We start from the raw sequence: 112884 nt of genomic DNA on the forward strand, positions 1-112884 counted from the left end.
AGGGCGAAGTGAAGATGGAAAAGAACTACACGCTCGAAGAACACGAGGTCCGCGACGGGTTCGTGCTGACGTGTCAGTGTCATCCGGTGAGCGAGAAGGTCGTCGTCAGTTACGACGAACGATGAGCCTGGAGCTTTCGTGGCCAGGGTATGGACTCGCTTCGTGTAACGGCCGGCGCCGCTTTCGGCCGTTTCGCGATCCGCTTACACTAGGGGCCGCTCATCGATTGGGACGTCGGTTTCCAGTCGGCGAGCCGCCTCTTTTTGTTACAGCTGCAAGCGTCACAGCAAGCCCTTGCCCATGAGCACGATTCACCTCACCAACGGCGACGTCGCCGCCGAGTCGCTGCGTAGCGCGCTGGCCCTGGCGGGCCGCGACGATCGCGTGCAGCCGTTGCGCGACGATCTGGCGGTCGGCCCGCTACGCGGCGTCGACGACGCTCCGTACGTGCGCGCCGACTTCTGGGAACGCGTCACCGCCGACACGCAGCGCGACTTCGTGCGCGAGTTCCGCGAACAGGCCGCAGTGCTCGACGGCCTCTCGAACGACACCGCGAATCTCGTTGTGTGGCACGCCGAAAGCGCGTCCGATCAGCTGATGCTGCGCCGTGTCTGCTACCTGGTGCGCAACAGCCCGCAGCGTTTGAACGAAGTGCGTCTGTCGATCGCCGACCTCGCCGGCCGCGCCGATCCGCAAGCGTGGGCGCATACGCGCAAGGACCACGCGACATCGGTCGGCATGTTTGCGCGGGACGTATTGCAGGCACATTTGCCGGACGCCGCGCCGATTTCCGTGCTGCGCATCAGCCGGCTGGCGCTCGAATGGCAGGAGGTCAAGCAGGCGAACGGCGAGACGCGGCGCTGGCGTGACAATACCTTCACGAACGGCAGCTTTGCCGAACTCGACACGCTGATCCTCGAACGCGCAAGCGACGACTGGCAGCCCGCCGCGCGCGTCGCCGCCTATGTTATGACCGCCGAACTGTGGTATCTCGCCAGCGACAGCATCGTGCTATGGCGCATGCGCGAACTCGTGACGCAACGACGCATCCACCTGCGTGGCGACGCGAACGAATGGCGCTCGCTCGAACTGCGCGCGGCGTCCGCTCCCTGCTCACCCCAATAAGATAAAACAGACAACTATGGCCCGCACCCGAGCCCCCGACCACGAAACCCAGCGCGAGCAGATTCTCGAACTGGCCGCCGCGAAGTTTGCGCAGACCAGCTACCCAAGCACGTCGATGGCCGATCTCGCCGCGGCGAGCGGCACCTCGAAGGCGCGCCTCTATCACTATTACGAGAGCAAGGAAGCGATCCTGTTCGACCTGCTCGATCGCTACACGAAGCGGCTGATGCTGATCATCGCCGAGGTGGAAGGGTCGAGCCAGCGCCGCGAACTGAGCGAGCGCGAAACCTTCGCGGAGCTGATCCGCGCGTTCCTGTCCGAGTACGAGACGTCGCACAGCCGGCACGTCGCGCTGTTGAACGATGTCAAGTATCTGGTCGATTCGCAGCGCGAGATCATCCTGAACCGCCAGCGCGACGTGGTCGCCGCGTTCGCGCGGCAACTCGCGCGCGCCTACCCCGAACGAGCGACGCGCGACAACCAGACCGCGCTGACGATGATGGTGTTCGGCATGATCAACTGGACCTTCACGTGGCTCAAGCCGGACGGCCGCATGGGTTATAGCGAGTTTGCCGAACAGGTGGTCGGCATGGTCGACCATGGTCTCGGCACCGCGCCGGTCAAGTGAGACGACGGTCCGAACCGGCGCCTTAGATGATGCAAAGCAACAACATTCCTACGAAATATGTCAGCCCCGGGATGCATGCGGCATGGTGTCCCGAACGTGCGTTCATTTTTTATTTCCTTTAAAAATCAAACAACTAAATTTAGGGCTCCAGCGTTCCAGGTAATCACGTCAATTTTTGATACGGGTTTTCCCTAGTGAATGGCTTGGGTTTCCGCTAAAATCGGTTTTGCGGTGCACAACACCGCCTGATTAAAAGGAGAACCCGACCATGAACACGCTGAGCCTTCGCACCACCGAGCCGATCGCGCCGAACGACCGCGCGTCGCTGTCTGCTGGACGCGCGCACGTTCTGGTCCGAGAACTCACCGCGGTCGATCGCGAACGCCTGCTCACGCACTTCCTCGCGCTCGACGAAGAAGACCGACTGCTGCGCTTCGGCCAGGTTGTGCCGAACCGCGTAATCGAAAACTACGTGCGCACGATCGACTTCACGCGCGACACCGTGTTTGGCGTGTTCAACAGCAAGCTGGAACTGAGCGGCGTAGGCCATCTGGCCTACCTGCCGGCCGAAGGCAACAAGCGCACTGCCGAATTCGGCGTCTCGGTGCTCGAAAGCGCGCGTGGCATCGGTATCGGCTCGAAGCTGTTCGAGCGCGCCGCGATCCGCAGCCGCAACACGCATGTGACGACGCTCTACATCCACTGCCTGGCGCGCAACTCGACCATGATGCACATCGCCAAAAAGGCCGGCATGAAGATCGAATACGCGTACGGCGAAGCCGACGCCTATCTGACGCTGTCGCCGGCAGATCAGTCGAGCATCCTCGCGGAAATGCTGCAGGAGCAGGCCGCTGTGTTCGACTACGCACTCAAGCGCCACGCGCGCCAGGCATCGCGACTGTTCGAGTCGTTCATGCCGGTGGCTGTCGCTGCCTGAATAATCGCTACGGGGAATTGAGACTGGGGCGGCCGCAAGGTCGCCCTTTTTTCTATCCGTACCAAATCAACGCCATGCGCAGGGCGTGACGCGTGAAGCCTACAAAATGGGCAGCGCTGTCGTTTCCTTGATTTTTTCGAGCGAAAAGCTCGATTTCACATCGATCACCGATGGATGCCGCAGCAATTGATCCTGGACGAAGCGCGAAAAGTGCGCCATGTCCTCGACCTGGACGCGCAGCAGGTAATCCATCTCCCCCGTCATCGCGTGACACGCGACCACTTCGGGCCACGTCTGCACGGCCGCGCCGAACAGATCGGCGTGGGTGGCCTCGCCATGCGGACTGAACGCGCGACCGCCGCCCTTCTCCAGCCGCACGTTGACATACGCAAGCAGGTCGAGTCCGAGACGCTGCGCGTCGAGTAGCGCGACGTAGCCGCGAATCACGCCGCTCTCCTCGAGCCGGCGAATCCGCCGCAGGCACGGACTCGGCGACAGATTGATCCGTTCCGCTATCTCCTGATTCGACAGCCGGCCATTTTCCTGAAGGATCGCCAGAATGCGTCGATCGATCGCATCTATCTCGCTATTAGCCATGTTCTGCCACGTCTCGCTCGAATGGAGCCATAAAGTAGCTCGAGAATAGCGACGCACGATTAAGTTCGCAAGTTCTTGCCTCCATCACAGTTCTACACTTGCCCTATCCGGTCGCGCTCAGCCGACCGTCCCGCGCGCTCACCGCCAGCGCGCCTCGGCAACCCCCTTGCATGGGATTGGAGACAGACAATGCAGGTTTCTACTTGGGAAAATCCGGTCGGCACCGACGGCTTCGAATTCATCGAATACACGGCGCCGGACCCGAAAGCGCTCGGCAAACTGTTCGAACGGATGGGTTTCACGGCCGTCGCGCGACATCGTCACAAGGACGTGACGCTGTATCGTCAGGGCGACATCAATTTCATCGTCAACGCGGAGAAGCATTCGTTCGCGCAGCGCTTCGCGCGCTTGCATGGCCCGTCGATCTGCGCGATTGCGTTTCGCGTGCAGGACGCCGCGAAGGCTTACGCTCAAGCGCTCGAAAAAGGCGCGTGGGGATTCGACAACAAGACCGGCCCGATGGAGCTGAACATCCCGGCGATCAAAGGCATCGGCGATTCGCTGATCTATTTCGTCGACCGCTGGCGCGGCAAGAACGGCGCCGCGCCGAACAGCATCGGTGACATCGACATTTACGACGTCGACTTCGAACCGCTTCCCGGCGCGAACCCCAATCCGGTCGGCCACGGCCTGACCTATATCGATCACCTGACGCACAACGTGCATCGCGGCCGCATGCAGGAATGGGCCGAGTTCTACGAGCGCCTGTTCAACTTCCGCGAGGTGCGCTACTTCGACATCGAGGGCAAGGTGACGGGCGTGAAGTCGAAGGCGATGACCTCGCCTTGCGGCAAGATCCGCATTCCGATCAACGAGGAGGGCTCGGACACGGCCGGTCAGATCCAGGAATATCTGGACGCGTACCACGGCGAAGGCATCCAGCACATCGCGCTCGGCACCAGCGACATCTACCGCACCGTCGACGGCCTGCGCGCGTCGAACATTTCGCTGCTCGACACGATTGACACCTACTACGAACTCGTCGACCGGCGCGTGCCGAATCATGGCGAGCCGCTCGAGGAACTGCGCAAGCGCAAGATTCTGATCGACGGCGCGCCGGACGATCTGCTGCTGCAGATCTTCACCGAAAACCAGATCGGCCCGATCTTCTTCGAGATCATCCAGCGCAAGGGCAATCAGGGCTTCGGCGAGGGCAACTTCAAGGCGCTGTTCGAATCGATCGAGCTCGACCAGATTCGCCGCGGCGTCGTGCAGGACAAGACCTGATCGCGGTGACTCGCGCCTGATCGGCGTGCAACGAAAAAGGGCGAGGATCGCAGGATCCTCGCCCTTTTTCGTTGCACGCCGCCGCTTCTTCGAAACGGCGGCCGGTTGTCACAAGACGCGCGCGATGTGGCGCGTCATGAATTCTGCCTGTACTCATTGCTGCCGGTCGCACCGTCGATCGTTCCGACCTGCGCCGGCGCTACCTGCGCCGTGCGAACGATCGCGTTCGACAGCGCCCCCGTGCTGCCCGGATTCGAGTGCATCGGCGCGCTCATCGCGAAGAATGCGGCGGAAACCATCAGGAACTTCTGGATGTTTCTTGTGTTCATGCGTACTCCTTTTCTAACTGCCCTGCTGTCCAGAAGCTGCGCAAAATGCGCAGCGATCGGCATCGCTCGCAGGTCGGGGATTAGACAGTGGTTTTCACTGCGGTTCCGCACATTTGTAGGTTTTACAGCTTGTTACATGCGCAAGCACAACCCAACTCGATTCCGCGGAAAATCGGCGCCAACTGTGACAACGCGCGGCCAACTTGCAGCGAAACCATCTGAATCAGACTCCGCGCGGGCGATTTTTGATCCGCTGCGGCGGGTTTCCACCAGTGCTACCATCGCTTGAAACCCGTCAATATGACGACCCCGGCCCCAGCATTCACGAGATGCCGGGGGCCAGAAAAGTTTTGGTGATCCCAAGCTGAAGTGGAGGAGTACACATAATGAATGCCCCGCTAGACGCAGGTCAGCGAGCCTCGCTCGAAGCCGCGTTGTCTTCCGTCACGCTCGACGACAAATACACCCTCGATCGCGGCCGCGCTTACATGAGCGGCATCCAGGCGCTGGTGCGTCTGCCGATGCTGCAGCAGGAACGCGACCGCGCCGCTGGCCTCAATACGGCCGGCTTCATCTCCGGCTACCGCGGGTCCCCGCTCGGCGGACTCGACCAGTCGCTGTGGAAAGCCAAAAAGCATCTGTCCGCGCATCAGATCGTGTTCCAGCCCGGCGTCAACGAAGACCTCGCGGCCACCGCCGTGTGGGGTTCGCAGCAGGTCAACCTGTACCCGAGCGCCAAATACGACGGCGTGTTCTCGATGTGGTACGGCAAGGGCCCCGGCGTCGACCGCTCCGGTGACGTCTTCAAGCACGGCAACTCGGCCGGCTCGTCGCGGCACGGCGGCGTTCTGGTGCTCGCCGGCGACGATCACGCGGCCAAATCCTCGACACTCGCGCACCAGTCCGAACACATCTTCAAGGCGTGCGGGCTGCCGGTGCTGTTTCCGTCGAACGTGCAGGAATATCTGGACTTCGGCCTGCACGGCTGGGCGATGAGCCGCTATTCGGGCCTCTGGGTCGCGATGAAGTGCGTGACCGACGTGGTCGAATCGTCCGCATCGGTCGATATCGACCCGCACCGCACCAGCATCATCCTGCCGGAAGACTTCGTGATGCCCGATGGCGGGCTGAACATCCGCTGGCCCGATCCGCCGCTCGTGCAGGAAGCGCGTCTGCTCGACTACAAGTGGTACGCGGGCCTCGCCTACGTGCGCGCGAACAAGCTCGACCGTGTCGAAATCGATTCGCCGCACGCGCGCTTCGGCATCATGACCGGCGGCAAGGCCTATCTCGACGTGCGTCAGGCGCTGACCGACCTCGGTCTCGACGACGAAACCTGCTCGCGTATCGGCATCCGGTTGTACAAGGTCGGCTGCGTGTGGCCGCTCGAAGCGCAAGGCGCGCAGGCCTTCGCGCGCGGTCTCGACGAAATTCTCGTGGTCGAGGAAAAGCGCCAGATCCTCGAATACGCGATCAAGGAAGAGCTGTACAACTGGCCCGACGCGCAGCGCCCGCGCGTGTTCGGCAAGTTCGACGAAAAGGACGGCGCCGGCGGCGAATGGTCGGTGCCGATGGGCAACTGGCTGCTGCCGGCGCACTACGAGCTGTCGCCTGCGATCATCGCGAAGGCAATCGCCACGCGGCTGGACAAGTTCGATCTGCCGTCGGACGTGCGCGCCCGGATCGCCGCGCGCATCGCGGTGATCGAGGCGAAGGAAAAAGCGCTCGCGCGGCCGCGCGTCGAAGTCGAGCGCAAGCCGTGGTTCTGCTCGGGCTGCCCGCACAACACGTCGACCAATGTGCCGGAAGGCTCGCGCGCGATGGCCGGCATCGGCTGTCATTACATGACGGTCTGGATGGACCGCAGCACCAGCACGTTCAGCCAGATGGGCGGCGAAGGCGTCGCGTGGATCGGCCAGGCGCCGTTCACGAACGACAAGCACGTGTTCGCCAATCTCGGCGACGGCACCTACTTCCACTCGGGGCTGCTGGCGATTCGCGCGGCGATCGCGTCGAAGGCGAACATCACCTACAAGCTGCTGTACAACGACGCGGTCGCGATGACGGGCGGCCAGCCGGTCGACGGCGTGCTGACCGTGCCGCAGATCACGCACCAGCTCGCCGCTGAAGGCGCGGCGAAAATTGTCATCGTCACCGATGAGCCGGAGAAATACGCGGCGAACGTCGGCCTCGCGCCCGGCGTCGACATTCATCACCGCGACCAGCTCGACGACGTGCAGCGCCAGTTGCGCGAGATTCCCGGCACCACGATCCTGATCTACGACCAGACCTGCGCGACCGAAAAGCGCCGTCGCCGGAAGCGCGGCGCGTATCCCGATCCGGCACGGCGCGTCGTAATCAACGAGGCGGTGTGCGAAGGCTGCGGCGACTGCTCGGTGAAGTCGAACTGCCTGTCGGTCGAACCGCTCGACACCGAGTACGGCACGAAGCGCCAGATCAACCAGTCGACCTGCAACAAGGACTTCTCGTGCGTGAACGGCTTCTGCCCGAGCTTCGTCTCCGTTGAAGGCGGCCAGTTGCGCAAGCCGAAGGCGGCGTCGGGCGCCGGCGCCGAAATGCCGCCGGTGCCGGACCCCGAGCTGCCGTCGATCGAGCGTCCGTACGGCGTGCTGGTGACGGGCGTCGGGGGCACCGGCGTCGTCACGATCGGCGCGCTGCTCGGCATGGCCGCGCATCTCGAGAGCAAGGGCGTCACCGTGCTCGACGTCACCGGCCTCGCGCAGAAAGGCGGCGCCGTGATGAGCCACGTGCAGATCGCGAACCACCCGGCCGACATCCATGCGACTCGCATCGCGATGGGCGAAGCGAGCCTCGTGATCGGCTGCGACGCGATCGTGACCGCCAGCGACGAGTGCGTGTCGCGGATGCAGGCGGATCGCACGCGCGTGGTGCTGAACAGCGCGCACACGCCGACCGCCGAGCTGATCAAGAATCCAAACTGGCGCTTCCCCGGCAGCAGCACCGAAGCCGACGTGCGTGCCGCGGCAGGCGACGACAACGTCTCGGCCGTCGACGCGAATCACTTTGCCGTCGCTCTCCTCGGCGACGCGATCTACACGAACCCGTTCGTGCTCGGCTACGCGTGGCAGCGCGGCTGGGTGCCGCTCACGCACGAGTCGCTGATTCGCGCGATCGAGCTGAACAACGTGCAGGTGGAGAAAAACCGCGCCGCGTTCGAATGGGGCCGGCGTGCCGCGCACGATCTGGCCGCGGTACGCAAGCTCGCGCAATCGCAGGGACGCGGCGAGACGGCCGACAACGCAAGCGGCAAGATCATCGCTCTGCATACGCCGAAGGCGCTCGACACGCTGATCGACAAGCGCGCCGACTATCTGACCGCCTGGCAGAACAGTGCGTACGCGCAGCGCTATCGCGCGCTGGTGTCGCAGGTGCGGGTCGCGGAAGAAGCGCTCGATTCCGCCGACGGCCAAATGCCGCTGACCGAAGCGGTCGCCAAGAACCTGCACAAGCTGATGGCGTACAAGGACGAATACGAAGTCGCGCGTCTCTACAGCGACCCGGCGTTCATCGAAAAGCTGAACGCGACGTTCGAAGGCGACTGGAAGCTGCATCTGCATCTCGCGCCGCCGACGCTATCGAAGAAGGACGCGCACGGCCATCTGGTGAAGAAGAAGTACGGTCCGTGGATGTTCCGCGCGATGCACGTGCTCGCGAAGCTCAAGTTCCTGCGCGGCACCGCGCTCGACGTGTTCGGCAACACCGAGGAGCGCCGCACCGAGCGCGCGCTGATCGGCGAATACGAGGCATTGGTGCGTGAATTGATCGGCGGGCTGACTGCGCAGAAGCGCGATCTCGCGGTCGAGCTCGCGAACCTGCCCGACGGCATCCGCGGTTATGGGCACGTGAAGGAGAACAACCTGAAAGGCGTGCGCATCAAGTGGAACGAGCTGCTCACGCGTTGGCGTTCGTCCGATGCAGGCAAGACGACGCAGCACGCGGCCTGATCGACTCTGGCAGTTGAACTGAAATGCGGCGGTCTTCACGGACCGCCGCTTTTTTTCGGGCGCAAAAAAAGCGCCACGGAACCGCAATTCCGTAGCGCCTTTACCGAAGCCGTCGCGCGCGCGTTACTGCCGCCCCCGCTTCAACCCCGCGCGATGCACGTTACTTCGCGTTCACCGACTTGCGCGCGTTAGCCGAAGCGACCGCCGTCATATTGATGATCCGGCGCACGGTCGCGGCCGGCGTCAGGATATGCACCGGCTTTTCCGCGCCGAGCAGGAACGGGCCGACCGTCACGCCCTCGCCGCCCACCACCTTCAGCAGGTTGTACGCGATGTTCGCCGCTTCGACGTTCGGCATGATCAGCAGGTTCGCTTCGCCGGCGAGCGTCGTGCCCGGGAACGCGGCCTTGCGGATGGTCTCCGACAGCGCCGCGTCGCCGTGCATTTCACCGTCGATTTCGAGCGACGGCGCGCGTTGCGTGATCAGCTTGCGCGCCGCGGCCATGCGCTGCGACGACGACGACGGCGCGCTGCCAAAGTTCGAGTTCGACAGCAGCGCGACCTTCGGCGTGATACCGAACTTCTCGATTTCGCGCGCGGCGAGCATCGTCATGTCGGCGAGCTGCTCGGCGGTCGGCACTTCGTTCACGTACGTGTCGCAGATGAACAGGTTGCGGCCCGGCAGCATCAGCAGGTTCATCGCGGCGAAGTTATCGACGTTGTCGGCCTTGCCGAGCACCTGCTCGATGAAGTTCAGGTGCGTGTGGTACTGGCCGATCATGCCGCAGATCATGCCGTCCGCATCCCCGAGATGCACGAGGATCGCGCCGATCAGCGTGTTGAACTTGCGCATCGCAGCCTTCGCGACGTCGGGCGTCACGCCTTCGCGCGCGCCGATTTCGTGATACGCCTGCCAGCTCTTGTGATAGCGCGGATCGTCTTCCGGATCGACGATCTCGACGTCTTCGCCGCACTTGAGCTTCGAGCCCATCTTCTTCAGACGCATCTCGATCACCGACGGACGGCCGACCAGGATCGGCTTCGCGATCTTTTCAAGTAGCACGAACTGCGCGGCGCGCAGCACGCGCTCGTCTTCGCCTTCCGCGAACACGATGCGCGCCGGTGCCGACTTCGCCGCCGCGAAGACCGGCCGCATCACCATGCCCGAGCGATAGACGGTCGCGCCGAGCTGTTCGCGGTACGCGTCCATGTCCTGGATCGGACGGGTCGCGACGCCCGAATCCATCGCGGCCTGCGCGACGGCCGGCGCGATCTTGATGATCAGACGCGGATCGAACGGCTTCGGAATCAGGTATTCGGGACCGAATTCGAGCGAGTGGCCTTCGTAGGCCTTCGCGACCTCATCGCCCTGGTCGGTTTCCTCGGCCAGTTCGGCGATCGCGCGCACGCACGCGAGCTTCATTTCTTCGGTGATCGTCGTCGCGCCGACGTCGAGCGCGCCGCGGAAGATGAATGGGAAACACAGCACGTTGTTGACCTGGTTCGGATAGTCCGAACGGCCGGTCGCGATGATGCAGTCCGGGCGGACCTTGCGCGCTTCTTCCGGACGGATTTCCGGCTCGGGGTTCGCGAGCGCGAGAATCAGCGGCTGCGAGCCCATTTCGGCGACCATCTCCGGCTTCAGTACGCCGGCGCTCGAGCAGCCGAGGAACACGTCGGCGCCACGGATCGCGTCGGCGAGCGAGCGCGCTTCGGTGTGCGCCGCATAGCGTTCCTTCGACGGATCGAGGTTGCCGCGCCCTTCGTAGATCACGCCCTTCGAGTCGGCGACGATAATGTTCTTCTTCGACAGACCGAGATTGACGAGCAGATCCAGGCACGCAATGGCGGCGGCGCCCGCGCCAGAACAGACCAGCTTCACTTCGGCGAGCTTCTTGCCGACCACTTTGAGGCCGTTCAGGATCGCCGCCGACGCGATGATCGCGGTGCCGTGCTGATCGTCGTGGAAGACCGGAATCTTCATACGTTCGCGCAGCTTCTTCTCGATGTAGAAGCACTCGGGCGCCTTGATGTCCTCGAGGTTGATGCCGCCGAGCGTGGGCTCGAGCATCGCGATCGCCTCGACGAGCTTGTCCGGATCGGATTCGGAGAGCTCGATGTCGAACACGTCGATGCCGGCGAACTTCTTGAAGAGACACCCCTTGCCTTCCATCACCGGCTTCGCGGCGAGCGGGCCGATATTGCCGAGACCGAGCACCGCGGTGCCGTTCGTGATCACGCCGACGAGGTTGCCGCGCGACGTGTACTTCTGCGCGTCGAGCGGCTCCTCGTGGATCGCCATACAGGCCGCGGCGACACCCGGCGAATACGCGAGCGACAAATCCAGCTGATTCGACAGCGGCTTGGTGGGCGTCACCGAAATCTTGCCAGGTTTCGGATTCTGGTGATATGCGAGAGCGCTTTGCTTGAGTTGTTCGTCCATTTCTAGGCCTGCGAGACGTAAGTGATTGGGCCCGGCGCCCCACACCGTTGCGGCGTTTTCATCTGTCGAATGGATAGCCGACCGAGGCGGTTTTCGCACGCGCCCGGCAAGGCGCGATGACTTACCTCGACGAAGACGGGACGATGCGGAGTGCTTCGCGGGTCGATCAGTGTACACCCCGGAAGTGTCGATGCACTGAGTGGTTAACAGAACCCACCATTGGCGAAACAGCCACTACAAATGCGGAGTCGCTGCACCTGACAGTGTTTTTCCGCCCATTGGCGGCGGCACGCTCAGTCGAGCTCGGCGCCGCGTCGCTCAGGGATCAGAAGTAGTGTCGCGAAGATGTCGAGCAGGTAAATCGACGCGAGCAGCGCGAGCGCCGCGCCGAACGAGTAGCGCGCCGCCAGCGCGCCCACCACCACCGGCCCAAAGCCGCCCACCGCGCGGCCGGCGTTGAACAGCACGTTTTGCGCGGTGGCGCGCGCATCGGTTGGATAGAGCTCCGAAATCAGCGCGCCATAGCCGCCGATCATGCCGTTCACGAACACCCCCATCGCCGCGCCGCCGATCAGCAACGCCATCGGCGTCGTCAGTTGCGCATATACGAACACCATCACGACTGCGCCCGCCTGGTAGAACAGGAACGTCGGCTTGCGGCCGAAGCGGTCGGCGGCAATGCCGAATAGCCAGATGCCGGCCGCCATGCCGAGAATCGTCGCGGCGGTCCATAGCCCCGATTTGGTCAGCGAATAGCCGAAGGTCTTCGACAGATAGCTCGGCAGCCAGATCATCAGCCCGTAGTAGCCGAAGTTCTGCACCGAGCACAGGATCATGACGCCGAGGCTCGCGCGCGTCGTGCGTGCATCGACGAACAGCAGTTTCAGCGGCAGCTTGCGCATGCCGCGCGCGACGCGTTGGTTGAAAAGCGCCGGCTCCTCGACGCGGCGCCGCACGAAGAACGACACGACCGCCGGCAACAGCCCGAGCGCGAACATGCCGCGCCAGCCGATCACCGGCAGCAGGAGCGGCGTCAGCAACGCGGCCGCCAGCACGCCGAGCTGCCAGCCAAGACCGACATACGACGACACCCGCGCCCGCTGCGACGCCGGCCACGCTTCGGCGACCAGCGTCATGCCGATGCCGAATTCGCCGCCCAAGCCGACGCCGGCGATGGTCCGGTAGATCAGGAGGTCCGTGTAGCCCTGCGCGAGCGCGCACAGGCCGGTGAACACCGCGAAGATCAGGATCGTCCACGTCAGCATGCGCACGCGGCCGAAATAATCGCTGAGCACGCCGAACAGCACGCCGCCCGCGACCGCGCCGATCAGCGTCCATGTAACCAGCGCGCCGGCCTGCGACGAGCTCAGATGCAGGTCGGCGGCGATCACCGGCAGCATGAAGCCGAGGATCAGCAGATCGAAGCCGTCCATCGCGTAGCCCAGCACCGACGCGAGCAGCGCGCGGCCCGCATGGCCCGGCTTGACGGCAAAACGGGTTTCGGTGGCAGAGGCTGAGGCGGATGGAGCGGCGTTCATTCAAAGCATTCCGTTGGTCTGGAGGCGGCTGCGTGGGTTGCCACCCGGGAAAGTCGCGTGAGTGTAAAGGCGGCCTCAGCCGGTCACAAGACGATGCACGCGCCGAAGCGCCCACCGGGGACGGCGGCGCGTACGACGGCCTCCTCGGTGGGACCCATTTCAGGTAAAATAACGGCCCACGCGCGCAGCAAAAGCCGGTCTTTGCTCTTCCCCCGGCCGCGTATCCCGCCCAGCATGGCGCGGCATACCCCGCTTGCTGCGCCACCGGGCCCGGCGCCCGCTTCTCCCCCGCTCACTCCGAAGGATCCGCCCATGACAGGCTTCGATCGCCAGACGATCTCCGACACCACCGCCAAAATGCTGCTCGAAGTGCAAGCAGTGCATTTCAACGCGGAGAAACCGTATATTTTCACGTCCGGCTGGGCGAGCCCGGTGTATATCGACTGCCGCAAGCTGATCTCGTATCCGCGCGTGCGCCGCGGCCTGATGGAAATGGCCGAAGCGACGATCCTGCGCGACGTCGGCTATGAGCAGATCGACGCGGTCGCCGGCGGCGAAACCGCGGGTATCCCGTTCGCGGCATGGCTGTCCGACCGCCTGATGGTGCCGATGCAGTACGTGCGCAAGAAGCCGAAGGGTTTCGGCCGTAACGCGCAGATCGAAGGTCTGCTGACCGAAGGCCAGCGCGTGCTGCTCGTCGAAGACCTGACGACCGACAGCCGCAGCAAGATCAACTTCATCAACGCACTGCGCACCGCCGGCGCGACGGTGAACCACTGCTTCGTGCTGTTCCACTACAACATCTTCAAGGAAAGCGTGTCAGTGCTGAAAGACATCGACGTCGATCTGCACGCGCTCGCCACGTGGTGGGACGTGCTGCGCGTAGCGAAGCAAAACAACTACTTCGACACGAAGACAATCGACGAAGTGGAGAAATTCCTGCACGCGCCGGCCGAATGGTCCGCGGCGCATGGAGGTGCGACGTCTGCGCCGCAATAAAGCCATCGCGGTAAAGCATTGACAATAAAAACGTAGCCGCTTTATGCGAATTGAATAAGAAAGCCGCCTGTCGCGAAACAGGCGGCTTTTTTTATCGCCGATTGCATATTGCCGATTACCTTTCGCCGATTACGCGGCGGACGAAACGAGGCGCGATATCAGGACTCGTTCGCGATGTTCCTGGCCGCGTTCGACGACAGATTCAGCAAACCATTGCTCTGTGCATACTGGAATAGTTGGGAGTCGCGATCGATTCCGAGCTTACGCATGGCTGCATTTTTCTGCGTGCTGATCGTCTTGATGCTGCGATTCAAACGCTCCGAAATTTCCTTGATCGTCATACCCGATACGAACAGCCGCACGACTTCGAGTTCGCGCCTCGACAGCTTCGAGTCGTCGCGCTTGCCGGCCGAATTGACCCGCAACCCTTCGAGCACCGCCTTCACCGACGGACTCATATAGGTCATGCGACGGCCGACGTGCTGTACCGCAAGCGCAATATGGCTTAGATCGTCCGACTTGTTCACGACCGACGTCACGCCAAGCTCCTTGAGCCGTTTCAGTAAGGCGGCGTTCTCGAGCATGGTGAGCACGACAATGGGCAGGTTCGGAAAATTGCGGCGCAAATAGTCGATCAGTTGCAAGCCATCGCCGTACTGACCGCCCGGCATGGCCAGGTCGGTGACGAGCACGTCGCATCCGGTGGATTGCAACAATTTGATGAGTTCAGTCGACTGTCTTGCGCGCCCAACGACTTGCATACCGGGAAATTTGTGAAGCGCATTTTCGGCACCAAACAGAATAACCGGATGATCGTCTGCCACCACGACCCTGAGTGAAACTTGCATCGTCCTCCTCTGGACGGATAAACCGGTCTCTTCTAACACTTCTTTCGACGCTCGCTATTTAAACGAGATAAATACAGCCAGGGTCGCCCGATAATCCTCTTACTATAGCTGATTTCCTATCTGCTAATTCCGCGGGACGCGAACAGATTGCGTCGCAGAGCTAATCAGCGCTGGTGTTAGACTTTATTCGACCTTGGGGCACAATTCAGGACAACGACCATCGCGAGGACCCGCGCCTCGCGCCCTGACAGGAGAACCGGCATATGCGCGTGCGTTGCCTGGTTGTTTCGTTGGCTTCATCCCGGTGGCATCGATCGCTCGCCGTCGGTGCGATGCTCGCACTATTGGCGGCGCATAGTGCCGGTGCCGGCGCCGACGAGCCGTTCACGCTGACGAGCGCGAGCGTGCGCGCGGGCGGCGCCGTGCAGAATGCGCAGGTGTTCGACCAGAGCGACTGCAAGGGCGGCAACCGGTCACCGCAGCTCTCATGGCGCGCCGCACCGGCCGGCACGCGCGGCTTCGCGATCACGATGTTCGACGAGGACGCGCCTGGGCGCGGCTGGTGGCACTGGGCGGTCGCGGGCATCCCAGCCACGGTCGATGGCCTGCCCGAGAATGCCAGTTCGTCCGGTTTCCTGCGCAAGCTCGGTGCGGTCGAAGCGCGCAACGACTTCGATACGGACGGCTATGGCGGCCCGTGCCCGCCGCCCGGCAAACCGCATCGCTATATCATCACCGTGTACGCGCTGAACTCGGCCGATCTGCGTCTCGCGCAAGGGCGTCCCGCGTTGATGTTCGATCACGAGATCGGCACGGCCGCGATCGGCAGCGCGAAGCTGGTGGTCAATTACGGGCGCTAGTGGCGGCCAGCGCGGTCGTCATGGCGCGCCGCCGCGCCGCATCGCGTTTCGTCTCCCATCACCTTCCGGGTCGCCTTGCTGGAGCAGTCCATGTCGAAGATCGTCATCGTTTATCACAGCGGCTACGGCCATACGAAGAAGGTCGCCGAAGCCGTGCTCGCGGGCGCGCTCGAAGCCGGTGCGCACGCGAAGTTGATGCCGGTGGGCGACCTCGACGACGCCTCGTGGGACGAACTCGCCTCGGCCGACGCGCTGATCTTCGGCGCGCCGACCTACATGGGCGGCCCGTCGGCCGACTTCAAGAAGTTCGCCGATGCGAGCTCGAAACCGTGGTTCGCGCAGGCGTGGAAAGACAAGATCGCGGCCGGCTTCACGAACTCGGCGACGATGAACGGCGACAAGTTCTCGACGATCCAGTACTTCGTCACGCTGGCGATGCAGCACAGCATGATCTGGGCGGGCACCGGCATGATGCCGTCGAACACGAAGGCCGCAACGCGCAACGATCTGAACTTCGTCGGCGGCTTTACCGGCCTGCTCACGCAATCGGCGGCCGATGCGTCGCCCGACGAAGCGCCGCCGCCGGGCGATCTCGAAACCGCGCGCCTGTTCGGCGCGCGCATCGCGGGCGTCACCGCGCGCTGGATCGCGGCGCGCGGTTGATGGCAGAGCGGCCTGAACGGCGCCGAAGCGGCGTCGCGCCGCATCTGTAGTGCATCTTCGGTCATCAGCCCGCATTTGCCGCACAACGGGTCACGCCGATGTCACGTTGCGCGGGCATCGTCGTTTTTTCGCGCTGCACCGCACGGTCGCGGCGATGACGTCTTAAAATAACGTTCCGGCGCGGCGTCGCGCCCCGTTTCCAGCGAGTGAGAGTGAGATGAGCACGAAAGTTTTTGTCGACGGACAGGAAGGCACGACCGGCCTGAAGATTTTTGAATACCTGTCGCAGCGCGCCGACGTCGAAATCCTGCGTATCGAAGAAGCGAAGCGCAAGGACTTGGACGAGCGCCGTCGTCTCATCAACGCATCGGACGTCACGTTCCTGTGTCTGCCCGACGTCGCCTCGCGCGAATCCGCTTCGCTCGTCGAGAACGACCGCACGGTGCTGATCGACGCGAGTACCGCATTCCGTACCTCGCCCGACTGGGCCTACGGCCTGCCTGAGTTGGCCCGTTCGCAGCGCGAGCGGCTGCGCACCGCCAAACGCATCGCCGTGCCGGGCTGCCACGCCTCGGCGTTCGTGCTCGCGATGCGCCCGCTCGTCGAAGGCGGCGTCGTCGCGCCCGAGTTCGCCGCGCACGCCTACTCGATCACCGGCTACAGCGGCGGCGGCAAGAAGATGATTGCCGACTACGAAGCCGGCGGCAACGACAGGCTGAAGAGCCCGCGCCCGTACGCGCTCGGCCTCACGCACAAGCATCTGCCGGAAATGGCCGCGCATACGGGCCTGAAGTCGGCGCCGATCTTCACGCCGATCGTTGGCGACTTCTACAAGGGCCTCGCGGTCACCACGTACTTCTCGCCGGGCCAGCTCGCGAAGAAGACGACACCGCAGGACGTGCAGGCTCTGTTCGCCGAGTACTACGCAGGCGAAGCATTCGTGCACGTCGCACCGTTCGACGCCGACGCGAACCTCGACACCGGCTTCTTCGACGTGCAGGCGAACAACGACACCAATCGTGTCGATCTGTTCGTGTTCGGCAATGAGGAGCGCTTCGTGACCGTCGCGCGTCTGGACAATCTCGGCAAGGGCGCGTCGGGCGCGGCGATCCAGTGCATGAATCTCGCGATCGGCGCGACCGAAGACAGCGGTTTGAAACGCTAAGCGAGTCGACCCGCGAGCCTCGCTGCGAGCCTACGAAAAAGCCAGCCGGTCTACAAAGACCGGCTTTTTCGTTTTAATACCGCGAACCCGGTCACTTCCTTCGTGGCCGCGTCGTATAAGTTCTGAGCTTGATTTTCCGCGGTCGCGGCGGTGGTGTTTTGCGCACACGCGGCGAATTCCAGGCAAAAAAAAGCCCGCCTAGGTTGGCGGGCTGAATCCATATCAGAGGAGACATGGAGGAGACAAGACGTACTATAGCAAACCGCTTGGTGCGTTGCAACATGCAAATTAGGGTTGACCCTCGATGTTGCAAACATACAACGGCCACACAAACACGCTTCAGTTTCCCCTTGTCTGCCAGCAGGCGCGGTGCTCAGTGCCGCACCAGCGCCATCATCGCGCCGAAACCCACGAATACACCACCCGTCAGCCGGTTGAACATCCGCGCGACGCTGCGGCTCTTCAGCTTCGCGCCGATGCGTGTACCAAAACCCGCGTACACCAGATACCAGCTGACCTCGATCAACGCGAACGTCGCGAGCAGCACGCCGAACTGCGACAACTTCGGTTCGGTGGCATCGATGAATTGCGGCAGCAGCGCGGCCGCGAACAGAATCGCCTTCGGATTGCTGCTCGCGACCAGAAAGCCGTTGCGAAACAGCGCGAAGCGCGAGCGCGCGGGCCTGACCGCCAGGTCGTCGACGGTTTGCGCGGCGGCTTCGTCAGCCGGCGCGCGCCATGCCTTGATGCCCAGATACACGAGGTAGGCCGCGCCGATCATGCGCAGTGCGTTGAACATGGTCGGCCATGCCGCCAGAAACACGCCGAGTCCCGCCGCCGATACCGCCAGCATCAGCACCAGCGCCGACAGACAGCCGGCCATCGTCGCGCTCGCGCGGCGCAGACCGTGCTGGGCGCCGTGCGTCATCACGAGCAGCATGTTGGGACCGGGAATCGCGGAAACGACGAAAACGGTGGCGACGAACAGCCACCAGGTATGCAGAGTCATCGAGGTCGGGTGTAGGGAAATCGGGCGGCCATTATGCCTTGCCGCCCGGCATGACTCCATGCGGTCACATTGGGTCGATCGCTCCCGTGCGGCGATCGACGGCCACGATCAACGGCCGGCGCGCCGCGCGGCCACCTGGCCCAGCACCGCGAAATCCTTCTCGCCGTCGCCGTGCGCGATCGCCTCGATCAGGCTGTCGCGCACCACGCTTGCGACCGGCATCGGCGTCGTCACCGCATCGGCGGCGGCGAGCGCGAGGCGCACGTCCTTCAGTCCCAGACGCGCCTTGAACAGCGCCGGTTCGAAGCGCTGCTCGGCGATCAGCTTGCCGTAGCCCGAGTACACCGGCCCCGGGAACAGGCCGCTCGTGATCACATCGAGGAAGTCCTGCATTCCGACGCCGTGGCCCGTCACGAGCGCGGCCGCTTCGCCGAGCGACTCGATCGCCGCGCCGAGCATGAAGTTCGCGGCCAGCTTCATCACGTTCGCCTGCTGCGGCAGCGAGCCGATGCGCCAGGTCTTCTGGCCGAGCACGTCGAAAATCGGCTGGATCCGGTCGATCGATTCGGCCGGGCCGCCCGCGACGATCGTCAGCTTGCCCGCCGCCGCGACGTCGGGCCGCCCGAGCACCGGCGCGGCCACATAGTGCACGCCGCGCGACGCGTGCGCGGTCGCCAGTTCCTCGGCGAGCGCCACGGAAATCGTCGCCATGTTCGCGTGGATCAGCCCGCGCGGCGCATGTTCGAGCAGCGACGCGGTGATGACTTCGCGCAGCGCGGCATCGTCGGCGAGCATCGAGAACACGGCGTCGCCCGCAAACGCTTCAGCCGGCGTGGCGACCACTTGTGCGCCCAGCGCGGCCAGCGGCTGAGCCTTCTCCGGCGAGCGGTTCCACACGCGCACCTGGTGCCCGGCTTTCAGAATGTTTGCAACCATCGCGGCGCCCATCTCGCCGAGACCGATAAAACCGATGTCCATCTATCGCTCCGTCTTCTAAAGAAACCGAAGTAAAGCACACTCATGCGACACGCGCAGGACAACCCGCAGCCCTAGCGGTGCGATACTGCAGGCATGGTCACTGCGACATTCCGCTTCTACGAGGAGCTGAACGACTTCATCGCCCGGCCGCTGCGCCGGCGCGCGTTCACCTGCGTCTGCGCGCGCGACGCGACGACCAAGCACATGATCGAAGTGCTCGGTGTGCCGCATACCGAGGTCGAGCTGATCCTCGTGAACGGCGAGTCGGTCGGTTTCGATTATCCGCTCGCCGACGGCGACCGCGTCGCGGTCTATCCAAAGTTCGAGGCGCTCGACATCCAGCCGCTGCTGCGTGTGCGCGAGCGTCCGTTGCGCGTGATGCGCTTCATCGCCGACGCGCATCTCGGCGGCCTCGCGCCACTATTGCGGCTTGCGGGCTTCGATACGCTGTACGACAACCACTTTCCCGACGCCGATATCGAGGCGCTCGCCGCCACGCAACAGCGCATCGTGCTAACGCGCGACCGCGAGCTGCTCAAACGCCGCAACATCACGCATGGCTGCTATGTGCGCGCGCTGCGGCCGCGCGAGCAGTTGCGCGAAGTGTTCGAGCGGCTCGATCTCGCGCGCAGCGCGCAACCGTTCCGGCTATGCCTGGTATGCAACGCGCCGCTGCGCCGAATCGGGCGCGAGGAAGCCGGCCCGCGTGTGCCGCACGGCGTGCTGCAGCGGCATAGCCGCTTCGTCACCTGCGATGTATGCGGACGGGTGTTCTGGGAGGGCACGCATTGGCAGAGAATGCGCGCGTTGATGGACAGCGTCTCCGTCAGCGCGCGGGAGCGAGTCGGCTGACGTCGCGCGCTTGCGTACAATGCGGGTTGATCTATTTGGCAGAGGCCTTTCCGATGGCGATGAAAAAAACCGACCTTGAAAAGAACAAGGCGCTGAAACTGGGCAACGCGATGAAGCAGGCGGCCGCGAACCGCGGCGGCAAGAACGCGGCGACCGAGCCGAAAGTCGACCGGCGCGAGCAGCGCAAGCTCGATCAGGCGCAAGGCCTCGTCCCGTTTGCGTGCAAGCTCAATAGCGGGCTGGTGGAAGAATTGAAAACGCGCGCCGCCACGCATCCGGACGGCCTGAACGGTTTGCTCGATGAAGTGATCCGGCGCGGGCTCGCGGGCTGATCTTCCCGCGCGCAATATTCGCCGCAAATGCAAAAAGGCCAGAGCTCGCGCTCTGGCCTTTTTGCTTGCAACGCATCCGCCTTCACCGGCTGCATCGACCGGCAAGCGGCCCGGTGCAGCGGTATGGGACGCCCGACGAGCGGGCGTCGGCTTAGTTCTGCGTGCCCTTGTCGTTCGTGCCAGCGGCCGAAGCTGCAGCGGAAACGTGTGCCTTCTTGCCGTGGGTCTTCAGTTGCTTGATGTGGTGCTTCTTCGGTGCGCTTGCTGCTTCCGTAGCTGCGGCATCCGATGCCTGTGCGAAAGCCTGAACGGAAACGAGTGCGATCGAAGCGGCTGCGAGCGAGACGATAACTTTTTTCATGTGTTGATCCCCAAACCAGACGACCTAGTCAATGTGAATGAATACAACAGCTGCACGGTAGAGCGGGCCGGACTTCGAGGCGCCTTGTGCTCCCCGCGGGAGAGTATTACCCAAGCGTAGGCGGTTTGTCATGCGCAAAACTCGATATGTATTTTCCGGGAGACAGCCTGCTTTCAGCGTGCTTGCATCGACCTGCAAGTTGCACCAGGGACACTACCAACTCCCCCGTGAAGCCACCTGCCGCGCGCCTCGCCGACCGCTTCGCCGCGCTCAAACAAGGTTCCGCAGCAGGCTCGCGGTCTCCTGCAGCGCCGGCAAAACGCGGTGCAGCGCGGCGTTCGCCGACTCCTCGCCGATCGGCATGCTGACGCTGATCGCCGCGACCACAGTACCGTGCCGGTCGCGCAACGGCGCCGCGACGCCGCGCACCCCGATCTCGAGCTGCTGGTCGGTGACCACGTAGCCGTTGCGGCGGATTTCGCCGAGCACTTCCCTGAGCCGGTCGACCGTCGAATAGGTGTACGGCGTAAAAACCTTGATCGGATACGACGCGAGCCACGGGTCGATGCTGTCGGGCGGCTGAAACGCGAGCAGCACGAGCCCCGCCGACGACAACGGCGCCGGCGCGCGCGAGCCGGTCACGAAGCCGAACCGCCATCGCCCGATTCACGCCGTTGCGCGCGACGTAGACGGCGTCGTATTCGTCGAGAATCGCAACCAGCGCGGTTTCCTGCACGGTCGCGGTGATCCGCTGCAGGAACGGCTGTACCGTGCGCGGCAGCCGCGCCGAATCGAGGTAAGACTGCCCGAGCCGCAGCACGCGGGGCGCGAGCCAGAAAAGCTTGCCGTCGGTGTCGACGTAGCCGAGCTCGCGCAGCGTCAGCAGATAGCGGCGTGCGGCCGTCCGTGACAGGCCGGCGCGCGCGGCGACCATCGTCGGAGTCATGCGCGCGTGTTCTTCGTCGAATGCTTCGATGATCGCGAGCGCCTTCGCGGCGCCCGCGATCCAGTCCTTGTCGTCCATTTCGTTTGCTCGTGGAAGGAGCCAGGGATCGCGGTCCGGTTTGCAAGTCGCCTGATCACAGCGGTCCGCACGGCGGCGACCGCGGCCGTTGCGCGATTATCGCGCGGCTCGCGGGCTTTGCCTGCCCGGCGTGCGAGGCCCGCGTATCATGTGAGCGATTCCTTACGGGCTGCGCACCGCGTGGCGCGCCCTTGCGGCTTCCCAGCCCGATCCACACGACAAAACAGAACAAACCTTGAATCCCGACACCCGCCAACACCTGCGCGCGAACGTGCTGATGCTGATCGCCGCGATGATCTGGGGCTCCGCGTTCGTCGCGCAGCGACTGAGCCTCGATACGATCGGCCCGTTCCTGTTCACCGGCTTGCGCTTTTTGCTCGGCGCGCTCGTCGTGCTGACGATGATCGTCTGCGTGCGCCGCCCGGCGCTCGCCGAACTGACGAAGCGCGCGCCTGGCGGCGCCCGCGAACTGCTTGGCGCGGGCGGGCTGCTCGGTGTCGTGCTGGCCGTGTCGATCTCGCTGCAGCAGATCGGCCTGCAGTACACGAAGATCGCGAACGCGGGCTTCATCAGTTCGCTGTATGTGGTGATCGTGCCGCTGCTCGGCGTGCTGTTTCGCCACCGGACCGGCCTCGGTACATGGCTTGGCGCGCTGCTCGCGGCCGTTGGCATGTACTTCCTGAGCGTCGACGAGCACTTCTCGATGCTGTACGGCGACTGGTATCAGCTCGCCGGGGCGCTGGTGATTTCCGCGCAGATGATGCTGGTCGGCCGCTTCGCGGCGCGCCACGACACGCTGATGCTCGCGCTTGTGCAGTTCGTGACCTGTGGGCTCGTGTGTCTGTCGATTGGCCTCGTCGTCGAGCCCGTTAGCGCCGCGGTGATTGTGCGAGCCGCGCCGACGATCGCGTACGGCGGTGCATTATCGGTGGGCGTCGCGTATACGATCCAGGTGGTCGCGCAGCGCTATGCGGCGCCTTCGCACGCGGCGGTGATTTTCAGCATGGAAGGCGTGTTCGCGGCGTTCGCGGGATGGCTCGTGCTCGGTGAGACGCTGACGGCTCGCGCATTGTTCGGCTGTGCGCTGATGCTCGCGGGATTGATCGTGTGTCAGGTACTGCCGGGCTCGAAACGCGCCCGGCAGCGTGCTCCGCAGGGGTTGTGACTGACAGTGGTTAAAACGATTCGACGCCGACGCTCGGTGCGCGACGCGCACCGGCAGGCGTCTTGCCCATTCGCCCAACTATGCCGCGCGCGGATGAGCGAATAGGCTCGGCGTATCGGCGGTCGGCGGAAACACACACCAGCAGCCGTCGTCGTGCCGAAAGAAGAACAAACCGCGCGCGCCCTCTTCCGACGAAGTTTCCACCCGCACATAACGCCGCCCGCCGGTGCGCGTGCGGCTGAACTCCGTCACGTGAACCGGCTCCGCCGGCGATGGCGAAAGCCACTTGTCGACCAGAAACCGCAACGACTGTTCGCTCGCGGTTCTCATGATCTGCTCCGGAACAGCTTGTCGCGCTGCGCATTGCGCATGGACTCGGGACTGTCGTCGTCGCAAGTGGTGTCGCCGTTCTCGGCCGCCTCGGCGGCTGCCAGCGCCATCATCCGATTGGTTGCGGCCGCCCGCAACGATCTGCAATGGGCCGCATGTCGAAGGTCCGACAGAAGACGGACTAGCTGTCGTGCTGATCTGCGTTTCATACATCCCCCGCACTGCACCAGAAACCTCACAAAGCACTTTAACTCTATGCCGGATTGTTCGCTCGGCAAATGGTTTTTGACGAAATAGCAACAGTTGCGCTTGCAATAAGAAGCCGCGCAATCTTCGTACCGCGTCATCAATGTGCGCGTTCGGTGGCCGAAACTCTGTGCGTTTGCGAGCGCTTCGCATCGCGCGAAGCGCAGGTGCGAGCAACGGCAAACGTAGTTCGGAGGCGATGGTTATCCACAGCGACCTCTGAATAACTTCGGGATAGCACGACGAACAGCCTGTGCGCGAAATCTTGATAAGGCGGGGGTCGGTTAACGGGTGTTCGAACTTATCCCAGTTATGTAGTTTTTCTACCGACGTGTTCCGCAGGGTTATCGGTTTCGCATGATGTTGAAGCGGCGGGACATTTGCGACTTATCCACAGAATCGGTTAACCCTTGTTAACTACTACTACGTATGTATACGTATCAAGTAAACACCATAAGGTGAATCTGGCTGCGCGCCTGAATCAAAGGCTGATCGGATCTTGATCCGCCTCGATGCGAAAGCCGCTGCGCCGCTGTCACGGCACCGGAGACGACGTGCCACTCGCGGGTTCGATCGCAGCGGCCTGGCCAATCGGGTCGGTTGGTTGGACCGCAGAGGTTGGCGACGGCGTCGTTAGCGAAACCGGTGCGGGCGCGGTTAACTGCACTGGGGCGGGCGCTGATTGGACCGGTTGAACCGCAGATGGCTGCGTCGCCTGAACCGACACTGCCGGCGTCGCCTGAACGGCAGCGGGAGTCGCCGCCGGTACCGGCTCGGGGACCGGATCAGGAATCGTCAGCTGGAGCGGCGTGGCTACCTGCATTGGCAGCGTGCGCGTTTCGATCGAGCTGCTCGTCACCGGCTGCGTCCGCACGACGGTCTGCAAGTAGTGATCGACGAGGCTGAAAAAGCGGTCGTAGAACTTCCCAGACGGGATCGTTTCGCTCGAGATCTTCACCATCGCGTCGCTATTCGAGCGAATCGGCAGCGACAGCGAACCGAGCACGCTGAGCCCGACGCTCGCCGACGTATCGCTCTTCTTCAACGCGAAGCCGTTCTGCACCGCGTTCACATAAACGATGCTGGTATTGGCCGCCTCTTCGCCGGGCGTGCAGACGACGTGAAATTCGACGACCACGTGTGAATCGCCGGTCGGTTGAAAATTCTTCGTGCCGTCGACGGTATCGGGGCGCGACATTGTCGTCAGATAGCCTTGACTCAGCAGTGCGCGGCGCGCGGCTTCGCAGCTATCGCCGGTACTCGAATTGAAATTGCGCGCGTACGGGCTTGCGCCGGTTTCGAACAGTTCCTGCGTGAACTTGGGTTGCGGCGTGCTGCTGCTGCATGCCGTGAGCGCGAGCAGCCCGAACAGGGCCGCGGCGGTGGTGCGGGAGAAGGGGGTCTGCATGATCAGGTGCAAGAAGCGCCTCGTGAGCGCGAATGGGAATGCATTGTAGAGCGGGCAGCGCTATGTGCGTAAAAAGCGTGCAAGCCGGAGCCCGAACCCTATTACGTCATGTAACACGGCATATCAACTGGATGCACCCCGCCCGGCCTCCGCAGCACGTACGGGCGAAAACGGGAGTAGAAACCGCGCGAGCGCGCCTAGTTCGATGTAGTGCGCGTCGAGCCCGCTGTCGCGGCCGAACTCGACCCAGAGGCCGTGGTGGCCCCGCTCGCCGCAGGTGCCACAGGTGTGGTGAGCGCCGCCGGTAGGCTGAATGCGTCGGCCCACGGGTTCGCACCGGCGCAACGATCCGCCTCGCACGACGCGGGCCGCCCGGCGGCTCCTGAAGCGCCGTCCGCGGGCGTCGCAACCGCTGCGAAATCTTCGACGCGCAGATTCACCTTCTGCGCATAGGCCTTCGAACCGCCATAGCTCTTCAGTGCCGTATTCAGATCGCCGTTCGCCGAGCGCATGTAGCCGTACAGGATCGCCGAACCGGCTTCGATGTTCGCACCCGGTTCGGTCAGGTCCTTCACGTTGCGCAGCAGCCCGCGGTGCGCCTGCGGCACGACCTGCATCAGCCCTGTCGCGCCATTGGCGCCGCGGGCCTTTTCCTTGAAGCGGGATTCGATCGAGATGATGGCGAGCAGCAGCGCCGGAGGGAGGGAGTATTTGTTGGCAGCGGATTGCACCGCGTCGGAGATCTTTTGAGCTTTTTCTTTGCCCACACCGAATTTCTGCGTCAGGTACGCCGATATTCGGTCGGTGTTTTCGTCGGCCGCCGCGGTTTGCGCGAGGCCGAGCGAAAGCACGATCAGACAAAGTAACCGGCTCATGGTGGACGTTAGGGGAAGCAAAGATCCGCGCATTATAGCTCCGAGGTGCACTGCGGAGCCTCTCTTCGACAGTTTTTGTCTTTTAAATCAAGGGTGACCAGAACTCTTCGCGTTTTTCGATCCGCTCCGTTCACGCCAGGCTGCTCGATATGACAGATGCGCAATTGCCGCCGGCGGCGTCGTCGAACAGCTTTTCGCCTCGCAACTCTTGTGCAGTTAGTTGCACTTTGTCGAGGTAGCAATCGAACTTGCTCGTGCGGATGAGAGCTCGGGTCTTCGCGCTCGAAGCGCTCGATCGCGTGGCGAGGGGGCCGCTCGCTTCATCGTTCGCGCGGATTTGAGACAATGCACGTCGTCGGCCGTGCGTATCGCGTTGCGCACCGCCTCGATGAACAACCGATGTTTTCAGCTATGAGCAAGACCGCGTTTATTCCCAGCGTCCCGGGCACATCGGACGACGACTTCGAGATTTCGGCGAGCGCGAAGATGGCCGGCTACCGGCGCTTCTTCGGCGTGTTGAAGGTCGTGCGCACGACCGACGGCCGCGTGCTGTTTCCGTTCGACGGCGCGCCCGAACTCGGCCCGCATCCGAGCCGCGTCGAAGCACTCGCGGCCGCGCAGGTGTACGGCGAACACATCGTCGCGAGCGATCTGGCGCGGCCGGAGTTGTAGGCCGAGACGCCCTCGAACCGGGTCCATTCCAACGAACGGCGAGGTCTCCGTCAGCGCGCCCGCACCCGGCGCGCAGCCCCGGCTCCCGAGCGTGCCGCGAGCACACCGCCGATCACGCCGCCGACATGGCTCTGCCACGACACATCGGGATAGATCGGCAGCACACCGAACAGCAAACTCAGACCGTAGCTGCCGACTACGACTAGAGCCACGAGGATCGACGCCAGATTGCGCGTGAAGTAGCCGCGTGCGACCAGGTAACCCGCATAGCCGAACACCAGTCCACTCGCGCCGATATGCACCGAATACGGCGCGCCGAACAGCCACGCGCAAAGACCGGCGCCGAGCATCGCGCCGATGGTCGCGCGCCAGAAGCCGCCGATGTGCGGCCACGTACACAGCCAGCCCAGTACGACGAGCCCACTCGTGTTGGCCGCGACATGCCCGACGCTCGCATGCAGCCACGGTGCGAACAGAATCCCTTGCAAGCCGCCGAACGTACGCGGCACGACACCGTGTTCGTCCAGATGCAGGAACGGCAACGCAACCGACAGAAAGAACACGGCCCACATCGAACCGACGAACAGCGCGATCAGTACGACTCGCGACTTGAGCTTCCCGGTGAGCGTGTTGCGAGATGAGGTCTTCATGGTGACGTGGCCACGGGATGTCGACAGAGGGTAGTCGATGTGGCGTCGTCACGTCGAGGCATCGTGGAACGACAGATGCCGATTTGAGCGGTGGATGTTTCGTCAGCCGCACCGCACCGAATGGCGCTGCGGCTGATTTGGCGGGAGCCGGCGGCCCGGTTCGTCGCCGACCGTCGTCGTCGTCGTCGTTACGTCTTCTGCTTCGTCGTCACTCCACCGTCACCGACTTCGCCAGATTGCGCGGCTTATCCACATCGGTGCCACGCGCACACGCGGTGTGATACGCGAGCAACTGCAGCGGCACCACGTGCAGGATCGGCGACAGCAAGCCATAGTGCTCCGGCATCCGGATCACATGCAGCCCTTCGCCATTGACGATCTTCGTATCCGCATCGGCGAACACATACAGCTCGCCGCCGCGCGCGCGCACTTCCTGGATGTTCGACTTCAGCTTTTCGAGTAGCGCGTCGTTCGGCGCAACCGTCACCACCGGCATCGCTTCGGTCACGAGCGCCAACGGCCCGTGCTTCAGCTCGCCAGCCGGATACGCCTCGGCGTGGATATACGAAATTTCCTTGAGCTTCAGCGCGCCTTCGAGCGCGATCGGATAATGCATGCCGCGTCCGAGGAACAATGCGTGTTCCTTGCGCGAAAACTCCTCCGACCAGGCGATGATCTGCGGCTCCAGCGCGAGCACGCTGTTCAGCGCGGCCGGCAGGTGGCGCAACTGCTTCAGATAACTCGCTTCCTGCTCGTCGCTCAAACGTCCGCGCAGCTTCGCGAGCGTTGCCGCCAGCGTGAACAGTGCGACCAGCTGCGTCGTGAATGCCTTGGTCGACGCGACGCCGATCTCGCGGCCCGCATGCGTGAGGAACGACAACTCGGTCTGCCGCACCATCGCGCTCGTGCCGACGTTGCAGATCGCGAGCGTGTGCTGGTGGCCGAGTTCCTGCGCGTGCTTGAGCGCCGCGAGCGTGTCGGCGGTTTCGCCCGACTGCGAGATCACCACCACCAGCGACTTCGGATTCGGCACCGACTCGCGATAGCGATACTCGCTCGCGATCTCGACCTGAGTCGGAATCTTCGCGACCGATTCGAGCCAGTACTTGGCGGTGAGTCCCGAGTAGTAGCTCGTGCCGCACGCGAGAATCAGCAGGCTGTCGATGTCCGCGAACACCTGGCGCGCGCCTTCGCCGAAGATCGACGCATCGAACGCGTCGGCTTGCGGAATCGTGTCGGTGATCGCGCGCGGCTGCTCGAAGATTTCCTTCTGCATGAAGTGGCGATACGGGCCGAGTTCGACCGCACCGCCATAGGCTGCGACCTGACGCACCTCGCGTTGCGCGATCTCGCCCTGGCGATCGGCGATGCGCACGCCATCGAGCGACAGTTCGCAGACGTCGCCTTCCTCGAGGAAGATGAAGCGCTCGGTGCTGCCGGCGAGCGCGAGCGCGTCCGAGGCCAGGAAGTTTTCACCGTCGCCGAGTCCGACCACGAGCGGCGAGCCCTGGCGGGCGCCGACCACCGTATGCGGCTGGTCCTTATGCAGCACCGCGATCGCATACGCGCCGTGCAGTTGTGCGATCGCCTCGCGCACCGCGGCGAACAGGTCGCCGCGATACAGGCTATGGATCAGGTGAGCAATAACCTCGGTGTCGGTTTGCGACACGAACTCATAACCCTTGCCACGAAGCATTTCGCGCAAGGTCTCGTAGTTCTCGATGATGCCGTTGTGTACCAACGCCAGCGCGTCGCGCGAGAAGATCGGGTGCGCGTTGTCGGTGACCGGCGCGCCATGCGTGGCCCAGCGTGTATGCGCGATGCCCGTCACGCCTTCGAGGTGACCTTCGCGCACCTGAGCGTCGAGGTCGGCGACGCGCGCGACGCTGCGTGCGCGGCTCGGCCCGCGAGCGCCAAGCACGGCGACGCCGCACGAATCGTAGCCGCGATATTCGAGACGTCGCAGTCCTTCGATCAGGACGGGAACGATATTACGTTGCGCAACCGCGCCGACAATGCCGCACATGGTGTATTCCTTTTCAGTGCCGAATTCAGTGAGCGCGCCTCGTGGGCACGCCATATCGATCAGCTTTTCTTTTTGACTGGGCGCACGTAGCCCGTCTTGCTCGTCTGGGTTTTATCGTTCAACACCAGCGCATTCGCGGCGACGTCTTTCCACACCGTGGTGCCGGCCGCGATCGTCGCGCCGCGCTGCACGCGCACCGGTGCGACCAGTTGCGTGTCCGAGCCGACGAACACGTCGTCCTCGATCACGGTGCGGAATTTATTGGCGCCGTCGTAGTTGCAGGTGATCGTGCCCGCGCCGATATTCACGCGCGCGCCGACATCCGCGTCGCCGATGTAGCTGAGGTGGTTGGCTTTCGAGCCATGACCGAGCACAGCGTTCTTGATCTCGACGAAGTTCCCTACATGAGACTCGTCTTGCAGCGCCGCGCCTGTGCGCAAGCGCGCATACGGACCGACAACGGCTTTCGCGCCGACTTGCGCGCCTTCGATGTGCGTGAACGCATCGACCCGCGTACCCGCGCCGATTCGCGCGTTGCGAATCACGCAGTTCGGCCCGATGCTGACGTTGTCAGCGAGCGACACGCTGCCTTCGAACACGCAGTTGATGTCGATCGATACGTCGCGGCCGCATTCGAGCGTGCCGCGCACGTCGACGCGCGCGGGGTCGGCGAGCGTCACGCCCGCGACGAGCAGCGCGTCGGCGACGTTGCGCTGATGAATCCGCTCGAGTTCGGCGAGCTGCTGTTTGCTGTTGACGCCGAGCGTTTCCCACTCGTCGTCGGGCTGCGTGGTGACGACTTCGAGGCCGGCTTCGATCGCCATCTCGACCGCGTCGGTCAGATAGAACTCGCCTTGCGCGTTGTCGTTCTTGAGCGCCGCGAGCCAGCCGGCAAGGCGCGCGGTCGGCGCGACGATGATGCCGGTGTTGATTTCAGCGATCTTCAGCTGCTCCGGATTTGCGTCCTTCTGCTCGACGATGCGCTGCACGTTGCCATGCTGATGGCGCACGATGCGGCCGTAGCCGTTCGGGTCGTCGAGCGTGACGGTGAGTACGCCGTAACCGTCCTGCCCGGCGCGCTCTGTCAGTGCGCGCAGCGTTTGCGCGCGCGTGAGCGGCACGTCGCCATAGAGCACCAGCGTGGGCAACGAAGGATCGAGCAGCGGCAGCGCCTGCTGCACCGCGTGGCCGGTGCCGAGCTGTTGCTCCTGCACCGCGAACTGGATATCGGGCGCCGCGACGGCTTCGCGCACGGCTTCGGCGCCGTGGCCGATCACGACGATCAGGCGCGCGGGCTTCAGCGCGCGGGCGGTGTCGATGACATGAGCGAGGAGCGGCCGGCCGGCCAGAGGATGGAGCACCTTGGGAAGCGCGGACCGCATGCGCTTGCCGGTACCTGCCGCCAAAATGACGATGTTCATGGCGTCGGCAAATAGACGAGTTTGGAGCGCACGATTCTATCATGCTGCACCTGCAAAAAAGGCCGCAAACGCGGCCTCGGCGGGGCGTGCAAGCCAGCGGAAAACCGCCCGAATGCCGCCAAAATAAGCAATTTTCGCTCTCTACAGGTCGTCGAACTGGACCAGCGGAATGGTCTTCGCGCCGGTGAGCGGCGCGCCTTCGTCGCCGCTCAAGCACGGTTCTTCGTCGAACGCGATGTCGCCTTGCGGGTCGGCCTCGCCGGTCGCGCGCAACCCCGCGAACGGAAACAGCTGGTGATCCATCAGATGCGACGGCACTACGTTCGACAGCGCGTTGAACATGTTCGCGATGCGGCCGGGGAAACGCTTCTCCCAGTCGCGGACCAGCGCCTTCATTTCCGCGCGCTTCAGGTTTGGTTGGCTACCGCACAGATTGCACGGAATGATCGGGAATTCGCGCAGCTCCGCGTACTTCTCCAGATCGGTTTCCTTCACGTAGGCAAGCGGCCGGATCACGATGTTCTTGCCGTCGTCCGATTGCAGCTTGGGCGGCATGCCCTTCAGCTTGCCGCCGTAGAACAGATTCAGCAGCAGCGTCTGCAGGATGTCGTCGCGATGATGGCCGAGCGCGATCTTGGTCGCGCCGAGCTCGCCGGCGACGCGATACAGGATGCCGCGCCGCAGCCGCGAGCACAGCGAGCAGGTGGTCTTGCCCTCCGGCACGAGCCGCTTGACAATGCTGTAGGTGTCCTGGTTCTCGATGTGGAACGGGATGTCGAGCTGGGTCAGATACTCGGGCAGCACGTGCTCGGGGAAGCCCGGCTGCTTCTGGTCGAGGTTGACCGCGACGATGTCGAAATTGATCGGCGCGCGCTCGCGCAGCCGCATCAGGATGTCGAGCATCGCGTAGCTGTCTTTGCCGCCCGACAGGCACACCATCACCTTGTCGCCGTCCTCGATCATGTTGTAGTCGCCGATCGCCTGACCGACCTGGCGCGCGAGGCGCTTGAACAGCTTGTTGTTCTCGTACGCTTCCTTCTGCTCGCGGCGCGTGAGCGGCGATTTCGGGGCGCGCGCCGCGTTCGGGGCCGTGGTGGCCTCGGCGGCCTGGTTGCCTGCGTTCAGCATTTCCGGTGCATTCATCGCTCAGTCCTCCTTGATGCGGAAGACTTCGACACCGACCGCATCGCAGTCCGGATACACGTCCGGCTTCTCGGTCGACACGCGCGCGCCGCGCACCTGCGGATGTTCGAGCATCACGCGCACGAGGTCGTCGCACAGCGTTTCCTGCAGATGAATATGGCCTTGCGACACGCGCCTGGCGATCGTCGAGCGCATGAAATCGTAGTCGACGACTTCGGTGAGCTTGTCGTGAACCGGCGTGGACATCGCGAGCGGCACGAACAGTTCGACGTTGATCACGACGCGCTGCTCGCCGCGCTTTTCGAAGTCGTGCACGCCGATGTTGATATGCACTTCGTAATTGCGCAGAAACAGCCGGCGGCAATCGGCGAGCCGGGGGTGCGAAAGAGCGGCAAACATGTTCGTTCCAATCAAAAAAGCGTGCGGGCACGCAAAGGGGCGCTGCGCCACTCGCGACGGCCGCATCGAAGGCTGGCCGCGCGCGCGTGTCAGGCGCCCGTCAAAAACATTACGTCGCGCGGCAGCGGCACGAGATGCTGCCCGCCGTCGACCACCAGCGTCGTTCCGGTGACGCCGGCTGCATCCGCGAGATACAGCGCGGCGGCGACGATATCCTCGGGCCGCGACGCACGGCCGAGAGGCGTCATACGGTGGGCGGCCTCGAACCCGTGCTGGGTCTGGTCGCCCGATTGCATGGTCAGGCCAGGCGCGAGCCCGACCACCCGGACCTTCGGCGCGAGCGCCTGGGCGAGCGCGACCGTCGCGGTCTGCAGCGCCGCCTTCGACAGCGTGTACGACAGATAGTCCGGGTTCATGTTGTACAGCTTCTGATCCAGCAGATTGATGACCACGCTGCGCTGGCTTTCGTCGCGCAACGCGGCATCGGGCGTCGCGTCGTAAAGCATGCGCGCGAGCACCAGCGGCGCGCCGACATTCATCGCGGTCAGCTTCAGCAGCAGATCGTAGCCGACGTCGCGCGCCGTATCTTCCTCGAAGCGCGACGCGTTGTTGACGATGCACGACGGCCGCCCGAGGGCGGCAGTACAGTCCGGCAGCAGCCGCGCGACCTGCGCCTCGTCGCCGAGCTCGGCGTGCAGCGCGACCGCGCGGCGGCCCAGCGCGACGATCTGTGCGACCACTTCGTCGGCGTCCTCACGCGAGGCGCCATAGTGCACGGCCACGTCCCAGCCGCGTGCGGCAAAGCCGAGCGCGAGCGCGCGCCCGATGCGGCGCGCGGCGCCGGTAATCAGCACGACGCGGGGCGGTTCAGTCGGCGCTTCGGCCGCGCGGGCAGCGATGTCCGGAGAAACGGTCATTTACAATGCGGGGATGAATCCGAAAGCTCACCCACCCGATAGTTTACCTGCTCCCGGCCCGAGCGCGCTCGCGCAGTCCGACGCGCTCGTCGCCGAGATCCGCGCGCAGCTCGAAGCGGCCGGCGGCTGGCTGCCGTTCGACCGCTACATGGAGCGCGCTTTGTACGCGCCGGGGCTCGGCTACTACAGCGGCGGTGCACGCAAATTCGGCCTGCGCGCCGACGACGGCAGCGACTTCGTCACCGCGCCGGAATTGTCACCGCTGTTCGCCGCGACGCTCGCGCGCCCGGTCGCGGAAGCGTTGGAGGCGAGCGGCACGCGCGAGGTGATGGAGTTCGGCGCCGGCACCGGCAAGCTCGCCGCGGGGCTGCTCAATGCGCTCGACACCCTCGGCGCCGAATTCGACAACTATTCGATCGTCGATCTGTCGGGTGAGCTGCGCGAGCGGCAGCGCGAAACGATCGCGGCGGCCGCGCCCGCGCTGCTCGCCAAAGTGCGCTGGCTCGACGCATTGCCGGAGCGCTTCGAAGGCGTGGTGATCGGCAATGAGGTGCTCGATGCGATGCCGGTGCGGCTCTTCGCGCAAAACGGCGGTGTCTGGCACGAGCGCGGCGTGGTCTGGCGCGACGGCGCATTCGCATTCGACGACCGCCCCGTCGCGGCCGCCGCGGACCGCGCGCTGCTGACCGAAATCGATACTGATCGCGAGAACGCCGGCGACGGCTACGTGACCGAAACGCACGAAGCCGCCCGCGCTTTCACGCGCACCATCTGCACGATGCTCGCGCGCGGCGCGATCTTGCTGATCGACTACGGCTTTCCGCGCCACGAGTACTACCACGACCAGCGCGCGCAGGGCACGCTGATGTGCCACTACCGGCATCGCGCGCACGGCGACCCGTTCCTGTACCCCGGTCTGCAGGACATCACCGCGCACGTCGAATTCACTGGCATCGCCGAGGCGGGCGTCGACACCGGCGCGGATCTGCTCGGCTTCACTTCGCAAGCGCGCTTCCTGCTGAACGCGGGCGTCACCGAGGTGCTCGGCGAAATCGATCCCGCCGACGCGAGGCGTTTTCTGCCCGCGGCCAACGCGGTACAGAAGCTGCTGTCCGAGGCGGAGATGGGCGAACTCTTCAAGGTGATCGCGTTTTCACGCGGACTCGACGATACGCTGCGCGCCTTTTCGAGCGGCGACCGCTCGCATACGCTGTGATTGTGAAGCCGCTCCGGTTCGAGGACTCGCGATGATTCGCTGGCTGTTGACTACCTTCGTCGCCGTCGCGGTGCTGTCGTCGTGCTGGCCGTGGCTGCGGAAGCTCGGCATCGGCCGGATGCCCGGCGACGTGACCTTGCGGCTGTTCGGCCGCGAGTATCCGTTTCCGTTCATGTCGACGCTGGTGCTGTCGATTCTGTTGTCGCTGTTGGCGCGGGTGTTGTAGGCACCGCGCGCCGCTTCACGTTACCACCGCTTCAGGCAAGCGCCGCTTGCACCGCGCGCACCCGCTCCTCATGCACGGCGTCCTTGATGCCGGCCGGTGCATCGGCGAGCCGCTTGGCCACCGCTCCCGCATCCACGCCTCGCGCGGCCACCAGCGCCACCCTCAGCCGCTCGGCCTGCGGGTACTCGCTCATCTCGAGGCCGAGCCGCCCGCGCGCATCGGACTCGCAGGCCTGCAGCGCCTCGGCGAAGCGCGCCGGCTTCCTGATCGCGTCGCTGCGCTCGAGCAGGCGCACCAGTGCCGCCGCCCCCATCTCCATCACGCGATGAATGTTGCCGTGCTCGCGCGCGACCAGCACCGCCAGATCGCGGCATTCATTTGGCACGCGCAGCCGCTCGCACAGCGGCTTCAGCAGATCGACGCTGCGGCCCTCGTGGCCGATGTGCCGCGGCAGTTGCTCTTCGGGCGTGGTCGCCTTGCCGAGGTCGTGTGTCAACGCCGCGAAGCGCACCGGCAGCGTGTAGCCCTGCTGCGCGGCATGGTCCAGCACCATCATCACGTGAACACCGCTATCGACTTCGGGGTGATAGTCGGCGCGCTGCGGCACGCCGAACAACGCATCGATCTCCGGCAGAATCCGCGCGAGCGCGCCGCAGTCGCGCAGCACGTCGAACATCCGCGACGGCTTCTTCTCCATCAGTCCGCGCGATACTTCCTGCCACACGCGCTCGGCCACCAGTGCATCGGCTTCACCGTCGGCGACCATCTCGCGCATCAGCGCCAGCGTTTCCGGCGCGACCGTGAAATCGACGAAGCGCGCCGCGAAACGCGCGATGCGCAGAATCCGCACCGGATCTTCGAGGAACGCATCGCTGACATGGCGAAAGAGCCGCGCCCGCAAGTCAGCCTGGCCGTTGAACGGATCGATGACGGGGCCGGTCAGCGCACCGTCCGGGCGCACCTCGCGCGCCATCGCGTTGATCGTCAGATCGCGGCGCGCGAGGTCTTCTTCGAGCGTCACGTCGGGCGCATAAAAAAACTGGAAGCCGTGATAACCGGCCGCCGTCTTGCGCTCGGTGCGCGCGAGCGCGTACTCCTCGTGCGTCTGCGGATGCAGGAATACCGGAAAGTCCTTGCCCACCGGCCGATAGCCCTGCGCGACCATCTGCTCGGGCGTCGCGCCCACCACCACATAGTCGCGGTCCTGCACCGGTACGCCGAGCAGCTCGTCGCGGACCGCGCCACCTACTGCATAGATATTCATGGGCATTCGTCTTGATAGGCGATCGCGTGCGTTTCACGGCGCGAGGCATCGATCCATGCGTTGACCGCGGGCAGCTTGGTAAGCCGCTCGACATAGGCGACCGAGGTCTCCGACAACGCAGGCTTCCACGTGTTGAAGCGCATTGCGACCGGCGCGTACATCGCGTCGGCAATGCCGAATTCGCCGAACAGGAACGGACCGCCGTAGGTGTCGAGGCAGTCGCGCCAGATCGTCTCGATCCGCGCGATGTCGGCGAGCGCGCCCGGCGTCGCGTTCTTGCCCGGGAACGACGCACGGATGTTCATCCACATCTTCGAGCGCAATTCGCCGAAGCCCGAATGCATCTCGGCGCTGACGCTGCGCGCATGCGCGCGCGCCGCCGCGTCACGCGGCCACAGCGCGTGTTGGGCAAAGCGCTCGGCGAGCGTTTCGGCGATCGCGAGCGAATCCCACACGGCCTGCCCCGCGTCGTCGATCAGGCACGGCACCTTGCCCGGTCCGCGCGGTGCCTGAGCGCGGATCTTCGCATTCGTGTCCGCTTCGTTTAGCAGGATCAGTTCCTCGTCGAACGGAATGCCGAAGTGCGTGAGCAGCAGCCACGGACGCATCGACCACGACGAATAGTTCTTGTCACCAATCAGCAGTTTCATGCTTGTTATCAGGGAGTGTGAAATAGGATTCAGCGCCCCGCGCTGGCGCGGAACGTGTCGAGTCGCGAACCCGAGGCCGCGCCGGTCAGATACGTCGGCACGATCGCTTCGATGCTGACCGGTTCGAGTCCGAGCTCCGGCGCGAGCGGCCCGCTCAGAATATTGGCGACCTTCATCGAATCGAGATTGTCGCGCGAAATCACCGGTTCGCCCGGCGCCAATTCGAAGCTCAGCGCCTGCAGCCGCGCGAGCGGCTCGGGCAGACGGATGATGCGCGCATGCTTGCCGATCACGTCGCCGCAATACGACACCAGGTCTTCGAGCGTATAGACGGTCGGGCCGCCGAGCTCGTAGGTGCGGCCGCCCGCGCCATCCATATCGAGCACGTTGACGATCGCCTTCGCGACGTCGCCGACATAGACCGGCTGGAATTGCGCGTCCGGCATCGCGAGCGGGATGGCCGGAAACACGCGCTGCAAAAACGCGAACTTGTTCAGAAACGCGTCCTCGGGACCGAACACGACGGACGGCCGGAAGATCGTCCACGCGACATTCGCCGCATGCACCGCCTTCTCGCCGTCACCCTTCGAGCGCGCATACATGCTCGGGCCGCTGGGATTGGCGCCGAGCGCGCTCAGATGAATCAGCCGATGCACGCCCTTGCCTTCGCAGGCGGCGACGATGCGCGTCGGCAACTCGACGTGCGCATGCGCGAACTCCCGTCCATAAGGCTTGCCGCGTTTGCCGTTCAGGATACCGACGAGGTTGATCACGCAATCCGCGCCTTCGACGAAGCGCGCGAGCTGCACCGGATCGAACACGTCGGTTTCGAGCACGTCGATCGGCAGCATGGTCAGATGGCGCGCGTTGTAGCGTCGCCGCGTGGCGACGCGCACATCCTTGCCCATTTCGACGAGCGAGTTGACGAGGTAGCTGCCGATGAACCCGGAGCCGCCGATGACCGCGATAGCTTGATGTCGCATTTTTCGACTCCCTGATGGAAGCCGCGGCAACGGCTGGCGAAGCGCGCCGCAACCTCGAAACGAGATTGCGGCGGCAAGGCGCTTACGGTGCGATGTAACCCAGGCGCGCCTTCAGCGATTGCGGACGGCCTTCAAACAATGCCGCGTAGTAGACCGTATTGGACAGCACATTCTTGACGTAGTCGCGAGTTTCCTGGAACGGAATCGCCTCGGCGAACACCGCGCCTTCGACCGGGCGCTGCAGCGACTGCCGCCAGTTACGCGGACGGCCCGGACCTGCGTTGTAGCCAGCGGTGGCCAGCACGGCGGACCCGTCGAACTGATTGTAGATCATCGCCAGGTAGTTCGTACCGAGCAGGATATTGGTGTTGATGTCGTTCATCTGCTCGCGCGAGAGCGGGCCCAGACCGATTTTCTTCGCGACCAGTTGCGCGGTGGCGGGCATCAGCTGCATCAGTCCGCCCGCGCCGACATCCGAGCGCGCGTTGATGATGAAGCGCGACTCCTGGCGAATCAGCCCGTACGCCCACTCGACGTCGAGCCCGCTCGACTGCGCGTCCTGCTCGACGATGTTGCGGAACGGCGATAGATAGCGCAGCGAAAAATCATGCTCACTCTTCGTGCGGTCCGCAGTGTTGACGGTGCGGTCGTACAGCTCGATGCGGCGCGCGTACTCGGCGGCCGCCAGCAGTTGCCGGTCGGTCATGCCGCGCAGCGGCCAGTTCCACTCGCGATTGCCTTCGAGCCGCAGATTCAGCGCATAGAAGCGCTGCGCCAGATCGAAACCCGGCGTGGTGCCGGCCTGCTGCACTTCGGCGTCGGTGACCGTGGTTTTCGGCGGCACGGTGATCTTCTGGCCGAGCTCTTCCAGCGCGAGCTGGCCGTAGAAGTTGAAGTTCGACGCGATCGACTGGAATTCCTGGTTGGCCGTGGCGGTGTCGCCGGCCTGCTTCAGCGCGCGCGCGTGCCAATACACCCACGACGGCTGCTTGCGCAGCGACTCGGGCATCTGCTCGATCGACCAGCGCACCATGTTCCAGTCGCCGGCAAGCAGTGCACTGCGGGTGCGCCATTCATACGCGGGATTCGACAGCGGCGCGTTCGCCGACAGCCGGAACCAGTCGACCGCGGCAGGCATCTGCTTGAGCGCGCCCTGATAGCCGATCGTACCCCAGCCGATCGCGCGCTCCGGCGAATTCAGCGACGGCGCGACCGATGCGAACGTGGCCGCAGCCATGGCCGGATCGTTGCGCGCCATGCGCGTGATCGCGAGCAGCGCCAGCTGATGCGATTGCGCATCCGGTCCGACGCTGCGCGCGAGCAGCAGCGGCGGCGTATTGGCGGCCTGGCTGAACAGCACCGGGTCGGGCGGCTGGTCGCCGAGCGCGTCGACGAGCTTGCTGCCGGTGTTCGTGTAGTTCTGCTCGTACGCGAGACGAATCTGCGCCCAGATGTCGTCGCTGCTGAACTGATGGTTCACGCCGAGCACGGTGATCAGATCGACGCAGCCGTCGCCGTACCACTTCGGATCGACGAGCAGCGCGCGCGCCGCGTCCGCGACGTTCTCGCCGCGCGACGCGCGCGATTCGAGCGCGTAGCACTTGACCTGAGTGTCGTCGTCGAGCACGAACTTCGCGTACTGCTGGTCGAAGTTGCGCCAGTCGTGACGCGTGCCGAGCACGGTCAGATAGTCGTTGCGCATGCGATCGGCGATCGCCTGGCCGTCGTACTTCTGCAGGAACGCGAGCACCGGCGCGTCCGGCGCGTCGATGCGCGCATGGCCGGTCGAATCGAACAGCTGCGGCTTGATCTGGAAGTACTCCAGATACGAGGGCGCCGGATAATCCGGGATCATGCTCGCGAGCTGGGCTGCGCGCACCGCGTCGTTAGTGCGCGCGGCTTCGCGAAGCTGGACGAAAATCTGGTCGTCATTCGTGAGTTGGGAGATCGGGAGAGGCTTGACGGCCGAGGCAGTACTGCAGGCCACGAGTGCCGCTGCGGCCAGCGCGATACCGGCCGCGCGATATACTCGAAAAAGGCGTTTTGACATCGTTGTTTCTGGAGCGCGAATTGGACCCAAGCATAGCATGCAACCCTGTCCCCGCAACCAAAAAGGCGCTGCGCCGGATGTTGCTGGAAAGCCGTCTGCAAGCGGCTTCCGAGCCGTCGAAGAATGCCGCGCTCGGGCGTCGAATGCTCGACGCGCTGAAGCACTATGCGGTACGCAGCGCCGGATTCTACTGGCCGCTCGCCGGCGAGTTCGACGCGCGCGGCGCGATCGGGATCTGGCTCGCCGCGGATTCGCATCACGAAGCCAGTCTGCCAATCATTAAAGAACGTGGCATGGCACTCGAATTCCATGCGTGGACGCCCGCGACGCCGATGAAAATCGGTCATCACAAGATTGCCGAGCCCACTTCGGGGCGCGTCGTGCTGCCCGAGCTGCTGTTCGTGCCCTGCGTGGGTTTCGACTCGGACGGCTATCGCCTCGGCTACGGCGGCGGCTATTACGACCGCACGCTGGCCCGCTGGCCGGCCGCGCACAAGCCGATCACGGTCGGCATCGCGTACGAAGCGTGCCGCACCGACACGCTGGAGCGTGAGGCGCACGACATTCCGCTCGATCTGATCGTGACCGAAGCGGGGTTTCATCCGGCGCTGCCGGACTGAACGCGCGATGCGCGGCGTGTGACGCGCGGCGTTTGCGCGCTATTTCGTCGTTACAGCGAAGCGGCCGCGCGCGCTGCCGTGTCGTACAGGCCCGACGCATTGCGCATCAACTGCGCGGCCTCGCCGATCTGCTGGTTGGTCAGGCCGCTTTCCTTGAGCGTCGAGATCAGGCAGTTTTCGCGCACCTCGCGATACTTCAGGCATAGCTCGCGGCCCGCGTCGGTGGCGGAAAAGAACACTTCCTTGCCGGTCTTTTCGCTTTTTACGTACCCTCTAGCTACGAGCTTTTTCAACGCGTAAGTCGCGACGTGCGTGTCTTCGATGTTCAGCACGAAGCAGATGTCCGCGAGTTTCTTGCGGCGCTCGCGATGGCTCACGTGGTGCAGCAGCGACACCTCGATCGCGGTCATGTCCTTGTCGCCGGCCGCCGACATGCAGCGCACCATCCAGCGGTTGAACGCATTGCCCGCCATGATCAGCGCGTATTCGAGCTCGGAGAGCTCCGCGCTGCTCTCGGAGACGAGGTGTTCCGACGAAACGATCTTGGTGGGATGACGCGTCATACGAGGTTCCCGTGACGAAAATGGGCTGGAAAAGTGTCGCAAGTGTACGACGATGCCCAGTCGCCGACGAGCCTGGCGAAAACGCTTATTGGTAAATCGTCGATATTTTATTGATAATGTATTCTCCAAACGTCGCCGACTCCATGTCGGACATGCGCCAACGCGCCGCGCTGTCCGGCTCATTTTCCGACTCGATCCGGGCCGCCCAGCCATGAGCCAACCACGAATCTTTCCCCTCGGCGATGCCGCGCTCGTCTGCGAAGCGCCCCCGCCCGCCACGCTGGAGTGCCAGCAGCGCGTGTGGGCCGCCGCTGAAGCCGCGCGCGACTGGCCGCAGGTGCTCGAAGTCGTGCCCGGCATGAACAATCTGACACTCGTGTTCGACCCGCTCGTGACCGACGCCGACGCGCTCGGCGAGCAGTTGCTGACGGCCTGGAACGCAGCGGCCAAAGTCGCCGCGCCGGGACGCGACGTCGAAATTCCTGTGCAGTACGGCGGCGCATTCGGCCCCGATCTGCAGGCGGTCGCCGAACATACGGGCTTGAGCGCGCGCGAGGTCGTCGAGCGCCATGCGGGCGGCGCCTACGTGGTGTTCTTTCTCGGCTTTCAGCCCGGCTTCGCCTATATGGGTGGGCTCGACGCGGCGCTGCACACGCCGCGCCGCGCGTCGCCACGGCTCGAAGTGCCGGCGGGCTCGGTCGGCATCGGCGGCGAGCAGACCGGCATCTATCCGGCGGTGTCGCCGGGCGGCTGGCAGCTGATCGGCCGCACCGAGGTGCCGCTGTTCGACCCGGCGCGCCGCCCGCCCACCCTGCTGCAGCCCGGCGACCGGGTGCGCTTCACGATCGCGGGGATGCACGCATGATCGACGTGATCCGCGCGGGTCTCCAGACCACGATCCAGGACCTCGGCCGCCACGGCTACCGGCATCTCGGTGTCGCGATGAGTGGTGCGCTCGACCGGTTGTCGCTCGAAGTCGGCAACCGGCTGGTCGGCAATCGCCCGGATGCGGCCGGCCTCGAAATCACCTTCGGCCCGACCGTGCTGCGCTTTCTGCGCGCAACGCGCGTCGCGATCGCCGGCCCCGACTTCGGCTCGACGCTGGACGGCAAGCCGGTCTTTTCATGGTGGAGCCTGCCCGTGCAGGCCGGCCAGGAACTCGTGCTGAACGCGGCGAAGCGCGGCATGCGCGGTTATGTGTGCGTGGCGGGGGGCATCGACGTACTGCCGATGCTCGGCTCGCGCAGCACCGATCTCGCCGGTCGTTTCGGCGGACTCGGCGGCCGCGCGCTCAACGATGGCGACCGTCTGCCGGTCGGCGCGCCGCCGCAGCGCGGCCAACTCGGCTTCGCGCCGGAGGCGCCCGCGTTCGGCGTGAAGGCGCCCACATGGTGCAAGTTCGTGCTGGTCCCCGAGCCGCTGCGGCGCGGCCGACATCCGTCCGGCGTGCCGTGGGCGGTTCCAATTCGCGTGCTGCGCGGCCCCGAATACGACAGCTTCACCACGGATGCGCAGCAGTCGTTCTGGTCCGACGAGTGGCTCGTCACGCCTAACAGCAACCGCATGGGCTACCGCCTCGCCGGCACGGAACTGAAACGCACGCACAAGACCGATCTACTGTCGCACGCGGTGCTGCCCGGCACGATCCAGGTGCCGCCGAACGGTCAGCCGATCGTGCTGATGAGCGATGCGCAGACCACCGGTGGCTATCCGAAGATCGGCGCGGTGATCCAGGCCGATCTGTGGAAGCTCGCGCAGGTGCGGCTGAACGCGGCGGTCCGTTTCATCCCGACGACGCCCTACGAGGCGCGCCAGGCTTTGCTGGAAGAACGCACGTATCTGCGGCAGATCGATGCCGCGATCGCGATGCATGAAGAGCGTTGCACGCGCCAGGCGGCGCTCGCGGCGCTGTAACGGTGAGAAAAGGAATCCCCATGGAAATCGATCTGAACGCCGATCTCGGCGAAGGCTGCGGCTCCGACGAGGCGCTGCTCGACCTCGTGAGCTCGGCCAACATCGCATGCGGCTGGCATGCGGGCGGACCCAACGCGATGCGCGACTGCGTGCGCTGGGCCGTGCAGAAACGCGTGTCCATCGGCGCGCATCCGAGCTTCAACGATCCGGAGAATTTCGGCCGCAAGGAAATGGATCTGCCGGCGGGCGAGATCTACGCGGGCGTGCTGTATCAGCTCGGCGCGCTGTCGGCGATCGCGCAGGCCGAGGGCGGACGCATCGCGCATGTGAAGCCGCACGGCGCGCTGTACAACCAGGCCGCGCGCGACGCGAAGATCGCCGACGCGATCGTCTCCGCGGTGCACGACTTCGATCCGTCGGTGGCGGTGTTCGCGCTCGCCAACAGCGGGCTCGTCAGCGCCGCGCGCAACGCGGGCCTGACCGCGATCGAGGAAGTGTTCGCCGACCGCGGCTATCGCGCCGACGGCTCGCTGGTGCCGCGCAAGGAGCCGGGCGCGCTGCTCGACGACGAGGACGAAGTGCTCGCGCGCACGCTTACGATGATCCGCGAGCAACGCGTGAAGGCCGTCGACGGACAGTGGGTGCCTTTGAAGGCGCAAACCATCTGCCTGCACGGCGACGGCCCGCACGCGCTCGCGTTCGCGCGACGCATTCGCGCCGCGCTCGCCGACGCCGGCATCGAAGTGCACCCGGCGGGCGCCGCGCGCGTCTGAGCGTTCGCATCGCCACCGTGCACGCCTCGCGCGGTGATGCCCGCTGCGAACCCGCCGATGCCGACGCACACGCACCCGCGGGGCAGGTAAAGAGAGTTCGACGCGGCCGCAGAGCCGCGGCAGCACGCCGGCGCATGGGGCCGCATGCACCGGTTCACGTCAGCCGCAACCCGCGGCGAAGTTGAATAACCTCTTTGGAGACCCTGATGCAGACAACTGTCAGTCTATGGCCGCTCATCGGCGTGGCCGTCATCATCGTTGGCTTTCTGTTGCGCTTCAATCCGATGCTGATCGTGGCCGTCGCCGCGATCGTCACCGGTTTCGCCGCGCATTTCCCGCCGGAAAAGATCCTCGCGCTGATCGGCACCGGCTTCATCAAGACGCGCAACATCCCCCTGATCATCCTGCTGCCGCTCGCGGTGATCGGCCTGCTCGAACGACATGGCCTGCGCGAGCGTGCGCAGGCATGGATCAGCGGCATCAAGGCGGCGACCGCCGGGCGTCTGTTGATCGTCTATCTGGCCGTGCGCGAGCTGACCGCCGCGGTCGGCCTGACCGGGCTCGGCGGCCATCCGCAGATGGTGCGTCCGCTGATCGCGCCGATGGCCGAGGGCGCGACCGAGAACCGCTTCGGCAAGATCAGCGACGCGGTGCGCTTCCGGCTGCGCGCGTTCTCGGCCGCAACCGACAACGTCGGGCTCTTTTTCGGTGAGGACATCTTCGTCGCGTTCGGAGCGATCGTGCTGATGACGACCTTCCTGAAGGAAGCGGGCATCGTCGTGGAGCCGATTCACGTGGCAGTGTGGGGCATTCCGACCGCGATCAGCGCGTTCATCGTGCATGGCTTCCGGCTCTGGCTGCTCGACCGGTGGCTCGAGCGTGAATTTCGCGGCAAGGTGTCGGGCGGTACTTCGAGCGCGAAAGCGACCGCCACATCGAAACCGTCGTCGTCCACACGTGCTACCGGAGACGAAGCATGACCTTCACGATCACCTATCTGTTCTGGTTGCTCGGCATCGTGCTGCTGATCGTCGGCGGCATGATCGTTACGGACCGCCAGCATCCGCGCCGCTTCACCGCGGGCGGATTCTGGATTCTTTACGCGCTGATCTTCCTGATCGGCGACCGGCTGCCGCCGGCCGTGGTCGGCGTCGCAGTGATCGCGATGGCGCTGATCGCGGGCTTCGGCGGCGTCACCGCGGGCAAGCCGAAGACGCTGTCGCTCGAAGCGCGTCAAGCGAGCGCCGCGCGACTGCGCAACAAGCTGTTCGTGCCCGCGCTGACGATTCCGGTCGTCACCGTGATCATCACGCTCGCGGCAAGCCATCTCGTGTTCGGCGGCGTGCCGTTGATCGAGAAGGCCAACGTCACGCTGATCGGCTTCGGCATCGGCTGCGTGATTGCGCTCGCGATCGCCTGCGTGATCACGCGCGACACGGTCGGTCAGTCGATGAAGGAGGCGCGCCGCCTCGTCGATGCGCTGTCGTGGGCCGCGGTGCTGCCGCAGATGCTCGGCATGCTCGGCCTCGTGTTCTCGGACGCGGGCGTCGGCAAGGCGGTCGCGCACGTGACCACGTCGTATATCAGCCTCGACTACCGCTTCGTCGCGGTGGCCGTGTACTGCATCGGCATGGCGCTGTTCACGATGGTGATGGGCAACGGCTTCGCGGCGTTTCCGGTGATGACGGGCGGCGTCGGGGTGCCGATCCTCGTCGGCGTATTCCACGGCAACCCGGCCGTGATGGCCGCGATCGGCATGTTCTCCGGCTACTGCGGCACGCTGATGACGCCGATGGCCGCAAACTTCAACATGGTGCCGGTCGCGCTGCTCGAATTACCCGACAAGAATGCGGTGATCAAGGCGCAGATTCCGACGGCGTTGACGCTGCTGGTGATCAATATTTTTCTGTTGAATTTCTTGATGTTTCTGTAGCGCTGCTGACAAGCGCGTCGCTCAGAGAAGCGACGCGTGAAAAGACGCGAGCGGTCTTGCGCCGCTCACCCCGCCTCCACCACGAAGCCGTGCTGCCGCAACAGCTGCAGCACGCCCTTCGGTCCACCCAGATGCAGCGCGCCGATCGCGACGAACAGCGGCTTGTTCGGCGCGGCGAGCTGCAGCATCTTCGCGACGAAGCGGCGATTGCGCTCGTAGACGATCCGGTTATCGATCGAACCGGAGATGCGGGGATCGCGCGCGAGCTTCTCAGATTTGGCGGCCTGCCACGCGGCGATCGCATCGGCATCGCCGACCTGCCATAGCCGATGCAGCGTGCGCACGTCTTGGACGTTCTGCGCCGGCGTCTGCACCAGGTCCTGTGCGAGCATCTCACGCTGCTGCGCGGCCGACAGTCCGGTGAACGAACGCATCTGCTGTGCGAGCGTTTCGAGTCCGACGATCTTGCCGCGCGTCTTCAGATACACGTTCTGCAATTGCGCTTCGGTACCGTACTCAGTTTGCAGACCCGCTGACAGCGAGTCGTAGGTCTCGACCACCAGCGACGCAAGCCACGGCCGCATCTTCTTGATCGCATCGAGCGCGGCCGGGTTGCCGCGCAGCCGCAGCGCGAGCTTGTGCCACAACGGCTCGGGCAGCAGGCCCGGCAGGCAGTCGTGCTTGCACACGCCGTACTTGGAGACGTCGTCCTGCGACACCAGCAGTTCGTCGGGCGACAGTTCGAGCGCGAGTGTCGGCGACGCGGCAAGCGCCGCGAGGATCGGCGCGCGGAACGGCTGCGCCGCCGGATAGTCGGCCGGATCGCCGACGTGCAGCGTGCCGAGCATATAGATGGTGATATTGCCGCGTGTCGCGACATAGAACGGCATGCGCGCCGGTTGCTGACGCACCGGTCCGCTCGCGGTGGTGCCGGGGACCGGGGGCGGCGCAATCGACGGCGGTGGCGTGGCTGGCACATTAACCGCCGGTCGGGCCGCCTGGGCCGCGGGGGCTGGCGTATTGGCCGCCGCGCCGGCTGCGTCAGCGATGCCGGGCACGGCCGCGCCGACCGACAGCGCGCAGCCTACGCGCAAAAAAGCGGACAGCGACGCGGGAAGAACTACGGAGCAAAAGGCGCGCGCGAGCGCATCGACAACCGCGCAGAAAAACGTGCGAAAAAACTCGCTGAAGAAGCTTCCAGCAAATGCGCCGCAGGGCGCGGCGCCTCCCGGCGCACGCGCCCCGCGGCGCCGCGCGAAGCCGGCTATCGAGCCGCCTTCACACAAGCGGCGCGCAAGACGACGCGCCGCCACCCCATCAGGCATCCACGTCCCCCACCTCTTCGGCGCGGTGACACGAGACGAGGCGCCCGTCCACTTCACGCAGCTTCGGCACCTCGCTGCGGCAACGATCTATCACGTACGGGCAGCGCTGATGGAACGTGCAGCCCGACGGCGGATTCAGCGGCGACGGCATTTCGCCTTGCAGCTTGATCTTGATCGTGCGGTCCGCCTCGAAGATCGACGGGGTCGCCGACATCAGCGCGCGCGTGTACGGATGGCGCGGCTTCGAGAAGATGCGCTTCTTGTCGCCGAGCTCGGCGACGCCGCCGAAGTACATGACCATCACGTCGTCGGCGATATGCTCGACCACAGACAGGTTGTGCGAGATGAACACGTAGCTCGTCTTGAACTCATCCTGCAGGTCCATGAACAGGTTCAGGATCTGCGCCTGGATCGACACGTCGAGCGCGGACACAGGTTCGTCGGCGACGACGATCTGCGGATCGAGGATCATCGCGCGCGCGATCGCGACCCGCTGACGCTGGCCGCCGGAGAACATGTGCGGATAGCGCTTCGCGTGCTCGGGCCGCAGGCCGACCGTGCGCATCATCTGCGCGATGCGCTCGGCGCGCTCGGTCGCGCTCATCTGCGTGTTGATCGCGAGCGGTTCGCCGAGCGTTTGCTCGACGGTCTTGCGCGGATTGAGCGACGCAAACGGGTTCTGGAACACCATCTGCACGCGCCGCCTGAGCGCGGCGATCTTCTCGTGATTCGCGCCGGCCACGTCCTCACCATCGATCAGCAGGCGGCCCGCGCTCGGCGTTTCGATCATCGTCAGCTGGCGCGCGAGCGTCGACTTGCCGCAGCCGGACTCGCCGACCACCGCCAGCGTCTTGCCGCGTTCGAGCGCGAACGACACGCCGTTCAGCGCCTTCACCGTGCCGTGCGCGAACAGGCCGCGCTTGACGTCGTAGTAGCGCGCGAGCTGATCGGCGACGAGCACGTGATCGCCAGGACGATCCGACTGGCGACGGGTTTCGGGTACTGCGCTCATCGGGCGCCTCCTTGCGTGTGAACGTTGGCGTCCTTCTCGAGGTTCAGCGGCTTGATGCAGCGCACGCGCGTGAACTCCGCATGGGCGGGCAGCGCAGCGAGCGCGGGGCGCGCCTTCATGCAGTCGTCGACCACGTACTTGCAGCGCGGCGCGAACAGACAGCCCTTGGGCCGGTCGTCGCGGCCCGGCACCATGCCCGGCAGCGCTGCGAGCCGCACCGCGCCCACGTTGTGCTCGGGAATCGCGGCCAGCAGCGCTTCCGTGTACGGATGATGGGGCGCGGCGAAGATGTCGGGCACCTTGTTCGTCTCGATCACTTCACCCGCGTACATCACGGCGACGCGCTGCGCGACCTCGGACACCACCGCCAGATCGTGAGAAATCAGCACGAGCGCCATGCCGCGTTCCTTCTGCAGGCGCATCAGCAGTTCCATGATCTGCGCCTGGATCGTCACGTCGAGCGCGGTGGTCGGTTCGTCGGCGATCAGCAGCTTCGGGTTGCAGGCGATCGCCATCGCGATCATCACGCGCTGGTTCATGCCGCCCGACATCTGATGCGGGAACGAGCCGATGCGGTTCTTCGCATCGGGAATGCCGACCTGGTCGAGCAGTTCGAGCGCGCGTTTGTCGAGCGCGCTGCCGCGCAGACCTTCGTGCAGCTTCAGCACTTCCTTGATCTGATAGCCGACCGTGTAGCTCGGATTCAGACTCGTCAGCGCGTCCTGGAACACCATCGCGATGTCCTTGCCGATGATCTTGCGGCGTTCCTTCGCGGAGGCGTTCAGCAGGTTCTTGCCGTCGAACGTGATTTCGTCGGCGGTGACCTTGCCGGGCGCGTCGATCAGGCCCATCAGCGCCATCATCGTCACGCTCTTGCCCGAGCCCGATTCGCCGACCACGCCGACCACTTCGCCCGGTGCGATGTCCAGATTGATGCGGTCGACCGCGGGCAGGCCGCCGAAATTGACCGCGAGATTGCGGATGGTCAGTAGCTTGCTCATGATCAGGCCATCCGTTTCAGTTTGGGGTCGAGCGCGTCGCGCAGCCCGTCGCCGAGCAGGTTGATCGCAAGCACCGAGATCAGGATGGACAGGCCAGGCATCGTGACGATCCACCATGCGCTGTCGATGTAATCGCGCGCCGACGCGAGCATCGCGCCCCACTCCGCCGACGGCGGTTGCACGCCGAGGCCGAGGAAGCCGAGCGCCGCGGCATCGAGAATCGCCGACGAGAAGCCGAGCGTAGCCTGCACGATCAGCGGCGCGGTGCAGTTCGGCAGCACCTGCGAGAACATCAGCCGCAAGGTGCCCGCACCGGCAACGCGCGAGGCGGTCACGTACTCCTTCTGCAATTCGCCTTGCGCGGACGCGCGCGTCAGACGCACATAGCCCGGCAGCGCGACGATCGCGATCGCGAGCATCGTGTTGACGAGGCCCGGACCGATGATCGCGACTACCGCGACCGCGAGCAGCAGCGACGGCAGCGCGAGCAGCACGTCCATGATGCGCATGATCGGCGTGTCGGCCCATTTCTCGAAGAACGCGGCGATCAGCCCGAGCACGATGCCCGGAATCAGCGCGAGCACCACCGACACGAAGCCGATCCAGAACGACAACCGCGCGCCGTACATCAGACGCGAGAGGATGTCGCGGCCCGCTTCGTCGGTGCCGAGAATGAACTTCCAGTTGCCGCCGTCGAGCCACGCGGGCGGAATCTTCACCGAGTCGCGGTACTGCTCGATCGGGCTATGCGGCGCGATCAGCGGCGCGAAGATCGCGATGAAGATCAGCACCAGCACGATGATGCCCGCGCCGACCGCGCCACGGTTGCGCGAGAAGTTCGCCCAGAATTCGCGTGCCGCGATGGCGCGGCCGCTCGGTGGGGTGACCGCCTGGGGGACGGTGTTTTGAATGTCAGCCATGGTCGTGATTACCTCGTATGGCGAATGCGCGGGTTGAGCACGCCGTACAACAGATCGACGACGAGGTTCACGACGATCACCAGCGTCGCGATCAGCAGGATACCGCCCTGCACGACCGGATAATCGCGCCGGCCGATCGCATCGATCAGCCATTTGCCGATGCCCGGCCATGAAAACAGCGTTTCGGTCAGCACCGCGCCCGCAAGCAGCGTGCCGACCTGCAAACCAATCACGGTGACGACCGGAATCAGCGCATTGCGCAGCGCATGCACGACGATCACGCGTCCCGGCGACAGCCCCTTCGCGCGCGCGGTGCGGATGTAGTCCTCGCGCAGCACTTCGAGCATCGACGAGCGCGTCATGCGCGCGACGACCGCGAGCGGAATCGTGCCGAGCACGATCGCGGGGAGGATCAGGTGACTGAGCGCGGACGTGAACGCGCCTTCGTCGGTGGACATCAGCGAGTCGATCAGCATGAAGCCGGTCACGTGCGGGATGTCGTATTCGACCGCGATGCGGCCCGACACCGGCGTCAAGCCGAGCTTGACCGAGAACACCATGATGAGGATCAAGCCCCACCAGAAGATCGGCATCGAGTAGCCGGTCAGCGCGGTGCCCATCACGCCGTGATCGACCACCGTGCCGCGCCTCAGCGCCGCGAACACGCCCGCCGGCAGGCCGACGATCAGCGCGAACAGCATTGCGCAGAACGACAGTTCGACCGTGGCGGGAAAGCGCGCGAGGAATTCGCCCATCACGCTGGTGTTGGTGATGATCGAGGTGCCGAGGTTGCCGTGCAGGGCGCGGCCGATGTAGTGGAAGTACTGGATTGGCAGGGGCTCGTCGAGCCCGAGGCGGTGCATCGCGGCCGCGTGCATGGCCGGATCGACGCCGCGCTCGCCCATCATCACTTCGATGGGGTCCCCCGGGATCAGGTGAATCAGCGCGAACGCGAGGATCGTGATGCCGATGAACGTCGGTATCACCATGCCGATGCGGCGCAAAACGAAGCGGAACATGGTTCGCTCCTATGGTACTGGTGATGAAAAAACGCAACCGGCGACGAGGGCTCGTGACCCCGGTCGCCGGACCATTTCGACCAGTTTTCTAACCGTGCGAAAAGCGTACTGTATTGCGGCGTACTGTGCGAACTTTACGAATTACTTGACGCTGACACCGTCGAAGCGCGCGTAGCCGAGCGGTTCGATCCGCATGTCGACCACCTTCTTGCTGACCGGCTGATAGACGGTCGAGTGCGCGACCGGCGAGAACGGCAACTGCTCCGCGAAGATATGCTGCGCGTCGCCGTAGATCTTCGTGCGCGTCGCCACGTCCGAGGTCGTGCGGCCCTTCTGGATCAGCTCGTCGAACGGCTTGTAGCACCACTTCGAGAAGTTGTTGCCGTTGATCGCCTCGCAGCCGAGCAGCGTGCCGAGCCAGTTGTCCGGATCGCCGTTGTCGCCGGTCCAGCCGATCAGCATCGAGTCCTGTTCGCCCGCGTGCGCGCGCTTGATGTACTCACCCCACTCGTACGTGACGATCTTCGCCTTCACGCCGATCTTCGCCCAGTCCGCCTGGATCATTTCCGCCATCAGGCGCGCGTTCGGGTTGTACGCGCGCTGCACGGGCATCGCCCACAGCGTGATGTCGAAGCCGTTCGGGTAGCCGGCCTTCGCGAGCAGATCCTTCGCCTTGGCCGAATCGTACGAGGCGGCCGGCAGGTTCTTGACGAACGACCATTGCGTCGGCGGCATCGGGTTCGTCGCGAGCTGGCCCGCGCCCTGGTAGACCGAGTCGATGATCGCCTTCTTGTTGATCGCCATGTCGAGCGCCTGACGCACTTCGAGCTTGTCTACCGGCTTGTGAGTCACGTTGTACGCGAGGTAGCCGAGGTTGAAGCCCGGCTGCGACGGCATGTCGATGTTCGGCTCGGCCTTCAGCGGCGCGATATCTGCCGGGCGCGGATAGCTCATCACCTGGCATTCGTCGCGCTTGATCTTCTGCACGCGCACGCCGGCGTCCGGCGTGATCGAGAAGATCAGCTTCGAGATCTTCACCGCGTTCGGCTTCCAGTATTCCGGATTGCCGTCGAAGCGGATCGTCGCGTCCTTCGTGTAGCTGCGGAAGATGAACGGACCGGTGCCGACCGGGAACTGATTGATATCGGCGGCCTTGCCTGCCTTCAGCAGTTGATCCGCATATTCGGCCGACAGGATCGACGCGTATTCCATCGCCAGATTCTGGATGAACGGCGCGTTGACTTCCTTCAGCGTGAACTTGACCGTGTACGGGTCGACCTTCTCGACGCTCGTGATCAGCTTGTCGAGGCCCATGTCGGTGAAGTACGGGAACTGCACCGGATACGCCTTGCGAAACGGCTGGTTCGGGTCGAGCATGCGCTGGAACGAGAACACCACGTCGTCCGCGTTGAATTCGCGCGTCGGCTTGAAGAACGAGGTGGTCTGGAACTTCACGCCGTGACGCAGATGGAACGTGTAGGTCTTGCCATCAGGCGACACGTCCCACTTCTCGGCGAGGCCGGGCTCGACCTTGGTGCCGCCGCGCTCGAATTCGACGAGGCGGTTATAGACGGTGAACGTGTTGGCCGTGAAGTCGACGCCCGTGGTGTATTGGGCCGGATCGAAACCCGCGGGACTGCCTTCCGAGCAGTAAACGAGGGTTTTGTTCGGAATCCCAGCGGCCTGCGCGCTCGTGACGCCAAGCAGGGATGCCGCTGCGGCTGCGACGAGCGTAGACGCACGCGCGACGCGCAACAGACTGTTTTGCTTCATGTTTCCTCCAGGTTCAGGGCCGGCTTGCGCCGGCGTAGCGGGATATTACTTGAGCTTGGGCCGGCCACCAAGCGGAGCAAAATCCCTCTGTTGACGATAGGAAACACTTCGTGCAAACGTTTTGCCGCGGTACTGTCGCGGTCCGGACGGCCCATTCGAGCCGCCCGGCGACGAAAGCGGCGCAAAAAGCGCGCCGCGTCCGCTTACTTCACCCCGACCTCCAGGAATTGCGTCGGTCCGAACGGATCGATCTTGAAGCCCGTCACGTTCTTGCTGATCGGCTGATACACGGTCGAATGCGCGATCGGCGTGAACGGCACCTGGTCCTTGAAGATTTCCTGAGCCTGGGTGTAGGCCTTCAGCCGATCGGGCATCCTGGTGGTGCTGCGGCCCTGCTTGATCAGATCGTCGTAAGGCTTGTAGCACCACTTCGAGAAGTTGCTGCCGTTGACCGCGTCGCAGCCGAGCAACACGCCGAGCCAGTTGTCGGGGTCGCCGTAGTCACCCGTCCATCCGATCAGCATCGCCTGATGCTCGCCGGCATGCGCGCGGCGGATGTACTCGCCCCACTCGTACGTGGCGATATTCACCTTGACGCCGATCTTCGCCCAGTCAGACTGCAGCATTTCGGCCATCAGGCGCGCGTTCGGGTTATACGGGCGCTGCACCGGCATCGCCCACAGCGTCAGCTCGAAGCCGTCGGGGTAGCCGGCCTCCTTCAGCAGCGCTTTCGCTTTGTCGACGTCGTACGGCGCGTCCTTCAGGCTCTTGTCGTAGCCCCATTGCGTCGGCGGCATCGGGTTGGTCGCGAGCTGGCCCGCACCCTGGTAGACCGCTTCGATGATCGCCTTCTTGTTGACCGACATGTCGAGCGCGCGGCGCACGAGCACGTTGTCGAGCGGCTTTTTGGTCGTGTTGTACGCGATATAGCCGAGGTTGAAGCCCACTTCGCTCGGCATCGCGAGCGAGCCATCGGCCTTCACGGTCGGGATGTCGGCCGGGCGCGGATACGACATCACCTGACATTCGCCGCGCTTCAGCTTTTGCAGGCGCACGGCCGGATCGACGGTGATCGCGAAGATCAGCTTGCCGACCTTCGCGACGCCCGGCTTCCAGTAGTCGGGATTGCCGTCGAAGCGGATCGTGTCGTCCTTCGTATAGCTGCGGAAGATGAACGGACCGGTGCCGACCGGGTATTGGTTGATATCCGACGCCTTGCCCGCCTTCAGCAGCTGATCCGTGTATTCAGCCGACAGGATCGATGCGAACGGCATCGCGATCTGCTGCAGGAACGGTGCGTCGACTTCCTTCAGCGTGAAGCGCACCGTGTACGGGTCGACCTTCTCGATTTTGGCGATGTTCTTCGCGAGACCGAGGTCGTTGAAGTACGGGAAATTGACCGGATACGCCTTGCGGAACGGATTCTCGGGATCGAGCATGCGCTCGTAGGTGAACACGACGTCGTCCGCGTTGAATTCGCGGGTCGGCTTGAAATACGGCGTGGTCTGGAATTTGACGCCGCGGCGCAGATGGAACGTATAGGTGAGGCCGTCGGGCGACACGTCCCACTTTTCGGCGAGTCCCGGCTCGATGTCCGTGCTGCCATGCGCAAATTCGACCAGCCGGTTATAGACCGTGTACGAGCCGGCGCTGAACTCGACGCTGGTCGTGTATTGCGCGGTATCGAAGCCCGCCGGGCTGCCTTCGGAGCAGAAAATCAGCGTCTTGTCGGGCAGCGAGGCCGCCTGCGACGCGGCGGGCGCGAGGCCGCTCGTAGCGACCGCGAGCGCGGCGAGAGCCGGCAGGCAGAACTGGTGAAGCGCGAACAGTCGGTGTGCCGCAGTCATTCTTGTCACTGTCATATCGTCCTCCGCACAGCAGCCGGGGTAGCTGCTTTTCGATGATAGACAGCCCAAAAATGAGCTTCAACAGGGACTTACCACGCTATTTGGGACAAATTCGAGACCCACGCCGGACTGGCGGGGACCGCGCGGCCGTTGCGGCCGCGCGTGCATGGCCGTTACACGGCGAGCCGTTCGCAGATCGCCCTGGTCGAGGTGGCCGCGTTCAGCGTATAGAAGTGCAGGCCGGGCACCTTCGCGTCGACGAGCCGTTGACACAGATCCGTCACCACGTCGAGCCCGAACGCGCGGATCGACTCGCGGTCATCGCCGAAGCTCTCGAGCCGGCGCGCGATCCAGCGCGGCACTTCGGCGCCGCACATTTCGGAGAAGCGCATCAGCTGCGAGAAGTTCGTGATCGGCATGATGCCGGGCACGATCGGCACGTCGACGCCGAGCTGGCGCGCATCGTCGACGAAACGGAAGTACGCGTCCGCGTTGAAGAAGTACTGCGTGATCGCCGAGTTCGCGCCGGCCTTTACCTTGCGCGCGAAATTCTCCAGATCGTGACGCGGCGAGCGCGACTGCGGATGGTATTCCGGATAGCCGGCCACCTCGATCCAGAACCAGTCGCCGAACTCGGCACGGATGAAGCTGACGAGCTCCGATGCATAGCGCAGCTCGCCGACCGCGCCCATGCCCGAGGGCAGATCGCCGCGCAGCGCGACGATATGGCGGATGCCGTGCGCGCGGTACTCGTTAAGAATCGCGCGCAGGCTTTCCTTCGACGAGCCGATGCACGACAGGTGCGGCGCCGCCTCGAGCCCTTCCTTCGCCATGTCGATGACGGTATCGAGCGTGCCTTGCTGGGTCGAGCCGCCGGCGCCGAACGTGACGGACACGAACTTCGGCTTGAGCGACACGAGTTGCGCGCGGGTCGCGCGCAGTTTGTCGATGCCTTCCTGCGTTTTCGGCGGGAAGAATTCGAATGAGAGTTCGATCGGATTCATAGTCAATAAGGTCAACCGAGACTGCGGTTGCCGAAAATGAGCGCGGACAGCAGCCACGACACGATGCTGTACAGGATCGAGCCGAAGAACGCCGACCAGAAGCCCGACACCTCGAAGCCCTTCAGCAGCGATGCGCACAGCCAGAAGCACAGCGCATTGACGACCAGAATGAAGAGTCCGAGCGTGAGGATCGTGACGGGCAGCGTCAGCAGGATCAGTACCGGCCGAATCACCGCATTGATGAGACCGAGCACGATAGCGACGATCAGCGCGGTGCCGAAGCTACGGATGTGGATCGACGGAACGATGTAGGTGATGATCAGCAGCGCGAGCGCGTTGATGAGCCAGGTCAGCAGCACGGTCATGTTAGAACTCCTTGTAAGCACCTGTGCGGGGAAGATGTCCAGCAAATGAAAAGCGGCGCTGTCGAACAAAGCGGCGCATTGCGCGCCGCCCCGGGATCAGACCGTCAAACTTTTCACCGCCGTCCGCTTGGCCGGGCGCGCGAAGCGCGCCTCGAACCTGCGGGCGGCCGCCTACTTAGTAGCGATAGTGGTTCGGCTTGAACGGACCGTTCTTGTCGACGCCGATGTAGCCGGCCTGCGCGTCGGACAGCACGGTCAGGTTCGCGCCGATACGCGCCAGGTGCAAACGCGCGACCTTTTCGTCGAGATGCTTCGGCAGCACGTACACCTTGTTTTCGTACTTCGCGCCCTGCGTGAACAGTTCAATCTGCGCGAGGGTCTGGTTCGTGAACGAGTTCGACATCACGAACGACGGGTGGCCCGTCGCGCAGCCGAGGTTCACGAGACGGCCTTCGGCCAGCAGGATCACGCGCTTGCCGTCCGGGAAAATGATGTGGTCGACTTGCGGCTTGATGTTTTCCCACTGGTACTGACGCGTCGACGCGACGTCGATTTCCGAGTCGAAGTGGCCGATGTTGCAGACGATCGCGTTATGACGCATCGCCTTCATGTGATCGTGGTTGATCACGTGGTAGTTGCCGGTCGCGGTCACGAAGATGTCGGCTTTATCCGCCGCGTATTCCATCGTCACGACGCGGTAGCCTTCCATCGCCGCTTGCAGTGCGCAGATCGGATCGATTTCGGTGACCCACACGGTCGCCCCCAGACCACGCAGCGATTGCGCGCAGCCCTTGCCCACGTCGCCGTAACCGGCCACGACCGCGATCTTGCCCGCAATCATCACGTCGGTCGCGCGCTTGATGCCGTCGACGAGCGACTCGCGGCAGCCGTACAGGTTGTCGAACTTCGACTTCGTGACCGAGTCGTTGACGTTGATGGCCGGGAACGGCAGACGGCCTTCCTTTTCCATCTGGTACAGACGATGCACGCCGGTGGTGGTTTCTTCGGTGACGCCCTTGATCGCCGCGAGGCGCTTCGAGTACCACGTCGGGTCGATCTCGAGGTGCGCGGCGATCGACTTGTACAGCGCGATCTCTTCCTCGTTGGTCGGCTTGGCGATCACCGAGCGGTCTTTTTCGGCCTTCGAGCCGAGGATCAGCAGCAGCGTTGCGTCGCCGCCGTCATCGAGAATCATGTTGGCGAACTCGCCGTTCGGCCATTCGAAGATGCGGTGCGAGAACTCCCAGTATTCGTCGAGCGATTCGCCCTTGAACGCGAACACCGGCGTGCCGGCCTGCGCGATCGCGGCGGCGGCGTGGTCCTGGGTCGAGAAGATGTTGCACGAGGCCCAGCGCACGTCGGCGCCGAGCGCGGTCAGCGTCTCGATCAGCACGCCGGTCTGGATCGTCATGTGCAGCGAGCCGGCGACGCGCGCGCCCTTCAGCGGCTGCTGCGCCTTGTACTCTTCACGCGTTTGCATGAGGCCGGGCATTTCGGTCTCGGCGATCGTGAGTTCCTTGCGGCCCCAAGCGGCGAGCGACATGTCGGCAACAACGTAATCCTGCTTTTGGGAATCGATGACTGCGGCGTTCATCACGCCCTCCTTTCTAAGAAATTGACTAGAAATGTGACGTGAGCGCGGTTTGAGGCAACGCACGGATTCGCGTGATGCGCATTCCATGCTGCCGATTGAAGCCTTCGAGCCTGGCGGGCGGCCGGCGAATGCGGATTCGCGGTACCCGTCGCAACGCTCCTCGAAGACGAACGGCGATTGTAGCAAATCGAGATGACTTCGGCGTGCGCGGGATGGCGTGGCGCGCTGGTTCAGATCGGCAGCAGTCCCAGCATCGGCGCGAGCACCACCATCGCGACGCCGGCGATCATCATCGTCAGGCTGGACACCACGCCCTCCTCGCTGCCGAGCTCGCGTGCCTTGGCGGTGCCGACGCCGTGCGCGGCCGCGCCGAACAGCGCGCCGCGCGCGAGCCGCGTGCGCAGCGGCATGAACGCGAGCACGAGTTCGCCGAACAGCATGCCGCAGACGCCCGTTGCGATCACGAACAGCGCGCTCAGGTCCTTCGGCGCGTGAATCCGGTCGGACACGGCGAGCGCGAACGGCGTCGACACCGAGCGTGTCATCAGGCTGCGCTGCAATTCCGGCGACAGATGCAGCAGCTTCGCGAGCATCAGAGAGCCGCCGACGCCGACCAGAATGCCCACCGTCACGCCGACGGACAGCGAGATCCAGTGGCGCTTCAGCAGTGCGCGGTACTCGTAGATCGGCACGGCGAACGCGACCGTCGCGGGGCCGAGCAGCCACATCAGCCAGCGCGTGTCCTCGAAGTACAGCGAATACGGAATGTGCGCGAGCGCGACGATCGCAACGAGCGCGGCCGGCACGGTCAGCATCGGCGTGAGCCACGGCGAGCGCACGCGCGCATACAACGCCTTCGACGCGAAATACAGCGCGATCGTCAGCACGAGGCAGCCTGCCGCGATCAGGCGAGAGGCATCGTCGGCCCGCAGCGAAGCGAAAAACTGCGGGTTCATCGGCGCTCGCGCGACAGACTGCCTGCCTCGCGCGCAAGCCGCACCCGGCGCAGCGCGAAACGTCGTTCGACGCGCGCGGCCTGATCGACGGCGAACGCCACCGCGACCATCACCATCAGCGTGCCGGCGATCACGACCAGCGCGAGGCGCCAGCCGTCCGCGCGGAACAGGCCGCCGTATTGCACAGCGGCGACCGCGGCCGGAATGAAGAACAGCAGCATGTCGGACAGCAGCCAGTCCGCGCCGGCCTTGACCCAGCGCGGCGCGACGCCGCCGCAGAACAGCAGCGCGAGCAGCACGACGAGGCCGAGCACGCCGCCCGGCACCGGCAGATGCAGCCGGCGCACGATGAAATCCGCGCCCATCCACAGCGCGGCGATCGCGGCGCTTTGCACGGCGATGCGTGCAACCCGGCCGAAGCCACCCGCGCCGCCGCTCGAACCGCCATCGGCGGGAGGCACGGAACGGGCGAAAACTGGGGTGGACATGGCATTCCCTGGCTGACTCGGAAGGCACTCAGTATGGGGCGCATCGCGCCATAAACAAAATGACTTACAATCATCGGAACCATTCCAAACTGGAATTCTGGAGGCCGCGATCATGGAACTCCGCGCGCTGCGCTATTTCGTCGAAGTAGTCCGTCAACAGAGCTTCACAGTCGCCGCCGAGCAGATGTTCGTCACGCAGCCGACCATCAGCAAGATGGTCAAGTCGCTGGAAGATGAAATCGGCTCGCCGCTGCTGCTGCGCGACGGCCGTCAGATGGTGCTGACCGACGTCGGCCGGATCGTCTATCAGCGCGGCCAGGACGTGCTCGCCGCGCACGCGCAATTGCAGGCCGAACTGAACGATCTCGACACCCTTGGGCGCGGTGAACTCGCAATCGGCATCCCGCCGATGGGCGGCGAGCTCTTCACCCCCGCAATCGCCGCGTTCCGCCAGCGCTATCCGAAGATCGAACTGAAGCTGTTCGAGCAGGGCTCGCGCGCGATCGAAGCCGCGCTGATCAACGGCGAGCTGGAACTCGGCGGGGTGTTGCAGCCGGTCGATCCCGACAACATCGACGTGCTGCCGATGTCGCGCCAGTTGCTGTGGCTCGTCGCGCGCACCGGCTCGCGCTGGGATGCGTTGAACGAGGTGCCGCTCGCGCAGCTCGCGAACGAGCCGTTCGTGTTTTACGGCGAGAGCCTCGCGTTGAACGACGTCGTGCTGAACGCGTGCCGCGCGGCGGGATTTGCGCCGGCTATCGTCGGGCGTAGCGGGCATTGGGACTTCATGGCGGCGCTGGTGCTGGCCGGCGTCGGCATCGCGCTGCTGCCGGCGCCCTATTGCCGTCGGCTCGACCCCGCGCAGTTCACCTGCCGCCCGGTCGTCGAACCGGAGATCCCGTGGGAAATGGCGATCGGCTGGCGCCGCAACGGCTATCTGTCGCACGCGGCGCGCGCGTGGCTCGACGTCGCGCGCGAAACGCTGCCGACGCACGTCAGCGACGATTTCATGCTCGGACCGGGAATCGGCTTCAACGGAATCGCAGCGCCGGACGAAGCTTAGCTACCCGCGCACGAGTGACGCGCGGCGGGCGGTTGCATTGCGCCGCCGCGTTTCTCGAACCCGTCGTCAGCGGCGATCAAACCGCCTGCGCCGACATCCCCGCTCCCTGTCGCCCGTTCGCCGCGATCAGCTCCGCCGCCCGTTCGCCGATCATCACCGTCGGCGAATTGGTGTTGCCGCCTATCAGTGTCGGCATCACCGACGCATCGACGATCCTCAACCCCGTTACGCCGCGCACGCGCAATTGCGGATCGACGACCGAGCGAGCGTCGCCGCCCATCCGGCAGGTCGCGACCGGGTGATAGATCGTGTCCGCGCGCTCGGCGATCGTCTGTCGCAGTTCGGCGTCCGATTGCCCCGGCCGCGTGTACAACTCCTCGCCGCCATGAAGCGCGAGCGACGGCGCGTCGAGAATGCGCCGCGCGATCTTCGCGCCCTCGACGAGCAGATCGAGGTCGCGCGCATCGCTCAGAAAGCGCGGATCTATGAGCGGCGCGACACGCGCATCGGCGCTCGCGAGCGTCACGGAGCCGCGGCTATGCGGACGCAGCACGCACACGTGCAGCGAATAGCCGTGGCCCCAGTGCATATGGCGGTTGTGATCGTCGACGATCGCCGCGCAGAAATGCAATTGCAGATCGGGCCGCTCGAGCGTCGGCCGGGTCTTCAGAAACCCGCCCGCCTCGGCGACGTTGCTCGACAGCATGCCGCGCTCGTGCCGCCTGAACGTGACGAATTGCGGCAGCATCCGCGCGATGCCGCGCACCGAGAAACCGACCGGCTCGATCGACCTCACCCGCTTGTTGATCGTGAAATCGATGTGATCGGTCAGGTTCTGGCCGACTTCGGGTGCATCGTGCAGCACGTCGATGCCGAGCGAGCGCAAATGCGCGGCCGGCCCGATACCTGAGCACATCAGTAGTTGCGGCGAGTTGAACGCGCCCGCGGCGAGCACGACCTCGGCGCGCGCGGCGAGCGTTTCCATCCGGCCGCCGCGCGCGATCTCGACGCCGCTCGCGCGCTTGCCGTCGAACACGACGCGCAGCACGGTTGCATCGGCGATCGTGTGCAGGTTCGCGCGCGGCCGGTCGTAGATATACGCGCGCGCAACGCTGCAGCGGCGTCCGTCGCGCTGCGTGACCTGATAGAAACCGATGCCTTCCTGGTCCGCGCCGTTGAAATCGTCGTTCGCCTTGTAGCCCGCTTCGAGCGCGGCCTGCACGAAGCGCTTTGAAAACGGATTCTTGAAGCGCAGATCGGACACCGTCAGCGGACCGGCCTCGCCATGCCACGCATCGGCGCCGCGCTCGTTGTCTTCGGCGCGGCGGAAATACGGCAGCACCTCGGTCCACGACCAGCCGTCACAGCCGAGCCGCGCCCACTCGTCGTAATCGAGCGGATGGCCGCGCGTATAGATCATCGCGTTGATCGCGCTCGATCCGCCGAAACCGCGGCCGCGCGGCTGATAGCCCTGGCGACCGGCGAGCCCCGGCTGCGGCGTGGTCAGGTAGCCGTAGTTGGTCTTCAGCCGGTTCGGCACCACGGCCGCGACGCCGACCGGCATGTTCACCAGCAGATTGCGCTCGGTATGCCGACCGGCTTCGATCAACGCGATGGTCGCGTCGGGACAGCTATCCGCGAGACGGCTCGCGAGCGCGCAGCCACCCGAGCCCGCACCGACGATGATGTAGTCGTATTGCATGCGCTCCTCCTGATGGGCCGCGTTGCTCGCGGACCCTGTCTCGTGCACACTTGTCTACGTGTGTTTTCTGCGCATTGTAGGGAGCGTTTTGGGGCTGCGGCGCCTTACTGACAGAACGATTCCTCTAAACGCCGGCGGCATCGCGCCCCTATGATGAAAGGCGCGTACGTGCCGCGCGCGGCACGCAAACACGGCGCGGCGCGCGCCTTTCTCCCCCATCCGGCATCACGCGCGGCGCTCTAACAGATGCGTCGAAACACATCGCGGATGCCGTCGGCAAAGCGGCGCACAATAGCGAAAGCACGGAGACAGCAGATGGAACGGCACGGCTTCGGCCAGACTCACGAGGTGACGAATCAGGCGCCTGCGCTCGCGGACTACAACCTGTTCGCGAGCGACGCCGCCTTGAGCGCGGCCGTCGATCGCGACGGCGCGAGCTGGCATCGCGAGGCGCTGCTGCGACACGGCGCGGCGCTGACGACGCCTGACACGCTCGCGCTCGCCGAGCTCGCCAACCGTCATACACCGGAGCTGGTCACGCATAGTCCGCGCGGCGAGCGCATCGACGCGCTCGAGTTTCATCCCGCGTGGCACGAACTGCTCGTGCTGCTGCGCCGCGAAGGACTGCACGCGCTGCCGTTTTCCGATCCGCGAAGCGGCGCGATGGCTGCGCGCTGCGCCGGCTACTTCATGCATGCGCAGATCGAATCCGGCTCGCTGTGTCCGCTGACGATGACCTTCGCGAGCATTCCGGTGTTGCAGCGCGAGTCCGCGTTGTTCGACACACTGCGCGAGCAGTTGTACACGCGCGAGCACGATCCGCGCGACGTGCCGCTCACGCAGAAGCGCTCGATGATGATCGGCATGGGCATGACCGAGAAACAGGGCGGCTCCGACGTGCGCAGCAACCAGACGCGAGCGCATGCGCTCGACGGTGCCGGCGGGCGCGGCGGCGCCTACGGGCTCATCGGTCATAAGTGGTTTTTCTCGGCGCCGCAATGCGACGCGCATCTGGTGCTCGCGCGCACCGACACACACGAGGGACTGTCGTGCTTCTTCGTGCCGCGCTTCGCGCCGGACGGCAGCAAGAACGCGGTGCAGATCCAGCGCCTGAAGGACAAGCTCGGCAACCGCTCCAACGCAAGCAGCGAAGTCGAATTTCTCGACGCATACGGCGTGATGATCGGCGACGAAGGACGCGGCGTGCCGACCATCATCGAAATGGCGAACTACACGCGGCTCGATTGCGTGATCGGCAGCGCCGCGCTGATGCGCGCCGCGCTCGTGCAGGCGATCCATCATGCGCGGCATCGCAGCGCGTTCGGCCGGCACCTTGCCGAGCAGCCGCTGATGCGCAACGTGCTTGCCGATCTCGCGCTCGAATCGGAAGCGGCGACGGTGCTGTTCATGCGTCTCGCGCGCGCCTTCGAGGAATCCGCCGACGCGTCGTCGGCTTCATCGGCCGAACGCGCGTGGCGGCGCATCGTTACGCCGGCCGCGAAGTACTGGGTCTGCAAGCGCGCGCTCGAATTCACCGGTGAGGCGATGGAAGTGTGGGGCGGCAACGGCTACGTCGAAACCGGGCCGATGGCGCGCTTCTATCGCGAGGCGCCGGTCAACTCGATCTGGGAAGGCTCGGGCAACGTGATGTGCCTCGACGTGCTGCGCGCGATGGAGCGCGAGCCGCAAGCCGCGCAAGCGCTGTTCGCCGCCTGGCAGGACGTCGCGCGCGCGCATCCGGCGTTGGGGGCGGCGCTCGCGCGTCTGACCGCGACGCTGAACGGGCCAGCCGAACAGCGCGAGGCGTCGGCACGACGTATCGCGCAGCAGATCGTGCTGCTCGCCCAGGCGACGCTGCTCGCGCAGCACGCGCCCGCGGCGGTCGCCGACGCGTTCATCGCGACGCGTGTCGCCGACGGCTGCGGCGAAAGCGGTCGCGTGTATGGCACGCTACCGGCCACGTTCGATCACGCGGCGATCATCGAGCGCGCCTTTCCCACGTAAGCGCGGCGGGTCCGCAAACCTCGAGCGCTCCGCTCGCAACACCGACGCAAGCTCAAACCAATAAGCGCGTTCAACGCGCATCGTCATCCATCAGGGAGTGGACTCACATGAAGAATGATCTGGCGGGAGTCGCCGCGCTCGAAGCGCTGCTGCGCGATCAACGTCACGCGTATCTGCGCGCGCCGTATCCGTCGTGGGACACGCGGGCGACGCATCTGCGCGCGCTGCGCAAGCTGATGCTCGACAATCGCGACGCGCTCGCCGATGCGATGCACGCGGACTTCGGCAATCGCGCGAAGGAAGAAGTGCTGCTCGCCGAATTCCTGCTGGTGAAGGAAGAGATCGACGCCGCGCTGCGTCACGGCAAGCGCTGGATGAAAGCGCAGCGCCGCCGCACCAACAAATGGCTGCTGCCGGCGCGCGCGAAGGTGGTGCCGCAGCCGCTCGGCGTGGTCGGCATCATCGTGCCGTGGAATTACCCCGTGTTGCTCGCGGTCGGGCCGTTGATCAGCGCGCTGACGGCCGGCAATCGCGCGATCATCAAGATGTCCGAGCTGACGCCGCGCACCTCGGCGCTATTCGAGTTGCTGATCGGCCAGACCTTCGCGCGCAATCACGTCGCGGTCGTCAACGGCGACGCGGCGTTCGCGGCCGCGTTCAGCGCGCAGCCGTTCGATCATCTGCTGTTCACCGGCTCGACGAAGATCGGCCACGAAGTGATGCGCGCGGCGGCCGAGCATCTGACGCCGGTCACGCTCGAACTCGGCGGCAAGTCGCCGGCGCTGATCGGTGCGCATGCGCGTTTCGACAACGCGGTCGACAACCTGATCGCCGGCAAGACGCTGAATGCCGGGCAGACCTGCATCGCGCCCGACTACGTGCTGGTGCCGCGCGGCAAGGAGCAGGCGTTCATCGAACGGGCGCGCGTGCGAATGGCGAGGATGTACCCGAATTTCGCGCAGAATCCGGACTACACGTCGATCATTTCGGCGCGGCACTTCGAGCGGCTCGAACGTCTCGCCGACGAAGCGCGGGCTGCGGGTGCGCAGTTGCATGCGCTGACCGACGCGACGCCCGATGCCGCGAGCCGGCGCTTTCCGCTGATCGCCGTGACCGGCGCGCCGAACGAATGCGCGCTGATGCAGGAGGAGATTTTTGGGCCGCTGTTGCCGCTCGTGCCGTACGACACGCTCGATGATGCGATCGCATGGATCAATGCGCGGCCGCGGCCGCTAGCGCTTTATCTCTATGCCGACGATGCGCGGACTATTGAGCGTGTCACGCTCGAAACTATTGCCGGTGGCATGGCGGTTAATGAGACGCTGATGCAGCTTGCCTGTGAGAGTTTGCCTTTCGGCGGGGTTGGGGCGAGTGGGATGGGGGCGTACCACGGGTATGAGGGGTTCGTTACTTTTTCCAAGATGAAGCCCGTGCTCATGCAGGCGCGCCTCAACGCGCGTGGGTTGATCTCGCCGCCCTACGGTCGGCGTGTGAATGCGTTGTTGAAGTTGATGATGAGGTTTTGATTTTCACCTTGCGCGGTGAGGCCTTTTTTGTCTTTGTTCTTTGCGGGGTTGGCCTTTCCTTGCTTTCTTATCGGTCTATTAGCGTTGCCCCTGTGCGGGGCGGCACCTACTTTCTTTGCTGCTGCAAAGAAAGTAGGCAAAGAAGACAGCTTTAAAACCGCTAGCTCTTAAGCGGGTCCCTTGGTCTGCATCAGGTAGTGGTGCATCTGGAATCCGTGCTCCCGCACATTTCACCCTGGTGACAAGGCAGTCATTCTTCCGGCGGCGCTACGCGCGCCGAAACCCTGTTCCAGAGCCACCGGTTATTTCGGCGCGTCGCTGGGGCGCAGCCATGTGCTCGCAAATATTCAGCACACTCTTATAGCCATTCAGATTTCAACCGAGTAAAAAATGATGCCCGCATTTTGTATTACTCAGCGGCGACATTTTCATAGCTGCGCGGCGGTCATAAACCTTCTCGAGGAACAACATACGTGGCTTACGAAGGAAATTTCTTGTGAATAACGCACCGTTGTCGCCACTGACGATTTTCGGCGTCGGCACATTCAATGCGTTTTCAGGTCACCATCAATATCGCAATCGCGGCGGATGCACAGCAGTGCCCAACGACGGCCCTATCCCGCGGGTAAATACTGGATCGTTGATCGCCCCAAGGGCGGCATCCGCTCTCAGGCTTACACGTGGGCTCAAGATACCTTCAACTCAGCATTCGGCACGCCTTCGAATCATAATGAATGGTTCGCGCTTTATCGGGATGACGGCAGCATTGATGACATAACCTGGGTTAATGGTGTGAGGCGCGGGCAGTTCCGGTTACATCCGGCAGGAGGCCAAGGTATTTCACTTGGTTGTATTACCGTGCCGAGCCATAGCGATTTCATGAGAATTCGCAACGCGCTGATCCACACCGCTACTATTCCTGTCCGCAGTTCGGGGCTTCGCGCGTACGGAACAATCGAGGTCATCACGTATGGAAGCACTTGCCCGTAGGCTATCCAAGGTCGCGCTGTTTGTCGGTCTGTTCTGTCTCGCTGTGCCCTATGTCCACACGTATCCCTGGCCAATGCCTGAAAGCCAGTCGGTGATTTGGTGGCGTGCTTCGCGCTGGCTTGGAATCCGCGATCCCGAGGATTTGTATTTCGTCGTGTGGGTGACTATTGATCTGCTTGTGGCGGCGTTAGCGTACTCGGCGACCATCAGGCTATGGCGGTACTGGCGGGGCCGGAATAGACACATGGGATCGTAACGGCTTGTAGGGCGCCGCGTGATGGCTTCGATAGGGATGGTTATCTTGTCGGTGTTCTTTACGGGTTGGCCTTTACTTGCTTTCTTATCGGTCTACTAGCGTTGCCCCTGTGCGGGGCGGCACCTACTTTCTTTGCTGCTTGCAAAGAAAGTAGGCAAAGAAGACAGCTTTAAACCGCTAGCTCTTAAGCGGGTCCCTTGGTCTGCATCAGGTAGTGGTGCATCTGGAATCCGTGCTCCCGCACATTTCACCCTGGTGACAAGGCAGTCATTCTTCCGGCGGCGCTACGCGCGCCGAAACCCCGTTCCAAAACCACTGGTTGTTTCGGCGATTCGTCCCCTCTACGCCTGGACCTGTTGAATCGATATTCCGCCGCGACCTTAATGCGCTGCGACTTTTTTGTTCGCCTCTGCGTCGCTGTCGTTCAATGTTTCCAGAAACGCGATCACGTCGCGGATATCACTGTCCGACCAGACCGGCTTGCCGCCTTTGTGATTCGTCATCGGCGCGGTGCGATGGTCGACGTTGCTCTGGTATTGCACCGGCAGGTCGTCGAACTGCTGCTTGCCACCGGCATGCGGATACCACTTGCCCGGGTTCGTGTCGCGTTGCACGTAAAAGCGCAAAGCATCTTCGAGCGTGTGGAAGCGGCCGTTATGGAAAAACACCTGGCGGGTTGCGGTGTTGCGCAGCGTGGGCGTTCTGAACATCCCGCAGTACCACTTGTTGTCGGTCTTGTCGGTCCGCATCGGGCCGCACAAACCCAGGTCGTAGTACTTCGGATCGGCGTTGGCCGGAATCTCCGGGTTGCGTGGCACGCCCAGCGTCTGGAAGTTGTAGTCGGAAAGCGTCGGATGCGCACCGGCCGCGCCCTTGTCGACCAGGTGACACGACGCGCAGTTGCCTCGCTCGGGATCGACGAACAGGCTGAAGCCCCGCGCCTCCGGCGCGGTGAACTGCGCCTTGCCGTCCAGCACGCGATCGAACTTGCTATCGAACGGCTGGAAGCTCGGATCGTCGAACTGGAAGCGCTCCAGCGACTTGCCGAGCGCTGCGAGCGCGTCGGCCGGACGCGAGAAGATGTCCTGACCGAACACCGCGCGGAAACGAGCAGCGTAAGCGCTCCTGCTCAATCTGCTCGCGACCGCGGCAGCGTCCGCGTTGGCCATCTCGTCGGGATTCAAAAGCGGGAACGCGGCCTGGTCTGCCGGGCGGTCGAAGCGCCCATCCCAGGTGTAGCCGCCGGAAGGCATGTTGTCGCCATCCTCCATGCGTTCCTTGGCGCTGCTCGCATACGTGTGAGTCCAGATCGGCACGCGCCGCAGATAGCGCAGCGATGGCACGGCACGCGTGCCGTAGTGCTTCATATCGGCGCCGCCCAGTTGCACGGCGAGGCCATTGGGCGGCCCATAGGCACGGTCAGGGCTGTGACAGCTCGCACACGACTGCCGGCCCGACGCCGACAGCGACGGATCGAAAAAAGCCAGCTTGCCGATCTCGGCCATGTCCTTGTTGGAAGGCGCTGCGGAAGTTGCCGCGGGGGGTGTCGCGGCGGCTGCGGTGCTGATCGCCTCTTCCCTGGGGCCGCAGGCCGTGAGGAAGAAACTCGCAAAGAGAAAAAGGGCCGCCCCCCGGGCGGTCCCTTTCGTAAAGTGCAAAGCCATCGATCTTTACTGAGTGAAGATGTCGGAGCCGAAGGCTGTCAGATTCACATCGTTTGCATAGCCCAGATACTGCGGAATACCGAATATGTTTTCCAGGCTCTTGAGCAGCGAGTAGTGGTTGTAGCCCGTAGCGGTGGTCGTACCCGCCTTGATGAACGGTGACAACAGCACGGCCCCGGTGCGGTCGCCGCCCACGCCGTTGTAGTGCATGCCGAGGCTGAACGTGGTCGCCGTCGGGAATGCTGCCGTAAGCGCCGAAGCACTTGCCGAACCAAGCAATCCCGCAGCAGCGGAAATCGGATAGTTCGCCATCAGGAACTCGTCCTCGGGACGCGTCACGTTAGGACCGCTCTGCTGGTTGGCGGTCGACGCGCCAGTCAGGTTGATCATCAGTTGCAGCGTCGTGCCGTTGAGGGACGGGCTATAACCGCCGCTGGACGCATTCGACTCATCGAAGTTGATGACGATCAAACCATCGCGCTGGTAAGCCGGCGAAGCCTGGATGATAGGAATCCACTTTTTCAGGAACGCGTCGATCGAAGTCAGACCGCCCGGTGCGCCGCTCTTGCAGCCCTTGCCTGCCGCGCCCGTGCCGTCGCCGTCATGGCCGTCATCGCACAGGTTCGGCGTGATGAACACGAGGTTCGGCGTGGTGTCGATCGACTTCAGATCGTTTTCCAGGTTTGCGTCCAGATTCACGACGTGCTGGTCGCAATATTCGATGTCGTCGATGATCGAGTGAAAGTACACGAACGGATTGTGACGCGTTGCGTATGCGTCCGCGATGACGTCGCCGGACGCGGAACCCGCCGAAGCCGACTGCGTACCGTCGACCGCCTTGGCGGGATCAGTGCCCGCCAGCTTCGCGGTACGGGTCGGGAAGCTGCACGTCTTCGTGCCGTCGCGGTTCAGGTCGTTACCCATGTCGCCCATGTAGCCCTTCCAGGCGAACTTGGCGTTATCGAGCTGGTTGGCAAGCGTCTTGACGCGCGCCGGATACACACAGCCGCCACCGGCGTGACCGTTCGCATCCGTGCCAGCCTTGAGCAGCTTGGCACCGTTGACCGGATCGGTGTAGTCGCCGGCATCGACGATGTCGGACCAGAGCGCGAAGCAGTCGGTCTCGGTATCCACCGTCGAGGGTTGACCGCTCATCATCGAGATGTAGTTATCGAGGCTGACGTGACCCGTACCGTAGTAGTTGGTCAGCATCGCGCCCTGCGTCGCGAGCGACTTCAGGTAAGGGTCCTGGCCACTGGTGGCCGCAGTCGTGCCAAAAGACTCCTCGTAGTCCTTGTTTTCCATCGTGATCACGAAAACGTGGCGCACCGCTTTTGCGCCGACAACCGCTTTGATGTAGTTGTCGCTTGCGGCCTTCAGGCTGGCAAGGCTGCTGTCGCCGTTGAAGTCGCCGAGCAGCTTGTCGGCCGGCACGCTGCCGTACCTGGCTGCGAGCGTGCTCTTTGCGTCGTCGAGCGTGGCGCCGCCCGCCACCAGTTGAGCCAGTTGCGTGGTGATGGCGCTAACGGTGCCCGTCGCGCCCGTGGGCGCGCGGAAGAACGTGCCGGAACCGAACTGGTTGCCCATGTTGTTGCCATTGGCATCGTTTTCCTGCGCGTTGGTCAGATCGGCGACCACATTCTTCCAGCCGCCGTTGCTCGCGTCGCCAATAGAGAATTTGCCCTTGGCATCGGTCACCGCATAGGGCTCGCCGCTATCGCACTTGCCGTTGTCATTGAGGTCGAGACAGACCTTCGCATTCTGGATGTAGCTGCCGAGCACCTGGCCCGACACCTGGGGAACCATGCTGTTGCTGCCGCCACACGCGCTCAGACCCGCCGCCACACCGAGGCTGGCCAGCAGCGCACAAGCGCTCACCCGCAACATCCGACTCTTGTTCTTTGAAAAATCCATACGATGTCAATCCTCTACGCGCTGGACGGATGTCGTCTTCGCGAAACCTCGCCCGATTATTGAAATTATTGCTTCGGGCGGCAGTGTAAGAAGGTTACGTGACAATTCCATTGCATCTTTGAAAGCAATGCATATGCAATAGAAATAGAGATACCCGACACCATAGTAAATGGGTGTCAAAAAGGTTTTATCTCAATTTAAAGCCGTTGACCGTGTTGCGTTTTCGATGGTTAATTCGTCGGGTGTATTCTGGAAAAACAGCAGAGGTCAGATGGAAAAACAGAAGCAGGATGAAACCCGGGGCATGGAAGAGTGCCAGCTTTGTCGTATCACCTATTCCCTCTACTCAAACTTCCCGCCAATGCCGTCGGCAATGGCGCTGAACGCTGAAACCGGTGAATGGTTTCCGTTCGATAGTCTGAAGTCGTATCCCACCGGTTATGAGATGGCCGAAGCCCTGGGTTACGGATGGGCATGCAATTGTCGCGGACGCTCTCCGGATACTCCACGGAAAAAAAGCCCGTCATTGGTCTACGGCGCAACGCCCCGGCCGGTGCTTCCGCAGTCGTCTATCTGTCTCGATTGCATGATTCGCGCTGCCGGGCAAGGTGCGATGACCCTGGAGCGCTGATGATTCCCGCCCCTGTCAATGAACAGCTTCGCCAGTACGGGCAACGGCGCTACAGCGGCCACGTGCTGGCGCTGGTGGACGGTATCCAGTACCAGCAGCATACCGGCCAGCAACTCACGGCCGAAACCGATCGGGCGATTTCGCTGTTCGCGGGAACGCACGAGATGGCACTCGCACACGCGGGGCCGTGGCTGCTTGATCCGAAGATGGCGCGCGATTTTATTGCGGACCTGCGCGAACTCGAACAGGCCCGCCCTGGCGTGATCTGGCTGAGTACCGCAGAGAGCCTTGAGCGGCAGGCCGCAAAGCTGCGCCCGCACCTGCATACCCGAATACCAAAAGGACGGTCGGCCCTGCTGCGCTTCTGGGACCCGAGGGTGTTGCATGCGCTCGATGCGGTATGCCGCGGCAAGAGCGAGCGTGAGCTTTTCAGGGCTGCCGACGCGTGGCACTACCTCAACGAAGGACGACGGTTCACCATCGACGACAATGGAATTTACCGAAGGACAATGGGCGCTTCTGAAAGCCTATGAAGACCGCAACTATGTCGACTTTATCCGCGGTCATATCGTGCGCGATTATCCCGCGCTGGCCAATGATCCGACCTTGCGCGACCGGCTTGATGGGGCCTTTGCGCAGACAAGGATGCTCCGTTTTACACATGACGGGCCGATAGTCGATTTCCTGTATGTGGAAGCAACCACGCCGGGGTTTTACTGGATTCCGGAGGTCATAGCATGGCTGCACAAGCCCGGGGTTCCAGCTGAACAGCGATTCGAAATGCTGATGCAGGCAACGCGAAAAAGACAACAGGAAATGAAGGAGAAACGCTGATGGGTATTCCATTCCCGGCGACGCTCGCACGCGCAGCAAACGCGATGGCGCAGGCAACGCCGATGCCTGTTCCGGTCCCCGCTGTCGCACCGTCTGCTGGCCCTGCGGGCAGCAGCGGCACGGGTGCGCGTGCAGACGGCGGATGGGGCGAACTAGCGCGTGACCGGTCCCGCGAACGCGAAACGTGGAAGTGCCCGCCCGAGAAGGGTGGCGAAAAGGTGCAGAGGAATCACAGCATGAATCCTGAACCGCGACGCTACCAAGCCCGTATTACAGGGTTTGACTATGGAATTGTGACGGACGGGAAGGGCAGGGAAACCAGCCAGGGCTGGAATATGGAGTGGGCGTGGCTTGGCACAGACTTTGATGGATTTCAGCCTTCCCAATGCCTCTTGCAGGAAGCCAAGGGAAACTATGATCAGTTTTTGAATCAGCAGAATATGCCAATATTCCCCTTTCAAGGTTTCAAGGTGATGGGGGAAACGATTCGGAAACAGAGTATGCTGGTTCGTGCAAATCCGCCATCAAAGCTCATGTGGTATTTCGAAACACCTCGAACAAGAACTTACATAATGTCCGCTCTTCGAGCCGCAAGCGTCCCTTCCGTATATCAACCGTGAGTCAACATGCATCTATTTTCACAGCATCGCGATAAGTCCGGCATTCGGCGGGGAGATTTTGAATTCCATCTTCGAAGACTTCGCCGCATTATCGAGCGGCTCGCAAACAAGGACGAAACGCTAGGTGGAAGCTGGTATCTGAGTGCCGATTCGATTTCTGAGTCACTGCAGCGGCCTGTATTTGCAAATTCCGAGCCCTCGGCAACCGCACTAGCCCTTCTTTCCAAAGAATATGATGGGCGTGAAAAAGATCCGAAATCGGTCCTCTGCTGGAACGGTCAACAGTCCGTCTATCACAATGCGTTGATTTCGGTATCGTTCGATAGTGGCGAATTGTCCGATATTTTCGAAATTTCCCTTGGCGAAAAGAGTGACGATAGTTCGCGGCTTGGACTCTATGACGCGATTGGAGAATTCGTCTCCGAAGTCGCCATTATCTACGAGGCGTTGTACGTAACGTTCGGGCCACGAGCCTATCAAGATCAACAGGTCTTCGACGATCGTTTAGGCGTTAGCTGGATGCTCTACCTGCCGCACGTTCTCACGCAGGCCCAAGTGCCCGAAGCGCGCGCTCTTATCCCTGTCATGCGGGAAGACAAGCAGCAAGGCACGATCATTGTCAGCGTGACGGATGACGTCTTCGACGTGAACAACCGCGATCACGTCAAGGCGTCTAACGATATCGAGATTCGTCTGGCAGATCAGGATTTGTTGCCACGATTCGTTGACCTTTGAGTTTTGACGTGCAACCACCGATTGACACCGTGCGGTGCTCCCTCACGATGCCACTTGTGCCGTTGCGTTGCGAGTCGTTGCAACACCTCTTCGCGCTTACCGGCTTCGTCTGCCTGTTCCGATAGCGGCCCGATCTTCGTCAGGCGTCGGCTCGGACGCCATCACAGGCTTCAGGCGGCGACAACCGGCACTTCATCATTTCAGCCAAGGCCAATACGTTGCTGCGCTTCTGGGACCCGACGGTGTTGCATGCGCTCAATGCCGTATGCCCGTGGAAGAGCGAGCGTGAGCTTTTCAGAGTGCATCTGAACGCCTATGAAGACCGCAACTATGTGGACTTTATTCCGGCGGTCATAGCAGGGCTGCACAAGCCCGGCGTTCCGGCTGAACAGCGATTCGAAATGCTGATGCAGGCAACGCGAAAAAGACAACAGCAAATGAAGGAGAAACGCTGATGGGTATTCCATTCCCGCGACGCTCGCACGCGCAGCAAACGCGATGGCGCAGGCAACGCCCATGTCTGTTCCGGTCCCCGCTGTCGCACCGTCTGCTGGTCCTGCGGGCAGCAGCGGCACGGGAGCAGACGCTGATGGCGGTTGGGGCGAACTGTCGCGTGACCGGTCCCGCGAGCGTGAGAGGCCGTGCAAGTGCCCGCCTGAGAAGGGTTGCGAAAAGGTGCAAAAGAACCACAGCATGAACCCCGAGCCGCGCCGCTATCAGGCTCGCATTACCGGATTCGAATATGGGATAACCACGGATGGAAAGGGCCGTGAGACCACCCAGGGCTGGAATATGGAGTGGCAATGGTTTGCCACGGACTTTGACGGGTTCCAGCACTCGCAATGCCTCTTGCAGGAGGCGAAGGGAAACGACGATCAGTTCATAAAGGACGACGGCGAAGTGTTGCGCTTCTTCACCGGTTTCGATTCGATGCAAGATCAGGTAAAGACGCAAGGGACGATTGTGCGCGCCAATCCGCCCGCGAGACTAATGTGGTACTTTCAAACGCCGAAGACCCGCGCTTACATGCTGCGAACTCTCGCAGCCAACGGCGTTTCTTCTACCTATCAACCGTGAGTCGGCCATGAATCTGTTTTCGCAGCATCGAGACGCTGACAACATTCCCTCCAGAGCCTTTTTCTTCCATTTTGAACGTCTTCGGCCGGTTATCGAATTGCTGGCGCGGAAAGACCGGCTGCTTGAAAACTGGTATCTCAAAGGGGACGATCTTGGGGAGGCGCTAAAGTATCGCGCTTACGAAGACGATCGCCCGACGAAGGATGCAATGAATGAAGTCGCTGACCGCTATAAGGGTAAAGCTGACGACGCGCCGAAGACTATCGGTATTTGGAATGGCACCCAGGCAGATGACAGCGGGGCGGCATTCTCGATTTCAATTGATGGTGGCAGGCTTTTGCCCCAATCTTTTGAACTAGCTATGGATGACAAAGCCACGCATTATCTCGGCTCGGTGGATTCCGATCCGTTGCCGAGGTCGTTGCCAAGATTGCAGAGATTTACGATTCGTTCTATGTGATGTTCGGCCCTCGAAGGTATTTCGAAAAGCAGGTATTCGACGACCGCCTAGGCGTTAGCTGGATGCTCTACCTTCCGCACGTTCTCACGCAGGCCCAGGTGCCCGAAGCGCGCGAACTTATGCCTGTCATGCGCGATGGCAAGCAGCAAGGCAAGATCGTCGTCAGCGTGACGGATGAAGTCTTCGATGTGCACAACCGGGAGCACGTCAAGGCGGCAAATGATATCGAAATCCGCCTCGCCGATCAGGACCTGTTGCCACGTTTCGTTGATCTCTGAGTTCGGCTCGCTATTCCCGCTTTTGCGGGGGTTTCCTGCGAAAAGGCCCGCGCTGCAGCGAGGCCTTTTCTACGTCACGCGAGGCACCGTTTGCGATGGCGCACGGTCAACGCCAATAGACCGACAAGCAGGGAAAGACCAACACCGCAAGAACAAAGACAAAAAAGAACTCCGCCCTGCAAAAGGGCAAGCCCGCACCGTCAATGATCCACAGCCCCCGTGCCGCCAGGCACATCAGTAGCAACAACATCCACCACATCCTGCGCGCCAGCACTCTCCCCCTCAGGAGCCGGCTCAACATCAGCCCCACTCTCGAGCCGATGCAACCAGGCCAACAACTCGGCAACAGCCTGATATAGCTCCGGAGGAATCCGCGCATCCAGATCGACCTGCATCAACAGCGACACCATCTCGGGCGCCTCGTGCACATACAGCCCTGCTTCCTTCGCGCGCTGCACGATCATGTCGGCAAGCAGCCCATACCCCTTCGCAACCACACGCGGCGCGGGCTCCCCGCCATGAGCGTCATAAACGAGCGCAGCCGCGCTGCGACGATGGGTGCGGCTCATCAGATATCCCAATCGAAGTCGTCGCGCGGAGCGGTGCTCGCCGCCGCCGACTCGGTTGCAGCCGCCGACGCTGACCGCGCATACGCGCCCGCCGCCTGCGCCCCCGCCGCCGAGGCGCCAGCCGCAGCAGCCGCCGGTGCACCGCCGCCAATCTCCCGAATCGTCAAGCCCTGCAGCTCGATCCCCGCCGCCGCGAGCCGCTGACGGAAACCGTCACCCTGATTCGCGAGCCGCGCGGCGCCCCGCGGGCTCGCCTGCACGCGCGCGCTCAGCCGCGCCCCGGTCAGCGTCAGTTCGACATCGACGGTGCCGAGCGTCGGCAGCGACAGCGTCAGGCGCGTGCGCCACGGCTGGTCGTCCTCGCTCGCGAGGCCGCCGCCGCCGCGGTCCCATTCGTCGCCGTCCTGCTCGATGGTCCAGTCCAGACGCGCGCCGGGCCACGCCTCGCCGGTCCAGCGAAACTGTCCGGTCGCGAGCAGATCGAGCTGCTGGCGCACGAGCGGCACCGTCGCCGGATGCACCGCCGCCGCCATTGCCTGTGCGCTCTGCGATGGACCCGCATCGGCCGCCTGCGACGCCGCGCCGTGCGGCCCCGCATGTGTGGACTGCCCGTTCAGGTCGGACACCGAACTGGCCAGCAGCTCGCCCGCGACGAGCCGCGCGGCCTGCGCGGTCAGGATCGACGGCATCGCGTGCGAGGCCGGGCTGTTGTCGGCGGCGTTCGGCGTGCCAGCCGGCGTGCCGTTCGGTGTACCGTTCGGCGCGCCGCGTGGCGTCGCCTCGGCGGCTCCGTTCGCCGAAGCGGACCGCGTGCTCGCGTCGCCAGCGTCGGTGCTCCAGCCGGGGGCCAATTGAGAATCTGCGACGAGCTGATTCTGTGCCTCGTTCGCCAGTTGAGCCGGCGAACGCTGGCCGACCAGCCACGCCGCGAGATGCGCCTCGTAGAACAGGCCGCTGTCGGCCACTGTCTTTTGCAGCGCGGCCGCGAGCGCCGCGACGGGCACTTCGGTCGCCGCCACGCTCGCGGTGGTAGCCGCGGTAGCGTTGGCAGCAGCGTTGGGATTGGTATTGAGATTCGCAGAAGCGGCGGAATCGCCAGTAGCGGCGCCCGCATTGGTCAGCGGCAAGCTCTCGATGGCGACGTCGAGCGCCGGCGCGGCCGCCCAGATCGGCGCGCGGCCGAGCACCGCCGGTGTCGCCTCGCCGCCCGAGTGCGCGATCGCGTTCAGCGTCAGCGCGACGGCCGACAGCGCGGTTTGCGCGGACGACTGCGGCGCTGGCGTCGCGTTCGCAGGCGCCGCGGGAACCTTGGTATCGACGCCGGCCGCGCCGGTCTGCGAGGTGGTCGCGGTTCCCGGCGCAATGTTGAGCAGGCTGTCGATCCGGCTCGACAGCACCGAAGCGAGGGCCGAATCGATTCCGTTCATGCCGGTTCCTTGGTCGCATCGGCGGCAATGCGCGCGATGCTCTGATTGCTGCGATCCTTCAGACGCGCACGGCGTGACGCCAGCTCACCCGCGTGCCCGCCCGCACTCAGCGCGCCCCGTACAACTCCTTGAGCACACGCGTCGGCCGGCCGGCGAACAGCGCCGACAGATGCGCCATGGTCGGATTCGCGAGGTCGCGGATCGCAGCGTCGTCGGCGAGGATCTGGCGGATCAGCGCGTACTTGCGCAGGCGCTCGGCCTCGTCGAGCTTGACGCCCACGTCGGCTTCGCGCAGCGCTTCGACCAGATGCCGATACTCTTCCTGCAAGTGCACCAGGTCGCTCCACAGTGCACGGCGGGCCGCGATCAGCATGCGGCAGGACAGCGCGGCGACCGCTTCATAGCGGGCAAAATAGTCTGCGTTCGATGTCATCTCAGGCTTTCCGCGGCTGGCTGTGCCGCCATCCGCGCGATCTCCGGGGCAATCCCGATCCATGCCTCTTCGAGCGTCGCGAGCAGTCGGTCCACTTCCACGAGCATCGCCTCGCTCTGATTGATATTGGCCTGCAACAGCCGACGCGCCATATAGTCGTACAACGCATTGAGCCGTTCGGCGATTTCGCCGCCTACCTCGAGGTTGAGCGACGGCTGCAGCCCGCTTTCGATGATCCGGATCGCCTTGTTGATCGCCATGCCGCGCTCGGCCACGTTGCCCTGCTGCAAATGCAGGCGGCTTTGCGCGATCGCCTGGCGTGCACCCTGGTACAGCAACACGATCAGACGATGCGGACTGGCGCCCATCACGGATGTCTCGATACCGACACGCGCATACGCGTTGGCTCCAGCGTGTCCTTGGGAAAACATCGGCGCTCCTCCTCTGATACTGGCTGCGGTTAAGTCGTGGCGTGGCCGCGCGGCGCGTCGCCGCGCCAATCGCTGACATGTACTTTGGTTATCGGATGCACGACGACAAAGCTTTAGTCCGGTGTCGGGAGGATCGAAAGCGCCGCTGGGCGGGCACGGAAGACGCGGCGCGAAGCCGTCGGCGCATGTGCCGGCAGCGGCTTGCCGGATCGGCGGACGGGACTCCAGCGGACCTTCGGGCAAGTCCTTCAGGCAGTCGCGCGCGATCCCGCTCAGATCGACATCTGCGCGATGTCGTTGTACGCGGCGACCAGCTTGTTGCGCACCTGCAGGCCGAACTGGAAGCCGATGTTGGCCTTCTGCATATCGACCATCACGTCGTTCAGCGACACGTTCGACGCGCCGAGTTCGAACGCCTGCGACTCACCGATCGCCTTCTGCTGGTCGCTGCTGATCTTGTCGAGCGAGGCCTTCAGCGCCGCCGCGAAGTTGGTCGGCGTCGCCGCGCCGGATTGCTCCGCCACTGGGGTCGAGTCGCCGGTCGCCTGCGCCGCCATCGCCTGCATCTGTTGCAGCGCCGACGATAGCGCGTTCACGGGCATGGTCATCTTCTTCTCCGTTGGATAGGCGATCGGAGCACCGGAAGGTGTACCGATCTGGACGAAAGCATAGCAGCGGCCCCACGCGGAAAGTCCCGAAACTAGGGGGGAAACCCGGCTCTATTCAAGCAATCGGGTTGAGCGGCGCTGCGGATAATTTCAAAGGTGAAAGTCTCTGTCCGTCCGCCGAGCCCCGGCGCGGCATCACGGCAGAACGCCAAAGCACTCCCCGGAGAAACCCGACGCATGGATTCGTCAGCCAACTCTTTGATCAACCCCGACGCCCGCATGGGGCTCGCCGGCGCGCAGCCCGCGGCCGCTCAGGCCGCGAGCGGCCCGGCCGGCGGCACGGCCGACCTCGGCGGTCTCGGCGGCCTCGGAGGTCTCGGCGGCAATTTCGGCCAGCGTCTGTCCGGACTCGCGCAGATGCGCGGCAACCCGCGCGCGCCGCTCGTGTTCGCGGTCGCGCTGCTGGTGGCGGTCGTCGCCGGTCTGTTCCTGTGGTCGCGCGCGCCTAGCTACAAGGTGCTCTACAGCAATCTGTCCGACCGCGACGGCGGTTCGATCATCACCGCGCTACAGCAGGCCAATGTTCCGTACAAGCTGTCCGAAAGCGGCACCGCGATTCTCGTGCCCGCCGAGCAGGTTCACGAGACGCGCCTGCGCCTCGCCTCGCAGGGACTGCCGAAGAGCGGCTCGGTCGGCTTCGAGCTGATGGACAACCAGAAATTCGGCATCAGCCAGTTCGACGAACAGGTCAACTATCAGCGCGCGCTCGAAGGCGAACTCGAACGCACGATCGGATCGATCTCGAGCGTCAAATCGGCGCGTGTGCACCTCGCGATTCCGAAGCCGAGCGTATTCGTGCGCGACAAGGAACCGCCGTCGGCGTCGGTGCTCGTGAACCTGTACCCGGGCCGCGTGCTCGACGAAGGGCAGGTGGTCGCGATTACGCACATGGTGGCGTCGGCGGTGCCGCAAATGCCGGTGCGCGGCGTGACGATCCTCGACCAGGACGGCAACCTGCTCACGCAGCCAAGCAACGGCAGCGGCCTCGATGCAACCCAGCTGAAGTTCCGCCAGCAGATCGAACGCAACACGCAGCAGCGCATCGACACGATCCTCGCGCCGCTGTTCGGCGCCGGCAACGCGCGCTCGCAGGTCAGCGCCGACATCGACTTCTCGCACAGCGAGCAGACTTCGGAGAAGTACGGCCCGAACGCCAATCCGCAGGACGCCGCGATCCGCAGCCAGCAGACGAGCAGCGCCACCGAAATGTCGCAGGGGGGCGCCTCGGGGGTGCCGGGCGCGCTGTCGAATCAGCCGCCGCAGCCGGCCTCCGCGCCGATCGTGGCCGGCAACGGCGCGAGCTCGGTGAGCACGACCCCGATCAGCGATCACAAGGATTCGACCACCAACTACGAGCTCGACAAGACCGTGCGCCACATCGACCAGCCGATGGGCGGCATCCGCAGGCTGACGGTCGCGGTGGTCGTCAACTATCTGCGGGTCGTCGATCCGAAGGGCCACGTGACGATGCAACCGGTCAGCGCCGACAAGCTCGCGCAGATCACGCAGCTCGTGAAGGACGCGATGGGCTACGACGCGTCGCGCGGCGACTCGGTCAACGTGGTCAACAGCGCGTTCACCACCGATCTCGATCCGAACGCCGACCTGCCGTGGTGGCGCACCCCGGACATGCTCGCGCTGTACAAGCAGATCGCGACGTACCTCGGCATCGGCGCGGTGGCCCTGTTCCTCTACTTCGTGATGGTGAAGCCCGCGCTGCGCCGCGCCTTCCCGCCGCCGCCCGAGCCGGTGCCCGCGCTGATGTCGCCCGACGAACCGGTGCTGCTCGACGGCATCCCGGCCGAGGAGCGCGATGGCGCGGTGGTCGAAATCGAAGCGGATAGCGAGAAGCTCGCGCTCGAAAACGCGAAGCACAAGTACGAGCGGAACCTGGAGTTCGCGCGCAACATCGCGCGTCAGGATCCGAAGATCGTAGCAACCGTCGTCAAGAACTGGGTGTCCGATGAGCGCTGAAGGCGTAGTGAAGAGCGCGCTGCTGCTGATGTCGATCGGCGAGGAAGAGGCGGCGCAGGTGTTCAAGTTTCTGGGCCCGCGTGAGGTTCAGAAAATCGGCGTCGCGATGGCCGCGCTGAAAAACGTCACCCGCGAGCAGATCGACGAGGTGCTGCAGGAGTTCGTGCGCGAGGCCGAGCAGCACACCGGCATGTCGCTCGATTCGAGCGATTACATCCGCTCGGTGCTGACCAAGGCGCTCGGCGACGACAAGGCCGGCGCGATCATCGACCGGATCCTGCAGGGCAGCGACACGAGCGGCATCGAAGGCCTGAAGTGGATGGACTCGTCGGCGGTCGCGGAACTGATCAAGAACGAGCATCCGCAGATCATCGCGACGATCCTCGTGCATCTGGACCGCGATCAGGCCTCGGAGATCGTGTCGTGCTTCTCGGAGCGCTTGCGCAACGACGTGCTGCTGCGGATCGCGACCCTCGACGGCATCCAGCCGGCCGCGCTGCGCGAGCTCGACGACGTGCTGACCGGCCTGCTGTCGGGCAGCGACAACCTGAAGCGCAGCCCGATGGGCGGCATCCGCACGGCGGCCGAGATTCTGAACTTCATGTCGAGCAACCACGAGGAAGGCGTGATCGAAAACGTGCGCCAGTACGACGCCGAGCTCGCGCAGAAGATCATCGACCAGATGTTCGTGTTCGAGAACCTGCTCGACCTCGAAGACCGCGCGATCCAGCTGCTGCTGAAGGAAGTCGAATCCGAGGCGCTGATCATCTCGCTGAAGGGCGCGCCGCCCGCGCTGCGTCAGAAGTTCCTGTCGAACATGTCGCAGCGCGCGGCCGAGTTGCTCGCCGAAGACCTCGACGCACGCGGCCCAGTGCGCGTGTCCGAAGTCGAGACGCAGCAGCGCCGCATCCTGCAGATCGTGCGCAACCTGGCCGAGAGCGGCCAGATCGCGATCGGCGGCAAGGCGGAAGACGCATATGTCTGATTCGAACGCCCCGGCAAAGGACGGCCTCTCGGCTTACCAGCGCTGGGAGATGGCCTCGTTCGATCCGGCCCCGCCGCCGCCCCCGCCGGCCGAACCCGAGTTCGACGAGCGCGCGTTCGAAGCCGAACTCGAGCGCCGCCGCGAAGCCGCGCATGCGCAGGGCGTCGCATCCGGTCATGTGGCCGGCCAGGCGCTCGGCTATCAGGCGGGCTACGACCAGGGGCGCGCGCAGGGTTTCGCGCAGGGCAAGACCGCGGCGCGCGAGGAAGCGATGCGGCTCGCCGCGCTGGCCGAAACCTTCAAGACCGCGCTCGATGGCGCGCAGCACGCGATCTCCGAAACGCTGATCGCACTCGCGCTCGACATCGCGCAACAGGTCGTGCGCCAGCACGTGCAGCACGACCCGACCGCGCTGATCGCGGCCGCGCGCGAGGTGCTCGCGGCTGAGCCCGCGCTCTCCGGGGCGCCGGCGCTGATCGTGAGTCCTGCCGATCTGCCGATCGTCGAGGCGTATCTGCTCGAAGAATTGCAAACGCGCGGCTGGACCGTGCGTACCGATGCATCGGTGGAGCGTGGCGGTTGCCGCGCGCAGGCCGGCACCGGCGAGGTCGACGCGGGCATCGACACGCGCTGGCAGCGCGTCGCCGCCGCGCTCGGCAAGGTGAGCACGTGGTGAAGCCGACACTCGACGAGATCCGCGCGAGCGATCTGACGCCGCTCGAACGCGAACTCGCGTTGGCGTCGTTCGGCGCCGAGGCGCTGGCCGATGTCGAGTCGTCCGGTTTTCCGGGGCCCCCGGATGCGGGATGGCACGCTCCCGCGAGTGAGCATCCGGCGACAGGCGCGGCGGTGAGCCGCCCGTCCGCGACGAAGGACCACGCCGCTCACGCGCCGCACGTACCGTCCTACGATCCCGCGCTCGACATCAATCCGCACATGCAGGCATGGCGCGGCCAGCTCGACGCGCTGCGCGCGCGTAACGCGATCGCGAAGCCGCTGCGCGCGTGCGGGCGTCTGACGCGCGCGGCCGGTCTGGTGCTCGAAGCAGTCGGGCTGCGCCTGTCGGTCGGCGCCGAAGTGATGATCGAGCTGCCGCCCGGCAGTTCGCTGCCGATGGCCGAAGCCGAAGTGGTCGGCTTCTCCGGCGACAAGCTGTTCCTGATGCCGACCACCGAAGTGATCGGCCTGTTGCCCGGCGCGCGCGTCTTTCCGCTTGAAAGCGCGCCGATCGCCGATCCGCTCGCCGGCGCGAAGCGTCTGCCAGTCGGCTGGGAATTGCTCGGCCGGGTGCTCGACGCATCGGGCCGTCCGCTCGACGGGCTCGGCCCGCTCGGCACGCAAACCGATGCGCCGCTGTCCGCGCCGGTCATCAATCCGCTCAATCGCGAGCCGATTCACAAGGTGCTCGACGTCGGCGTGCGCGCGATCAACTCGCTGCTGACCGTCGGCCGTGGTCAGCGCATGGGGCTGTTCGCGGGTTCGGGCGTCGGTAAATCGGTGCTGCTCGGCACGATGGCGCGCTACACCAGCGCCGAGGTGATCGTGATCGGCCTGATCGGCGAACGCGGCCGCGAAGTGAAGGAGTTCATCGAACAGATTCTCGGCGAGGAAGGCTTGGCGCGCTCGGTCGTGATCGCCGCGCCGGCCGACGTGTCGCCGCTGCTGCGGATGCAGGCCGCCGCGTACTCGACCTCGCTCGCCGAATACTTCCGCGACCAGGGCAAGCACGTGCTGCTGCTGATGGATTCGCTGACCCGTTACGCGATGGCGCAGCGCGAGATCGCGCTGGCGATCGGCGAGCCGCCCGCCACCAAGGGCTATCCGCCGTCTGTGTTCGCGAAGCTGCCGGCGCTGGTCGAGCGCACCGGCAACGGACCGGCGGGCGGCGGCTCGATCACCGCGTTCTACACGGTGCTCACCGAAGGCGACGACCAGCAGGACCCGATCGCCGACTCGGCGCGCGCGATTCTCGACGGCCACATCGTGCTGTCGCGCTCGCTCGCCGAAGCCGGCCACTACCCCGCGATCGATATCGAAGCGTCGATTAGCCGGGCAATGACCGCGTTGATCGACGATAACCATCTGAATAAAACGCGTATGTTCAAGCAGATGCTGTCGCGCTACCAGCGCAACCGCGATCTGATCAACGTCGGCGCCTATTCGGCCGGGCGCGACGCGCTGCTCGATCGCGCGATCGCGCTGTACCCGCGGATGGAAGCGTTCCTGCAGCAAGGCTTTCGTGAGTGCGCGAACTTCCAGCCGAGCATCGACATGCTCAACGCGCTGTTTGCTTAGGGCCGAGGAGGCTGACGATGTCGAAACACTTTCCGATCAAGACGCTGATCGGTCTCGCGCAGGACGACGTGGACGCCGCCGCGCAGCGGCTCGGCCGCGCGCAGCGCGAGCGCAACGACGTAGAGGCGCAACTCGACGCACTCGTGCAGTACCGCAACGAATACTACGCACGCTTCACCGAGAGCGCGCAGTCGGGCATGCCCGCCGGCAACATGCGCAACTTCCAGGCGTTCCTCGACACGCTCGACGCCGCGATCGATCAGCAGCGCAACCTGCTCGCGACGGCGAGCGCGCGCGTCGAGGCGGCGAAGCCCGACTGGCAGCGCCAGAAGCAGAAGCTCGGCTCGTATGAAGTGCTGCAGGCGCGCGGCGAGGCAGCCGAGGCGAAGGTTGCGGCGCGGCGCGAACAGCGCGACGCCGATGAATTCGCGGCCCGAAGTCTGCGCATGCGAGCCGACGGCGCTTGAGGCCTTGCCTCACGGTTAATGCCTGACGACACACCCGTTTGACCGATTCACAGGATTCTTTATGTCGCTTCTTTCACAGATCGGCTCGCAACTGAGCACGCTGCTCGACGCGAGCAGCAATGGGTCGAGCAGCGCGGCCGCGAACGCCGCGAGTTCGACTCCGTTCGCGCAGACCTTGCAGCAGAGCATCGACCAGCAGAACAGCGCGAATCAACTGCAGACCGGTTCAGCGAAGGCGTCGCAAGCCTCGGCACCGAGCGCGCCCAGCGCACCCGCACCCGCGCCGGCGCCCGCTCCGTCGCAGCAGCGCGCGAGCAGCGGCCAGAACGCCAGCGGCACGACGAGCAACGCGGCGAGCAGCAGCGCTTCATCGTCGTCCACGACGCCGACGACACCCACGCAGCAGGCATCGAACAGCCAGTCGACCACGACGCAAACCAGGCAGCAAGACACCAAGGCGCAGACCGACGCTGGCGCGCTCGCCGCCGCGGCGGCTGCCGTCCAGGCACAGGCGCAAGCGCAGGCACAGGCCGTCGTCAATAACGCCGATGCGAACGCGACCACCGCTACCGCTACCGATGCCGCAAGCTCCGCGGCCGACGCGGTGAGCGCGCTGGCCGGCACCGCCACGAGCGCGCTCACGGCCGCCGCGGCGAGCACGAAAGGCGCGGTCGATCCGAAGTCGCTGCAGGATGCGTTGCAGAGTGCGTTGTCCGCGCTATCGAGCGGCCAGGGCGCGGTGCCTGCGGCCGCGCTCGCCAGCGGCGCGGCTGCGAAAGCCGGGAGCGTATCGAGCGCGGTGCGCGGCCTTAGCAACACGAAAAATGACCTGAACGGCACCTCGGACGACAAGACGGTCGGCACCGGCACCGGCAAGGGCACCTCGACCATCCACACGACGCCGATGACCGCAACGGCCGCCGCGACCGCGCTGGCCGATCCATCGACAGCGAAGTCGGCCGCCGACGCAATGAGCGCCGCGGCCGCGACGAGTGGCCAGGCGGACAACGTCGCATTGGCGCGCAGCGCGTCCGAGGCGGCGAACAGCGCGCTGGCCGCGGCGCAGGCGGCAGCGAACGCTGCTAGCACGACGGCGGCGGTGCAGAGCACCGGCAACGCGAGTGCTGCCGCCGCCGCGAACGCGTTGACGCCGCAGGTTGGCACGAGCGCGTGGGAAGAAGCGTTGAGCCAGAAGGTGGTGTTTTTGTCGAATGCGCATTCGCAGAGTGCTGAGCTGACGCTCAATCCGAAGGATCTGGGGCCGTTGCAGGTCGTGTTGCAGGTGGCGGATAACCATGCGCATGCGCTGTTCGTGTCGCAGCACCAGTCAGTGCGGGAGGCGGTCGAGGCGGCGTTGCCGAAGCTTCGCGAGGCGATGGAGTCCAATGGGATTGGGCTTGGCAGCGCGAGTGTGAGTGATGGGTTTGCCCGGCAGAGCGGGAAACAGCAGAATGCTGACGCGGGTGGGTCTGGTGGAAAGGGGGGCGGTGGTCGTAATGGCGGCGCCCTCGCCGGGGACAACTCGGTGGACTCCAGCGATGCCATCGGGAGTGGTGCCGTGCGGCAGCAGGTTGGATTAGTCGATACTTTTGCCTGAAGCGAGGCGGGGCGCTTTTTTGTCGTTGTTCTGGCTGTGTTGGCCTTTCCTTGTTGTCTTGTCGGTCTATTAGCGTTGCCCCTGTGCGGGGCGGCACCTACTTTCTTTGCTGCTGCAAAGAAAGTAGGCAAAGAAGACAGCTCAAACCGCCAGCTCATAAGCGGGTCCCCTGGCTTGGCAGGGGTAGTGGTGCATCTGGAATCCGTGCCCCCGCACATTCCCCGGCAGTGACAAAGCCATCATTCCTCCCACTCCGCACTACGTGCGTCGCGGACGGGTGTGCCTGGGAAACCGGCGGGCTTGCCCGCGCAGCGGGGGCCGTCGGCTGCGCCTCGGCGATGCGCCGGAACAACCAGTGGTTTTGAAACGGGGATTCGGCGCGCGGAGCGCCGCTGGAGGAATGACTGCCTTGTCACCGGGGTGGAATGTGCGGGAGCACGGATTCCAGATGCACCACTACCTCACGCGGACCGAGGGACCCGCTTAAGAATTTGCGGTTTTAGCTGTCTTCTTTGCCTACTTTCTTTGCAGCAGCAAAGAAAGTAGGTGCCGCCCCGCACAGGGGCAACGCTAATAGACCGATAAGCCAGCAAGGAAAGGCCAACCAAGCCAGAACCAAGACAAAAAAAAAGCCAAAAACCAGAAACACCCAGAAATAGCCAGAAATAGCCCTTCTTTTCGACCCATAGCGCCGCAGGCAAATCAACAACAATCACCCTAACCCTTACTACGCCAGCACCAGGCTGGCAACCCAAATGGCAACTACGACCGCCCCGCAACAAGCCGCGCCCGCCTCGCCGGGCCCCATGAAGCGCATCATCCTGATTGTCCTCATTGCGCTGATCGCCGCGGGCGCTGCCGGTGCCGGCGTGTGGTTCTTCATGTCGAAGCGCGCACCCGTCGCCGTATCGGCCGAAGCCGCGCCGGCGCAGTCCGCCGTGCCGCTGTTCTTCCCGCTCGAATCGATGACCGTCAACCTGCAATCGGACGACGGCCAGCAACACTTCCTGCGCATCGGCCTCACGCTGAAGCTCGGCGACGCCGGCACCCAGCAGGCGCTCACCGATCACATGCCGGAAGTGCGCAGCCGCATCCTGCTCGCGCTGTCGAACAAGCACCCCGAAGAACTCGCGCCGCTCGAAGGCAAGCGCGCGCTCGCCGAAGAGCTGAAGAAGCTGATCACAGAGCCGACCGAGCGGGGCGCCGCACCGATCCGCGTGCAGGACGTGCTGTTCACCGAGTTCGTCGTGCAGTGACGTGACCTTGTCTAGCACTGCCATCATCAATCGCCAAGGGACGCACGAGGAATAAGCAATGAGCCATGAAGAGTTCATGTCCCAGGAGGAGGTCGATGCCCTTCTGAAGGGCGTCACCGGCGAATCCGACACGGAATCCGAGCAAAACGATCGCACGGGCGTACGCCCGTACAACATCGCGACGCAGGAACGCATCGTCCGTGGCCGGATGCCGGGCCTCGAAATCATCAACGACCGCTTCGCGCGCCTGTTGCGCGTCGGCATTTTCAACTTCATGCGGCGCTCGGCGGAAATCTCCGTCGGCCCGGTGAAGGTGCAGAAGTACAGCGAATTCACGCGCAACCTGCCGATCCCGACCAACCTGAATCTCGTCCACGTGAAGCCGCTGCGCGGCACGTCGCTGTTCGTGTTCGATCCGAACCTCGTGTTCTTCGTGGTCGATAACCTGTTCGGCGGCGACGGGCGTTTTCATACGCGCGTCGAAGGACGCGATTTCACGCAGACTGAACAGCGCATCATCACGAAGCTGCTCAATCTGACGTTCGAGCACTACACCGCGTCGTGGAAGAGCGTGCGCCCGCTGCAGTTCGAATACGTGCGCTCGGAAATGCACACGCAGTTCGCCAACGTCGCGACGCCGAACGAAATCGTCATCGTCACCCAGTTTTCGATCGAGTTCGGCTCGACGGGCGGCACGCTGCACATCTGCATGCCCTACTCGATGATCGAGCCGATCCGCGACGTGCTGTCCTCGCCGATCCAGGGCGAAGCGATAGACGTCGACCGCCGCTGGGTGCGCGTGCTGTCGCAGCAGGTGCAGGCCGCCGAAGTGCAGCTGACCGCCGACCTCGCGCAGGTGCCGGTCACGTTCGAACAGATCCTGAACATGCGCAAAGGCGATGTTCTGCCGATCAACATTCCCGAGCACATCACCGCGAAAGTCGACGGCGTGCCGGTGATGGAATGCGGCTACGGAATTTTCAATGGTCAGTACGCGTTGCGGGTCCAGAAGATGATCAGCGCAGCCGACACGATGAAGGAAGGTGGATATGAGTGACCTGAACGCAAAGCCCGAGAGCGATCTCGAGGCAGCCGAGCAACTCGCCGCCGGCGCGCTGTCCGCCGCGGAAGACGACGCGGCGATGGACGACTGGGCGAGCGCGCTCGCCGAGCAGAACGGCAACGCCGAGGTCAACCCGGCCGCGGCCGGTGTGTTCCAGCCGCTGTCGAAGGTCGAGCCGACCGCGACGCACAACGATATCGACATGATCCTGGACATCCCCGTCCAGATGACGGTCGAGCTCGGCCGCACCAAGATCGCGATCCGCAATCTGCTACAGCTCGCACAGGGCTCGGTCGTCGAACTCGACGGCATGGCCGGCGAGCCGATGGACGTGCTCGTCAACGGCTGTCTGATCGCGCAGGGCGAAGTGGTGGTCGTCAACGACAAGTTCGGTATCCGGCTGACCGACATCATCACGCCGTCCGAACGCATCCGGAAACTCAATCGATGAAACGTTTGGCAGGTCGCGGCGTGTTGCTCGCGCCGCTCATCGCGTCCAGCGTCGCTCACGCCGCCGACATGAACGCAGTCAACAACGCCGCGAAGATCGCCTCGGGGGTCGGCGCGGGTAGCGCGGTGCCGGCGCTCGGCGTCGGCGCGGTGCTGCAAACCTTGGTCGGGCTCGCGGTCGTGATCGGCCTCGTGTTCGGCTGCGCATGGCTCGCGCGACGCTTCGGCCTGCAACCGGGCCAGCGCGGCGGCCTCGTGAAGACCGTGGGCGGCGCTTCGCTCGGCGGCAAGGAGCGCGTCGCGGTCGTCGAGATCGGCGATACGTGGCTCGTGCTCGGCGCTGCGCCCGGCAACGTGCGGCTGCTGCATACGATGCCGGCGGGTTCCGTCGCGGCCGATACGGTTGCCGCTTCGCCCGCACCGCTTTCCGGCACTTTTGGTCAACGCTTTCGCGACGCCATGAAGGGCGAAGTGGGCAAACGTTTCAACGCGCACCGCGGCGGGGATCGGTAATGCAGGTCAGTTTCAGGCAGTCAGGTTGGTTCTTCACGCTATCGCGCCGTGCGGCGCGCTTGCTCCCCGCAGTGCTTCGACTCGCGCTGCCGGCACTGCTGGTCGCGCTGCCGACGCTGTCGTTCGCGCAAACCGCCGGCCTGCCGGCCTTCACGACGAGCCCCGGCCCGAACGGCGGCACGACCTACTCGCTGAGCGTGCAGACGATGCTGCTGCTCACGATGTTGTCGTTCCTGCCCGCGATGGTGCTGATGATGACGAGCTTCACGCGCATCGTGATCGTGTTGTCGCTGCTGCGCCAGGCGCTTGGCACGACCACGACGCCGCCGAACCAGGTGCTCGTCGGTCTTGCGCTGTTTCTGACGTTTTTCGTGATGTCGCCGGTGCTCGATAAGGCCTATAACGAAGGCTACAAGCCGTTTTCCGAAGGCACGCTGCCGATGGACCAGGCGGTGTCGCGCGGCGTCGCGCCGTTCAAGACCTTCATGCTGCGTCAGACCCGCGAAAGCGACCTGGCACTGTTCGCGCGCATCTCGCACGCGGCGCCGATGCAGGGGCCTGAAGACGTGCCGTTGTCGCTGCTGGTGCCGTCGTTCGTGACGAGCGAGTTGAAAACCGGCTTCACGATCGGCTTCACGATCTTCATTCCGTTCCTGATCATCGACATGGTGGTCGCGAGCGTGCTGATGTCGATGGGTATGATGATGGTGTCGCCGGCGACGATTTCGCTGCCGTTCAAGCTGATGCTGTTCGTGCTCGTCGACGGCTGGCAGTTGCTGCTCGGCTCGCTCGCGCAGAGCTTTGTCTGATTATTTTCGACTCCTCGTTCTTCAGGTACTCACGATGACACCCGAAGCAGTCATGACGCTGGCCCACCAGGCCATGTATGTCGGCCTCATGATGGCCGCCCCGCTGCTGCTCGTCGCGCTCGTCGTCGGTCTGGTCGTGAGCCTGTTCCAGGCAGCCACGCAGATCAACGAGAGCACCTTGTCGTTCATCCCGAAGCTGCTCGCGATCGCGGCCACGCTGGTGATCGCCGGGCCGTGGATGCTGACCACGATGCTCGACTATCTGCGCCACACGCTCACCAGCATTCCGACGCTCGTCAACTGAGCGCTGCTCGCACGTCCGCCCTCCCCGCTCCATGTTCACGGTCACCTACGCGCAACTGAACGTCTGGCTGACCGCGTTCCTGTGGCCGTTCGCGCGCATCGCCGCGCTGATCGCGACCGCGCCGGTGTTCGGCAATTCGTCGCTGCCCTCGCGCGTGAAGATCGGCCTCGCAGCGTTCACGACGATCATCGTCGCGCCGACGATCGGCGCGCTGCCGCAGGTCACCGTGTTTTCGGCGGACGGCGTGTGGATTCTCGCCAACCAGTTCCTGATCGGCATCGCGCTCGGCGTGACGATGCAGATCGTGTTCCAGGCGATCGACGCGACCGGCTATTTCATCGGCCTCGGCATGGGTCTCGGCTTCGCGACCTTCTTCGACCAGCAGGCGACCGGCTCGGGCGTCGTGATCTCGCGCTATATGACGACCATCGCGACGCTGGTGTTTCTCGCCGTCGATGGTCATTTGCAGATGATCGCCGCGCTCGTGACCACGTTCCAGTCGGTGCCCGTGTCGGCCAACCTGCTCGCGCCGCACGGCTGGCAGACGCTGGCGAACTGGGGCAGTTCGATCTTTTCGGCGGGCCTGCTGCTGTCGTTGCCGGTCGTCGTCGCGCTTCTGATCGCCAACCTGGCGCTCGGCATCCTCAATCGCGCGGCGCCGCAGATCGGCGTATTCCAGATCGGCTTTCCGCTGACGATGCTGGTCGGCCTGCTGCTCGTGCAACTGATGCTGCCGAACATGATCCCGTTCTTCGTGCGGCTGTTCGATAGCGGCATCGATCAGATGGGGCGGATCGCAGCGGAGCTGAAGTAGCGCCGCGGCAATCCCGAAAGCGCGGACGGAAAAAAACCGGCTCTCGCCGGTTTTTTCATTGCCGCGCCGAAGCGGCATCAGTTGCCGATGTACTGGAACAGCGACATGCCCTGGATCTTCACGAACGCCTGCTGCGACGCCTGCAAGGCCGCCTGCTGCATCGTGTACTGGCTGATCGTCTTGACCAGGTCGGTCGAGGTCAGATTCGCGAGTTCACTGGACGTTTGCGTGCTGTTGGTCTGAGTGACCGTTTGCAACGCCTGCACTTCCTGCTCGCGCCCGCCCACCGAAGCCTGCACCGCGGTGATGTTGTTCAGCGTGTTGTCGAGCTGCGACAGGCCCGTGTTCAACGCGTTCTGCAGCGATGCCGCGGCCGTGGGATTGCCGCTGACCGGCCGCTGAAGCGCCGCGATCATTGCATTCAGGTTCGCGAACACGTTGGTGCCCGCCTGACTGGCCGGCTGCACCGTGAATTTGTCGTTGGCGGCCGGCGTGCCGGTGATTTCGACGCTCTGCCCGGCGATGGTGATGCCCGTGCCCGCCGCGTAGGGCTGTGCCGTACCCGCGATGCCGGTGGTCGTGTCGGTGACCGTGTAGGTCATCGAGCTGCCGCTGCCGCTGAACTGGATCTGGTACGAGTCCGCATTCAAGGCGTTGGTCGGGTCGTTGACCGTCACTGCGCCGATCACGCCGGAGCCGGTATTGCCCGAGACGGCCGAGGCGATCGGCTGCGGGTTGATCGCGCCGACGCTCATGAATACCGACAGCCCGTTGTCGCCGGTCGCGACTGCATTGCTATCGGTGAGCTGCACCGTGCGCGAGCCGGTGTCGCCCGTGTAAGTGACATTGCCGGCCGGGTCGGTCGTGAAGGCATGGGTCGAATTCTGGAAGCCGGCGAACAACGCATTGCCGGCGCCGTCGGTCGCATTCGCGTAGGTGACGAGCTGGTCGCGCAAAGTCGTCAGCTGCGCGGCGATCGCGGTGCGGTCGGCATCGTTCAAGCCGCCGTCGCCGGCGCGCAGACCTAGCGTGTGCGCGCTTTGCAGCGTCGTCATGACGTTGGTGAGCGTCGAGTCCTCCGCCTGCAACGACGCGAGCGCCGTGCCCTGGTTCGTCGTGTACTGCGACAGCGCCGACGCCGTCGAGCTGAGCTGCACGGCCTGCGCGGCGCCGAGCGGGTTGTCGGCGGGCGTGGTCAGGCTCTGGCCGCTCGAGATTTCCTGGTAGATCTGCGACAGCTGAGCCTGCTGATTGCTCATGTTCGCGACGTTCATGCTGAAGTACTGCTGGGACGAAATTCGCATGGTTCAACGCCTTACGAGAAGATGCCGAGCAAGGTCTGGAACAGCGTCTGCGCCGTCTGGATGACCTTGCTGTTGGCCTGATAGAGCTGCTGGTACTGAAGCAGATTGGCTGCTTCCTCGTTGATGTTGACGCCCGACACCGACTGCTGCGCCGACGTGATCTGCGTGACGAGCGTGCTTTGCGCGCTCGCCGAGGTCTGGATCTGCGTCGCCTGATTGCCGATGGTGTTGACGTAGCTCGCGTAGGCGCCCGTCAGCGTCGAGGTGCCGCCGTTGAGCGCCTGCGCCGACGTCAGGTTCGACAGCAGTTGCGCGTTGCGGCCGTCGTTGGTCGCGCCGGTGTTGGGTCCGATCGTGAACGAGTCGCCATTGGCGGGCGAGCCGCTGAGCGTGACCGTCACGTTGTTCATCACGCCCGCGCCCGTCGAGTTGCTCGGGTTGGTGATCGTCAGCGTCGCGCCCGAGCTCGGCAAGTACGGCACCGCGGTCGTCGCCGAGCTGATCGTGTACGACGTGGACGGCGAGCCGGCAACCGTCACCACCGTGCCGACCGGGAAGCCGGTCAGGCCGGTGCCCGCAGTGTACGTGATGGTCGACTTGCTGGTCGGCGCACTGTAGCCGGCCGATACCGTGCCCTGCGTGACCGTCATGTTGCCGGTGTTGGACGTCGACGCCGACGCGAGCACCGGCGCCGCGGCCGCAATCGCCGACGCCGACGTGGTGGTCAGCGCGAAGGCGTCGAGCGCGCCGCGGGTCGGTTGGACCGAGAACGAGTCGCCGGCCTGCATCGTGCCGCTCGCGACCGAGAACTGCAGGCCGCCGATCGGGTTGGTCAGGTTCGCCGCAGAACCGACGATGCTGCCGGTCTGGTTGTCGGTCAGCGTGTAGCTGCTGCCGTTGTACGACAGCGTGTAGTCGCCCGTGGTCGGCTGCGCCGCGTTGGCGAACGACACGCCGAGCGTCGCGTTGCCGGTGTTCTGCGAGTTCGCGTACACCGTCGGCGAACCGACCGTGAACAGCGCGCCGCCGGCGGTGCCGTTCAGCGTCAGGCCGAGTTCGTTCTGCGCATTGACCTGCGCGGCGAAGCTGGTCGCGATCGCGCCGAGTTGCGCCTGGGCCGGATCGAGCGTTTGCGAGCGGAATTGCAGCAGGCCGCCCAGCGTGCCGCCGGACACGCTGGTGTCGGACAGCGTCTGCGGCGTCGGTGTCGGCTTGGCGCCCGCCTGGCCGAGATACTGGACCGACAGCTCGCTCGGGTCCCCCGACGAAGTCGCCGTGCCGAGGTTGAAGCTGTTGCCGCCCAGCACCAGCGGCTGCCCGCTCGCCATGAACAGGCTGTAGCTGCCGTTGTCCTGCACGACCGACACGCCGATCAGCTGGGACAGGTTCGACACCGCCAGGTCGCGCGCGTCGAGCAACTGGTTCGGCGGCTGACCCTGGTTGCTCGCCTGCGTGATCTGCGTATTCAGCGACGCGATCTGCGCGGTGTAGGTATTGATCTGCGTGACCGCGTTGCTCAGCTGAGTGTTGACGCTCGAGCGCAACTGGTCGTATTGCTGACCCGCCGCGTTGATCTGGTTCGCGAGCGTCTGCGCGTCGCTGATCGCGGTCTGCCGCGTCGACACGCTCGACGCGTTGTTGGCGACGTTCTGCAGCCCCGTGAAGTAACCGCTGATCGCGCTCGCGATGCCCGCCGTCGGACTGCCGACGAGGTTGTTGAGCTGCGTGATCATCGTGTTGTACGCGGTGAGCGCGCTGCTCGACGATTGCGCGTTGTTCAGCTCGGTCGTCAGGTACTGGCTATACGCGCGCGTGATGGTGTCGGTGGACACGCCCATCGGCATGTAGCCGGAGCCCGTATAGTTGCCGCCCACCTCCGAATACACCGGAGTTTCCATCGTATAGCCGGGCGTCGACGCATTGCTGATGTTCTCACCAGTCGTCGTCAAACCCCATTGGGCCGCGTTGAGTCCGCTAAGGCCGATATTCAACAGATTGCTGGACATGCGTCATCCTGAAGGGCGGCATCGCAGACATGCCACCGTGTTAGTGGAACATTCTCTTTAACGGCCCGTGGTGCGAAAAATTGAGGGCCACTCCACCTCGTTTGCGCTCGCCGCGATGTTGCCCCGCGATTGCGTCCACTGCGTGTGCAACGTTTGCTTCGCCGGCCAAAAACGTTCGCGCGGTGCCGCGCGTCTCGCGCACGGCCGCCGCGCGTTTGGCTCGCGGCTCAGCGCGCCAGCGAGCGGCGCTTCATTTCGAGCTGGGTGATCAGCCGCTGTAGCGTGTTTTCCGCGCTGCCGGGCAGCGACAGGAAACGGAAGCCGAGCTGATAGCGCTGCGTGCCGTTCGGCATCGCGAGCGAGCGATGCGACACGAGTTGCAGATCGAGCGACAGACGGCCGAGCGCGCCGAGCGTGAGCTCGCAGTCCATCAGGCGCGCGCCCATCGGCAGTTCGGCGACGCGCAGGTCGGCCGTGCGCATGCCGACGCCGCCGAGCGACAGGTCGTGCACCTCGAAGCGGAACGTGTCGCCGTCGAGCAGGCGGCCCGTACACATGAACGGGTCGAGAATCGGCGCGGCGACGCGGAAGTACTCGCGGCGCTGCACGTAGAACAGCACCTCGGGGAAGTCGGCCTCGAACGCCGGCATTCCCTCGAAGCGCGTCTCGCGCGGCGTCGGCGTCGAGAACTCGACACGCACACCGTCGGGCGACGCGTGGAACTGGCAACGCGGGGCGCTGAGCAGCCCCTTGTTCTGCTCGGCGAGCGCGCCCCAATCGAAGGTGAAGGTGCGCTCGCGCACGTCGACGTCGAGCAGGCGCGTGACGAGCTGGCCGCCCGCATATTCGACCGTGAGGAAATCGCCGCGATTGACGATATTGCGCAGCTGCACGCCGATTTCCAGCGGATTGCGGCGGCCGAAATCGGAAGGGCTTTCGTCTTGCGGGACGTGCGGCTGACCGTTCGTGTCAATCAGGCCGTTCGACTGGTTCATATCCATGGGCTTGCCGGTAAGCATGTTCTTGCGGGCACGTGCCAGGGCCTAGCCATCGACTCTGAGGGTCTTCATGCAAAGCCGCAACACACGCGTTCGACCGGACCTTGCAGCGCTGTTCCGGTATCGGGTCTAACTCGTTAGCGGCAGCATCGAGCCAAAATTTAGGGGCTCAATTTAAATATTCGCCGGAAAATGTCGCGCAAACGTTAAAAGCGTATCCGCCCCATTTCCTGCGTTTAATCAGCCCATTTTCTGCATGATCGACAGCAGCTTTTTCGCGTAATGCGGGTCGGTCGCATAACCGGCGCGCTGCATGCCGTTCGCGAAACCGTTCACGTCGCGCGACGAATTGATCACCTGTGCATAACGCGGATTGTTCTTCAACAGGCTCGCGTAATCGGTCATCGCTTCCTCGTACGAGTCGTACGCGCGGAATTTCTCCACCGTTCGATGCGGCTTGCCGTTCACGTATTCGGTCGTGACCGTCGACACGGTCTTGCCGGTCCAGTCGTTGCCCGCCTTGATGCCGAACACGTTGTGGCTGGTCGAGCCGTCGGCCTTCTTGATCTCGCTCTTGCCCCAGCCCGATTCGAGCGCGGCCTGACCGATGATGAAGCGCGCCGGAATGCCGGTCGCCGCGCTCGCAGCCTGCGCCGGCGCGGCGAGCTTGTCGACGAACGCATCGACCTTCGGCGAGCTGCCGTCGCCGCGCGTCGGCGGCGTCAGCGCGCTATTGGCCGAGTAGGCGCGGCCCAGCGCGAGCTGGCCGTTGGCCTGGGCGTTGCCGTAGGCGCGCGCGAGCGCGTTGAGCGCAACGCTCTGGCCTTCGTCGCCGCCGCCGCTGCCGCCGCCGAGCGCGTTGGCCATGCCAGCGAGACCACCCGCCGCGCCCGCGCTGTTCGCGCCACCCACCTGCATGCCCTGGTTGCGCATCAACTGCTTGAGCATCGCGTCGGCGACGCCGATGCCTCGCTTCGACAGCTGTTGCGCCATCTGCTGGTCCATCATCGACGTAAAAGTCGCCGTGTCGTGCGAATCGAACGGACTGTCCTGCGGCGTCGCATCGCGCATGCTCTTCAACATCATCTGCGTGAACACGGCGTCGAACTGCTGCGCGGCCATCTTCATGCCGGCTTGCGGCGAGGCCTTCGCCTGCGCGCTCAGTGCGCCGAAGCCCTGGACGTCGAGCGCGAACCGGTTGGTCAGGTCGCCGGCGGAGTTGACGCCATTGGTCGGATCGGAATTCATCTCGTGTGCTCCTTAGATGATTTCAAGGTCGGCGCGCAATGCACCGGCTGCTTTCATGGCTTGCAGGATCGACATCAGATCCGCGGGCGTCGCGCCGAGCGCGTTGAGCGCCTTCACCACCTCGGCGAGGTTCGCTCCGGCATTCACGAGTTTTAGCGCGCCGTTGTCCTGCTTCATCTGGATCTGCGACTGCTGCGCGACCACGGTGCGGCCGTTCGAGAACGCGCCCGGCTGGCTCACCACGGGCTGAGTATTGATCACGACCGACAGATTGCCGTGCGCGACCGCGCAGCTCTGCAGCGTGACCATCTGGTTCATCACGATCGAGCCGGTGCGCGCGTTCAGGATCACCTTCGCGGCCGCCTGCCCGGGGCGCACTTCGAGGTTCTGCAATTGCGCCATGAACGAGACCTGCTGCTGCGGATCGGCCGGCGCGCGCAGCTGGATCGTGCGGCCGTCGAGCGCGGTCGCGGTGCCGCTGCCGAACGCGTTGTCGATCGCCGCGACGACGCGCTGCGTGGTGTCGTAGTCCATGTCGTTCAGGTCGAGCTGCATCATGCCAGCCTGCGACACCGCGGTCGGCACCGCGCGCTCGACGATCGCGCCGCCGGTGACGCGCCCCGCGGCCAGCTGATTGACCTGCACCTTGCTGCCGTTCGCGCTCGCGCCCGCGCCGCCCACGGCGACGTTGCCCTGGCCGAGCGCATACACCTGGCCGTCGGCGCCCTTGAGCGGCGTGAGCAGCAGCGTGCCGCCGCGCAGGCTCTTCGCATTGCCGAGCGACGACACGGTGATGTCGATCGCTTCGCCCGGCCGCGCGAACGGCGGCAGCACCGCGGTCACCATCACGGCGGCGACGTTCTTCAGCTGGATGTTCGACAGCGACGATTGCGAGTTGCTCGAGCCCGCCGCCTGGTTGTTGATCGAGATGCCGAGGTTCGCGAGCATGTTCGCGAGCGTCTGCGTCGTGAACGGCGTCTGCGTGGTCTGGTCGCCGGTGCCGTCGAGGCCGACCACGAGGCCGTAGCCGATCAGCGGGTTGTCGCGCACGCCCTGGATCTGCGCGAGGTCCTTCAGGCGCTCGGCATGCGCGGGCGTCGCGGCCGGCAGCGCCGCGCAGGCGAGCGCGACGAACATCAGTGCGCGGCCCGCGCGCGACAGCGTGTTGAAAACAGTACCCATGATCACCACGGCGCCACGTTGAGGAAGAACCGCTGCAGCCAGCCCATGGTCTCCGCTTCGTTGATGTAGCCCTTCGCGGAGTATTCGATTTTCGCGTCGGCGACCTGGGTCGAGTACACGGCATTCAGACTGGAAATCGTGTTGGGATTGACGACACCCGAGAAGCGCACGAACTCGTTGCCCTGATTGATCAGCATCTGCTTCTCACCGCTCACGATCAGGTTGCCGTTCGCCTGCACGCCGGTCACGGTCACGGTGATCGTGCCGTTGAAGGTATTCGACGCATTCGCGCCGCCGGTGCCGGCAAAGCCGTTGGTGCCGGTCGCGCTCAGGTTGGTCTTGGCGAACAGTCCGCCGAGGAAGCCCGCGGTCGGCACGTTGAAGTTCGTGCTGCCATTGCGACTCGCATTCGCGCCCGAGTTCTTGGTCGCGTTGATGTTCTCCGCGATCACGATCGTGATGATGTCGCCCACGTTGCGCGGCCGCTGATCTTCGAATAGCGGACGGCCCGCGAAGCCCGGGTTGTAGATCGAGCCCGGCGCCTGCGCCTGCGGCGGCACCGGCGGCAGCGCGGTCATCGGCTGCTGGATGATCGGTTGCTTCGGCACGAGCGCGCAGCCGCCGAGCGCGGCGAGCAGCGTGAGCTGCACGAGCGCCACGGCCGTGCGCGAATGAACCGGAGTGCGAGTGGAATGCGACATCATCGTTTACCGCCTTAAATTTCCAGTCCTCAAACCGGCATCTGGCTCAAGGTCTGCAGCATCTGGTCGGAGGTCGTCACGGCCTTGCTGTTGATTTCGTACGCGCGCTGCGTCTGGATCATGTTCACCAGCTCCTGCACGACGTTCACGTTCGACGCTTCCACGTAACCCTGGCTGAGCGTGCCCGCGCCGTTCAGACCCGGTTGCGCCACGTTCGGCGCGCCCGACGAAGCCGTCTCCGCGAACAGGTTCTCGCCCTTCGAGTCGAGGCCGGCCGGGTTGATGAAGGTCGCGAGCTGCATCGTGCCGAGCTGCTGCGTATTGCTCGAGCCGGCCACGGTGATCGACACCGCGCCGTCGCTGCCGATCGTCAGCGAGGTCGCATTGCTCGGGATCGTGATCGCCGGTATCACCTGGTAGCCGCTCGACGTGACGAGCTGACCCTGCGCATTGGTCTGGAACGAGCCGTCGCGCGTGTAGGCAGTCTGGCCGTCGGGCATCTGCACCTGGAAGAAGCCCGCGCCGTTGATCGCGACGTCCTTCGAGTTGCCGGTCTGCTGCAGGTTGCCCTGCGTGTACAGACGCTCGGTCGCGACCTGTTGCACGCCGGTGCCGAGCTGAATGCCGGACGGCAGCTCGGTTTGCTGCGTCGAGTTCGCGCCCGGCTGGCGGATGGTCTGATACAGCAGATCCTCGAACACCGCGCGCGAGCCCTTGAAGCCGTTGGTGCTGACGTTCGCGAGGTTGTTCGAAATCACGTCCATCTGCGCCTGTTGCGCATTCATGCCGGTGGCGGCGATATAGAGTGAGCGGTTCACTTATGGTTCTCCTGGTCTCGGGGCGAGCCTCGTAGGGCGCCCCGTGGCAATCCGTTAACTGAAGCTGAGAATCTGGTTGGCGGACTGATCGTTCTTGTCGGCGTTTTGCAGCAACTGCGTCTGCATCTGGAACTGGCGCGCGTTGGTGATCATCGAGACCATCGCGCTGACCGGATTCACGTTGCTGCCTTCGAGCGACGCCGGCGCGAGCATCACGGTCGGATCGGCGTCGGCGGGGTTGCCGTCGGCGGTGCGGAACAGTCCGTCATCGCCGCGCGTGATCGACTGAGGATCGGGATTGACGAGCTTCAGCTGATCGATTGTGACGACCGCGGTGGGCGGATCGCCGGGCGTCAATGCCGACACCGTGCCGTCCTTGCCGATCGTGATCTGCGCGCCCGGCGGCACCGATACCGGCCCGCCGTTGCCGAGCACGACCTGATTGGTCGCGTTCACGAGCTGGCCGTTTTCGTCGATGTGCAGATTGCCCGCACGCGTGTAGGCCTCGTTGCCATCGGCGGTCTGCACCGACAGCCAGCCGGCCCCTTGAATCGCGACGTCGAGCGGATTGCCGGTCTGCTGGATCGGCCCCGGCGTGAAGTCGGCGCCCGGTGTCGACGACAGCACGAAGGTGCGGGTCGTGTTGTCGTCGATCGTGCTGCCGTCGCCGAACGACATCGGCACGGCGCGGTAGGTTTCGAGCTGCGCGCGAAAGCCCGTGGTCGACGCGTTCGCGAGGTTGTTCGCGACGATCGCCTGCTGTTCGAGCGCTTGCGCGCTGCCCGACATCGCGGTGTAAATCAGCCGATCCATGAAGAGGTCCCGTTGGCTTACAGGTTGATCAGGGTCTGGTCGACGGCCTGCTGGGTCTTGATCGTCTGCGCGTTCGCCTGATAGTTGCGCTGCGCGGTGATCAGGTTGACCAGCTCGCTCGTCAGATCGACGTTCGAGTTCTCGACCGCGCCGCCTTGCAGCACGCCGTGATTGGTCGAGCCCGGCGTCGAGATCTGCGCGACGCCGGAGGCCGACGTCTGGCCGTACTCGTTGTTGCCGAGGTTGACGAGGCCGTTCTGATTCGCGAAGTTCGCGAGCACGATCTGGCCGAGCGCCGCGGTCTGGCCGTTCGAGTAGTTGCCGGTCAGCGTGCCGTCGGAGCCGACCGTGAAGCTGGTCAGCTGGCCGGCCGCGTAGCCGTTGGTGGACAGGCTGTTCACGCCGTTCTTGCCGCCGTACTGGGTGGTGGCGCCGAGGTTCAGCGTGATGTTCTGCGGTGTGCCCGAACCGTCGGTGGTCGGGATCGACAAGCTGAACCCGCCGAGCGTCGTGGTCGCGGTGAACGTAGGCGGGTTGGCGATCGGGGTGTTGACCTGGCTCGTGCTGACCAGCGTGCCCGACGAGTTGAAGTTCGCCGTGCCGATCAGCGTCGCGGTGCCGGTCGCCGGGCCCGCGTACACGTTCCACGTGCCCGAGCCGGTCTTCGCGAAGTACATGTTGACCGTCTGCGAGCCGCCGAGCGAATCGTAGGCGGTCGTGCTCGTCGAGTAGTTGTAGGTCGTCGAGCTGTTCTGGTTGAACGCGGTCGGATTCGGCGCGACCGTGTAGCTGTCGTTGGTCGCCGGCGTGCCGCTGAAGGTGATGCTCTCGCCGTTGCCGAGCGTGATCGCAGTGCCGGCCGTGTAGGTCTGCGCCGCCGAGGCCGGGCCGCCGTTTACCGAGACCGTGTAGGTGGTCGGGCTCGTGAAGTTGATCGTGTAGTTGTCGGTGTTGCTGCCCGCGGCCGCGTTGGTGATCGTCGCGCCGGTCGTGGTCAGCCCTGCGCTGTTCCCGGCGCCGGGCTTCACGATCGGCGCGCCGAGCATGATGTCGTCCTGCGCGTTCAGGTTCAGGCCCGCGGTGATCGAGGTGGTCGCCTGCGGCGCGATGTTCGCGGTCGGCACGGTCAGCGGCACGGTCTGCGCGGTGTTGATGATGCCCGCGCTATTGGCCGCATAACCCATCAGCTGCAAGCCCTGCGCGTTCGTGATGAAGCCGTTCTTGTCGAGCTGAAACACGCCGTTGCGCGAATAGACCAGCGTGCCATTGTCCGACAGCTGGTAGAAGCCGTTGCCGTTGATCGCGACGTTCAGCGCCTGATTCGTCGTCGTGATCGTGCCTTGCGAGAACTGCTGCTGCACTTCCGAGAGTTTCGTACCGATGCCGATCTGCTGGCTCGTCGCGGTCGCGACCGAATTGGCGTACATGTCGGCGAATTCCGCGGTGCCGCTCTTGAAGCCGACGGTGTTGGCGTTGGCGATGTTGTTGCCGATCACGTCGAGATCGCTCGACGACGCCGACAGACCGCTCAAACCTGTTTGATAACTCATGACGTACTCCGTATCTGGAAAGTCGTAACTGGATCGATCCGGACTACAGGATCGCGGCGACGCTGGTCAGGCCGACCGTCGTGCCGTTCGACAGCACGAGGCCCGGCGTGCCGCTGCTCTGCTGGACGATGCCTTGGACCGTCGCGCTGGTGAGCGTGGTGGCCGTCGCCTGCTGGCCGTTGATCGTGCCGGTCGCGGTAATCGTGTAAGTGCCATCGGGCAGCGTGTTGCCTGCCGCGTCGGTCGGTGTCCAGCCAACCGGAACCGTGCCGGCCGACTGCTTGCCGAGATCCAGCGTGTTGACGATCGTGCCGGCCGAGTTCTTCACGACGATCTGCAGGTCGCTCACCGCATTCGCGAGCGTGACGCCGAACTCGTTCGCCTTGCCGCTCGACACCGTGACCGAGTTGCCCGGTGCGAGCACGGTCGAGCCGATCAGCAGCGCGGACTGCGCCTGCTGGCTGGCCGACAGCTGCGTCGACAGCGAGGTCAGCGAGGTATTGAGGTTGCTGATGCCCTGCACCGTGCTGATCTGGGCAAGCTGCGAGGTCATCTGCGAGCTGTCCATCGGATTGGTCGGGTCCTGGTTCTTCAGCTGCGCGACGAGCAGTTGCAGGAAGGTGTTCTGCAGGTCCGAAGCCGAAGTGCCCGAGGTGCCGCTCGTCGAGCTCGTGCTGCTCGTGCCGTTCATCGTGTCGAGCAGCGTCTGCGAAACGGTCGTGCCGTTGCTGCCGATCGTGGTGTTGGTGGTCAAGACTCTCTCCTCAGGTTCCGATCGTGAGCGTTTTCAGCATCAGGGTTTTGGCCGTGTTCAGCGTTTCGACGTTGGCCTGGTACGAGCGCGAGGCCGAGATCATGTTGACCATCTCCTGCACCGGGTCGACGTTGGGCAGCGTCACGTAGCCGTTCGCGTCGGCGGCCGGATTGCCGGGGTCGTACGCGGTCTTCATCGGCGACGGATCGTCGACCACGCCGGTCACCCGCACGCCGCCGACCTGCTGGCCGGAGCGCGTGCGCGCGCCGCCGATCGGGTTCACCGCGAATATGACCTGCTTGGCCTTGTACGGCTGGCCGTCGGGGCCCGTCGTACTGTCCGCGTTGGCGAGGTTCGACGCCGTCACGTTGAGCCGCTCCGACTGCGCCGACATCGCGGAACCCGCGACACCAAAAATATTCATCAGGGATGGCATGTTTCCTGACCTCTCCTGCCGGTTCGCACCGGCTTCACGTTAAGTCCCGTAGCGTTTCTGTTCGTGCGTGCATGCTGCCTGTGTTCAGCCGCTATGCGCCCTGCTCGCGCGGCGTACTCGTGCCCGGCTTACGACGAGCCCGACGTGATCGCCGACAGCATCGTCTTGATCTGGCTCGACACGACCGTCATACCCGACTGGAAGTGCACCGTGTTGTCGGCGAACTGCACACGCTCGACGTCTACGTCGACCGTGTTGCCGTCGAGCGCCGGTTGCAGCGGCATGCGGTATTGCAGGTTGCCGTAGTCGTCCGGGCTGCCGCCCGTCGCGCTCAGCCTGGCCTTGCCGCTCATGTGGCCGGTCTCGGTCGTGTTCATCGACATGCTGCTCGTCACGCCGGCGGGCTGCGCCATCGCGAGCGTCGAGTTGTTCGATGCGCCCTGCCCGGCGGTGCTGCCGCCCGTCTTCTTCAGCGCGCCGGCGAGCGACGACGCGAAGTCGATATCGCGCGCCTTATAGCCGGGCGTGTCGGCGTTCGCGATATTCGACGACAACAGTTCCTGCCGGTATGCGCGCACATCCATCGCCTGCCGGCCGAACGCGAATTCGGCATCGAGTTTGTCCAGCATCGGAATCTCCCGAGAACGTTTCGAAGGCCGTCCCGTGTGCGCATCGTGAAGACACGCGGCGGGGGCAAAGGCCTTTTTGCATGTGATGCATCTTATGGGTCGGGCGCAAGCGGCAATCGGACGAATAACCGGGAAAGGGGGCTTCTATTCAACGTTTGCGCGAAAGGGGTGCTCACTAGAATGCAAGGCGTACCGATGCATTCGATGGAGACCCGCGATGGACCAGCCCACCAACCCCTTGCCGCAGCGTGCGGGCGGCACGACGAGGCGTCGCGCGGGTGGCGGCGGGGCCGATGAGCGTGTCGAGGGTTCGGAGGGCGTGCTCGCGCAACCGCTGCCGCGCTCTATCTCGCGTTGCGTGGCGCGTTGCCTGACGCGGGTAGTGATCAACGTCGCCGTATGGGTTGCGGGCGGCATCGTGTTGCTGCCGGCTACGACCAAGGCGCAGGATGCGAGCGGCCCGATCGTGATTCCAGGGCCCGCCGAGAACAACCCCGCCGCGCTGAACGATCTAGCGCAGCGGATTCAGACGCCGGCGCAGCGCAGCGCGTCGGCGGCGTCGCTCGCGGCGGCGACCGCGCAGTCGCTCGGCCGCGCATCCGCGTCGCGCGACACCGATACCTTCGGGCGTGCGGCGAGCGCAAGCGGCGCGATCGTCATTCCGGGCGCGGGCGAGCCCGCAGCCGCCGCGCCGGCCATCATCCGCACCAACTTCAAACCGGACGCCAACGGCGTCGTGACGATTCCGCCGGCGGCCAGCACGGGAGGATCGGGCGTCGCGCGCGTCAACGTCGAAGCGGGGCCGGCCGCCGGCGCCGCGAATTCGCCCGCGGTCGCCGCCAATGCACGGCAAGGCGATGGCTTCGACAGTCTCGCGGCTCGTGGCGAGCCGCCCGAGTTCGGCGCGAATGGCAAGCCGCTCGCGGCGGCTGCCGCGCAGCCGCCGCATCTGCCCAGTGTGAAAGTGCCCGCGACGTCGCCCGGCGCGCGCCAACCAGTTGCCAACACCGCCACCGCCATCGCACAGAGAACGCCGCAGACCGCTGCCGCCGCGATGCCCGCCCAACCCGCGCCGCTGCCAGGCCAGCAGGACCCTGAAGCGATTCACGCAGCCGCGCTCGCGTTCCTGAAACAGCAGGCCGTCGGCCTGCCCGGCAAGGTGGACATCACGGTCGCGTCCGCGTTTCCGCGCGGCCTCGCCGCGTGCACGTCGCTCGAACCGTTCATGCCGAGCGGCGGGCGTTTGTGGGGGCGGCTCACCGTCGGCGTGCGCTGCGCGGGCGAGCGCCCGTGGACCATTTATCTGCAGGCGCGCATCTCGCTGCATGCAACCTACTACCTCGCCGCGCGCGCGATGGCGCCGGGCGAAGTGCTCACAGCCGCCGACCTCGTCGCGCGTGAAGGCGATCTGACCGGCCTGCCGCAGGCGATCGTCACCGACCCGTCGCAGGCGGTCGGTTCGGTCTCGCTGGTGCGGATCTCGGGCGGCATGCCGCTGCGCCGCGACATGCTGAAGAGCGCGTCGGCGGTGGTGTTCGGCCAGACCGTGCGGGTCGTCGCGGCCGGCGACGGGTTCTCGATTTCGTCCGAGGGCAGCGCGATGAACAGCGCGTCGCCGGGCCAGCAGGTGCGTGTGAAGACCGCGAACGGCCAGATCATCTCCGGCATCGTCAAGGACGGCGGCACGGTCGAGATCCAGATGTGAGCGGAATGACAAACGGATATTGAAAGGGGCAGATGGCCGCCTGCTGGTGGGCCGGGGTCGAGCGATTGCGCTAAAGTTTTGATCAGCAGTTGCCGTTATCAGGATCAAATCGTAAGGGAAGCCAATCGTGAAAGTTGATCCCACCACCTCTTCGAATCTGCCGTCGCTGAAAGACGCTTTGTCCCGTTCGCAGCAGAGCGGCGAAGCCACGCCGGCAACCAGCGCCACGCAGGGCGCGACGGGCACGGCCGCGCCGGCCGCGAGCAGCGCGTCGGGCGACACGAGCGTCAGCCTGTCGGGTCTGTCGCAGCATCTGCGCAGCCTCGCGGCCTCCGGCTCGGCCGACATCGACACCGCGCACGTCGAGTCGATCAAGCAGGCGATCAAGGACGGCACGCTGCAGATCGACTCCGGCAAGATCGCCGACGGCGTACTGCAGACGGCGCGCGATCTGTTGCGGAACAAAACCTCGTCGACCGGCCACTGATCGGCATTGCGCCGCGCGGTGACCTGCCGGGCGGCGTTCGACCAACGCGGTTCGCGCGTCGTTCGCGAGCCGGTGTGCGTAGCGAGTTGTTGACATGAAAGACGCCCTGGTTGCTACCCTGATCGAAGAATATTCGACCGTCGAGGCATTCGCCTCGATCCTCACTCTCGAAACCAAAGCACTGACAGCGGTCTCGCCAATGGAGCAGTTGCCAGCGATCGTCGAGAAGAAAACCGAACTCATCGGCGTGCTCGCGAGGCTCGAAGCCGCGCGTGACGCACATCTGACCGAACTCGGCTTTCCGACCGGCTGGTCCGGCATGGAACTCGCGGCGAGCACCGACGCGCGCGTCGCGACGCAATGGAAGCTGCTGCAGAAAGCCGCGGATCGCGCTCGGCGCGTCAACACCAACAACGGCGAGCTGATCCGCGTGCGGATGGACTACAACCAGCGCGCGCTAAAAGCGCTGCAAGTCAACGTGCCGCGCAAGACGAATCTGTATGGGCCGGACGGACGAATTCCGGCTTATTCGGGACTTTGATCGGCCCGCCTGTCCGGGCCGCAATCGAGCAATATCCGAAATGAATGAAAGGGCCCGTCGACGACGGGCCTTTGCATTTTTCGCCACCGCTTTTTCATTCGCCTTCCTCCGCATTCCACGCCGCGTTAGCGTATGCGAACGCGAAGGAAGCAATCGAATCGCATCTCGAAACCTTGCTCGACGAAGGGTTGCCGCTGCCCGAGCCGCTCACGCTCGGCGAGCATCGGCGCAATCCCGAGTTCGAGGGGTTCACATGGGGTTTCGTGACAACGCGCAATATTCCGGCGTTAAAGAAGGCGGTTCGCATCAATATCTCGCTGCCTGAGGTGCTGGTGCAGGAGATCGACGCGTATGCACAGGCGCGCGGCATGTCGCGCTCGGCGTTTCTCGCGCTCGCCGCCGAGCATGAGATGGCGGACGATTGAGCAACGGCGGGCGGCCCCGGCGTGCATCGGCATCGCCGCACCGCCGCATGTGAACGGCAGCGCCTGAAGATTGGCGGCCTGCCCCGCAGTGGCGTCAGTTCGTTTCGGCGTTCGCCCAGGCCATTTCGCGCAGCCGGGCGCGCAGGCGTGCCACCGCCTGGCTGTGCAACTGGCATACGCGCGATTCGCTGACTTCCATCACCGCGCCGATCTCGCGCAGATTCATGCCGCGCTCGTAGTAGAGCGACATCAGCAGCTTCTCACGCTCCGGCAAGCGGTCGATCGCTTCGATGAGCGCCGAGCGCAAGCTGTCGTCGAGCAGCGCCGACAGCGGATCGGAATGATCGACGCAGTAGCGGTCCAGAAAAGGTTCGTCGTCGGCGGAGCGGTCGAAGTCTTCGTAGTAGATCAGTTGGCTGCCGTGCAGGTCCTGCAGCATCGACTGATATTCGTCGAGCGGCATCTGCAGGTGCTCGGCGACCTCCGCCTCGCTCGCCGAGCGGCCGAGGTTCTGCTCCACCTTGTGCACCGCGGTTTCCACTTCGCGCGATGTGCGGCGCAGGCTGCGCGGCAACCAGTCGTTGCTGCGCAGCTCATCGAGCATCGCGCCGCGAATCCGCTGGCTGGCATAGGTCTCGAACTGCGCGCCCTGGTCTTCCTTGTAGCGGCCGGCGGCGTCCAGCAAGCCGATCATGCCGGCCTGGATCAGGTCGTCGAGATCGACGCTCGCCGGCATTTTTGCGACGAGCTGCAAGCCGAGTCGACGCACGAGCGGTGCGTACTTCGTCAGAACGTCGGCCTGAGAAATCTTTCCCTGAGCGTTGTACATCGTGCTCCCCTTATCCTTCGTGCACGCCTTTTAAGCGTGATGCGCGGACGGTTGGTCGGCGTGGTGCGCCGCTGTAACTGTCGCAGGCGCCCGCCAGGGCGTTTGCGACGACATCGCTGGCCGCATCGGCCAGTACTGCAATTCGGCGGCGAGATGGCGGAAGTCGCGCGCGGCCGGTGTCGACGGAAACGCGTCGACCACACAGCGCGACAGCTCCAGCGCCCGCGCCATGCGCACGTCGGCCGCGATGCAGCCGGCGCATTCCAACGCGACGGTCAGGTAACGGCCGGCCACGCCGGCGAGCTTCGCGAACGCGGCTTGCGCGTCGTTGGCGCTTTGCACGTGATTGGCGAGCACGCGCAACTGCGCGATCGCGTGCGCGTAGTGCAGCCGCTTGACGCACGCATACGCGTCGGTGATCGCCTCGCCCGACATGCGCGCGACGATCATCACGTCGTGCGCCTGCTTCGCGAGCGGCGACAGATGCCCTTCGACGTCGAGCTGCGCGTCGATCAGCACGATGTCGGCCGAGCCGCCGAGCAGCACGCCGAGTTCGGCTTCCGTGTGCCCCTCGCGGTTGTTGCGCGACGCGGCCAGCACCGAAAAACCGAGCGCGTGACGCGCGGCGGCGAAGTCGACCGGGGTGTCGCCGCGCATCACCGCCGCGAAGTTGCCGGCGCCGCGCAAGCCGCCAAGCATCGCGCTCACCGAGTTCTCACCGACGCATTCGTCGATCACCAGCACGTCCTTGCCCTGCTGCGCGAGCGCCGCGGCGAGGTTGACCGCCGCGGTCGTATTGCCGACGCCCGACGACGCACCCGCCAACGCGATCACGCGCGCACCGCCGCGCGCGAGCAGCCGCCGTAACCCTTCGGCTTGATCTGAACCGAACTTATCCAAAGCGAACCTCGTGCAGCTCGGCCGTCGAACGTGCGGAAAGCGAGGACAGCAAAGCGGGAATGTCGTCGTCGTGCGGCACGAACGGCGAGTTGTCGCGCGGAATGCAGAAGGTGCTCTTGATCAGGAATTTCTTCGTCGCGACGTACAGGTTCTCCGGCACCTTCTGTCCGGTCGATACGTAATGCACCGGCAGCTTGTAGCGGATCACCGTATCCAGCACGCCGCCGAGGTTGGTCGCTTCGTCGAGCTTGGTCAGGATGCAGCCGGCGAGCGGGAGCCGGTCCGGCGCGCGCTGATAGGCCTGCACGACTTCGTTCAACGTGTCGCCGTGGCTCGTCGCGTTGAGCAGCAACAGACGCTGCACCGGCTGGCCGGCGCGACTCAGCATCGCGATCTGCTCCGACACGAGGCGGTCGCGCTGGCTCATGCCGATCGTGTCGATCAGCACGATGTGCTTGTTGCGCAATTCCGAGAGCGCGAGTTGCAGATCGGCGCTGTCCTTCACCGCGTGCACAGAAACACCGAGAATCTTGCCGAAGATGCGCAGCTGTTCATGACCGCCGATGCGGTAGCTGTCGGTCGTCAGCAGCGCCACCTTGCTCGCGCCGAAGCGCATCACGCAGCGCGCGGCGAGCTTCGCGGTGGTCGTCGTCTTGCCGACGCCGGTCGGCCCCATCAGCGCGAACACGCCGCCGCGCTCCATCAGCGCGTCTTCGTTCTCCATCACCGGGAGGTTCGATTCGAGCACCGAGCGCACCCAGTCCATGCCGCCGTCCATCGTGTCGACTGCTTCGGGCATGTTGTCGACCAGCATCTGCACGAGCTGCGCGGAAAAGCCCGCGGCGAACAGATGCTTGGTGAGCGCGGCGCGTGCCGGACTGCGGCGCTGTCGATCGCCCCACAGCAGACCCGCGAATTGCTCTTCCATCATGTCGCGGATCGACGACAGCTCGTTCATCACGGTGTCCTTGACGACCTGCTCCATGCGCCCCTTGATCGCTTCGGCGACGGCGGCCGGCGTGCGGCCCTCGTCGCTGGAGGACGCCGGCGCGATCTTCTGCGCGCTGCGGCGCGCGGCGACTTCGGCGGCTTCGCGCGCCCACTCGGGCGTGTCGATCACCGGCCGCGCGTCGACCGCGTTGCCGAGGCCTTTGGCGGTCGCGACGGCGGGTGTCATGGCGGCGGGACGCGCGCTGTATTGGCCGTCTTGTTGTTGCTGCTGCTCGGCCGCGATGCGGCGCGCGTGATCGATGAGCCACGGATTCGATTCGGCCATCGTGCGCGGCGCGGCGGCCTCGCTCGATGCGACGGCCGGCGGTACCGGCACGCCGGCGGCTTTCAGCAGATCCGCGCGGATGTCTTTCGACAGGCGCGTGGATGCGGCGCGGGCGCTCGCGCCGGAAGGCACGGCGGAAGCGGGCTGGCTCGTGACGGGCGCGGACGCGCCGCTCGTTGCCAGCATCGCCGGGCCAACTGGCGAACTGCCGGGCAACGAGGCCGGCGCTGCTTCAGTCGCGGACAGCATGTCGGCCGCCTGGCCGACCGCAGAATTGAGCGGCGAATTGAGCGCCGTCTTGTTCGCCGAGCCGCCCATCGAATTCGCGGCCGCATTCGCCGGCTCGCTCGCCGGCATCGCTTCGGCACCCGCTTCCGGGCTCGCGCCGAACACCGACGAAAACACGTCCGGCATGGCGCTCGCATACGGATTCATCGGCGTCGCGGACAAGCCGCGCCCGGCCGCCGTCGATGCCGCGCCTTCGCGCGCTTTCGGCGTGATCGCGGCAAGATCGCTATCGGCGAGCGCGACGATTTCGACGCTGCCGTCGTCCATCGTCCGATTCGAAAGCACGACCGCATCCGCGCCAAGTGCTTCGCGAACGAGACGCAATGCATCGCGACTGGTAGCACCGACAAATTTACGAATGTTCAAGCTGGACCCCCGATGAGGTATACGGACTGAAGGACCGGCAATACACCGCCTCCCATTGCGATCAATTATTGCGAAACGCGTCGGGCCACGATCGATGGATAAAGACCGTTAAAGGCGGGCAATTCGCGCGATGGACACACGGCAGACACACCGTTCGACGAGCGCTGAAAGGCGCGTGCAAACGAAAACCGGCGCCCCTCTGGAGCGCCGGTTTTCGTCGTATCGACAGTCACGAGCGAGCGGCCTGCGTCAGCCCTGTGCGCCGATCAGGTTCACCACCTTGACGTTGCGCGTATCGGGCACTTCCGCATACGACAGCACCTTCAGCTGCGGCAGGCTGCGGCGCAGGAAGCGCGCGAGCATCGGCCGCAACGCGTGCTGCACGAGCAGCACCGGTGCGAGGCCGAGATTCTGCTGACGCATCATCGCCTTCTGCGTTTCGGTGAGCAGCGTGTTCGCGAGACCCGGTTCGAGACCCGGGTTCGGTCCGGTCGAGAGCGCCTGCGACAGCACCCGTTCGAGGTTCGCGTCGAGGCCCATCACCTGCATGTCGGCGGTGCCGGGGAACCACTGCTGCGTGATCGCGCGACCCAGCGCGAGGCGCACCGCGGCGGTCAGGTCGTGCGGGTCGGTGATCTTGGTCGCGTGCTCGGCGAGCGCTTCGAGGATCGTGCGCATGTCGCGAATCGGCACGCCTTCTTCGAGCAGGTTCTGCAACACCTTTTGCAGGGTGGTGAGGGGCAGCATCTTCGGCACCAGATCGTCGACCAGCGACGCCGTGTCCTTCTGCATCCGCTCGACCAGCGACTGCACCTCGCGGCGGCCGAGCAGCTCCGACGCGTGTGTGACGACGAGGTGATTCAGGTGCGTCGCGACCACCGTGCTTGAATCGACGACCGTGTAGCCGTATACCTGCGCCTGCTCGCGCAGATTCGTATCGATCCAGATCGCGGGCAGGCCGAACGCCGGATCCTGGGTCGGCGTGCCCGGCAGCGCGGCCGATACCTGGCCCGGGTTGATCGCGAGCCACTGGCCCGGGTACGCCTCGCCCGAACCGACCTCGACGCCCTTCAACGCGATCCGATAACCGTTTGGCCGCAATTCGAGGTTGTCGCGGATATGAATGACCGGCGGCAAGAAGCCGATTTCCTGCGCGAACTTCTTGCGGATGCTCTTGATCCGCTTGAGCAGCTCGCCGTCCGAGTTCTTGTCGACGAGCGGAATCAGCCGGTAGCCGACTTCGAGGCCGAGCGTGTCGATCATCGTCACGTCGTCCCAGCTCGCCTCGGCGTTTTCGACCGGCGCGAGCGCGGTCGGCGCGACGTCGACGAGCGCCGGCGCGTTCTTGCGCTCCTCGTTGCGCTTCTTCATCGTGCGGCCGAGCTGGATCAGGCCGCCGCCCAGAATCAGGAAAGCGAAGTGCGGCATGCCCGGGATCAGGCCCATCAGCACGAGAATGCAGCCCGTGATCATCAGCACGCGCGGGTTCGTGAAGAGCTGCCCGGTCAGCTGCGTGCCGATGTCCTCGTTGGTCGCGACGCGCGACACGATCACGCCGGCCGCCGTGGAAATCACCAGCGACGGAATCTGCGCGACGAGTCCGTCGCCGATCGTCAGCAGGGTGTAGTTCTTGCCCGCCGCGGCAAAGCTCATGTCGTGCTGGACCATCCCGACGATCAGGCCGCCGATGATGTTGATCACCATGATCAGCAGACCGGCGATCGCATCGCCGCGCACGAACTTGCTCGCACCGTCCATCGAGCCGTAGAACTCGGCTTCCTGCGAGATTTCCGTGCGACGCTTGCGTGCCTGCTCTTCGTTGATGAGGCCGGCGTTCAGATCGGCGTCGATCGCCATCTGCTTGCCGGGCATCGCGTCGAGCGTGAAGCGCGCGGACACTTCGGCGATCCGCCCCGCGCCCTTCGTGATCACCATGAAGTTGATCACCATCAGGATCACGAACACGACGATACCGACCGCGAAGTTGCCGCCCACGAGGAAGTGGCCGAACGACTCGATCACCTGGCCGGCCGCATCGGGACCGGTATGGCCTTCGAGCAGCACGATCCGCGTCGAGGCGACGTTCAGCGACAGCCGCAGCAGCGTCGAGAACAGCAGCACGCTCGGGAACGCCGCGAAGTCGAGCGGCTTCATCGTGTACATGCTGACGAGCAGCACCATCACCGACAGCGCGATGTTGAACGTGAACAGCAGATCGAGCAGGAACGGCGGCAACGGCAGAATCATCATGCCGAGGATCATGCAGATCAGCACCGGCCCGGCGAGGGCGCGCAGGTTGGTGCTGCTCAGCGCATCCGGCCGTCGGGCGAGGAAACCGGCGCGAGCGTTCATGCGGAGGCTCCGTTGTTGTCGCCGCTAGTTGCGTCGTTGGCGTTGTCGGCGGTCGGGTTCAGCGTGTCGGCGGCTTCTTCGGCGGCGTCCTGGTCCGACACGGCGCCCTTGTCGAGTTCCGGCGGCACGTCGAGTTCGGTCGGCGCGAGCGGCACGTCGCCGCCTTCGGCCTTGAAGCGGCGCAGCTGATAGACCCACGCGAGCACTTCGGCGACCGCGCCATAGAGCGGCCCCGGAATCTCGCGATTCAGATCGACGTTGTGATACAGCGCCCGTGCGAGCGGCGGCGCTTCGAGCAGCGGCACGTTGTTTTCGGTGGCGACCTCGCGAATCCGCGCGGCCACGAGGTTCACGCCCTTGGCGACCACCTTCGGCGCGCGCATCTCGCCGTCCGTGTATTGCAGCGCGACCGCGAAGTGCGTCGGGTTCGTCACGACCACGTCGGCCTTCGGCACTTGCGCCATCATGCGGCGCCGCGCGATCGCGCGCTGCTGCTGGCGAATCTTGCCCTTGATGTGCGGATCGCCTTCGCTCTCGCGATGCTCACGCTTCACTTCTTCCTTCGTCATGCGCAGCTTCTTGTGGAACGACCACAGCTGATACGGCACGTCGAGCGCGGCCACCGCGAACATGCCGGCCACCGTCATGCCGCAGCACACCGCGATCAGATGCATGGAGTTGGTGAGCGCGACTTCGAGCGGCTGCGTCGCGAGCGCGAGGAATTCCTCGTGGCGATTCCAGATCGCCGTGCCGCCGAT

The 112884-nt window shown here is 64.6% G+C and carries 109 protein-coding genes, 3 pseudogenes and 1 riboswitch (1 of these 113 only partly in view); of the genes and pseudogenes, 52 read left to right on the forward strand and 60 right to left on the reverse strand.

From position 1 onward, the window contains the following. The 4 genes and pseudogenes from AB3X96_RS00005 to AB3X96_RS00020 form a co-directional block, all read left to right on the forward strand. Positions 1–125: pseudogene (locus tag AB3X96_RS00005) on the forward strand (phenylacetic acid degradation protein); the annotation flags it as partial. Between the two features lie 175 nt (positions 126–300). After that, a complete protein-coding gene (locus AB3X96_RS00010) occupies positions 301–1125 on the forward strand; it encodes a DUF1835 domain-containing protein (RefSeq protein ID WP_368588144.1) in 825 nt (274 codons plus the stop codon). 16 nt (positions 1126–1141) lie between these two features. Next, on the forward strand, positions 1142–1753 hold the full coding sequence (locus AB3X96_RS00015) for a TetR/AcrR family transcriptional regulator (protein ID WP_176110084.1): 612 nt from the start codon (positions 1142–1144) through the stop codon (positions 1751–1753). A 268-nt stretch (positions 1754–2021) separates the two neighbouring features. Next, positions 2022–2690, forward strand: coding sequence for a GNAT family N-acetyltransferase (locus tag AB3X96_RS00020; RefSeq protein ID WP_368588145.1), 669 nt, complete (start codon positions 2022–2024; stop codon positions 2688–2690). A gap of 99 nt (positions 2691–2789) precedes the next feature. Here the strand turns inward: AB3X96_RS00020 and AB3X96_RS00025 are convergent, their stop codons facing one another. Next, positions 2790–3287, reverse strand: a complete 498-nt coding sequence (locus AB3X96_RS00025) for an Lrp/AsnC family transcriptional regulator (RefSeq protein ID WP_013090779.1) — start codon at positions 3285–3287, stop codon at positions 2790–2792. A gap of 189 nt (positions 3288–3476) precedes the next feature. On the opposite strand from AB3X96_RS00025, the gene hppD reads away from it, so the two are divergent. Continuing rightward, on the forward strand, positions 3477–4574 hold the full coding sequence (gene hppD / locus AB3X96_RS00030) for a 4-hydroxyphenylpyruvate dioxygenase (protein WP_368588146.1): 1098 nt from the start codon (positions 3477–3479) through the stop codon (positions 4572–4574). Between the two features lie 134 nt (positions 4575–4708). Here hppD and AB3X96_RS00035 read toward each other — a convergent pair whose 3' ends face one another. Further along, positions 4709–4903: a hypothetical protein gene (locus AB3X96_RS00035; protein WP_368588147.1), complete on the reverse strand. Its 195-nt coding sequence runs from the start codon at positions 4901–4903 to the stop codon at positions 4709–4711. Between the two features lie 386 nt (positions 4904–5289). Here AB3X96_RS00035 and AB3X96_RS00040 point away from each other — a divergent pair, with 386 nt between their 5' ends. Further along, complete coding sequence (locus AB3X96_RS00040; protein WP_368588148.1) at positions 5290–8889, forward strand: indolepyruvate ferredoxin oxidoreductase family protein; 3600 nt, start codon at positions 5290–5292, stop codon at positions 8887–8889. Positions 8890–9049: 160 nt separating this feature from the next. Here the strand turns inward: AB3X96_RS00040 and AB3X96_RS00045 are convergent, their stop codons facing one another. Together AB3X96_RS00045 and AB3X96_RS00050 are read right to left on the reverse strand one after the other, a co-directional pair. Continuing rightward, positions 9050–11332, reverse strand: coding sequence for an NADP-dependent malic enzyme (locus tag AB3X96_RS00045; protein WP_368588149.1), 2283 nt, complete (start codon positions 11330–11332; stop codon positions 9050–9052). 293 nt (positions 11333–11625) lie between these two features. Then, a complete protein-coding gene (locus tag AB3X96_RS00050; RefSeq protein WP_368588150.1) occupies positions 11626–12870 on the reverse strand; it encodes an MFS transporter in 1245 nt (414 codons plus the stop codon). Positions 12871–13182: 312 nt separating this feature from the next. Here AB3X96_RS00050 and AB3X96_RS00055 point away from each other — a divergent pair, with 312 nt between their 5' ends. Further along, positions 13183–13869, forward strand: coding sequence for an orotate phosphoribosyltransferase (locus tag AB3X96_RS00055; RefSeq protein WP_013090785.1), 687 nt, complete (start codon positions 13183–13185; stop codon positions 13867–13869). Between the two features lie 158 nt (positions 13870–14027). Here AB3X96_RS00055 and AB3X96_RS00060 read toward each other — a convergent pair whose 3' ends face one another. Further along, complete coding sequence (locus AB3X96_RS00060; protein ID WP_176124615.1) at positions 14028–14717, reverse strand: response regulator; 690 nt, start codon at positions 14715–14717, stop codon at positions 14028–14030. A gap of 263 nt (positions 14718–14980) precedes the next feature. Here AB3X96_RS00060 and AB3X96_RS00065 point away from each other — a divergent pair, with 263 nt between their 5' ends. The 3 genes from AB3X96_RS00065 (at position 14981) to argC (ending at position 17405) form a co-directional block, all read left to right on the forward strand. Further along, positions 14981–15577 (forward strand): YbhB/YbcL family Raf kinase inhibitor-like protein, encoded by a 597-nt coding sequence (locus tag AB3X96_RS00065; RefSeq protein ID WP_368588151.1) that lies wholly within the window; start codon positions 14981–14983, stop codon positions 15575–15577. Positions 15578–15667: 90 nt separating this feature from the next. After that, positions 15668–16240 (forward strand): flavodoxin family protein, encoded by a 573-nt coding sequence (locus AB3X96_RS00070; RefSeq protein WP_368588152.1) that lies wholly within the window; start codon positions 15668–15670, stop codon positions 16238–16240. Between the two features lie 217 nt (positions 16241–16457). Then, the gene (argC, locus tag AB3X96_RS00075) at positions 16458–17405 is read left to right on the forward strand and encodes an N-acetyl-gamma-glutamyl-phosphate reductase (RefSeq protein ID WP_368588153.1); all 948 of its coding nucleotides are present in this window, start codon (positions 16458–16460) and stop codon (positions 17403–17405) included. A gap of 373 nt (positions 17406–17778) precedes the next feature. On the opposite strand, the gene AB3X96_RS00080 is transcribed toward argC, so the two are convergent. Continuing rightward, positions 17779–18414, reverse strand: coding sequence for a LysE family translocator (locus AB3X96_RS00080; RefSeq protein WP_368588154.1), 636 nt, complete (start codon positions 18412–18414; stop codon positions 17779–17781). A gap of 108 nt (positions 18415–18522) precedes the next feature. Further along, positions 18523–19392: an NAD(P)-dependent oxidoreductase gene (locus AB3X96_RS00085; RefSeq protein WP_176110071.1), complete on the reverse strand. Its 870-nt coding sequence runs from the start codon at positions 19390–19392 to the stop codon at positions 18523–18525. Positions 19393–19485: 93 nt separating this feature from the next. Between AB3X96_RS00085 and AB3X96_RS00090 the strand changes: the two genes are divergently transcribed. Together AB3X96_RS00090 and AB3X96_RS00095 are read left to right on the forward strand one after the other, a co-directional pair. After that, positions 19486–20244: a Mut7-C RNAse domain-containing protein gene (locus tag AB3X96_RS00090; RefSeq protein WP_368588155.1), complete on the forward strand. Its 759-nt coding sequence runs from the start codon at positions 19486–19488 to the stop codon at positions 20242–20244. A gap of 53 nt (positions 20245–20297) precedes the next feature. Next, positions 20298–20576: a hypothetical protein gene (locus AB3X96_RS00095; protein ID WP_176110069.1), complete on the forward strand. Its 279-nt coding sequence runs from the start codon at positions 20298–20300 to the stop codon at positions 20574–20576. Positions 20577–20727: 151 nt separating this feature from the next. Here AB3X96_RS00095 and AB3X96_RS00100 read toward each other — a convergent pair whose 3' ends face one another. Together AB3X96_RS00100 and AB3X96_RS00105 are read right to left on the reverse strand one after the other, a co-directional pair. Next, entirely contained in the window at positions 20728–20937 is a 210-nt protein-coding gene (locus AB3X96_RS00100; protein ID WP_018432578.1) for a hypothetical protein, read from the reverse strand. Positions 20938–21207: 270 nt separating this feature from the next. Next, positions 21208–21961: pseudogene (locus AB3X96_RS00105) on the reverse strand (IclR family transcriptional regulator C-terminal domain-containing protein). Between the two features lie 235 nt (positions 21962–22196). Here AB3X96_RS00105 and AB3X96_RS00110 point away from each other — a divergent pair. After that, a complete protein-coding gene (locus AB3X96_RS00110) occupies positions 22197–23126 on the forward strand; it encodes a DMT family transporter (protein WP_368588156.1) in 930 nt (309 codons plus the stop codon). 78 nt (positions 23127–23204) lie between these two features. Here the strand turns inward: AB3X96_RS00110 and AB3X96_RS00115 are convergent, their stop codons facing one another. The 3 genes from AB3X96_RS00115 to AB3X96_RS00125 form a co-directional block, all read right to left on the reverse strand. Next, the gene (locus AB3X96_RS00115; protein ID WP_176110066.1) at positions 23205–23456 is read right to left on the reverse strand and encodes a hypothetical protein; all 252 of its coding nucleotides are present in this window, start codon (positions 23454–23456) and stop codon (positions 23205–23207) included. Between the two features lie 781 nt (positions 23457–24237). Next, positions 24238–25110, reverse strand: coding sequence for a DUF2242 domain-containing protein (locus AB3X96_RS00120; RefSeq protein WP_368588157.1), 873 nt, complete (start codon positions 25108–25110; stop codon positions 24238–24240). Between the two features lie 197 nt (positions 25111–25307). After that, positions 25308–25985, reverse strand: a complete 678-nt coding sequence (locus tag AB3X96_RS00125; protein WP_368588158.1) for a lytic transglycosylase domain-containing protein — start codon at positions 25983–25985, stop codon at positions 25308–25310. Positions 25986–26396: 411 nt separating this feature from the next. Here AB3X96_RS00125 and AB3X96_RS00130 point away from each other — a divergent pair, with 411 nt between their 5' ends. Then, positions 26397–26657 (forward strand): DUF6723 family protein, encoded by a 261-nt coding sequence (locus tag AB3X96_RS00130; RefSeq protein WP_176124588.1) that lies wholly within the window; start codon positions 26397–26399, stop codon positions 26655–26657. A gap of 50 nt (positions 26658–26707) precedes the next feature. Here AB3X96_RS00130 and AB3X96_RS00135 read toward each other — a convergent pair whose 3' ends face one another. The 6 genes from AB3X96_RS00135 to AB3X96_RS00160 all read right to left on the reverse strand — a co-directional run bounded on the left by AB3X96_RS00135 (position 26708) and on the right by AB3X96_RS00160 (position 33213). Continuing rightward, entirely contained in the window at positions 26708–27307 is a 600-nt protein-coding gene (locus AB3X96_RS00135; protein ID WP_368588159.1) for a rhomboid family intramembrane serine protease, read from the reverse strand. A 208-nt stretch (positions 27308–27515) separates the two neighbouring features. Beyond that, entirely contained in the window at positions 27516–29333 is a 1818-nt protein-coding gene (gene glmS / locus AB3X96_RS00140; RefSeq protein WP_368588160.1) for a glutamine--fructose-6-phosphate transaminase (isomerizing), read from the reverse strand. A 59-nt stretch (positions 29334–29392) separates the two neighbouring features. After that, a complete protein-coding gene (gene glmU / locus AB3X96_RS00145; protein ID WP_368588161.1) occupies positions 29393–30754 on the reverse strand; it encodes a bifunctional UDP-N-acetylglucosamine diphosphorylase/glucosamine-1-phosphate N-acetyltransferase GlmU in 1362 nt (453 codons plus the stop codon). Positions 30755–30895: 141 nt separating this feature from the next. Next, complete coding sequence (gene ttcA, locus AB3X96_RS00150; protein ID WP_368588162.1) at positions 30896–31897, reverse strand: tRNA 2-thiocytidine(32) synthetase TtcA; 1002 nt, start codon at positions 31895–31897, stop codon at positions 30896–30898. A 3-nt stretch (positions 31898–31900) separates the two neighbouring features. Beyond that, positions 31901–32296: a dihydroneopterin aldolase gene (locus AB3X96_RS00155; protein ID WP_018432566.1), complete on the reverse strand. Its 396-nt coding sequence runs from the start codon at positions 32294–32296 to the stop codon at positions 31901–31903. A gap of 89 nt (positions 32297–32385) precedes the next feature. Next, the gene (locus AB3X96_RS00160) at positions 32386–33213 is read right to left on the reverse strand and encodes an SDR family oxidoreductase (RefSeq protein WP_368588163.1); all 828 of its coding nucleotides are present in this window, start codon (positions 33211–33213) and stop codon (positions 32386–32388) included. 13 nt (positions 33214–33226) lie between these two features. Here AB3X96_RS00160 and AB3X96_RS00165 point away from each other — a divergent pair, with 13 nt between their 5' ends. Both AB3X96_RS00165 and AB3X96_RS00170 read left to right on the forward strand, forming a co-directional pair. Next, positions 33227–34429 carry a class I SAM-dependent methyltransferase gene (locus tag AB3X96_RS00165; RefSeq protein ID WP_368588164.1) on the forward strand — a complete coding sequence of 401 codons (1203 nt, stop codon included), beginning with the start codon at positions 33227–33229 and terminating at the stop codon, positions 34427–34429. A gap of 31 nt (positions 34430–34460) precedes the next feature. Continuing rightward, positions 34461–34655 (forward strand): DUF2905 domain-containing protein, encoded by a 195-nt coding sequence (locus tag AB3X96_RS00170; protein WP_013090808.1) that lies wholly within the window; start codon positions 34461–34463, stop codon positions 34653–34655. 31 nt (positions 34656–34686) lie between these two features. Here the strand turns inward: AB3X96_RS00170 and AB3X96_RS00175 are convergent, their stop codons facing one another. The 4 genes from AB3X96_RS00175 to AB3X96_RS00190 all read right to left on the reverse strand — a co-directional run bounded on the left by AB3X96_RS00175 (position 34687) and on the right by AB3X96_RS00190 (position 39602). Continuing rightward, positions 34687–35919, reverse strand: a complete 1233-nt coding sequence (locus tag AB3X96_RS00175) for a multifunctional CCA addition/repair protein (RefSeq protein WP_368588165.1) — start codon at positions 35917–35919, stop codon at positions 34687–34689. Further along, positions 35916–36569 carry a glutathione S-transferase family protein gene (locus AB3X96_RS00180; protein ID WP_184226267.1) on the reverse strand — a complete coding sequence of 218 codons (654 nt, stop codon included), beginning with the start codon at positions 36567–36569 and terminating at the stop codon, positions 35916–35918. Before AB3X96_RS00180 ends, AB3X96_RS00175 begins: the two co-directional genes overlap by 4 nt. Positions 36570–36598: 29 nt before the next feature. Continuing rightward, positions 36599–37552 (reverse strand): complex I NDUFA9 subunit family protein, encoded by a 954-nt coding sequence (locus AB3X96_RS00185; RefSeq protein WP_176380101.1) that lies wholly within the window; start codon positions 37550–37552, stop codon positions 36599–36601. 82 nt (positions 37553–37634) lie between these two features. Further along, on the reverse strand, positions 37635–39602 hold the full coding sequence (locus AB3X96_RS00190) for a transglycosylase SLT domain-containing protein (RefSeq protein WP_368588166.1): 1968 nt from the start codon (positions 39600–39602) through the stop codon (positions 37635–37637). 77 nt (positions 39603–39679) lie between these two features. Between AB3X96_RS00190 and AB3X96_RS00195 the strand changes: the two genes are divergently transcribed. Beyond that, positions 39680–40222 carry a 5-formyltetrahydrofolate cyclo-ligase gene (locus tag AB3X96_RS00195; RefSeq protein WP_255215121.1) on the forward strand — a complete coding sequence of 181 codons (543 nt, stop codon included), beginning with the start codon at positions 39680–39682 and terminating at the stop codon, positions 40220–40222. A gap of 50 nt (positions 40223–40272) precedes the next feature. Here the strand turns inward: AB3X96_RS00195 and AB3X96_RS00200 are convergent, their stop codons facing one another. Continuing rightward, a complete protein-coding gene (locus AB3X96_RS00200; protein WP_018418717.1) occupies positions 40273–40785 on the reverse strand; it encodes a winged helix DNA-binding protein in 513 nt (170 codons plus the stop codon). Positions 40786–40996: 211 nt separating this feature from the next. Here AB3X96_RS00200 and pxpB point away from each other — a divergent pair, with 211 nt between their 5' ends. From pxpB to AB3X96_RS00225, 5 genes are all read left to right on the forward strand, one after another. Next, complete coding sequence (gene pxpB, locus AB3X96_RS00205; RefSeq protein ID WP_368588167.1) at positions 40997–41650, forward strand: 5-oxoprolinase subunit PxpB; 654 nt, start codon at positions 40997–40999, stop codon at positions 41648–41650. Further along, on the forward strand, positions 41647–42699 hold the full coding sequence (locus AB3X96_RS00210; RefSeq protein ID WP_176110045.1) for a biotin-dependent carboxyltransferase family protein: 1053 nt from the start codon (positions 41647–41649) through the stop codon (positions 42697–42699). The genes pxpB and AB3X96_RS00210 overlap by 4 nt, the downstream gene beginning before the upstream one ends. 20 nt (positions 42700–42719) lie before the next feature. Then, on the forward strand, positions 42720–43472 hold the full coding sequence (gene pxpA, locus AB3X96_RS00215) for a 5-oxoprolinase subunit PxpA (protein ID WP_368588168.1): 753 nt from the start codon (positions 42720–42722) through the stop codon (positions 43470–43472). A 206-nt stretch (positions 43473–43678) separates the two neighbouring features. Next, the gene (locus AB3X96_RS00220) at positions 43679–44452 is read left to right on the forward strand and encodes a DUF969 domain-containing protein (protein ID WP_368588169.1); all 774 of its coding nucleotides are present in this window, start codon (positions 43679–43681) and stop codon (positions 44450–44452) included. Beyond that, positions 44449–45405, forward strand: a complete 957-nt coding sequence (locus AB3X96_RS00225; RefSeq protein ID WP_176110042.1) for a DUF979 domain-containing protein — start codon at positions 44449–44451, stop codon at positions 45403–45405. The genes AB3X96_RS00220 and AB3X96_RS00225 overlap by 4 nt, the downstream gene beginning before the upstream one ends. 65 nt (positions 45406–45470) lie before the next feature. On the opposite strand, the gene AB3X96_RS00230 is transcribed toward AB3X96_RS00225, so the two are convergent. From AB3X96_RS00230 to AB3X96_RS00285, 12 genes are all read right to left on the reverse strand, one after another. Continuing rightward, complete coding sequence (locus tag AB3X96_RS00230; RefSeq protein ID WP_368588170.1) at positions 45471–46730, reverse strand: TraB/GumN family protein; 1260 nt, start codon at positions 46728–46730, stop codon at positions 45471–45473. After that, positions 46723–47742 (reverse strand): peptide ABC transporter ATP-binding protein, encoded by a 1020-nt coding sequence (locus tag AB3X96_RS00235; RefSeq protein ID WP_368588171.1) that lies wholly within the window; start codon positions 47740–47742, stop codon positions 46723–46725. Before AB3X96_RS00235 ends, AB3X96_RS00230 begins: the two co-directional genes overlap by 8 nt. Continuing rightward, positions 47739–48743 (reverse strand): ABC transporter ATP-binding protein, encoded by a 1005-nt coding sequence (locus tag AB3X96_RS00240; protein WP_368588172.1) that lies wholly within the window; start codon positions 48741–48743, stop codon positions 47739–47741. Before AB3X96_RS00240 ends, AB3X96_RS00235 begins: the two co-directional genes overlap by 4 nt. A gap of 2 nt (positions 48744–48745) precedes the next feature. Beyond that, positions 48746–49663, reverse strand: coding sequence for an ABC transporter permease subunit (locus AB3X96_RS00245; RefSeq protein ID WP_176367735.1), 918 nt, complete (start codon positions 49661–49663; stop codon positions 48746–48748). A gap of 8 nt (positions 49664–49671) precedes the next feature. Continuing rightward, positions 49672–50682, reverse strand: coding sequence for an ABC transporter permease subunit (locus AB3X96_RS00250; RefSeq protein WP_176110037.1), 1011 nt, complete (start codon positions 50680–50682; stop codon positions 49672–49674). A 141-nt stretch (positions 50683–50823) separates the two neighbouring features. Beyond that, a complete protein-coding gene (locus tag AB3X96_RS00255) occupies positions 50824–52455 on the reverse strand; it encodes an ABC transporter substrate-binding protein (RefSeq protein ID WP_368588173.1) in 1632 nt (543 codons plus the stop codon). Between the two features lie 203 nt (positions 52456–52658). Next, positions 52659–54302, reverse strand: a complete 1644-nt coding sequence (locus AB3X96_RS00260) for an ABC transporter substrate-binding protein (RefSeq protein WP_368588647.1) — start codon at positions 54300–54302, stop codon at positions 52659–52661. Between the two features lie 173 nt (positions 54303–54475). Next, on the reverse strand, positions 54476–55306 hold the full coding sequence (gene metF / locus AB3X96_RS00265) for a methylenetetrahydrofolate reductase [NAD(P)H] (protein WP_368588648.1): 831 nt from the start codon (positions 55304–55306) through the stop codon (positions 54476–54478). An 11-nt stretch (positions 55307–55317) separates the two neighbouring features. Continuing rightward, positions 55318–55671: a phage holin family protein gene (locus AB3X96_RS00270; RefSeq protein WP_368588174.1), complete on the reverse strand. Its 354-nt coding sequence runs from the start codon at positions 55669–55671 to the stop codon at positions 55318–55320. Between the two features lie 175 nt (positions 55672–55846). Next, entirely contained in the window at positions 55847–57265 is a 1419-nt protein-coding gene (gene ahcY / locus AB3X96_RS00275) for an adenosylhomocysteinase (RefSeq protein ID WP_176110035.1), read from the reverse strand. Between the two features lie 33 nt (positions 57266–57298). Continuing rightward, a riboswitch (S-adenosyl-L-homocysteine riboswitch) is annotated at positions 57299–57433 on the reverse strand. Between the two features lie 62 nt (positions 57434–57495). Next, on the reverse strand, positions 57496–58221 hold the full coding sequence (locus tag AB3X96_RS00280) for an LrgB family protein (protein WP_368588175.1): 726 nt from the start codon (positions 58219–58221) through the stop codon (positions 57496–57498). Then, a complete protein-coding gene (locus AB3X96_RS00285; protein ID WP_368588649.1) occupies positions 58218–58586 on the reverse strand; it encodes a CidA/LrgA family protein in 369 nt (122 codons plus the stop codon). The genes AB3X96_RS00280 and AB3X96_RS00285 overlap by 4 nt, the downstream gene beginning before the upstream one ends. Positions 58587–58821: 235 nt before the next feature. On the opposite strand from AB3X96_RS00285, the gene AB3X96_RS00290 reads away from it, so the two are divergent. Next, positions 58822–59772, forward strand: a complete 951-nt coding sequence (locus AB3X96_RS00290; protein WP_176110032.1) for a LysR family transcriptional regulator — start codon at positions 58822–58824, stop codon at positions 59770–59772. Positions 59773–59848: 76 nt separating this feature from the next. Here the strand turns inward: AB3X96_RS00290 and AB3X96_RS00295 are convergent, their stop codons facing one another. After that, on the reverse strand, positions 59849–61474 hold the full coding sequence (locus AB3X96_RS00295; RefSeq protein ID WP_368588176.1) for a GMC family oxidoreductase: 1626 nt from the start codon (positions 61472–61474) through the stop codon (positions 59849–59851). 315 nt (positions 61475–61789) lie between these two features. On the opposite strand from AB3X96_RS00295, the gene AB3X96_RS00300 reads away from it, so the two are divergent. The 3 genes and pseudogenes from AB3X96_RS00300 (at position 61790) to AB3X96_RS00310 (ending at position 65994) form a co-directional block, all read left to right on the forward strand. Then, positions 61790–63478 carry an isovaleryl-CoA dehydrogenase gene (locus AB3X96_RS00300; protein ID WP_368588177.1) on the forward strand — a complete coding sequence of 563 codons (1689 nt, stop codon included), beginning with the start codon at positions 61790–61792 and terminating at the stop codon, positions 63476–63478. A gap of 107 nt (positions 63479–63585) precedes the next feature. Continuing rightward, complete coding sequence (locus AB3X96_RS00305) at positions 63586–65004, forward strand: coniferyl aldehyde dehydrogenase (protein ID WP_368588178.1); 1419 nt, start codon at positions 63586–63588, stop codon at positions 65002–65004. Positions 65005–65473: 469 nt separating this feature from the next. After that, positions 65474–65994, forward strand: a pseudogene (locus AB3X96_RS00310) (DUF2778 domain-containing protein). A gap of 636 nt (positions 65995–66630) precedes the next feature. Here AB3X96_RS00310 and AB3X96_RS00315 read toward each other — a convergent pair. Then, complete coding sequence (locus AB3X96_RS00315) at positions 66631–67755, reverse strand: cytochrome-c peroxidase (protein ID WP_368588179.1); 1125 nt, start codon at positions 67753–67755, stop codon at positions 66631–66633. 165 nt (positions 67756–67920) lie between these two features. Continuing rightward, positions 67921–69828 (reverse strand): alkaline phosphatase family protein, encoded by a 1908-nt coding sequence (locus AB3X96_RS00320; RefSeq protein WP_368588180.1) that lies wholly within the window; start codon positions 69826–69828, stop codon positions 67921–67923. A gap of 271 nt (positions 69829–70099) precedes the next feature. Between AB3X96_RS00320 and AB3X96_RS00325 the strand changes: the two genes are divergently transcribed. The 9 genes from AB3X96_RS00325 (at position 70100) to AB3X96_RS00365 (ending at position 74463) form a co-directional block, all read left to right on the forward strand. Beyond that, positions 70100–70459 carry a hypothetical protein gene (locus AB3X96_RS00325; protein WP_368588650.1) on the forward strand — a complete coding sequence of 120 codons (360 nt, stop codon included), beginning with the start codon at positions 70100–70102 and terminating at the stop codon, positions 70457–70459. Continuing rightward, a complete protein-coding gene (locus AB3X96_RS00330) occupies positions 70459–70992 on the forward strand; it encodes a DUF4123 domain-containing protein (RefSeq protein WP_368588181.1) in 534 nt (177 codons plus the stop codon). The genes AB3X96_RS00325 and AB3X96_RS00330 overlap by 1 nt, the downstream gene beginning before the upstream one ends. Further along, positions 70949–71293, forward strand: a complete 345-nt coding sequence (locus AB3X96_RS00335) for a hypothetical protein (protein ID WP_368588182.1) — start codon at positions 70949–70951, stop codon at positions 71291–71293. Before AB3X96_RS00330 ends, AB3X96_RS00335 begins: the two co-directional genes overlap by 44 nt. Next, positions 71293–71913, forward strand: coding sequence for a restriction endonuclease fold toxin 5 domain-containing protein (locus AB3X96_RS00340; RefSeq protein ID WP_368588183.1), 621 nt, complete (start codon positions 71293–71295; stop codon positions 71911–71913). Before AB3X96_RS00335 ends, AB3X96_RS00340 begins: the two co-directional genes overlap by 1 nt. Before the next feature lie 6 nt (positions 71914–71919). Further along, positions 71920–72648 carry an immunity 52 family protein gene (locus tag AB3X96_RS00345; protein WP_246392096.1) on the forward strand — a complete coding sequence of 243 codons (729 nt, stop codon included), beginning with the start codon at positions 71920–71922 and terminating at the stop codon, positions 72646–72648. A 218-nt stretch (positions 72649–72866) separates the two neighbouring features. Beyond that, entirely contained in the window at positions 72867–73103 is a 237-nt protein-coding gene (locus AB3X96_RS00350; protein ID WP_368588184.1) for a hypothetical protein, read from the forward strand. A gap of 238 nt (positions 73104–73341) precedes the next feature. Next, positions 73342–73725: a restriction endonuclease fold toxin 5 domain-containing protein gene (locus tag AB3X96_RS00355; RefSeq protein WP_368588185.1), complete on the forward strand. Its 384-nt coding sequence runs from the start codon at positions 73342–73344 to the stop codon at positions 73723–73725. 7 nt (positions 73726–73732) lie between these two features. Further along, complete coding sequence (locus AB3X96_RS00360; protein ID WP_368588186.1) at positions 73733–74185, forward strand: hypothetical protein; 453 nt, start codon at positions 73733–73735, stop codon at positions 74183–74185. Then, positions 74182–74463: a hypothetical protein gene (locus AB3X96_RS00365; protein ID WP_368588187.1), complete on the forward strand. Its 282-nt coding sequence runs from the start codon at positions 74182–74184 to the stop codon at positions 74461–74463. The genes AB3X96_RS00360 and AB3X96_RS00365 overlap by 4 nt, the downstream gene beginning before the upstream one ends. Before the next feature lie 200 nt (positions 74464–74663). Here the strand turns inward: AB3X96_RS00365 and AB3X96_RS00370 are convergent, their stop codons facing one another. From AB3X96_RS00370 to fliE, 5 genes are all read right to left on the reverse strand, one after another. Next, on the reverse strand, positions 74664–75032 hold the full coding sequence (locus tag AB3X96_RS00370; RefSeq protein WP_368588188.1) for an EscU/YscU/HrcU family type III secretion system export apparatus switch protein: 369 nt from the start codon (positions 75030–75032) through the stop codon (positions 74664–74666). Continuing rightward, positions 75032–76459 (reverse strand): flagellar hook-length control protein FliK, encoded by a 1428-nt coding sequence (locus AB3X96_RS00375; RefSeq protein WP_368588189.1) that lies wholly within the window; start codon positions 76457–76459, stop codon positions 75032–75034. The genes AB3X96_RS00370 and AB3X96_RS00375 overlap by 1 nt, the downstream gene beginning before the upstream one ends. Before the next feature lie 106 nt (positions 76460–76565). Then, the gene (locus AB3X96_RS00380) at positions 76566–76892 is read right to left on the reverse strand and encodes a flagellar protein FliT (RefSeq protein ID WP_176110009.1); all 327 of its coding nucleotides are present in this window, start codon (positions 76890–76892) and stop codon (positions 76566–76568) included. Beyond that, on the reverse strand, positions 76889–77323 hold the full coding sequence (fliS, locus tag AB3X96_RS00385) for a flagellar export chaperone FliS (RefSeq protein ID WP_368588190.1): 435 nt from the start codon (positions 77321–77323) through the stop codon (positions 76889–76891). The genes AB3X96_RS00380 and fliS overlap by 4 nt, the downstream gene beginning before the upstream one ends. A 272-nt stretch (positions 77324–77595) precedes the next feature. Then, a complete protein-coding gene (fliE, locus tag AB3X96_RS00390; RefSeq protein WP_368588191.1) occupies positions 77596–77931 on the reverse strand; it encodes a flagellar hook-basal body complex protein FliE in 336 nt (111 codons plus the stop codon). 237 nt (positions 77932–78168) lie between these two features. On the opposite strand from fliE, the gene fliF reads away from it, so the two are divergent. The 13 genes from fliF to fliR all read left to right on the forward strand — a co-directional run bounded on the left by fliF (position 78169) and on the right by fliR (position 90518). Continuing rightward, on the forward strand, positions 78169–79965 hold the full coding sequence (gene fliF / locus AB3X96_RS00395) for a flagellar basal-body MS-ring/collar protein FliF (protein ID WP_368588192.1): 1797 nt from the start codon (positions 78169–78171) through the stop codon (positions 79963–79965). Continuing rightward, positions 79955–80950: a flagellar motor switch protein FliG gene (gene fliG, locus AB3X96_RS00400; RefSeq protein ID WP_368588193.1), complete on the forward strand. Its 996-nt coding sequence runs from the start codon at positions 79955–79957 to the stop codon at positions 80948–80950. The genes fliF and fliG overlap by 11 nt, the downstream gene beginning before the upstream one ends. Further along, positions 80943–81626, forward strand: coding sequence for a flagellar assembly protein FliH (gene fliH, locus AB3X96_RS00405; protein WP_368588194.1), 684 nt, complete (start codon positions 80943–80945; stop codon positions 81624–81626). Before fliG ends, fliH begins: the two co-directional genes overlap by 8 nt. Next, positions 81620–83245, forward strand: a complete 1626-nt coding sequence (gene fliI / locus AB3X96_RS00410; RefSeq protein ID WP_368588195.1) for a flagellar protein export ATPase FliI — start codon at positions 81620–81622, stop codon at positions 83243–83245. Before fliH ends, fliI begins: the two co-directional genes overlap by 7 nt. A 17-nt stretch (positions 83246–83262) precedes the next feature. After that, the gene (gene fliJ / locus AB3X96_RS00415; protein ID WP_368588196.1) at positions 83263–83712 is read left to right on the forward strand and encodes a flagellar export protein FliJ; all 450 of its coding nucleotides are present in this window, start codon (positions 83263–83265) and stop codon (positions 83710–83712) included. A 61-nt stretch (positions 83713–83773) separates the two neighbouring features. Next, positions 83774–85309 (forward strand): flagellar hook-length control protein FliK, encoded by a 1536-nt coding sequence (locus AB3X96_RS00420; RefSeq protein ID WP_368588197.1) that lies wholly within the window; start codon positions 83774–83776, stop codon positions 85307–85309. Between the two features lie 755 nt (positions 85310–86064). Further along, complete coding sequence (gene fliL, locus AB3X96_RS00425; protein ID WP_368588198.1) at positions 86065–86565, forward strand: flagellar basal body-associated protein FliL; 501 nt, start codon at positions 86065–86067, stop codon at positions 86563–86565. A 58-nt stretch (positions 86566–86623) separates the two neighbouring features. Beyond that, positions 86624–87622, forward strand: a complete 999-nt coding sequence (fliM, locus tag AB3X96_RS00430) for a flagellar motor switch protein FliM (protein ID WP_368588199.1) — start codon at positions 86624–86626, stop codon at positions 87620–87622. After that, positions 87615–88079 carry a flagellar motor switch protein FliN gene (fliN, locus tag AB3X96_RS00435; protein ID WP_013090866.1) on the forward strand — a complete coding sequence of 155 codons (465 nt, stop codon included), beginning with the start codon at positions 87615–87617 and terminating at the stop codon, positions 88077–88079. Before fliM ends, fliN begins: the two co-directional genes overlap by 8 nt. Next, positions 88076–88591 (forward strand): flagellar biosynthetic protein FliO, encoded by a 516-nt coding sequence (fliO, locus tag AB3X96_RS00440; protein WP_368588200.1) that lies wholly within the window; start codon positions 88076–88078, stop codon positions 88589–88591. The genes fliN and fliO overlap by 4 nt, the downstream gene beginning before the upstream one ends. Continuing rightward, on the forward strand, positions 88591–89400 hold the full coding sequence (gene fliP / locus AB3X96_RS00445; protein ID WP_176380066.1) for a flagellar type III secretion system pore protein FliP: 810 nt from the start codon (positions 88591–88593) through the stop codon (positions 89398–89400). The genes fliO and fliP overlap by 1 nt, the downstream gene beginning before the upstream one ends. Before the next feature lie 34 nt (positions 89401–89434). After that, entirely contained in the window at positions 89435–89704 is a 270-nt protein-coding gene (fliQ, locus tag AB3X96_RS00450; protein WP_176109996.1) for a flagellar biosynthesis protein FliQ, read from the forward strand. Between the two features lie 31 nt (positions 89705–89735). Continuing rightward, complete coding sequence (gene fliR / locus AB3X96_RS00455) at positions 89736–90518, forward strand: flagellar biosynthetic protein FliR (protein ID WP_368588201.1); 783 nt, start codon at positions 89736–89738, stop codon at positions 90516–90518. Between the two features lie 77 nt (positions 90519–90595). On the opposite strand, the gene flgL is transcribed toward fliR, so the two are convergent. The 12 genes from flgL to flgB form a co-directional block, all read right to left on the reverse strand. Continuing rightward, entirely contained in the window at positions 90596–91822 is a 1227-nt protein-coding gene (flgL, locus tag AB3X96_RS00460) for a flagellar hook-associated protein FlgL (RefSeq protein ID WP_368588202.1), read from the reverse strand. Between the two features lie 11 nt (positions 91823–91833). Next, positions 91834–93828, reverse strand: coding sequence for a flagellar hook-associated protein FlgK (gene flgK / locus AB3X96_RS00465; RefSeq protein WP_368588203.1), 1995 nt, complete (start codon positions 93826–93828; stop codon positions 91834–91836). 227 nt (positions 93829–94055) lie between these two features. Next, positions 94056–94829, reverse strand: coding sequence for a flagellar brake protein (locus tag AB3X96_RS00470; RefSeq protein ID WP_368588204.1), 774 nt, complete (start codon positions 94827–94829; stop codon positions 94056–94058). A gap of 237 nt (positions 94830–95066) precedes the next feature. Continuing rightward, complete coding sequence (flgJ, locus tag AB3X96_RS00475) at positions 95067–96074, reverse strand: flagellar assembly peptidoglycan hydrolase FlgJ (RefSeq protein WP_368588205.1); 1008 nt, start codon at positions 96072–96074, stop codon at positions 95067–95069. A gap of 12 nt (positions 96075–96086) precedes the next feature. Continuing rightward, positions 96087–97256, reverse strand: coding sequence for a flagellar basal body P-ring protein FlgI (locus tag AB3X96_RS00480; protein ID WP_281375070.1), 1170 nt, complete (start codon positions 97254–97256; stop codon positions 96087–96089). Between the two features lie 2 nt (positions 97257–97258). Further along, positions 97259–97957, reverse strand: a complete 699-nt coding sequence (gene flgH / locus AB3X96_RS00485) for a flagellar basal body L-ring protein FlgH (protein WP_176124629.1) — start codon at positions 97955–97957, stop codon at positions 97259–97261. A 29-nt stretch (positions 97958–97986) separates the two neighbouring features. After that, positions 97987–98775 (reverse strand): flagellar basal-body rod protein FlgG, encoded by a 789-nt coding sequence (gene flgG / locus AB3X96_RS00490; protein WP_368588206.1) that lies wholly within the window; start codon positions 98773–98775, stop codon positions 97987–97989. A gap of 54 nt (positions 98776–98829) precedes the next feature. Further along, on the reverse strand, positions 98830–99588 hold the full coding sequence (gene flgF / locus AB3X96_RS00495; RefSeq protein WP_368588207.1) for a flagellar basal-body rod protein FlgF: 759 nt from the start codon (positions 99586–99588) through the stop codon (positions 98830–98832). Positions 99589–99605: 17 nt separating this feature from the next. Then, on the reverse strand, positions 99606–101138 hold the full coding sequence (locus tag AB3X96_RS00500) for a flagellar hook protein FlgE (RefSeq protein ID WP_368588208.1): 1533 nt from the start codon (positions 101136–101138) through the stop codon (positions 99606–99608). 43 nt (positions 101139–101181) lie between these two features. After that, positions 101182–101892 (reverse strand): flagellar hook assembly protein FlgD, encoded by a 711-nt coding sequence (locus AB3X96_RS00505; RefSeq protein ID WP_368588209.1) that lies wholly within the window; start codon positions 101890–101892, stop codon positions 101182–101184. 10 nt (positions 101893–101902) lie between these two features. After that, complete coding sequence (gene flgC / locus AB3X96_RS00510; protein WP_013090881.1) at positions 101903–102328, reverse strand: flagellar basal body rod protein FlgC; 426 nt, start codon at positions 102326–102328, stop codon at positions 101903–101905. Positions 102329–102456: 128 nt separating this feature from the next. Beyond that, entirely contained in the window at positions 102457–102957 is a 501-nt protein-coding gene (gene flgB, locus AB3X96_RS00515) for a flagellar basal body rod protein FlgB (protein ID WP_368588210.1), read from the reverse strand. A gap of 217 nt (positions 102958–103174) precedes the next feature. Between flgB and flgA the strand changes: the two genes are divergently transcribed. The 4 genes from flgA (at position 103175) to AB3X96_RS00535 (ending at position 106115) form a co-directional block, all read left to right on the forward strand. Next, complete coding sequence (flgA, locus tag AB3X96_RS00520; RefSeq protein ID WP_368588211.1) at positions 103175–104662, forward strand: flagellar basal body P-ring formation chaperone FlgA; 1488 nt, start codon at positions 103175–103177, stop codon at positions 104660–104662. 127 nt (positions 104663–104789) lie between these two features. Further along, a complete protein-coding gene (flgM, locus tag AB3X96_RS00525; RefSeq protein ID WP_368588212.1) occupies positions 104790–105149 on the forward strand; it encodes a flagellar biosynthesis anti-sigma factor FlgM in 360 nt (119 codons plus the stop codon). Between the two features lie 94 nt (positions 105150–105243). Then, a complete protein-coding gene (locus tag AB3X96_RS00530; RefSeq protein ID WP_176109983.1) occupies positions 105244–105690 on the forward strand; it encodes a flagella synthesis protein FlgN in 447 nt (148 codons plus the stop codon). 44 nt (positions 105691–105734) lie between these two features. Beyond that, positions 105735–106115 (forward strand): type II toxin-antitoxin system HicB family antitoxin, encoded by a 381-nt coding sequence (locus AB3X96_RS00535; RefSeq protein WP_368588213.1) that lies wholly within the window; start codon positions 105735–105737, stop codon positions 106113–106115. Positions 106116–106209: 94 nt separating this feature from the next. Here AB3X96_RS00535 and AB3X96_RS00540 read toward each other — a convergent pair whose 3' ends face one another. The 5 genes from AB3X96_RS00540 to flhB all read right to left on the reverse strand — a co-directional run. Then, positions 106210–106944 carry an RNA polymerase sigma factor FliA gene (locus AB3X96_RS00540; protein WP_013090888.1) on the reverse strand — a complete coding sequence of 245 codons (735 nt, stop codon included), beginning with the start codon at positions 106942–106944 and terminating at the stop codon, positions 106210–106212. A gap of 30 nt (positions 106945–106974) precedes the next feature. Next, positions 106975–107844 carry a MinD/ParA family protein gene (locus tag AB3X96_RS00545; RefSeq protein WP_368588214.1) on the reverse strand — a complete coding sequence of 290 codons (870 nt, stop codon included), beginning with the start codon at positions 107842–107844 and terminating at the stop codon, positions 106975–106977. Next, complete coding sequence (gene flhF, locus AB3X96_RS00550; RefSeq protein WP_368588215.1) at positions 107837–109774, reverse strand: flagellar biosynthesis protein FlhF; 1938 nt, start codon at positions 109772–109774, stop codon at positions 107837–107839. Before flhF ends, AB3X96_RS00545 begins: the two co-directional genes overlap by 8 nt. A 249-nt stretch (positions 109775–110023) precedes the next feature. Then, positions 110024–112126, reverse strand: coding sequence for a flagellar biosynthesis protein FlhA (flhA, locus tag AB3X96_RS00555; RefSeq protein ID WP_368588216.1), 2103 nt, complete (start codon positions 112124–112126; stop codon positions 110024–110026). Beyond that, positions 112123–112884: the 3' portion of a flagellar biosynthesis protein FlhB gene (gene flhB / locus AB3X96_RS00560; RefSeq protein ID WP_368588217.1), read on the reverse strand. The gene runs 474 nt beyond the window's last position; the window shows 762 of its 1236 coding nt (coding positions 475–1236); its start codon lies off the right edge, out of view; the stop codon is at positions 112123–112125. The genes flhA and flhB overlap by 4 nt, the downstream gene beginning before the upstream one ends.

Source organism: Paraburkholderia sp. BR13439 (assembly GCF_040948805.1).
GTDB lineage: Bacteria > Pseudomonadota > Gammaproteobacteria > Burkholderiales > Burkholderiaceae > Paraburkholderia > Paraburkholderia youngii.

Excerpts from the sequence above, each read along its gene's own strand:
- AB3X96_RS00010 (WP_368588144.1), top strand. The coding sequence starts at position 301 with ATGAGCACGATTCACCTCACCAACGGCGACGTCGCCGCCGAGTCGCTG.
- AB3X96_RS00015 (WP_176110084.1), top strand. The coding sequence starts at position 1,142 with ATGGCCCGCACCCGAGCCCCCGACCACGAAACCCAGCGCGAGCAGATT.
- AB3X96_RS00020 (WP_368588145.1), top strand. The coding sequence starts at position 2,022 with ATGAACACGCTGAGCCTTCGCACCACCGAGCCGATCGCGCCGAACGAC.
- AB3X96_RS00025 (WP_013090779.1), bottom strand. The coding sequence starts at position 3,287 with ATGGCTAATAGCGAGATAGATGCGATCGATCGACGCATTCTGGCGATC.
- hppD (WP_368588146.1), top strand. The coding sequence starts at position 3,477 with ATGCAGGTTTCTACTTGGGAAAATCCGGTCGGCACCGACGGCTTCGAA.
- AB3X96_RS00035 (WP_368588147.1), bottom strand. The coding sequence starts at position 4,903 with ATGAACACAAGAAACATCCAGAAGTTCCTGATGGTTTCCGCCGCATTC.
- AB3X96_RS00040 (WP_368588148.1), top strand. The coding sequence starts at position 5,290 with ATGAATGCCCCGCTAGACGCAGGTCAGCGAGCCTCGCTCGAAGCCGCG.
- AB3X96_RS00045 (WP_368588149.1), bottom strand. The coding sequence starts at position 11,332 with ATGGACGAACAACTCAAGCAAAGCGCTCTCGCATATCACCAGAATCCG.
- AB3X96_RS00050 (WP_368588150.1), bottom strand. The coding sequence starts at position 12,870 with ATGAACGCCGCTCCATCCGCCTCAGCCTCTGCCACCGAAACCCGTTTT.
- AB3X96_RS00055 (WP_013090785.1), top strand. The coding sequence starts at position 13,183 with ATGACAGGCTTCGATCGCCAGACGATCTCCGACACCACCGCCAAAATG.
- AB3X96_RS00060 (WP_176124615.1), bottom strand. The coding sequence starts at position 14,717 with ATGCAAGTTTCACTCAGGGTCGTGGTGGCAGACGATCATCCGGTTATT.
- AB3X96_RS00065 (WP_368588151.1), top strand. The coding sequence starts at position 14,981 with ATGCGCGTGCGTTGCCTGGTTGTTTCGTTGGCTTCATCCCGGTGGCAT.
- AB3X96_RS00070 (WP_368588152.1), top strand. The coding sequence starts at position 15,668 with ATGTCGAAGATCGTCATCGTTTATCACAGCGGCTACGGCCATACGAAG.
- argC (WP_368588153.1), top strand. The coding sequence starts at position 16,458 with ATGAGCACGAAAGTTTTTGTCGACGGACAGGAAGGCACGACCGGCCTG.
- AB3X96_RS00080 (WP_368588154.1), bottom strand. The coding sequence starts at position 18,414 with ATGACTCTGCATACCTGGTGGCTGTTCGTCGCCACCGTTTTCGTCGTT.
- AB3X96_RS00085 (WP_176110071.1), bottom strand. The coding sequence starts at position 19,392 with ATGGACATCGGTTTTATCGGTCTCGGCGAGATGGGCGCCGCGATGGTT.
- AB3X96_RS00090 (WP_368588155.1), top strand. The coding sequence starts at position 19,486 with ATGGTCACTGCGACATTCCGCTTCTACGAGGAGCTGAACGACTTCATC.
- AB3X96_RS00095 (WP_176110069.1), top strand. The coding sequence starts at position 20,298 with ATGGCGATGAAAAAAACCGACCTTGAAAAGAACAAGGCGCTGAAACTG.
- AB3X96_RS00100 (WP_018432578.1), bottom strand. The coding sequence starts at position 20,937 with ATGAAAAAAGTTATCGTCTCGCTCGCAGCCGCTTCGATCGCACTCGTT.
- AB3X96_RS00115 (WP_176110066.1), bottom strand. The coding sequence starts at position 23,456 with ATGAGAACCGCGAGCGAACAGTCGTTGCGGTTTCTGGTCGACAAGTGG.
- AB3X96_RS00120 (WP_368588157.1), bottom strand. The coding sequence starts at position 25,110 with ATGCAGACCCCCTTCTCCCGCACCACCGCCGCGGCCCTGTTCGGGCTG.
- AB3X96_RS00125 (WP_368588158.1), bottom strand. The coding sequence starts at position 25,985 with ATGAGCCGGTTACTTTGTCTGATCGTGCTTTCGCTCGGCCTCGCGCAA.
- AB3X96_RS00130 (WP_176124588.1), top strand. The coding sequence starts at position 26,397 with ATGAGCAAGACCGCGTTTATTCCCAGCGTCCCGGGCACATCGGACGAC.
- AB3X96_RS00135 (WP_368588159.1), bottom strand. The coding sequence starts at position 27,307 with ATGAAGACCTCATCTCGCAACACGCTCACCGGGAAGCTCAAGTCGCGA.
- glmS (WP_368588160.1), bottom strand. The coding sequence starts at position 29,333 with ATGTGCGGCATTGTCGGCGCGGTTGCGCAACGTAATATCGTTCCCGTC.
- glmU (WP_368588161.1), bottom strand. The coding sequence starts at position 30,754 with ATGAACATCGTCATTTTGGCGGCAGGTACCGGCAAGCGCATGCGGTCC.
- ttcA (WP_368588162.1), bottom strand. The coding sequence starts at position 31,897 with ATGAATGCACCGGAAATGCTGAACGCAGGCAACCAGGCCGCCGAGGCC.
- AB3X96_RS00155 (WP_018432566.1), bottom strand. The coding sequence starts at position 32,296 with ATGTTTGCCGCTCTTTCGCACCCCCGGCTCGCCGATTGCCGCCGGCTG.
- AB3X96_RS00160 (WP_368588163.1), bottom strand. The coding sequence starts at position 33,213 with ATGACCGTTTCTCCGGACATCGCTGCCCGCGCGGCCGAAGCGCCGACT.
- AB3X96_RS00165 (WP_368588164.1), top strand. The coding sequence starts at position 33,227 with ATGAATCCGAAAGCTCACCCACCCGATAGTTTACCTGCTCCCGGCCCG.
- AB3X96_RS00170 (WP_013090808.1), top strand. The coding sequence starts at position 34,461 with ATGATTCGCTGGCTGTTGACTACCTTCGTCGCCGTCGCGGTGCTGTCG.
- AB3X96_RS00175 (WP_368588165.1), bottom strand. The coding sequence starts at position 35,919 with ATGAATATCTATGCAGTAGGTGGCGCGGTCCGCGACGAGCTGCTCGGC.
- AB3X96_RS00180 (WP_184226267.1), bottom strand. The coding sequence starts at position 36,569 with ATGAAACTGCTGATTGGTGACAAGAACTATTCGTCGTGGTCGATGCGT.
- AB3X96_RS00185 (WP_176380101.1), bottom strand. The coding sequence starts at position 37,552 with ATGCGACATCAAGCTATCGCGGTCATCGGCGGCTCCGGGTTCATCGGC.
- AB3X96_RS00190 (WP_368588166.1), bottom strand. The coding sequence starts at position 39,602 with ATGTCAAAACGCCTTTTTCGAGTATATCGCGCGGCCGGTATCGCGCTG.
- AB3X96_RS00195 (WP_255215121.1), top strand. The coding sequence starts at position 39,680 with ATGTTGCTGGAAAGCCGTCTGCAAGCGGCTTCCGAGCCGTCGAAGAAT.
- AB3X96_RS00200 (WP_018418717.1), bottom strand. The coding sequence starts at position 40,785 with ATGACGCGTCATCCCACCAAGATCGTTTCGTCGGAACACCTCGTCTCC.
- pxpB (WP_368588167.1), top strand. The coding sequence starts at position 40,997 with ATGAGCCAACCACGAATCTTTCCCCTCGGCGATGCCGCGCTCGTCTGC.
- AB3X96_RS00210 (WP_176110045.1), top strand. The coding sequence starts at position 41,647 with ATGATCGACGTGATCCGCGCGGGTCTCCAGACCACGATCCAGGACCTC.
- pxpA (WP_368588168.1), top strand. The coding sequence starts at position 42,720 with ATGGAAATCGATCTGAACGCCGATCTCGGCGAAGGCTGCGGCTCCGAC.
- AB3X96_RS00220 (WP_368588169.1), top strand. The coding sequence starts at position 43,679 with ATGCAGACAACTGTCAGTCTATGGCCGCTCATCGGCGTGGCCGTCATC.
- AB3X96_RS00225 (WP_176110042.1), top strand. The coding sequence starts at position 44,449 with ATGACCTTCACGATCACCTATCTGTTCTGGTTGCTCGGCATCGTGCTG.
- AB3X96_RS00230 (WP_368588170.1), bottom strand. The coding sequence starts at position 46,730 with ATGCCTGATGGGGTGGCGGCGCGTCGTCTTGCGCGCCGCTTGTGTGAA.
- AB3X96_RS00235 (WP_368588171.1), bottom strand. The coding sequence starts at position 47,742 with ATGAGCGCAGTACCCGAAACCCGTCGCCAGTCGGATCGTCCTGGCGAT.
- AB3X96_RS00240 (WP_368588172.1), bottom strand. The coding sequence starts at position 48,743 with ATGAGCAAGCTACTGACCATCCGCAATCTCGCGGTCAATTTCGGCGGC.
- AB3X96_RS00245 (WP_176367735.1), bottom strand. The coding sequence starts at position 49,663 with ATGGCTGACATTCAAAACACCGTCCCCCAGGCGGTCACCCCACCGAGC.
- AB3X96_RS00250 (WP_176110037.1), bottom strand. The coding sequence starts at position 50,682 with ATGTTCCGCTTCGTTTTGCGCCGCATCGGCATGGTGATACCGACGTTC.
- AB3X96_RS00255 (WP_368588173.1), bottom strand. The coding sequence starts at position 52,455 with ATGAAGCAAAACAGTCTGTTGCGCGTCGCGCGTGCGTCTACGCTCGTC.
- AB3X96_RS00260 (WP_368588647.1), bottom strand. The coding sequence starts at position 54,302 with ATGACTGCGGCACACCGACTGTTCGCGCTTCACCAGTTCTGCCTGCCG.
- metF (WP_368588648.1), bottom strand. The coding sequence starts at position 55,306 with ATGAATCCGATCGAACTCTCATTCGAATTCTTCCCGCCGAAAACGCAG.
- AB3X96_RS00270 (WP_368588174.1), bottom strand. The coding sequence starts at position 55,671 with ATGACCGTGCTGCTGACCTGGCTCATCAACGCGCTCGCGCTGCTGATC.
- ahcY (WP_176110035.1), bottom strand. The coding sequence starts at position 57,265 with ATGAACGCCGCAGTCATCGATTCCCAAAAGCAGGATTACGTTGTTGCC.
- AB3X96_RS00280 (WP_368588175.1), bottom strand. The coding sequence starts at position 58,221 with ATGAACCCGCAGTTTTTCGCTTCGCTGCGGGCCGACGATGCCTCTCGC.
- AB3X96_RS00285 (WP_368588649.1), bottom strand. The coding sequence starts at position 58,586 with ATGGGCGCGGATTTCATCGTGCGCCGGCTGCATCTGCCGGTGCCGGGC.
- AB3X96_RS00290 (WP_176110032.1), top strand. The coding sequence starts at position 58,822 with ATGGAACTCCGCGCGCTGCGCTATTTCGTCGAAGTAGTCCGTCAACAG.
- AB3X96_RS00295 (WP_368588176.1), bottom strand. The coding sequence starts at position 61,474 with ATGCAATACGACTACATCATCGTCGGTGCGGGCTCGGGTGGCTGCGCG.
- AB3X96_RS00300 (WP_368588177.1), top strand. The coding sequence starts at position 61,790 with ATGGAACGGCACGGCTTCGGCCAGACTCACGAGGTGACGAATCAGGCG.
- AB3X96_RS00305 (WP_368588178.1), top strand. The coding sequence starts at position 63,586 with ATGAAGAATGATCTGGCGGGAGTCGCCGCGCTCGAAGCGCTGCTGCGC.
- AB3X96_RS00315 (WP_368588179.1), bottom strand. The coding sequence starts at position 67,755 with ATGGCCGAGATCGGCAAGCTGGCTTTTTTCGATCCGTCGCTGTCGGCG.
- AB3X96_RS00320 (WP_368588180.1), bottom strand. The coding sequence starts at position 69,828 with ATGGATTTTTCAAAGAACAAGAGTCGGATGTTGCGGGTGAGCGCTTGT.
- AB3X96_RS00325 (WP_368588650.1), top strand. The coding sequence starts at position 70,100 with ATGGAAAAACAGAAGCAGGATGAAACCCGGGGCATGGAAGAGTGCCAG.
- AB3X96_RS00330 (WP_368588181.1), top strand. The coding sequence starts at position 70,459 with ATGATTCCCGCCCCTGTCAATGAACAGCTTCGCCAGTACGGGCAACGG.
- AB3X96_RS00335 (WP_368588182.1), top strand. The coding sequence starts at position 70,949 with ATGGAATTTACCGAAGGACAATGGGCGCTTCTGAAAGCCTATGAAGAC.
- AB3X96_RS00340 (WP_368588183.1), top strand. The coding sequence starts at position 71,293 with ATGGGTATTCCATTCCCGGCGACGCTCGCACGCGCAGCAAACGCGATG.
- AB3X96_RS00345 (WP_246392096.1), top strand. The coding sequence starts at position 71,920 with ATGCATCTATTTTCACAGCATCGCGATAAGTCCGGCATTCGGCGGGGA.
- AB3X96_RS00355 (WP_368588185.1), top strand. The coding sequence starts at position 73,342 with ATGAACCCCGAGCCGCGCCGCTATCAGGCTCGCATTACCGGATTCGAA.
- AB3X96_RS00360 (WP_368588186.1), top strand. The coding sequence starts at position 73,733 with ATGAATCTGTTTTCGCAGCATCGAGACGCTGACAACATTCCCTCCAGA.
- AB3X96_RS00370 (WP_368588188.1), bottom strand. The coding sequence starts at position 75,032 with ATGAGCCGCACCCATCGTCGCAGCGCGGCTGCGCTCGTTTATGACGCT.
- AB3X96_RS00375 (WP_368588189.1), bottom strand. The coding sequence starts at position 76,459 with ATGAACGGAATCGATTCGGCCCTCGCTTCGGTGCTGTCGAGCCGGATC.
- AB3X96_RS00380 (WP_176110009.1), bottom strand. The coding sequence starts at position 76,892 with ATGACATCGAACGCAGACTATTTTGCCCGCTATGAAGCGGTCGCCGCG.
- fliS (WP_368588190.1), bottom strand. The coding sequence starts at position 77,323 with ATGTTTTCCCAAGGACACGCTGGAGCCAACGCGTATGCGCGTGTCGGT.
- fliE (WP_368588191.1), bottom strand. The coding sequence starts at position 77,931 with ATGACCATGCCCGTGAACGCGCTATCGTCGGCGCTGCAACAGATGCAG.
- fliF (WP_368588192.1), top strand. The coding sequence starts at position 78,169 with ATGGATTCGTCAGCCAACTCTTTGATCAACCCCGACGCCCGCATGGGG.
- fliG (WP_368588193.1), top strand. The coding sequence starts at position 79,955 with ATGAGCGCTGAAGGCGTAGTGAAGAGCGCGCTGCTGCTGATGTCGATC.
- fliH (WP_368588194.1), top strand. The coding sequence starts at position 80,943 with ATGTCTGATTCGAACGCCCCGGCAAAGGACGGCCTCTCGGCTTACCAG.
- fliJ (WP_368588196.1), top strand. The coding sequence starts at position 83,263 with ATGTCGAAACACTTTCCGATCAAGACGCTGATCGGTCTCGCGCAGGAC.
- AB3X96_RS00420 (WP_368588197.1), top strand. The coding sequence starts at position 83,774 with ATGTCGCTTCTTTCACAGATCGGCTCGCAACTGAGCACGCTGCTCGAC.
- fliL (WP_368588198.1), top strand. The coding sequence starts at position 86,065 with ATGGCAACTACGACCGCCCCGCAACAAGCCGCGCCCGCCTCGCCGGGC.
- fliM (WP_368588199.1), top strand. The coding sequence starts at position 86,624 with ATGAGCCATGAAGAGTTCATGTCCCAGGAGGAGGTCGATGCCCTTCTG.
- fliN (WP_013090866.1), top strand. The coding sequence starts at position 87,615 with ATGAGTGACCTGAACGCAAAGCCCGAGAGCGATCTCGAGGCAGCCGAG.
- fliO (WP_368588200.1), top strand. The coding sequence starts at position 88,076 with ATGAAACGTTTGGCAGGTCGCGGCGTGTTGCTCGCGCCGCTCATCGCG.
- fliP (WP_176380066.1), top strand. The coding sequence starts at position 88,591 with ATGCAGGTCAGTTTCAGGCAGTCAGGTTGGTTCTTCACGCTATCGCGC.
- fliQ (WP_176109996.1), top strand. The coding sequence starts at position 89,435 with ATGACACCCGAAGCAGTCATGACGCTGGCCCACCAGGCCATGTATGTC.
- fliR (WP_368588201.1), top strand. The coding sequence starts at position 89,736 with ATGTTCACGGTCACCTACGCGCAACTGAACGTCTGGCTGACCGCGTTC.
- flgL (WP_368588202.1), bottom strand. The coding sequence starts at position 91,822 with ATGCGAATTTCGTCCCAGCAGTACTTCAGCATGAACGTCGCGAACATG.
- flgK (WP_368588203.1), bottom strand. The coding sequence starts at position 93,828 with ATGTCCAGCAATCTGTTGAATATCGGCCTTAGCGGACTCAACGCGGCC.
- AB3X96_RS00470 (WP_368588204.1), bottom strand. The coding sequence starts at position 94,829 with ATGGATATGAACCAGTCGAACGGCCTGATTGACACGAACGGTCAGCCG.
- flgJ (WP_368588205.1), bottom strand. The coding sequence starts at position 96,074 with ATGAATTCCGATCCGACCAATGGCGTCAACTCCGCCGGCGACCTGACC.
- AB3X96_RS00480 (WP_281375070.1), bottom strand. The coding sequence starts at position 97,256 with ATGGGTACTGTTTTCAACACGCTGTCGCGCGCGGGCCGCGCACTGATG.
- flgH (WP_176124629.1), bottom strand. The coding sequence starts at position 97,957 with ATGTCGCATTCCACTCGCACTCCGGTTCATTCGCGCACGGCCGTGGCG.
- flgF (WP_368588207.1), bottom strand. The coding sequence starts at position 99,588 with ATGGATCGGCTGATTTACACCGCGATGTCGGGCAGCGCGCAAGCGCTC.
- AB3X96_RS00500 (WP_368588208.1), bottom strand. The coding sequence starts at position 101,138 with ATGAGTTATCAAACAGGTTTGAGCGGTCTGTCGGCGTCGTCGAGCGAT.
- flgC (WP_013090881.1), bottom strand. The coding sequence starts at position 102,328 with ATGCCATCCCTGATGAATATTTTTGGTGTCGCGGGTTCCGCGATGTCG.
- flgB (WP_368588210.1), bottom strand. The coding sequence starts at position 102,957 with ATGCTGGACAAACTCGATGCCGAATTCGCGTTCGGCCGGCAGGCGATG.
- flgA (WP_368588211.1), top strand. The coding sequence starts at position 103,175 with ATGGACCAGCCCACCAACCCCTTGCCGCAGCGTGCGGGCGGCACGACG.
- AB3X96_RS00530 (WP_176109983.1), top strand. The coding sequence starts at position 105,244 with ATGAAAGACGCCCTGGTTGCTACCCTGATCGAAGAATATTCGACCGTC.
- AB3X96_RS00535 (WP_368588213.1), top strand. The coding sequence starts at position 105,735 with ATGAAAGGGCCCGTCGACGACGGGCCTTTGCATTTTTCGCCACCGCTT.
- AB3X96_RS00540 (WP_013090888.1), bottom strand. The coding sequence starts at position 106,944 with ATGTACAACGCTCAGGGAAAGATTTCTCAGGCCGACGTTCTGACGAAG.
- flhA (WP_368588216.1), bottom strand. The coding sequence starts at position 112,126 with ATGAACGCTCGCGCCGGTTTCCTCGCCCGACGGCCGGATGCGCTGAGC.